The sequence below is a fragment of the Pseudomonas sp. CFBP 8758 genome, assembly GCF_014841725.1.
Taxonomy (GTDB): domain Bacteria; phylum Pseudomonadota; class Gammaproteobacteria; order Pseudomonadales; family Pseudomonadaceae; genus Aquipseudomonas; species Aquipseudomonas baltica.
Genome location: NZ_JACYUK010000003.1, coordinates 1 through 115,343, shown reverse-complemented (window position 1 = coordinate 115,343; position 115,343 = coordinate 1). Strand labels below are relative to the sequence as shown.

Below are 115,343 nucleotides of genomic sequence, written 5' to 3'. Positions count from 1 at the left end.
ACGCTGAAATCGCCGAGGCCCAAGGTGACCTGGGTATGCCAGAAGTGCTCGTAGGAATCCCCTATCGAGCTGTTGGCCCAGACCAGTGCGGTGATCGCGGCGAGCAGCAACACGATGCCGCTGACGGCCTCGATGTGGGAGAAGCGTTCGAGCGCCGCCAGGGCGCGTTCGGTGAGCTGTTGAGGGCGGGGAATGGCAGGTGTCGCCGGTCTTTTTGCAGGCACGGTAGCTCTCCGCTGGCGGCCCGACCAACGCTGAACTTTAACCTGCCCCCTGCCGTATGCAGCGGTGCACCCGCGGCGATGATAGAAAGCCTGGGGCCAAGTTGCAACGCATCATCTCAATCCGGCACCAGTGTCGGCATCAAAGTGGCGATCAGCGCGCGAACCGTACCGGGCAACGCCTCGAGCTCGCGTACCAGAATGCTGCGCTCACGTATCGCCCAGGGCTCGTCCAGTTCGATGGTCACCAGGCGCATGGTACGGCTGTGCCGCAGTGCCGCCGACTCTGGAATGATACCGATGCCGACCCCGGCCTCGACCATCCGGCAGATCGCTTCGAAGCTCGACACCTGAATGCGCAGCGACAGCCCCTGGCCGATTCGCTCGACGTGCTCGCGCAGAAAGCTGAGCAAGGTGCTGCCTTCGTGCAGGGCAATGTGCTGAAACGCCAGGGTCTGTTTCAGGCTGACGCGCTTGCACTGTGCCAGCTCGTGCCCTACGGGCACGGTGAGCACCAGGCGGTCGGTGCTGAAATGCATCACCTGCAGCCCCGCCGCTTCGACCGGGCCGGCGATGATGCCCATGTCGGTGCTGCCGTCGAGCACGCCGCGAACGATGTCGCGCGACAGCCGCTCCTGCAGATCTACGCTTACCCCGGGGCGCCGGGCGAGAAAACCGGCCAGCACTTCGGGCAGGAACTCGGTCACCGCCGTGGTGTTGGCGAAGATACGGATGTGCCCGGCCGAGTCGGCGCCCAGGTGGGTGAAGTCTGCCTTGAGGTAGTCGACCTGACGCATGATCAGCCGGGCATGCACGAGCAGCTTCTGCCCTGCCGGCGTCAGCTCCACGCCGCGGCTGTCACGGTACAGCAGGCGCGTATCGAGTTGCTGCTCCAGCGCCTTGATCCGGGCACTGGCCGCAGCCGGCGAGAGGAACGCCCGGCGCGCGCCCTGGGTCAGGCTGGGTGATTCGCCGATATGGATGAAAAGGCGCAGGTCGGCCAGGTCGAAGTGCATGGTGGGGATCCTACCTTCAAGCGTTCGGCAAATATGAACGCCGCCTTACGCAAATGCAAATTCACAGAATGCCGCGGCCCTCGCATCATCGCAGCACAACAAAAATGCAGAGGCCACCCATGAGCGCATCAGATTCAGCCATCGACTACAGCGCCTGGATGGGCCGCACCGAGCAGGCGCAGGATGTGCTCAGCCAGAACATTGCCGAGCGCATCGCCGCGACTTTCGGCGAACCTGCGCCAAAAGACGGCGAGCCGCTGCCGCCCCTGTGGCAGTGGTGCTTTTTCCAGGCGCCGGTCACCGAAGACCAGTTGGGCACCGATGGCCACCCGTTGCGCGGCGGCTTTCTGCCCGCCGCCGACAATCGCAACCGCATGTGGGCCGGTGGCCGTCTGGAGTTCATCGCGCCACTGACGGTGGGCAGCGCTGCCGAGCGCCTGTCCACTATCCTGCGTATCGAGGAAAAGCACGGCCACACCGGCGCGCTGCTGTTCGTCACGGTGCGCCACGACTACACCCAGGGCGGCCGCCTGTGCCTGCGCGAAGAGCAGGACATCGTCTACCGGGAGCCGAACCCTCCCAAGCTGTCCAGTGACCCTGCACCGGTCGCTGCGCAGTGGAGTGAAACGGTAAAGCCGACCCCGACCCTGCTGTTCCGCTACTCGGCCGTCACTTTCAACGGCCATCGCATCCACTACGACCACCCCTACGTGACTGACGTCGAGGGCTACGCTGGCCTGGTGGTGCACGGGCCGCTGATCGCCACCTTGCTGCTGCGCAGCTTCATCCGCGCCAACCCTCGAAAGCCTGTGCGCCACTTCGCCTACCGCGGCGTACGCCCTTTGACCGTGCCCACTGCGTTCCAGCTCAGCGGCTGCCTGCTCGAACAGGGCAAGGCGCGGCTGTGGGCCGGCAACGAGGCGGGCGTCGCGCAAAGCGCCGATGTCACCTTCGACTCCAGCTCCCCGCCCCAGTCCGGCCACTGACCGCGAACCCATCATCGACTCCGAGAACCCTGCCATGTCCGTCTACGATGAAGAAGACCTCAATGCCATCCGCGAGGGCGTTCGTGCCCTGTGCGCAGAATTCGACGCTGCCTACTGGCGCAAGATCGATGAGGAGAAGGGTTTTCCCGAAACCTTCGTCAAGGCCCTCACCGATGCCGGCTGGCTCTCGGCGATGATTCCCAGCGAATACGGCGGCTCGGGCCTGGGCCTGGCCGAGGCCTCGGTGATCCTCGAAGAGGTCAACGCCTGCGGTGGTAACTCGGGCACGGTGCATGGGCAGATGTACAACATGTTCACCTTGCTGCGCCACGGCAGCGAGGCGCAGAAGCGCCACTACCTGCCCAAGCTGGCCAGTGGCGAATTGCGCCTGCAATCGATGGCGGTAACCGAGCCGACCACCGGCACCGACACCACCAAGATCAAGACCACCGCCGTGCGCCAGGGCGACAAGTACGTCATCAATGGGCAGAAGGTGTGGATCTCCCGAGTGCAGCATTCGGACCTGATGATTCTGCTGGCGCGTACTACACCGCTGGCCCAGGTGACAAAGAAATCCGAAGGCATGTCGATCTTCCTGGTCGATCTGCGTGAAGCGATCGGCAAGGGGCTGACCGTGCAGCCGATCGCCAACATGGTCAACCACGAGACCAACGAGCTGTTCTTCGACAACCTCGAACTGCCCGCCGACAGCCTCATCGGCGAAGAGGGCAAGGGTTTTCGCTATATCCTCGACGGCCTCAATGCCGAGCGGACGCTGATCGCCGCCGAATGCATCGGCGATGGTCGCTGGTTCATCGAAAAGACCAGTGCCTACGCCCGCGATCGAGTGGTCTTCGGCCGGCCGATCGGACAGAACCAGGGCGTGCAGTTCCCGATTGCCGAAGCGCACATCGAGATCGAAGCAGCCGACCTGATGCGCTGGCGCGCCTGTGCCGAATATGACAGCGGGCAGAACGCCGGCGCCAGCGCCAACATGGCCAAGTACCTGGCGGCCAAGGCTTCGTGGGAGGCCGCCAATGCCTGCCTGCAGACCCACGGCGGCTTCGGTTTCGCCTGCGAATACGACGTCGAGCGCAAGTTTCGCGAAACCCGCCTGTACCAGGTTGCGCCGATCTCCACCAATTTGATCCTGTCCTACGTGGCCGAGCATCTGCTCGAATTGCCACGCAGTTTCTGAGGAGCTGTCGATGAACGCCACGCACCGTTTGGCCACCTTCCTCGCAGACCTGCACTACGAGCACATTCCCGAGCCCGTCCTCGCCCGTTGCGAAGACCTGTTCCTGGACTGGATGGGCTCGGCGCTGGCCAGCCAGGGGGCCCATCCCATTCCCCTGTTCGAGCGCTATGCGCGGCGCATGGGGCCCGGCGACGGCCCCGCCAGGATGCTGGGCAGCGGCCAAGGCACTTCGGCCTACTTCGCCGCGCTGGTGAACGGTGCCGCGTCGCACCTGGTCGAGCAGGACGACCTGCACAACAGCTCGGTACTGCACCCCGCCACGGTGGTGTTTTCCGCCGTCCTGGCTGCGGCTCAGGATCGCGGCAAGTCGGGGCGCGAGCTGCTGCTGGCGGCCGTGGCCGGTTACGAGGCCGGCATCCGCATCGGCGAGTTCATGGGCCGCTCCCACTATCGGATCTTCCACACCACAGCCACGGTCGGCACCCTGGCTGCCGCCGTGGCCGTGGGCAAGCTGCTGGAGTTCGACCGCGAACAGTTCGTCAACCTGTTGGGCACTGCCGGCACCCAGGCCGCCGGGCTCTGGGAATTCCTGCGCGATGCGGCCGATTCCAAGCAGTTGCACGCCGCCAAGGCTGCTGCCGATGGCTTGCTGGCGGCGTACATGACCGAAGACGGTTTGAGCGGTGCGCGCAACATCCTCGAAGGCGAGCAAGGCCTGGCGGCCGGTATGTCCAGCGACGCCGACGCCACCCGCCTGGACGATCGGCTCGGCAGCCGCTGGGCGCTGGCGGAAACCTCGTTCAAGTTCCACGCATCGTGCCGCCACACCCACCCTGCTGCCGACGCCTTGCTGCACTTGATGCAACGCGAGGGCCTGCAGCACGAACAGATCGCCAAGGTCGTCACGCGCGTCCATCAGGGTGCCATCGATGTGCTCGGGCGGGTGGTCAAGCCCAGCACGGTGCACCAGGCCAAGTTTTCCATGGGCGCGGTATTGGGTCTGATTGCCGTACACGGCAGTGCGCAATTGATCGAGTTCCGCGATCTGGCGCTGACCGACCCTGCTGTCGACGGCTTCCGAGAGAAGGTCAGCATGGAGCTGGACCGCGAGGTCGACGCCGCCTACCCCGCGCGCTGGCTGGGACGAGTCGTCGTTACCACCACCGATGGCCGCACCTTGAGCGCCGCGATCGACGAGCCCAAGGGCGACCCTGGCAATACCCTGTCGCGCGCAGAACTGGAAGACAAGTTCCTGCGTCTGCTGGCCTTTTCCGGTGCACGTACGGCGAGCCAGGCGCGCGTGCTGATCGACAAGATCTGGCACCTGCGCGACGCATCGACCCTGAACGATTTGTTCTGACCCACAGGTGACCCCATGACCGAGCTCAACCCGCGTCCGCTGGACGGTATCACCGTCGTCAGCCTGGAACACGCCATCGCCGCGCCGTTCTGCACCCGCCAACTTGCCGACCTCGGTGCGCGCGTGGTGAAAATCGAACGCCCCGGCAGCGGTGACTTCGCCCGTGGCTACGACCAGCGTGTCGACGGCCTGGCGTCGCATTTCGTCTGGACCAACCGCTCCAAGGAAAGCCTGACCCTGGACCTCAAGCAGCAAGCCGCCGACGCGGTCCTGCACGGCCTGCTGGCCAAGGCCGACGTGCTGGTGCAGAACCTGGCACCCGGCGCTGCAGCGCGGATGGGCCTGTCGTTCGAGGCGTTGCACGCGCGTTATCCGCGACTGATCGTCTGCGACATTTCCGGCTACGGCGAAGGCGGCCCCTATGAGAAGAAAAAAGCCTACGACCTGTTGATCCAGAGCGAGGGCGGCTTTCTCTCGGTGACCGGCGGCCCCGGCGAAGACGAGCGGGCCAAGGCCGGCTGCTCGATCGCCGACATCGCCGCCGGCATGTACGCCTACACCGGGGTGCTCTCGGCGTTGATGCTGCGCGACAAGACTGGGGTGGGCAGCCGGATCGACGTGTCGATGCTCGAAAGCCTGGTGGAGTGGATGGGCTATCCGCTGTATTACGCCTACAAGGGTGCGCCACCGCCCGCCCGCGCCGGTGCGGCGCATTCCACGATCTATCCGTACGGACCGTTCCCGACCGGGCACGGCGGGACCATCATGCTCGGCCTGCAGAACGAGCGTGAATGGGCGCTGTTCTGCGACAAGGTGCTGCTGGATGCGTCGCTGGCCGACGACGCGCGCTTTTCCAGCAACTTCGAACGCTCGCGCAACCGCGATGAACTGCGGCAGATCATCGTCGACAGCTTTGCGCAGCTGTCGGTCGAACAGGTGCTGGCCCGTCTGGAAACCGCACAGATCGCCAATGCCCAGGTCAACGACATGGCCGGCGTCTGGCGGCATCCGCAACTCGCCGCACGCGAGCGCTGGCGTGAGGTGGACAGCCCCTCCGGCAAGCTTCCCGCTTTGTTGCCACCGGCCAGCAACACCGCGTTCGTCCCGCGCATGGACGCGGTGCCCGCGCTGGGACAGCACACGGCGGGAATTCTCGAGGAACTGGGCTACTCCGCCGATCAACGGGCGCAGATGAGCGCCAGCGGCGTGATCTGACGCACCAACCGGCACCTTCGGTATCGCCGCCGCCTGCTGCGGCGTGCCACGACCAACACGGGAATCCGCGCCATGCCGACCTCTCCCCTTCGCTCGGCGCTGTTCGTGCCGGGCAGCCGCCCCGAACGGTTCGCCAAGGCCCTCGCCGCTGGCGCCGACGCGGTGATCGTCGATTTCGAAGACGCCGTGGAAGAAGCACTCAAACCCCACGCGCGTCAGCATCTTGCAGATTTCCTCCGGCACACCGACACGGCGCAGGTCATGGTTCGAGTGAATGCCCCAGGGCATGCCCAGCACGCCAGCGACCTGGCCTTCTGCGCGAACTATCCTGGCGTGGTGGGGGTGGTGCTGCCCAAGACCGAGACCTGCGCGCAACTCGCCACGGCCTGCCAGAGCGGCAAGCCTTTGTGGCCCATCATCGAGAGCGCCAAAGGCTTGCTGGCGCTGCAGGCGATCGCCCATGGCCCCGGGGTGCAGCGCCTGTGCTTTGGCAGTCTGGACCTGGCCCTGGATCTGGGCCTGAGCCACGGTACGCCCGCGGCGGAGGCTTTTCTGGATCAGGGCCGCATGAGCGTGCAACTGCACTCGCGGGCCGCCGCCCTGCTGCCGCCCCTGGACGGTGTGTTCGCCGCCCTGGACGACACGCCGGGGTTGCAACGTGCCATCGAACATGCGCGCAACCTCGGCTACGGCGGTGCACTGTGCATTCACCCCAGACAGGTGGCGATCATTCATGCCGCACTGGCGCCCAGCGCGGCAGAGCTCCAATGGGCTCATGCGGTGCTGGCGGCCAGTACGGCTGCGGGAGGTGCGGGGGTTTTCCAGTTCGAGGGCCAGATGATCGATGCACCGGTACTGCTGCGTGCCAGGCGCCTGGTGCAATCGTCGGGCGGCTAGCCTGCGCATTGGCGTTCGCCAGAGCCGAACGCCGGGTTATGCAAATACAGATTTTCGCCACAGGCGCGATTGAGCGACCCTGAAGCTGAAAACACTTCTACGCTGCATCGGGCCGGTTGGCTCGAAACAGCCGCCGAAAATGGATTGTCCTACAACAATAACAAGGTGATCTCGATGTTCAAGCTGACCCAGGCGCTGCTCTGCGCCGCCGCCGTTTCGATGGCAACCCTGGCCCAGGCCGCCGATCCCGTCGTCATCAAGTTCGCCCATGTGGTGGCGGAGAACACCCCCAAGGGCCAAGGCGCGCTGCTGTTCCAGAAACTGGTGGCCGCCGACCCCAAGCTCAAGGACAAGGTGAAAGTGGAGGTCTATCCCAACTCCTCGTTGTTCGGCGACGGCAAGGAGATGGAAGCACTGTTGCTGGGCGACGTGCAGATGCTCGCCCCCTCGCTGGCCAAGTTCGAGCACTACACCAAGCAGGTGCAGATCTTCGATCTGCCGTTTCTGTTCGATGACCTGGCTGCGGTCGACCGCTTCCAGCAGGGGCCGCAGGGCAAGGCGCTGTTGACCTCGATGGACGACAAGGGCATTCATGGCCTGGCCTATTGGCACAACGGCCTGAAGCAACTGTCGGCGAACAAGAAGGTGATCCTGCCCAAGGACGCCCGCGGTCTGAAATTCCGTGTGCAAGCCTCCAGCGTACTCGAGGAGCAGTTCAAGGCGATCCGCGCCAACCCGCGCAAGATGAGTTTCGCCGAGGTCTACCAGGGCCTGCAGACCGGCACCGTGAATGGCACCGAGAACACCTGGTCGAACTACGAAAGCCAGAAGGTCCATGAGGTCCAGCCGTTCTTCACCGAGACCAACCATGGCCTGATCGACTACATGGTGATCACCAACTCCAAGTTCTGGAACGGCCTGCCCGACGACGTCCGCGGCGAACTGCAAACGCTCATGGACCAGGTCACCGTCGAGGTGAACAAGCAGGCCGAGGCCCTGAACCAGACCGCCCGGCAAAAAATCATTGATGCCAAGACCAGTGAGATCGACCCACTGACCGCCGAGCAACGCGAACAGTGGCGCGAAGCCATGCGCCCGGTCTGGGACAAATTCTCCGAGCAGATCGGACCCGACCTGATCAAGGCAGCCGAAGCCTCCAACAAGGCCTCGTAAGCGCCTGTCCCGTACCCATCACCGCTGGCCAGGGCCAGCGGTGATGGACGCGCGGCTGCCCGGTGGGCGGCGGTCGCTCTCACGACGTTCGGAGAATTCCTATGCAATCGCTCAGGCAAGTCTGGGAGCGTTTCGAGGAAGGCATGATCGCCTTCCTGCTGGCTGCCATGACACTGGTGACGTTCACTTACGTCGCGCTCAACAACCTCTACTCGATGTTCTACGTCCTCAGCGACAAATGGGCGTGGAGCAGCGATCTGTTCGCCGGTATCGGTGATCACCTGATGGGTTACGCCCAGGAAATGACCTGGAGCATCGCGCTGACCAAAGCACTGTTCGGCTGGCTGATCTTCTTCGGCATCGCCTATGGCGTGCGTACTGCCGGCCACTTGGGAGTCGACGTGCTGGTCAAGAAAACCAGCAAGCCGGCCCAGCGTGTCCTGGCGATGATCGCCTGCGGCTGCTGCCTGCTGTATGCCGGCCTGTTCCTGGTCGCCAGCATCAAGTGGGTGTCGGCGGTTCTGGTGGCCGGCATCGGTGCCGAGGATCTGGATCGCTACGGCATCGAAGTCGGCCACATCGCGCTGATCGTGCCGATCGGCTTCGCCCTGATCATCGCCCGCTACCTGGAAATCATGTACCGCATCTACAGCCATCGGCAGACCGGGCTGGGCCTCGCCGACGAGGCTGCCGAAGCCAGCAAGCTGGCCCACCCTGGCGAGGAGCAACGCTGATGACCGTTATCTGCCTGTTCCTGCTGCTGTTCGTGTTCATGTTCCTGGGCGTGCCCATCGCCATTTCGCTGGGCCTGTCCGGCGCGGTTTCGATCCTGCTGTTCAGCCAGGACTCGCTGAGCTCGCTGGCGATCAAACTGTTCGAGACCTCGGACAGCTACACCTTTCTGGCGATCCCGTTCTTTCTGCTGTCCGGCGCCTTCATGACCACCGGCGGCGTGGCACAACGGCTGATCGATTTCGCCAACGCCTGCGTGGGCCATATCCGTGGCGGCCTGGCGATCGCTGCGGTGCTGGCCTGCATGCTGTTCGCCGCGCTGTCCGGATCGTCGCCGGCCACCGTTGCAGCGGTCGGTTCGATTGCCGTAGCCGGCATGGTGCGCTCTGGCTATCCACGCGAGTTCGGCGCCGGCATCATCTGCAACGCCGGCACCCTGGGCATTCTCATCCCGCCTTCGATCGTGATGGTGGTGTATTCGGCGGCCACCGAGACCTCGGTGGGCAAGCTGTTCATGGCCGGGGTGATTCCGGGCATCCTGCTCGGCGTGATCTTGATGGTGGTGATCTACATCGTTGCGCGAATCAAGAAACTGCCGGCGCAGCCCAGGGCCACCTTCCGCGAATGGCTGAGCACTGCCCGCCGTGCCTTCTGGGGCCTGCTGTTGCTGGTGATCATCCTCGGCGGCATCTACAGCGGCATGTTCACTCCCACCGAAGCGGCCGCCGTGGCGGCGGTCTACTCGGCGTTCATCGCGCTGTTCGTATACAAGGACATGCGCCTCGCCGAATGCCCGAAGGTGCTCCTCGAATCGGGCCGGCTGACGATCATGTTGTTGTTCATCATCGCCAACGCCATGCTCTTCGCCCACGTGCTGACCACCGAACAGATACCGCAGCAGATCACCAACTGGGTGCTGTCCGAAGGCCTGACGCCACTGGGTTTCCTGATCATGGTCAACATCGTGTTGCTGGTGGCCGGCAGCTTCATGGAGCCTTCGGCGATCATCCTGATCCTGGCGCCGATCTTCTTCCCGATCGCCATGGAGCTGGGCATCGACCCGATTCACCTGGGCATCGTCATGGTGGTCAACATGGAGATCGGCCTGGTCCATCCGCCGGTAGGGCTGAACCTGTTCGTCACCTCGGCCGTCACCGGACTGACCCTGGGCCAGACCATTCGCGCCGCCCTGCCGTGGCTGTCGATCCTGCTGATGTTCCTGCTGCTGGTGACCTACGTGCCCTTCATCTCCCTGGCCCTGCCGAACTGGCTGGGCATGCCGTAGCTACCCGCTGCTGCCGGGCCCTGCAGGGCTCGGTGGCTCAGGATCGAACGCCGAGCAGTGCCTGTCGCAGTTCACTCGAAGCCCCGGACAGCGGCACGTGGCCGCGCATGAGGACCTGCGTGCTGCGGCGGTAGGCCGCGCTGTGGATCTGCAGATGCCCAGCGTCCAAGGAGGCCACAACCGTGGTGTCCAGGCGACCGGCCGGGTTTTCGATGCTGACCTGGATGTCCATCAGGGACACACCCGGTGTGGCAATACCCAAGGCCACGCGGTGGGCAGTAGTGCCCGGCAGCAGGCAGGCGGCAGCCAGGCAGCAACCGCCGGATACGGCCATGGAGGCGTGGCCGGTCTGAGGCGTGAAGTAGCGCACCGCGATGTTGCCGCCATCGCGTGGGGCGGCGACGATGCAGATTTTCGGAATGGTTTCGCTGCGGCCCAGTTCGGCGGCGGTCATCAACACGCCATCCTTGCGGCGCAGGCCCATTTTCAATCCGGCCTGGGTCCACAGGGTACGCAGCTTGGCCATGAAGGCTTGATCGGCCGCCAGTGTCGCCACAGGTTCATGGCCGGTCTTGCCCAGGCTGCTCGCCTCCACGATGACCATCGGCACCGCTACGTCCACGCAGGACACCTCGATGCCCTCGATGCGGTCGATTACCGCTCCGGTCGGCAGCAGGGCGCCGGTCTTGTTGCCCACCGGTGCATGGAGAAACAGATCGACCGCCGGATACTCGCCCATCACGCCGGGAATCGCCGTTTCGGTGAAACGTCCTTGCGCATCACGCTGCATGCGCGCCGTGGTGATCACGCCGGTGTTGGTATTGCGAATGTCGACTTCGCAGAGGCCACTGGCCGATGCTTCGACCAGCTCCATGTCCAGCGCCCACAGCAGCAGCGCACTGGACATGTTGCCGCAGTTGACGCTCCAGTCGATCTGCGCGTGATCGCTGGCCAGCTGCGCCAGGGTGCTGATCAAACGGACACCGTCGCCGACGCGCTCGGTGTTCATCACGAAGACCTTGTTGCTGGTCGCCGGGCCACGGCCCAGGCCGGTGATCTGCCGATTGCCGGCATAGCTGCCCGCGGCCGGCACACCCATCAATTGGCGCAGCAGCTGCTCGCGCAGCACGCTGTCGGCAGGCAGCAACGGCTCCCACAGGACAACGCCAGTCGACGTACCGCCACGCATGTAGTGCGCGGGGATTTCCACTGAGCCAAGGCGGCATCGCGACTGCCAGCCGGGTTGCAGATCTGCCGTGGTGGCAACGAATCGGTTCATCGACAACTCCTGCGAAGGCCTGCGCTACGACGCGCGGCTCAAAGGCTCATCAGCTCCCGGACCCTGGCAGCCAGGGAATCCATGGCAAACGGTTTGGTCAGCACCTGCATGTCCGGACCCAGATAGCCGTTGCCGATCGCTGCGTTTTCCGCGTAGCCAGTGATGAACAGCACCTTGAGGTCGGAGCGCACCTCACGCCCGGCATCGGCCATCTGCCGGCCGTTCATGCCGCCTGGCAAACCGACGTCGGTGATCAGCAGATCGATGCGCACATCCGACTGCAGGACCTTGAGCCCGGCGAGGCTGTCCGCCGCCTCGATCAGGGTATAGCCCAGATCGCCGAGCACATCGATCAGCAGCATGCGCACCGTCGGTTCGTCGTCGACGACCAGGATGGTTTCTCCGGCATGGGCCGCGGCAGCCAGCGACTCGCGGGTTTCCGGCAGTTCGTCATCGACCTCGCCATAATAGCGTGGCAGGTAGATGCGCATGGTGGTGCCCTGACCCAGCTCGGAATAGATCCGCACCTGGCCACCCGACTGCTTGGCGAAGCCATAGATCATCGACAGGCCCAGGCCTGTGCCCTGGCCGATGGGCTTGGTGGTGAAAAACGGATCGAACGCCTTGGCGATGATATCCGGCGACATACCGGTGCCGGTGTCGGTGACGCTGACCGACAGGTATTGCCCTTCGGGAATGTCATGGGTACGGGCCGCCTCCCGGTCCATCCAGCGGTTGGCCGTCTCGATGGTGATCTGACCGCCATCGGGCATGGCATCGCGGGCGTTGATGCACAGGTTCAGCAACGCGTTTTCCAACTGGCTGACATCGACCAGGGTCGGCCACAGGTTGATGGCGCCGACCGTCTCCACGCGAATACTGGGGCCTACCGTGCGCTGGATCAGCTCGGTCATGCCTTCCATCAGCACGTTGACGTCGGTAGGTCGCGGGTCGAGCGTCTGTCGCCGCGAGAAGGCCAGCAAACGGTGGGTCAGCGCCGCCGCGCGCTTGGTGGCGCCTTGGGCAGTGCTGATGTACTTGTCGGTTTCCATCCAACGGCCTTGGGCAATGCGCGTGCTCATCAGCTCCAGCGCGCCGGAAATGCCCGCCAGCAGGTTGTTGAAATCATGGGCCAGACCACCGGTGAGCTGGCCGACCGCTTCCATTTTCTGCGACTGGCGCAGTTTTTCTTCGGCCTGGATCAGCTTGACCGTGCGCTCGGTCACTCGTTGTTCCAGCGTATCGTTGAGCGCGCGCAACGCAGACAGGGCCCGATCGCGCTCGGCCTCGACCGAGCGGCGCGCCTCGACGTCGATCAGCACGCCTGGAAAACGCAGTGGCTGGCCTTGCGCATCGTTCTCGACGCGACCGTTGGCTTCGATCCAGTAGTAGTGGCCGTCGGCCCGGCGCACCCGATACTGATGGGAATAACTGCCACCGCGCTGGATCACTTCATCGATGGCGGCAGCCAAGCCCTCCTGGTCATCGGGATGCACAGTGGCCACGATCGTCTCGAGGCTCAGGCCTTCGCGGCCCAATTTCGGGTCCAGCCCGAACGCCGCCGCAAACCCCTCATCGACCACAAAACGATCGGTTGGCAGATGCCAGTGCCACGTCCCGATGATTGCCCCGGCCGCCAGTGCCAGCTGGACGCGCTCGATGTTTTCCCGGGCCACGGCCTCGCTGGCGCGCAACCGCTCCTCGGCATTACGCCGCTCGGTAACGTCGCTGAAGATGATGGCTATGATGCGCTCGTCGCTGGAACCGAACTTCACCGCCCGCACATCGAACCAGCGCTTGAACGCTTCGGCGTAGTTCTCGAACGTCGCGGGCTCGCCGGTCTTGGCCACATGGCCATAGGTGTCGAACCAGAACTGTTCCAGGTCCGGGGCGAACTCGGTCACCCAACGCCCACGCAGGTTGACGCCGGCCTGGCGCTCGAACGCCGGGTTGGCTTCCAGGAACCGGTAATCGACAGGCAGATCCTGCTCGTCGAACTTGACCTCGACGATGGCAAAGGCCGATTCGATGTTTTCAAGAATCTTGCGGAAGCGCTCTTCGCTTTCGCGCAGCGCGCTTTCGGCAGCGCGTGTGCGGGTCAGGTCGAGCATCGCACCGATCATGCGCACCGCCCGGCCTTCGGCATTGCGGATCACGTGGCCGCGGTCGAGCACTTCGGCATAGCTGCCATCGTGCCGCTGGAAACGGTATTCACCGGACCAAGCCGACAGCGTGCCGTCTATCACCGCATGGATGGAAGTTTCGACGCGGGTGCGGTCTTCTGGGTGGATGTGCTCGATCCACCATTCGCCAGTGCCTTCCACTGAAGCCAGGGGATGCCCATAGGCCTGTTCCAGCGCCTCGTTCCACACCACATGGTTGCGGCTCAGGTCCCAATCCCAGATCGCGTCGTTGGTGGCCTTGACGGCCAGGCGGTAACGCTCCTGGGTTTCCTTGAAGCTTTCGAGGGCCGCTCGTTCACGGGCATCACTCGTGGCCTGCGATAGACCTTCAGCGTCATCGCCTGCGAGCTCTGGATGTGGAACCGACGCTTGCAGCTGCTCCAGGGCGGCACGGGTCCGAGCGTCGCCCGGATCGAAGCCTGCTTCTTGCAAAACCCGGCGCAGACGCTCGACCTGGGAAGCAGTTGCCACGTTTGTCGTGTGATTCAGAACGCCTCCAACTACCCTATCAAGGTGATATCAATGGTTGCATCGCTATGCCTTATAGGCAGTGGCCTGACCGCACAGTTCCAGACGCGAGAGATGCCAGAAGGCCAAGGTAGCGACCACAGGCGTTTCGCCAGGCAATGTTCGAGGTCCCGTCAATAGAAGCGATCGCAACGGGATCGATGCACAGTATATTGTGGGTAGAGAGAGGATGGGACGAGAATGCTGGTTCAAGTGACCGGTTAATGGCAGGGGCGGCTGGATTCGAACCAACGCATGGCAGGATCAAAACCTGCTGCCTTACCGCTTGGCGACGCCCCTGTATCCGGTGCAAGAAGTGCCAATTGCTGGCCTCTGCATGAACGAGCGGGAATTTATCAGGTTTCTTTTCCACAGGAAACCCCATGCGCAACAAATATTCTTGAAAAACAGCTGGTTGCTACTCGACGGTACTGCAACGGGTCCCGAACGGTACGGGGATGAACTGTACCGGCCCGGGCCAAGTCCTATCTTCACCACATACTTCCCACGCCAGGCACGGGTGTTCAAGCACCGTGAAGGCACATCTCAAGCCCATCAGGAGGCGCACTGCATGAGCCCTACCCCCTACGTTCCGCCCAAGGTCTGGAAAAACGACGCAGACTCCGGCGGCCAGTTCTCCAAGACCAATCGCCCCACTGCCGGGGCCACCCACGAACAGCCATTGCCGGTCGGCAAGCACCCGCTGCAGCTGTATTCACTGGCGACGCCCAATGGTGTGAAGGTCAGCATCATGCTCGAGGAGCTGTTGGAACTGGGCCACGCCGAGGCTGAATACGATGCCTGGCCGATTCGCATCGGCGATGGCGATCAGTTCTCCAGTGGTTTCGTGGAAATCAATCCGAACTCGAAAATTCCCGCGCTGCTGGACCGCAGCGCAGGCGCAAGCGTGCGGGTGTTCGAGTCGGGATCCATCCTGCTGTATCTGGCGCAGAAATTTGGCGAGTTCCTGCCGGCGGACCCCGTCGCCCGTACCGAAGCGATGAACTGGCTGTTCTGGCAGATGGGCGCGGCGCCTTACCTGGGCGGCGGCTTCGGGCACTTCTACGCCTACGCGCCGGAGAAGCTGGAATACCCGATCAACCGCTTCACCATGGAAGCCAAGCGCCAGCTCGATGTGCTGGACAAGCAATTGGCCCAGACCCGTTATGTGGCCGGTGCCGACTACACCATTGCCGACATCGCCATCTGGCCCTGGTACGGGCAACTGGTGCGCGGCAATCTGTATGACGCGGCGCAGTTTCTGTCGGTCGAGGAGTACCCTCACTTACAGCGCTGGGCCGAGGACATCGCACAACGCGCTGCCGTGCAGCGCGGCCAGCGGGTCAACCGCACCTGGGGCGATGAAGCGACCCAATTGCCGGAACGGCATAGCGCTGCGGATTTCAAATAACCCCGGGCTTGCCCCTGGGCATGCATCCCCCTGCGGCTTGCGCGCTCCCTGTAGCAGCGGCGCAAGCCGCGTCATGCCTCGCCAGTGACCTGTAGGAGCGGTCAGCGGCCGCGAAAAGGGCCCCGCGCACTGCCTGATCCACCGCGCTGTCCGGTTCGCGGTCACAGACCGCTCCTACAGATCGCCGACAGCCCTGCGCCGCATCACGCCTTGTGCAGGGCATCGGCGTGGTGGAGCGCCGAATGCCCGGTCTTGTCGCTCTTCACCTCGTACTGCGGTTCGTCCCTGGACGCCGGGCGGTGCTTGCCCATGAACTCCACATCCTTGACGTGGACCTTGGTCACCTTGCCGTGGATCTCGCCCGCTTCGGAATTCCAGCGCACCGCATCGCCTACCTTGAATGCATTGCTCATCTGCTCGCCCCTGTTGTGATTGAACACGCGTCAGACAAGTGAGTACGGCCTGCGCCGTTGATTCCAATCAGCTGCCGTTTCATTGGCCGGACGGTACCGCACGCAAGGTGAACTCGGTGATCTCGGACGGTACGCCCAGGCGGATCGGAAAGCCGTTCCACAACCCGCTGCCGTTGCTGACATACAACTGCAGGCCGGCGCGCCGATACAAACCCGAGACGAAGCCTTCGTTGGCCCTGGCCACTACCTGGTCGAAGCCGCGAATCATCCCGCCGTGGGTGTGCCCGGAAAGCTGCAGGTCGACCCCGGCAGCGATCGCCTCATCGATCCCCGCAGGTCGGTGGTTGAGCAAGACGATCGGCGCCCCGGCCGGTGCGCCGCGCAGGGCCAGCTCCAGGTCCGGCGCACTGCCGCCGTACTGCGTGGCGACCTTGTCGGTGATACCGGCGATGACCAATTGCCCACGCGCGTCGCCTACCACTTCATGCTGGTTGATCAGGCTGTGCATGCCGGCTTCGCGGAACTTGGCCATCCACCCTTCGTTGCCAAAGTAGTATTCGTGGTTGCCGGGAATGGCGATCACGCCGTTGCGGGCACGCAGTTGCGCCAACGGCCGCACATCCGTGGCACGCGCCTGCAGGGTCCCGTCGATGAGGTCGCCGGTGATCACCACTAGGTCCGGCTTGAGCGCGTTGCTGCGCTTGACCACTTCCTCCACCCAAGGCTCGGGAAACAGCACGCTGATGTGCAGGTCGGACAACTGCACCAGCCTGAAGCCGTCCATCGACGCGGCAAGCCCGGGAATCTGCAGTTCTAGCTGACGCACTTCGGGCACGCGGGTGGCCTGGGCAACGCCGAAACCCGAGATGGCGACCGCCAGGGCCGCGACGCCGCAGCGCCACTTGGTCAGGGCTTCGCGCGACGGGCGATGGCGCCGTAGCAGACGGGTCAACAGCATGCCGAGGTCCAGCACCAGCACGAACACGAACAACAGGGCAAACGCAGTGAAGGCCCATCCGGCGCCATAGGCCACCGCGTACGGCACTTCGGGCGAGTACATCGTCCCGGTGAAGGCGAGGATCAACATGTGGTACTTGGACGCGGCCAGCAGTGCCAGGCCGATCAGCACGCGCCAGCCGGTGGCCAGGGGCAGCGGGTAGACGAAGCGCAGCGCAACATACAGGAAGGCGACAGTCGCATAGATATGAAACACAGGGATTCCTCATGGTCAGTGGCACTCTGACAGCTGGCCGCTTCGATGGTTGGTCGGCGAAGTTGCTACAGAACATGTAGGAGCGGTCTGTGGCCGCGAAATGAGCGCCGCGGTACGGCAGATAATACGCAGGGCGCCCTTCGCGGCCGATGACCGCTCCCACAGGGGATCGGGTACCCAATCAACTGTCCGGAAATGGAATGGACAACAACCACTCGCGGAAGGCTACCAGCGACGGCAGCTGCTGGTTGTGCGTCGGGTACGCCAGGTAGTAGCCGCGCCCGCTTTCCATGGGTTCGAACAAGGTCACCAACTCACCCTGGGCGATCTCGTCCTGCACCAGGATGCGCGGCACCAGCCCGATCCCGATGCCGGCGATGACGGCCTGAATCAGATGCGCGGTGTGCTCGAAGCTCGGCCCCAGACGCATGCTCGGCGACCCTGCCAGCCCGACGCTGGCGAACCAGTCCGACCAGGCGTGGGGGCGCGACACTACACCCAGCAACAGCTGCCGAGCGGCGTCCTGCACCGACACGTGCGCATGCCCAGGCAGGGCCCTGGGGCTGGCCACCACAACCAGCTTCTCTGAAAGCAGCCGGTGCGCCATATAACCCGGCCACTGCCCCGAACCCGCGCAGATGATCGCGCTCATGTCCTGCGCGCCTTCGGACAGGTCCCCACGCACGATTCTCGAATGGATATGCACCAGGCTGCCGGGATGGCGAGCGTAGAAATCGCCCATCCGCGGCATCAGCCATTTGGAAGCGAAGGTCGGCAGCACCGCCAGGTGCAGGGTATCGGCCTCGGCACGGTGCGAAATGGTCTGCAGGGTAGCGCCACGAATGCGCGCCAGCGCTCCGGCCAGTTCGTGCTGATACAGCGCGCCCGCCGCCGTCAGCTCGATGTGCCTGCCGTCACGCCTGAACAGCGTCACTTCCAGCAGCGCTTCGAGCGCCTGCACCTGTCGGCTCACTGCACTCTGGGTCAGGGCCAACTCGGCCGCCGCCCGAGTGAAACTGCCGTGGCGGCCGGCCGCTTCGAACGCCAGCAACAACGACATGGAGGGCGTGAGCCGTCTGGGATTCATTCATTGAACTCATGCAAAAACCGAAGGATATACGTTTGCCAGCTCGTCGTGCATTCGCGAAAATACGTCCACACCCCTGTGTTGCAAGCAACCTGCAGCATGGGCAGGCCTGTCTCTGCAGAGCGACCGCGGTAAGCAGTGCCCACTGCCAGCCCGCATATTTCGAATGCAGACCCTTCAAACCAGCCGGATACCGCCTGCCATGATCGCCGAACTGTCCCGCCAGAAAGCCCCTCTTGCGCCCTACCAGGCACTGCTGCGCCAGCTCGAAGGTGCGGGCTTCCAGGGCGAGATCGTCGACGACTACGCCACCCGCACGGTCCTGGCCACCGATAACTCGATCTATCAGCGCCTGCCCCAGGCGGCGGTGTTCCCCCGGCATGAGGCCGATGTGCAACTGCTCGCGCACCTGGCCAGCCAGCCGGAACATCGCGGCGTTGTGCTGACCCCGCGCGGCGGCGGTACTGGCACCAACGGCCAGTCGCTGACCGATGGGCTGGTGGTGGATCTCTCCCGGCACATGAACCAGGTGCTGGAGATCAACGTCGAGCAGCGCTGGGTGCGGGTGCAGAGCGGCGTGGTCAAGGACCAGCTCAATGCGGCCCTGAAACCCCACGGCCTGTTCTTCGCACCGGAGCTGTCGACCTCGAATCGCGCGACCATTGGCGGCATGATCAACACCGACGCCAGCGGCCAGGGCAGCTGCACCTACGGCAAGACCCGTGACCACGTGCTGGAACTGACCACCCTGTTGCTGGGTGGCGAGCGCCTGCACAGCCATACCCTCGATGCCGCGCAATTGCAGGCCAATCGGGATGGCGACGGGCGGATCGCCGAAGTCTACCGCTGCGCATCGACCATCGCCGACGAGCAGGCCGAGTTGATCGACACGGTGTTTCCCAAGCTCAACCGCTGCCTCACCGGCTACGACCTGGCCCACCTGCGCGAGGCCGACGGGCGTTTCAACCTGAACAGCGTGCTGTGCGGTTCGGAGGGCTCGCTGGGCTTCATCGTCGAGGCCAAATTGAACGTGCTGCCGATCCCCAAGCATTCGATCCTGGTGAACGTGCGCTACGCCGGCTTCATGGACGCGCTGAACGATGCCAACGCACTGATGGCACACCAGCCGCTGTCGATCGAAACCGTCGACTCCAAAGTCCTCTTGCTGGCGATGAACGACATCGTCTGGCATGGCGTGGCCGAATACTTCCCCACCGACGTGCAGGCGCCGACCCTGGGCATCAACCTGGTGGAATTCAGCGGCGACGACCTGGACGTGGTCGAGCAGCGTGTCGAGCAGTTCATCGCCCACCTGCAACAGGACGCCACGGTACGGCGCCTGGGGCACACCCTGGCGGTCGGCGCGCTGGCGGTGGGTCGCGTGTATGCCATGCGCAAGCGAGCGGTCGGCCTGCTCGGCAATGTCCAGGGCGAGGCCCGGCCGCAGCCGTTCGTCGAGGACACCGCGGTCCCGCCGCACAACCTGGCGGCCTACATCGGCGAATTTCGCGCGTTGCTAGACAGTCACGGCCTGCAATACGGCATGTTCGGCCATGTCGATGCCGGGGTGCTGCACGTGCGGCCGATCCTGGACATGAAGGATCCGCGCCAGGCGGCCCTGATCCGGCCCATTTCCGATCAGGTCGCGGCCCTCACGCAGCGCCACGGCGGCTTGCTCTGGGGCGAGCACGGCAAAGGCCTGCGCTCGCAATACGTGCCCGAGTATTTCGGCGAGCTGTACCCTGCCCTGCAGGCGCTCAAGGCCGCCTTTGACCCGTTCAACCAGCTCAACCCCGGCAAGATCGCCACGCCGGCCAGCGTCGCCAGTGCGCGCCTGACCCAGGTCGACGAGGTGACCCTGCGCGGCGAGCTGGATCGCCGCATCGACGAACGCGTCTGGCGCAGCTACGACAGTGCGTTGCACTGCAACGGCAACGGTGCCTGCTACAACTTCGATCCGAACGACGCCATGTGCCCGTCATGGAAAGCCACACGCAACCGCATTCATTCGCCCAAGGGACGTGCCTCGCTGATCCGCGAATGGCTGCGCCTGCAGGGCCTGCACGGCGCCAACGTATTGCACACCGCCAGCGGCAGCCTGTTCGAACGTGCCCGCAACAGCCTGGCTCGGCGAATGGGCCGCGAAGACTTTTCCCATGAGGTCTACGACGCCATGGCCGGTTGCCTGGCTTGCAAGTCGTGCGCAGGACAGTGCCCGGTCAAGGTCAACGTGCCGGAATTCCGCTCGCGCTTTCTGCAGCTCTACCATGGCCGCTACCTACGGCCGCTGAAGGACTACCTGATAGGTTCGCTGGAATTCAGCATTCCGTATTTGGCACGCTTTCCAAGGGCCTACAACGCGGTCATGTCGTTCTCGCCGGTGCGTCATGCGCTGCAACACGTGGCCGGCATGGTCGACAGCCCTTTGCTCAGCCTGGTCGATTTCCAGGCTCACTGCCGGGACTGGAACGTACGCCCGGCGAGCGCCGAGCAGCTCGCCCGGCTGACCACCGAGCAGCGTCAGCGCAGCGTGGTCCTGGTGCAGGATGCCTTCACCCGTTACTTCGACACGCCGGTCATGGCCGACTGGCTCGAACTGATCGCGCGGCTGGGTTTCGATATCTACCTGGCGCCCTTCGCGGCCAACGGCAAGCCGCTGCAGGTGCAGGGTTTTCTCGGTGCTTTCGACAAGGCCGCGCGGCACAACGCGCAATCACTGCGCCAATTGCAGGCCAGCGGTGTCGCCCTGGTCGGCCTGGACCCGGCCATGACCCTGGTCTATCGCCAGGAGTACGCCAAGACCCTGGGCCAGGACCACGCCCCTACCGTACTGCTGCCCCAGGAGTGGCTCGCCCAGGTGCTGCCACAGACCGACCGGCCCGGCACCGCTGGGGTCTACCAGCTGTTGCCGCACTGCACCGAAAAGACCAACGAGCCCGGCAGCATCACCCATTGGCAACAGGTGTTCAGCCGTCTGGGCGCGACCCTGCAGGTGCTGGCAAGTGGCTGTTGCGGCATGTCCGGGACCTATGGCCACGAAGCGCGCAATGTCGCCACCTCCAAGGTCATCTACGGGCAGTCCTGGCAGCCGTTGCTGGCCCGTTATCATGACGCTGGAAATCTGCTTGCCGACGGTTACTCCTGCCGCAGCCAGGTCAAGCGCGAAGACGGCCACACGGTCCGTCACCCGCTGCAGGCACTGCTCGAACACGTGAGAAAAAACACCGTTTGAAAACGCTGGCGAGCCTGACGCTGGTGGCTATGCTCCGGTAGACTAGCGGCCCGATTGGCCCCGCATGCTCGCTTGCGCAAACAGGAATTTCACGGATGTCGGTTCAGGCTCGCAACAATGTGGTGATCAAGGGCAAAGGCCCGCTGACACTGGTGTTTGCCCATGGTTTTGGCTGTGACCAGAACATGTGGCGATTGGTCGAGCCGACCTTTGCCGAGCACTACCGGACCGTGTTGTTCGACATGGTCGGCTGCGGCAATTCGGACGTGAGCGCCTACGACATCGACAAGTACTCGACACTGGCGGGCTACGCCGACGACATCGTCGAGATCATCCAGGAGTTCGGCGAGGGCCCGGTGGTGTTCATCGGTCACTCGGTCGGCGCGATGGCCGGCGCCATGGCCGCCAAGCGCAGCCCCGGACTGATCGGCGCCCATGCCATGGTCGGCCCATCGCCCTGCTACATTAACGATGCGGACTACCCCGGCGGCTTCAGCCGCGACGACATCGACGCCCTGCTCGCCACCCTTGAAAGCAACTACCTGGGCTGGTCCAGCGCCATGGCGCCGAGCATCATGGGCAATCCCGAACATCCGGAACTGGGCGTCGAGCTGACCAACAGTTTCTGCCAGACCGACCCGGACATCGCCAAGCGTTTTGCCCGCGTCACCTTCCTCACCGATAGCCGTGCGGACGTGCGCGAGCTGCGCGAGCCGGTGCTGGTGATCCAGTCTTCGGACGACATCATTGCGCCCAAGGCCGTTGGCCAATACCTGACCGAAGCTATCACCGACTGCCGCATGGTGGTCATCGAGAACGAGGGCCACTGCCCGCACCTGAGCCAGCCCGCAGCCTGCATCGGCGCCATCCAGACGTTCCTGACCCAGACTTGCGGCCGCCTGCCGGCATGACGGCCGAGCCCGCGGGCATCCCGGATGCCGAGGCGCTGTATCAGCAAGCTCCGTGCGCCCTGCTGCTGACCGACAACAAGGGCTTGATTCTCAAGGTCAACCAGACCTTCTGCCACTGGCTGGGCTACACCCGCGAACAACTGGTCGGGGTGCGCAAGCTGCAGGAGCTGCTGACCGTTGGCGGCCGCATCTTCTATCAAACGCACTGGATGCCGTTGCTGGTGATGCAGCGCTCGATTGCCGAGGTCAAGCTGGACTTCCTGACGGCCGACGGCAAGGTCACGCCGATGGTACTCAACGCCAGTCGCCGCGATCACAACGGCGGTGTGTTCGACGAGATATCGGCGTTCATCGTCGCCGACCGAATCCGTTTCGAACAGGAACTGCTGCAGGCCAAGCGTCAGGCCGAAGACGCGCTGCAGCGGCATGTGGTGCTCGAACACGAACTCAATCGGCAACGTGAACTGGCCGTCGACCGCGCCCTGTTCGCCGAGCAGATGATCGGCATCGTCAGCCACGACTTGCGCAACCCGCTGCAAGTGGTATCCATGGCTGCGCAGTATCTGCGTTCGCTGGACATGACCGAGCGCCAGAGCACCATGCTTGGCCATATAAGCGATGCGACTGCTCGGTCGCAGCGCCTGATCAACGATCTTCTCGACTTCACCCAGGCTCGCATCGGCCAGGGTCTGGCCGTCAGCCGTGCGCCGGTGCAGCTGGACCGTGCCATTGCCGCCGCCGTGGATTCACTGCGCCTGCTCTACCCGCAACGGACGATCGTCTTCAGCGCCAGCGACGAAGCGCTGTTCTGCCAGGCCGATGCAGACCGTCTGGCACAGCTGCTGGGCAATCTGGTGTCCAATGCCATGACCTATGGCGATGGCACCACTCCGATCGAGGTGCGAGTCGCGGCAGCCCAGGGCGCGGTCGAAATCACCGTGCACAATCAGGGCAAAGCGATCGACGAAGCGCAGTTGAGCTCGATCTTCTCGCCCATGACGCGGGGCTCCGAAGCGGGTCGCGAAGTCCGTAGCGTGGGCCTTGGCCTGTTCATCGTCAGCGAGATCGCCAAGGCCCACGGCGGCATAGTCGAGGTGGTTTCCAGCGCCGAGGCCGGCACTACCTTCACCACCCGGTTTCCCGCCTACGCGTCAGCCGGCCATTGACCAAAGGCCGAGGGGTTCAGCGCGGCTCGTGAATGGGGCAGCCGTTGTGCTGGGCGCGAAAGCCTGCGGACATTTCATAGGTCGGCTTGCGCACGCGCATGACGCCACCCAGAGGACGGTGCGCGGCCAGCCCGTGCCACGGGCTGAATGACATCTGCTCGTTGATGGTCTGAATAGCCTCTTCGCTCCAGGCCGCCTGCGCCGGCACCTCGATACGCGCCACGGTGACGTAGGGGCTCAGCTCTTCGGACCAGACTTTCGAAGCGTCCTCGATCGGCATTTCGTCGAGATCGGTGGCCAGTTGGATACGCACTTCCCACGTACCCCCATGGCTTGCAAAATAATGGCTGACCGCTTCACGCAGGCCGTCCGGTTTATCGTCCAGGTCGACGGCTTGATCCGTCAACTCGGTCAGCGACGGTGCCACCGGCACTACCGCCAGCTTGGCGTAATGCTCGCCATATAGGAACGGCACCACACTGTAGAAGGTTTCACCGAGCACATGGGTCAGCGGATGCCCACCCATGCTCTTCAGCGTGCCGCTCTCGCCGCCCATGGTTTCGATCACCGACTCCACACCGCGCAGAAGCGCCGAAAAGGCTTTCTTCAGGCCCGGCCCTTTGTCGGTGGTCTTGGCCAGCAGCTTGAGATTCTTCAGGAAAGCTTTGGGCGTGGCTGCCGTGAACGCCTTGGCGTTCTGCATGACGAAATCCTGGGTGACGTCCCCCTCGCTGCCCGGCAAACGAGCACCCTGTACCCCGACGATCTTCAAGCCAAGGCCCCGTGGGGTCGAAACCTTGTCGTCCAGCAGATCACCGGGATTGGTGGAAAAACGCATTACCACAGGCAACCTTCCAGGGGTGGCAAAAGCCCCCTGCGCCAACGGCGCAGGAAGGCCATCGAGTACCGTGATGTGCCCGCGTACCAACCCATGAGCCTTGGCATGCACGCCACGCAACGCGTGGCCGCCATCTTCGAACGTGGTGTCCAGAATGCTGCGCATCACTTCCGTCAGTTCTCGGCTGGTATCTTCCTCGTCGTCGGGCACCTGCTCGAATGAGGGCTGAAATACCAGCGGAGTGACGGTCAGTCGATTGTCGGGCAATTGACTGTCTGGATATTGAGTGTCTGAAGAATGGCTCATGTGCACACCTCGGCTCGGTTCAGGTCTTTATCACGGTGGATGTTCTTGTTATTTGGCCAGGTCGGATTTCAGACGCTCACCGGCATAGGCCTGCGCTTCTTCGGCTTTTTTCACCACGGCTGCGGTGCCGAAGAATTCGTGGGTCACGCCTGGATAGACCTTGCGCTCGACGCTGACACCTGCAGTACGCAGCGCCTGTTCCAGCTGGGCACCATCGTCACGCAGTGGGTCGATTTCGGCGTTGATCACGGTCACCGGTGGCAGGCCCTTGAGGTCGGCATGCACCAGGTCGATACGTGGATCCTTCACGTCGGCTGGACCCTTGGTCACGTTGTCGATGAACCACAGCATCATCGGGCGGTTGAGCGGCATGGCGTCGGCGTATTTGCGATAGGACTCGGTTTCGGTGTTGGACTGAGCGACCGGATAGACCGACAGCACGTGCTTGGGCGCGGTCAACCCGGCCTTGTGTGCGGCCACAGCGGTTGCCACGGCGAGGTTGCCGCCAGCGCTTTCACCGGCCAGCGCCAGGCGCTTCGCGTCACCGTTGACGGAGGCGGCGTTCTTGCTCAACCAGCGATAGGCAGCCAGTGCATCTTCATGAGCTGCAGGAAACTTGTTTTCGGGCGCGCGGCGGTAGTCCACGGAGACGACCACAGCATTGGCTTGCTTGGAGATCCCACGAGCGCCGCCGTCATACACCTTGCGATCGGCAAATACCCAACCACCGCCGTGGAAATACAGGACCACCGGGAACGGGCCGGTGCCTTCAGGCGTGTAGACGGTTGCTGGCAACGAGCCTGCGGCGCCGGGCACGGTGATGTCGCGGGTGGTAACGCCGGGGACCAGTGCAGTCGGAGTGCTGTCGCGTTTCTCATCGGCGAGCACGCCTTTCACGGCGTCGGCGATGGTAGGTTGCTGCCGTGCCTCGACTGCCGTGATCTTCTCCACGGCCTTGGCATCGAAGCTGGCGAATTTGTTCAGAACGGTCTGCATGTCCGAATCGGTACGGAACATGCTCTTGGTGCCGCTCACGGCGAGTTCGGAAACCGAGCGTTTTTCTGGATCGCGAGCGCAACCGCTCAACGCCATTGCCACGCCGGCGGCGCACAGCGCCACCATCCATTTACGGTCAGTCTTGATCATTGTCATTGCCTCGCACGAGAGTGGGAACGTTACGAAATATCAGGCCGCTGATAGCAACGTGATGTTCCAAAATTCCCGACTCGCGCCAGACGAACGGTTAATCCACTAAATACCGCGACCCCAGTTGCTGCTCTCGGGAATCACTCTGCACACCGTCCCGTAGGAGCGGCCAGTGGCCGCGAACCAGACACCGCAGTGCACCAGACAACCCGCAGCTTCCTGTAGGAGCGGTCATCGGCCGCGAACCAGACACCGCGGTACACCAGACAGTCCCCAGCTTTCTGTGGGAGCGGTCTGTGGCCGCGAAGCAGGCGCCGCGGTCCACCAGACAATCCGCGGGGCCCTCTTCGCGGCCACAGCCCGCTCCTACAACAGCATTTACAGCGGATTACGCACTGGCATCCCAAGCACGGTCGCCGGAGGCGTCCTTGATGCGCGTCGGCAGGCCCATGGCGTCGAGCGCCCTGAGGAACGGCTCGGCCGGCAGCTCTTCGACGTTGGCCATGCGCTGCACGTCCCATTCGCCGCGGGCAACCAGCAAGGCTGCAGCCACGGGCGGCACACCCGCGGTGTAGGAAATACCCTGGCTGTCGGTTTCGGCGTAGGCGTCTTCGTGATCCGCCACGTTGTAGATGAACATTTCGTGCGGCTGGCCGTTGCGAGTGCCTTTGACCAGATCGCCGATGCAGGTCTTGCCGGTATAGCCCGGTGCCAGCGACGACGGATCCGGCAGGACTGCCTTGACCACCTTGAGCGGCACCACCTGCAGGCCTTCGGCAGTCGTCACCGGCTGCTCGGACAGCAGACCGAGATTCTTCAGCACCGTGAACACATTGATGTAATGCTCACCGAAGCTCATCCAGAAGCGCACGTTGGGCACATCGAGATTCTTCGACAACGAATGCACTTCGTCATGCCCGGTCAGGTAAAGGTTCTGCGAACCCACTACCGGCAGGTCATCGGTGCGTTTGACTTCGAACATGGTGTTGCTGGTCCACTGGCTGTTCTGCCAGCTCCAGACCTGCCCGGTGAACTCGCGGAAATTGATTTCCGGATCGAAATTGGTGGCGAAATACTTGCCGTGGGAGCCAGCATTGACGTCGAGGATATCGATCGAATCGATCCGATCGAAATGCTGTTGCTGCGCCAGCGCGGCATAGGCATTGACCACGCCTGGATCGAAGCCCACACCCAGAATGGCCGTCACGTTTTTCTGCTGGCACTCTTCCAGGTGTTTCCACTCGTAGTTGCCATACCAGGGCGGCGTTTCACAGACCTTGCCCGGTTCTTCGTGGATGGCGGTGTCCAGGTAGGCCACGCCGGTGTCGATGCAGGCACGCAGTACCGACATGTTCAGAAAGGCGGAACCGACGTTGATGACGATCTGCGATTCGGTTTCCACGATCAGCGCCTTGGTCGCCTCGACATCCAGCGCATCGAGCGCGAAAGCCTTGATGTCGGCGGGCTGCTTGAGGCTGCCCTTGGCCTTGACGCTGTCGATGATGGCCTGGCATTTGGAGATGTTGCGCGACGCGATGGCAATACGACCAAGTTCATCGTTGTGCTGCGCGCACTTGTGGGCCACCACCTTGGCAACACCTCCTGCACCAATGATAAGAACGTTCTTCTTCAATTTATTCACTTCTCCTCGGCTGTCCGCTCACGAAAGGCTGGACAGGTAGTCTTCGAAACCAAACTCACGAACCACCTCGACTGTACCGTCGAGTTGTTTCACTACGATGGACGGCATCTTCAAGCCGTTGAACCAGTTCTTCTTGACCATGGTGTAGCCCGCCGCGTCGACGAACGACAGGCGATCACCGATGGCCAGAGGGCGCTCGAACGGGTATTCGCCGAAAATGTCCCCGGCCAGACAGGATTTTCCGCACACCATGTAGGTGTGTTCGCCGCTGCTGGGCGCAAGCTTCGCATTGAGCCGGTAGATCAGCAGGTCGAGCATGTGCGCTTCGATCGAGCTGTCGACCACGGCCAGGTGCTTGCCGTTATAGAGGGTGTCGAGCACGGTGACTTCCAGCGAGGCACTGTTGGTGATCGCCGCCTCGCCAGGCTCCAGGTACACCTGCACGCCGTACTTCTGCGAAAAGGCCTTGAGCCGGGCGCAGAACTCGTCCAGAGCATAGCCTTCGCCGGTGAAATGAATGCCGCCACCGAGGCTGACCCATTCGACCTTGTGCAGCAGGTGACCGAAGCGCTCTTCGATGGTCCCCAGCATCTGGTCGAACAGGGCGAAATCACCGTTCTCGCAGTTGTTGTGGAACATGAAGCCGGAGATCTGCTCGATCACCGTCTCGACCTTGGCTGGGTCCCATTCGCCCAGACGGCTGAACGGACGCGCCGGGTCGGCCAACAGGTAGTCGGAGCTGCTCACCTGCGGGTTGACCCGCAGACCGCGGGTCTTGCCTTGGGACGCCTGGGCGAAACGCTGCAGTTGGCCGATCGAGTTGAAGATGATCTTGTCGCAGTTGGCGAGCATCTCCTCGATCTCGTCGTCGGCCCAGGCCACGCTGTAGGCGTGGGTTTCGCCGGCGAACTTCTGCCGACCCAGCTTGAGCTCGTACAGCGACGACGACGTGGTGCCGTCCATGTACTGCTCCATCAGGTCGAACACCGACCAGGTGGCGAAGCACTTGAGCGCCAGCAACGCCTTGGCCCCGGAGTGTTCACGCACGTAGGCGATCTTCTCCAGGTTGCCCAAGAGCTTCTGTTTGTCGATGAGGTAATACGGCGTATTGATCATTTCGAGGCCCCAGGCATGGCCAGCCAAAAAAAGGACCCGCATTGTGCCCGCAGTTACCCCGGACCGAAAGAGCAGCCGACCAATTTCCAACCACCCCCACCGCCGAGGCGGCTTGCGTTCAGCGAATCTTGCGGCGGGCCAGAAAGCCGCCGACCAGGCCGGTCGCGCAGCCGATCAGCAGGCCACCGACGTGCGCGCCATTGGCGATTTCGCCGAAGCCCAGCACGCTGACCAGCCCGCTCATGCACAGCGCCAGCCACACCAGCATCATCACCAGCACGCCGCGCGGCAGGCGGTAGATCGGGTTGGGCGCCAGCCACTGGTACAGCCAGCAGTGCCCCAGCAAGCCATACAGCACGCCCGACAGACCGCCGAACAGACTGGGCCCGCTGACCAGGTACTGGACCACGTTGGAGACCAGGCTGAACGACAGGGTCAGGCCGATCAGGTTGATGCGCCCCTGCAGCGCCTCGATGCGTCGCCCAAGCTCCCAGTACCACAAGGCGTTCATCGCCAGATGCAACAAGCCGAAATGAATCAGCATGGGGCTGAACAGCCGCCACCATTGGCCGCTGGCCAAGGTATCGGCCAAGGGCGTGAAATAGATGTATTCACCGTTGACCTGAAAATCAAGAAAGGTCAGCCAGCGCAGGTTGCCCAGGTTCTCGCCCAGAAGTGTCAACCCCGCCACCACCAGACAGGCCAGCAGCACCAGGGCGGTGGCGGGGCTGGACTTGAGCTGCTGGGCAAACCCCGGACCGCGCACCGGCGCATGCCGCGCCATCAATTCAGGATCGACCTCGGCATTGCCCTCAGGGTAGCGCTGGTACAGCTCGCGAACATCCTGGGCCAGACGCTCGTCGGGTACCCACAACACTTGACTGCCCTGCTCCTCGCTGACGCGATGAGGCACCTTCAGACGCCTCAACAGGCCCACGAAGCCACTCAGATCGGTGTTCAGCGGCAGACGCATTACAGCAATTGCACTCATCAAAACGCCTCCGGGCGCTCGACCTCGACCCACGCGAACTTGCGCGGATCGATGCGGGTTTCCTGATCCAGGCGGTACGCCACCAATTTGCCGTACAACACCGCGCTGTAGTCCAGGCAGGCCAGGTTCGGGCGTATCGCCGCCGGTCGCCCGCTGCGCCAGTAGTGACCGACGAACAGCAATGGCTCGTCGACCCCATAACGCAGCAGAGCGCTTTTCTGTTCAGGACTCAACGGCGCGCAGGCTACATCGTCAGGCAGTGCATCGGGCTGGAATACCACGTCGCCGTAGGTTTGCGGGTCGTCTTCCCAGAACTTGGTGCGAAAGAACGCACGGCTCAGGCCATCGGCGCCCGTCAGCGTCAGGCCGTCGGGCAGGCGCATGTCGGTGCCGCGCAACAACCGATCGAAGACCTGGCAGGCAAAGCTGCCCTTGACCGCCGATGCCTGGAGAAAATGGGCGTCGATGCAGCCATCCGGGTGCTGGCGGCGCAAAGGTTCGATCAGGCCGGCATCCCAGCACGCGTGCACCAGGCGAAAGCGCTCGGCATCGAGGAACAGCGGCAACTCGTAGAACCAGCCGAGGAAATCGTGCCAGTCGCCGGGGTGGTGGGCGAACTGGTCCAGCGTCGCCTGGAGCAGACGCTCGTGCCGCGGCACGTGCTCGCGCACGTACTGCTTGCCGCTGCCGGGTAATGCCGGGGTGCTCCAGCCCAATGCATTGAACTCGTGATTGCCCATGATGCAGCGCGCCTGATCGGCCTCGACCATGTCGTGGACAATGTGCAGCGACTCGCGGATACGCGGTCCGCGGTCGATGATGTCGCCCAGGAACAGCGCCTGGCGCGAGGCATGCCGCCACACGCCACCGTGTTTCTGATAGCCCAGCCGGTCGAGCAGATGTTCGAGGGTATGCGCGCATCCGTGCACATCGCCGATCAGGTCATAACTTCGCGCCGGGTCAAGCATCAATCGCCTCCGGTATTGCCGAGCCGGCTGCCCCAGCCGAGTTTGGTCCGGCACACTTCGTAGTAGTTGTGGTCCAGAGGGTGGATCAGGCGCAGTTTCTGCGATTTCTTGCGCACCGTGACGGTGTCGCCCGGAGCGCAAGTGAAATGGTTCTGGCCATCGCATGAAACCTGCGGGTAGATCTGCATGTTCTTTGAGACAACGATTTTCATCTCGCTGTTGCCGTCGACGACGATCGGCCGACCCGAAAGGGTGTGCGGGTACATGGGCACGATCACGATGGCATCGAGCTTGGGATGCATGATCGGCCCGCCCGCCGACAGCGCGTAGGCGGTGGAGCCGGTCGGCGTGGCCAGGATCAGGCCGTCGGCCTTCTGGCTGCAGACGAACTGGCCGTCGATGTAGATCTCGAACTCGATCATGCGGGTCGACTTGCCGGGGTGCAGTACCACATCGTTTAGCGCGTCGCCCTGGCCAATGGCCTCGCCATGGCGGCGAACCTCGGCCTCGAGCAGAAAACGGTTTTCGACCAGGTAGTGACCATCGAGCACCTCGGCCACCTTGACCTCGAGCTCGTCGGGGCGGATGTCGGTAAGAAACCCCAGGCTACCGCGGTTGATCCCCAGCACCGGCGTGTTGTGTCGCGCCAGTGCCCGCGCTGCGCCCAGCAGGCTGCCGTCGCCGCCGACCACGATGACCAGGTCGCAGACCTCGCCCAGCATCTTGCGCGATGACGTCTGCAGGTTGTGCCCCGGCAGCACTTCGGCGATCGTGTCCTCGAGAATGACATGCATGTGCCTGTCCAGCAGGAAGCGCTTGAGGCGGCGAATGGTATCGAGCACCTGCGAGCTGCCGAGGCGGCCAATGATACCGATGTTGCGAAATTGCTCCATGAGGCTCCTGCTCGGGTCTGGTCTGGCTATCGGGATGCGCCAGGCACATTCCACAACGCTGTCGCGCAACCGCCGGTTGCGGACACAAATACGGATCTGGATTATGGAGTAAAGCCGTTGCCGCACAAAACCCTTTCCACCACCGCGCCATTGACCGGGACCGTCCCATGAATCCATTCGCTGCCCTTGCCGACTTTCCGCGCCGCCTGCGCCAGCCCCAGGTGCGCGACCTGGCGTGGGTCATCCTCGCCCCACCCCTGCTGCACACGGCGCCCTGGCAGCAACGTCATCCACTGGCAGGCAGCACCTGGGCCGAACAGCCCGAGCACCTGCAGGCGTGGCTGAACGGTCTGGACGACGCCAGCCAACCGCTGCTCGACTGGCTGGCGCAGGCCCCTACCCGGCGCCTGGGCCTCTACTACGAACGCCTCTGGCAGTTCGCCCTGCAGCAGGCTCCCGGTATCGAGCCGCTGGCGGCCAACCTGCCGATCCGTCGTGACAAGCACACCCTGGGCGAGCTCGACATGGTGATCCGCGACCGCGACGGGGTGCATCATCTGGAACTGGCGATCAAGCTCTACCTGGGCCCGGTGGCCGCCGACGGTCGCGATGTTTTCCAGTGGCTGGGTCCCAACAGCCAGGATCGGCTGGGTCGCAAGCTGACCCACCTGACCGAGCACCAGTTGCCCATCTCCACCTCCAGCGAGGGTCGCGAGGCCATGCTGGCCCTGGGCATCGAGCAGTTCGACGCGCACCTGTGGCTCGGCGGCTATCTGTTCTATCCCTGGCCCGGTCAGGCCCAGTCACCCGAGCACGCCCACCCGGATCATCTGCGCGGCAGCTGGGTGCATCAGCGCGACTGGCCCATTTTCGTCGAGCAACGCCCGGAGGGTCGCTGGCAGCCGTTGCCGCGCGATGCCTGGCTGGCGCCGGCACGCCTCGCCGCCGCCGACGCCTGGGCACCCGATCAGCTCAAGGCCTGGATGCAGCAACTGGACCCGCTCGCCGCGGCGCAGATGCTCGTGCGCCTGACCCGCGACGACCACGGCGACTGGCAGGAAGCCGAACGGGTTTTCCTGGTCGCCGATGCCTGGCCGGCCCTGCCGGGCGTGTGAATCGCAGGCGCGGCTAAAGATGTCCATGGCCGGCCCGATACCCTGTGCATGACCGCCCGAGTAGTCACCCGATGAACTGGAGAAACACCCACGCCCGCTATGGCAGCCTGTCTATCGCCCTGCACTGGTCGATGCTTGTCCTGTTGGCCGCCACCTATGCCTGCATCGAGCTGCGTGGCCAGTTTGTCAGAGGCAGTGGCGCACGCGCGCTGATCGTGCAGTTCCACTTCATGCTGGGCCTGAGCGTGGGGCTGCTGGTCTGGCTGCGTCTGCTGGTGCGCAGCCTGGGTGTCACGCCGCGCATCGTGCCGCCGCTGCCGGTGTGGCAGACGCGTCTGGCGAGCCTGATGCACGCCGCACTCTACGCACTGATGATCGGCCTGCCGTTGCTGGGCTGGCTGATCCTCAGCGCACAGAACAGGTCCGTATCGTTCTGGGGCATCGAACTGCCCCACCTGATCGCCGAAGACCGCGACCTCGGCGGACGCTTGCAGGAATGGCACATGAGCATTGCCGGCTGGGGCTATTGGTTGATCGGCCTGCACGGCGTGCTGGGCCTGGCCCACCATTACCTGCGCCATGACAACACCCTGCGACGCATGCTGCCGCACCGCGACTGACCGTTCAGGTGGCGGCGCGCCATCCCTGCAAGCCACCGGTGTGCACGAACACCAGACGACAACCCGGCCGCAGCGAGCCTGCCACACAGGCATCGCGCAAGGCCCACAGCGCCTTGGCCGTGTACACCGGTTCCAATGGAATGCCCGACTCGGCTTCACAGGCGTGCATGAACGCGAGCAGTTCGCTGTCCATCCTGGCAAAGCCGCCACGACTGGCGTCGATCAAGCTATGGCCCCTCTCGCCACACAGTGCATTGACCTGCTCGCTCACGCCATGCTTCGGCCCTACCGCCACCGACCCGTACACCCAGCGGCGGCCGGCTTCGGCGAGGACCAGGCCAGCCAATGTCGTACCGGTACCCACGGCCAGCCACCATCCATCGAAATTATCCCACCCCATGTCTGCGAGCTGCGCCTGCACCTGCGAGGGCAGGTCGGCGCAGCCCTTGGCGCCCAGCAGCCCACCGCCGCCCTCGGGTACCGGCCGCAGATCGGGGTAGCGTGCCTGCCAGGGGGCCCAGAAGTCGTCCCGGTGGCGCTGACGATAGCCCTCGTAACCCAGCCAGTGCAGCTCCATGCCCCATTGCTGCAAGTCGCTCACGGTCGGCGTGGCCTGAGCATGGCCGCGCAGCAGCCCGACCGTGCGCAGGCCCAGGCGCTTGCCGGCGGCAGCCAGGGCATGCAGGTGATTGGAATGGGCCCCGCCCAGGCTGATGATGCCGCTGCAGCCACTGGCCTGGGCGGCCAGCAGGTGATGCTGCAACTTGAATGCCTTGTTGCCGCTGATGAGCGGGTCGACGAGGTCCAGGCGCAGCACGGCAGCCTCTATGCCGGCCGCGCCGAGCCAGGAAAGTCGCAAGGGTTGCAGCGGTGCACGCGGTAGATCGAGAAGCATGGATGCCTGGCCAGCCAAAGGAAACGAAGAAGGCCGCGTCGGGTCCGGCGCGGCAGCCGATTCTACAGCACCGCCGCCAGGCGCGAGCCTTGATCGATGGCCCGTTTGGCGTCGAGTTCGGCGGCCACGTCGGCGCCGCCGATAAGGTGCACGTGCTGCCCGGCTTCGCGCAGCCCCTGCTCCAGCTCGCGCAACGGATCCTGCCCTGCGCAGATCACTACGTTGTCCACTGGCAGCACCCGTGGCTCGCCCCCGGCGACCCGAACGTGCAGGCCGTCGTCGTCGATCTTCAGGTACTCGACGCTGTTGACCATGCGCACGCCCTTGTTCTTCAGACCGGCGCGATGGATCCAGCCAGTGGTCTTGCCCAGGCCGTCGCCCACCTTGCCGGCCTTGCGCTGCAGCAGATACACCTCGCGCGCCGGTGCATGGGTCTGCGCCGCAACCCCGGCCACGCCACCGCGGGCCTGCAGCGTCAGGTCGATACCCCATTCCTGCCAGAAGGCCTCGCGATCGAGGCTGGTGAAAGGCCCCTGATGCACCAGAAACTCGCTGACGTCGAAGCCGATGCCACCGGCGCCGATCACCGCCACACGCGGGCCCACGGGCCGCCTTTCGAGCAGCACGTCGAGGTAGCCGAGCACCATGGGGTGGTCGATGCCCGGGATGTCGGGCAGCCGCGGGGCAATCCCGGTGGCCAGCACGATCTCGTCGAAGCCCCCCTTGACCAGCGCAGCGACATCGACCCGCGCACCCAGGCGCACGTCGACGCCGAGGCGGGTCAGCCGACGATCGAAATACCGCAGGGTTTCGTTGAATTCTTCCTTGCCGGGAATGCGCTTGGCCACGTTGAACTGACCGCCGATTTCATCACGGGAATCGAACAGGGTCACCGCATGTCCGCGCTCGGCCGCCACGGTCGCTGCGGCCAGCCCTGCCGGCCCGGCGCCGACCACGGCGATCCGGCGCACCCGAGTCACGGGCAGGTAATTGAGTTCGGTCTCATGGCAGGCGCGTGGGTTGACCAGGCAACTGGTCAACTTGCCGGCGAAGGTGTGGTCCAGGCAGGCCTGATTGCAGGCAATGCAGGTGTTGATCTCGTCGCCGCGGCTGGCCGCAGCCTTGTTGATGAATTCGGGGTCGGCCAGAAACGGCCGGGCCATCGAAACCATATCCGCGTCGCCCTCGGCGAGAATGCGCTCGGCCACCTCCGGGGTGTTGATGCGATTGGTGGTGATCAGCGGCAGTCGCACCGCCGTGCGCAGCTTGGCGGTGACCTTGCTGAACGCCGCACGTGGCACCTTGGTGGCGATGGTCGGAATGCGCGCTTCGTGCCAGCCGATGCCAGTGTTGATCAGGGTGGCCCCGGCAGCCTCGACGGCCTGCGCCAGTTCGACCACTTCCTCCCAGATGCTGCCGCCTTCGATCAGGTCGAGCATCGACAGGCGAAAGATGATGATGAACTCGCGCCCGACCGCCTGCCGCACCTGCCCGACGATCTCCACCGCCAGGCGCATGCGATTGGCATAGCTGCCGCCCCAGCGATCGCTGCGCTGGTTGCTGTGAGCCGCCAGGAACTGGTTGATGAAGTAGCCTTCCGACCCCATGATTTCAACGCCGTCGTAGCCGGCCGACTGGGCCAGCCGGGCACAGCCGACGAAATCGGCGATCTGTTTCCGAATGCCCTGCTCGTCCAGCTCCAGCGGCTTGAACGGATTGATCGGCGCCTGGATGGCGCTGGGTGCCACCAGCTTGGGACTGTAGGCATAGCGCCCGGCATGCAGTATCTGCAGGCAGATCTTGCCGCCCGCCGCGTGCACGGCCTGGGTGACGATTTCATGCCGCTGGGCTTCCTCGGGCGTGCTCAGCTTCGCCGCCCCGGCATACACCCCGCCCTCTTCGTTCGGGGCGATGCCGCCGGTGACGATGAGGCCGACCCCACCCCGCGCACGCTCGGCGAAATACGCCGCCATGCGCTCGAAGCCACCGGGCTTTTCCTCGAGGCCCGTGTGCATGGAGCCCATCAAGCTTCGGTTGCGCAGGGTGGTGAAGCCCAGGTCCAGCGGTGCCAGCAGATGAGGATAGGAAGCAGCGGCCATGGGAACTCCACAGGCGGATCACGGAAAAGTGCCAAGCCTCTTGCGGCGGGCTCGGTCACAGGCAGGGTCAAACAGTAGACACCCGAGCTGCACGCCTCAATGACCTGAAATGACAAGTCATTGATCATGCTGCACGCGACGTCTACCCTAGTGCGGATTCACGAACAGGAGCTGGTTGTTGTCCCTCATGCGCAAAATCCTGATGTCCGTGGTTGCCCTGCTTTGCCTGGCGGCGTTGAGTACCTACGCGCTGTGGACGACCCAGCGCCCCGCCGGGCACTACCTGTCCGACCTGCGCATCGAGCTCGATGGTGTCGAGGGCGCGCCGTCCGAGCGCGGCAATCTGCTGGGGATCCAGCCCGAACTGTTCCCGGCGGATTACCAGAGCGTCGAGCGCCTGCGCCTGAAACTGGCCGGATACCTGCAGCATGCCCAGGATGCAGGCCTTGTCGGCAGCAAGACCATCGTGGTCTTGCCCGAGCACATCGGTACCTGGTTATGGGCGGTGGGCGAGAAGAACGAGTTCTACCAGGTGGTGCAGCGTCGCGATGCCGAACAGTGGCTGGCCGCCAGCAATCCATTGCGCCTGCTTGGCGGCTGGGCCATGGCCGAGGGCGAAGATCGCTTCGCCGACGCCTACCTGCGCATGAAGGCCGCGAGCATGGCCGAGCAGTACCAGCAGCTGTTTGGCGGCCTGGCCAGGCAATTCAGGGTGACCCTGGTGGCAGGCTCGATCATCCTGCCCAAGCCTTCTGTCGTGGAGGGTCGCCTGCGAACCGGGAACGGCGCCTTGTACAACGCCAGTGTCGTGTTCGCGCCCGATGGCTCCGTGCTGGGCCAGCCACAGCTCCAGCATTTCACCAGCCATCCCACTCGCCGCTACGTGCAACCCTTGGGTGACGCACCGTTCAACGTGTTCGACACCCCGGCGGGCAAACTGGCCGTCCTGATCGGCACCGACAGCTGGCATCCGGCGAGTCACGCCCAGTTGCGCCAGCAAGACGTGCAGCTGCTCGCGGTGCCCGCCTCGGTACTCGGGCGTGGGCGCTGGTCCGAGCCCTGGCGCGGCTTTCGCATCGACCCAACGCCGAGCGATGCCGCCCTGCTGCCCGGCGAGGTCAGCGAGGCCCAGGCCTGGCAACGGCTGGTCGCAGAAAGCGCGCCACTGGCAAGCATGACCGTGTTCATGGGCGGGCACTTCTGGAATCAGTTCTACGAAGGGCACAGCTTCGCCCGCCAACGCGAGCGTTTCGGCCAGGTCGGTGACGGGCGTGGCGCGCGCCTGATCAATCTGTGGCTGTAGGCGCGTGAGCGGCCAGCGGATCAAACTCGGCGACCTGTCGGTCGGCTTCACCCAGAGCCTGGCACAGGCAGTACGCAGCCATGGCCACGACCCGCTGCCCCTGTTGGCCCAGTATGGGTTGGAGCCAAGCCGGCTCAACGTCGCCGGAGCGCGACTGACCATCGCCCGCTACATGCGCCTGGGCCATGCGGCGATCGCCCTTACCGGCGACCCCGCGCTGGGCCTGCGCATCGGCCAGGCAAGCCGCCTGAGCCAAGCAGGCCTGGCCGGCGTCACGGCCGCGCAGGCACCGACAGTGCGCGAGGCAGCCCGTACCCTGATTCGTTTCGAACCCCTGTACGCCGCCAACTATCGCGGGCAATCGAGTTTTCACGAAGACCGCGAAGGCGCCTGGCTGCGGTTCTATTCGATCAGTCCCTACAATGCCTACAACCGTTTTGTGGTGGACTCGCTGCTGACCGGCTGGCTGCAGCAACTGACTGTACTTGCCGGGCAGAACGTGATTGCACAGCGGATGGAAATCGAGTTCGACCCGCCCGGCTATGCAGCACACTACCCCGCCCATACCGCCTTCAACTGCGAGCACAACCAGCTGCGCCTGACCCATGCCAGCCTGAACCTGCGCAACCCCGAGCACTGCCCGAGCACCTGGCAGCATTTGTTGCAGCTGTGTGAACAGGAACTGGAGCGTTTGACGCGCGTGCGCACCGTTGGCGAGCGGGTCGCCCAACTGCTGGGTTCACAGCTCAACGGCGGACGCGAGCCGACGCTGGACGAAATCGCTGCCTGCCTGAAGATGCCGGCCTGGACCTTGCGGCGCAAGCTGACCCACGAGGGTACGCAGTTCCGCTTGATTCTCAACGACACCCGCCGTGACCTGGCGCAGACCTACATCCGCGACACCGAACTTGCATTCGGCGAAATAGCCTACCTGCTGGGATTCACATCGGCCGAGGCTTTTCAGCGCGCCTTCAAACGCTGGTGCGCAATGACGCCCGGCGAGTACCGCCGCGCCAGCCGTCAGTGACCCCAGCGCTCGCTCAGGGCTGCGAAACGGGCGCCTCTACAGAGGGCGCCTGCGGTACGGCCTCAGGGGTCGCCTCGGTGGCCTTGGGAAGCGGGATGACTTCGATGGGGGCCGGTTGTGCCGGGGGCGCGACAGGCTGCGAAGCCTCCTGCTCGGGCACCACCTCTGCCTGCTGCGCCTGAGCGGGCGGAGTCGGCGGAACCAGCGGCGCGGCTACAGGCACGACTGGCTTCGCAGTCGCAGGCGCTAAAGATGCAGCGGGGGCCGCAGGTGCAGTGTCTGGCATACCCAGCTCATCCTTGACAGGCGGGGTCGATACGACCTTCTTCGCCTGCACGGGCATGAAGCTCTCCACCAGAGAGAAATAACGGTCGTAGAACTTGTCCGACGCCACCGTTTCACTGGCCACCTTGACCATGGAATCGTCGGTGGAACCGATCGGCATCGAGACCGAACCCAGCACCCCCACGCCTACGCTTGCCGAGTTGTTGACCTTCTTCAGCGCATAGCGATCCTGCAGCGCATTGGCGAACAGCGTGGAGCTGTGCTCGCTGTTGGCATCGGCGACGCAGACCACGTTGAAACTGATCTCGAGATGACTCTCGCCGGTCTGCTGGAAGCTCTTGTGTCCACTCACCTGACGCGGATCGTTGCTGGTGATGATGTAGCCCTGGCTCAGCAATGCCCGACGCGCGGCTTCACAGGAGGCGATATCGCTGACCGGGTAGTTGCGAGAAAACGTGCCTGAGTCAGCAAAATTTTCATGTTCGTAGATGGCGGTCTTGGGGGAAGAACACCCTGCCATGCCGAGCCATGCAAGAACCAGCACGGCGCCTGGAAGGTGTCGCCCGTAACGGAATGGGAATGACATTGTGGGTCCTGGAAAACGGTCTGCGGCTATTGTGCAACAGAACGCGCTGGCACGGCGCAGGAAATGCCGTTCGCTCAGGACACGCGGTAATACGCGATGTTTCCGCAGTGGATACGGAACCCCCAGGGCGTATTACTTGACCACCGCCTGCTGGGGTACAGCGACAGAGGCTTTCGAATCGGTGGATGCAGCGGCCAGGGTTGCACGTTGCTCCGCCCGGGCCTTGGCACGCAGCTGCTTGCGCCAACGGTGCTTGCTGCTCAGGGCGATATACCAGCCGAACAATGGCCCGATCAGCATGCCTGCCAGCACGCCTGCCAACACGAACACAGACACTGGCAACGACGGGGTGGACCAACCAAGAGCGCTCAACGCAACGGCCTGTTGGTTCTCCAGTACGAACACCAGCACGACAGCAGCGACTGCCAGGAAAATCAGCACCAGCAGCAACTTCTTGAGATTACGCAAAGCCTTCTCCTTCAACGTCGATCAAGCGAGCTCTTCGTCTTCGTTCACCCGATCGCGCAACTCCTTGCCGGGCTTGAAATGCGGAACGAACTTGCCATCCAGGCTCACCGACTGCCCGGTCTTGGGATTGCGCCCGACCCGAGGGGCGCGATAGTGCAGGGAAAAGCTGCCGAAACCACGTATCTCGATCCTGTCACCTGTGGCCAGGCACTGCGACATTTGCTCGAGCATGGTCTTGATGGCCAATTCCACATCCTTGGATGAAAGTAGACCTTGATGGGTGACAATACGTTCGATCAATTCCGACTTCGTCATATTTTTCCCTTCTTTATCAAGCAGCTAGATCAGTGCTTAGAAGGTTTTAGCATGGCTTGACAGATTTGAACAGCCCGACTCTTGACTTCTTGAAAATGAGTTGTGCGTGCCCTATTTGAACGCAGTGCTCTTGCGGCATTTGACGATCATGCTGCGCGTTGAATAACCCGCGGGGTTGAGGCCGAAGACATAGTCGTCCGGTTCTTCCTTGACGTCGCTGGACTTGGCGAGGGTACGGTAACCGGCAGGGCCGCAGGCCGATTCGGCCTCTTTCTCGCACTGGGCCCAGGACGAGGTCAGCCCGGAACAGGTGATGTGCATTCCACGACTGCCGCGCTTGCCGTGGGACGTGGAGGTGGCGGCGCAGGCGGTCACCAGCAGCAATGCTGCGATGAGCAGGGTAAATTTCATGACTCGGGCCTTGTCTACTTCTGGGAGGGACACGGGTTCAAGGAGCAGGAATTCAATCGAAAACGATGACTGCCAATACACCACCTACCCTATCCAAGTAGATGGCCGATTGCTAATTTACTTCAGGCGGGTGTCAGAGACGTGACGGAAAAGTTTGTAACCATTCGTATGCCATTTACCAGCCGCAGGTCAGCTGGAGCAACTTCAAGGGCTACTCAACCTTGACCGTTGCAGCGCACGAACATGGTTCGGCTGGCCATGCCCGGATTCCAGCCGAGGAAGCCGTCTTCGGGCTCTTCCTTGATATCGGAAGTCTTCGCCAGGACTTTGTAGCCCATCGCGCGGCAGGCATGCTGCGCTTTGTCATAGCACTTGCCCCAGGACGAGCCCAGGCCACTGCAATTGATCTGCAATGCCTGCATGCCCCGATAATCTCGTTTGACCACCGACGTGGTGGAGCATGCGGATGTCAGACCCACTACGACGAACAGCACTGCGGTTACTACGGTTTTCATCCCTGGAGATCCTTGGGTATTCACTTATCCCTTTGAGCATCCGAGGTCGGGGTTAGTTCGGCGCCCGCCGCGTTCAACTCTCGACACGGCACGAATCGCAGGCACAAAAAAGGGCGACCGAAGTCGCCCTTTTTCTACAGGTCAAACAGAACTTAGTTCTGCTTTTCCATCTGAGCACGCAGCAGGTCGCCCAGAGTGGTCGGACCGGCAGCGATATCCGAAGTGGCTGGCTTCTCGCGCAGGCTCTGGATCGCTTCTTTCTCGTCTTCAACGTCTTTCGATTTGATCGACAGTTGGATGACGCGGGACTTGCGGTCGACGCTGATGATCTTGGCTTCGACTTCTTCGCCTTCCTTCAGAACGTTGCGCGCGTCTTCAACGCGGTCACGGCTGATTTCGGAAGCTTTCAAAGTGGCTTCGATGTCGTCGGCCAGGGTGATGACAGCGCCCTTGGCGTCAACTTCCTTGACGATACCGCGAACGATGGCGCCCTTGTCATTGACAGACACGTAGTTGGAGAACGGATCGTCTTCCAGCTGCTTGATGCCCAGGGAGATGCGCTCGCGCTCTGGATCTACCGACAGGATGACGGTGTCGAGCTCGTCGCCCTTCTTGAAACGACGTACGGCTTCTTCGCCCACTTCGTTCCAGGAGATGTCGGACAGGTGAACCAGACCGTCGATGCCGCCGTCCAGACCAATGAAGATACCGAAATCGGTGATCGACTTGATGGTGCCGGAGATCTTGTCACCCTTGTTGAACTGGCCAGAGAAGTCTTCCCACGGGTTCGACTTGCACTGCTTGATACCCAGGGAGATACGACGACGCTCTTCGTCGATGTCCAGAACCATGACTTCCACTTCGTCGCCGACTTGTACGACTTTCGAAGGATGGATGTTCTTGTTGGTCCAGTCCATTTCGGAAACGTGTACCAGGCCTTCCACGCCTTCTTCCAGCTCTGCGAAGCAGCCGTAGTCGGTCAGGTTGGTGACGCGCGCCATGACGCGGGTGCTCTCTGGGTAACGTGCCTTGATGGCAACCCATGGATCTTCGCCCAGCTGCTTCAAGCCCAGGGAAACACGGTTGCGCTCGCGGTCGTACTTCAGGACCTTGACATCGATCTCGTCGCCAACATTGACGATTTCCGATGGATGCTTGATGCGCTTCCAGGCCATGTCGGTGATGTGCAGCAGGCCATCGACGCCACCCAGATCGACGAATGCGCCGTAATCCGTGAGGTTCTTGACGATACCCTTGACTTGCTGACCTTCCTGCAGGGATTCCAGCAGAGCTTCGCGCTCGGCGGAGTTCTCGGCTTCCAGGACACTGCGACGGGAAACGACAACGTTGTTGCGCTTCTGGTCCAGCTTGATGACCTTGAATTCGAGCTCTTTACCTTCCAGGTGGGTGGTGTCGCGCACAGGGCGGACATCGACCAGGGAACCAGGCAGGAACGCACGGATGCCGTTAACGTCGACAGTGAAGCCGCCCTTAACCTTACCGTTGATAACGCCCTTGACCACTTCCTCGGCGGCGAAAGCTGCTTCCAGAACGATCCAGCACTCGGCACGCTTGGCTTTTTCGCGGGACAGCTTGGTTTCGCCAAAGCCGTCTTCTACCGCGTCCAGCGCAACGTGAACTTCGTCACCGACCTTGATGGTCAGTTCGCCAGCGTCGTTGTAGAACTGCTCGAGCGGGATGACACCCTCGGACTTCAGGCCGGCGTGGACAGTAACCCAGTCACCGTCGATATCGACAACGATACCGGTGATGATTGCGCCTGGCTGAAGATTGAGAGTTTTTAGGCTTTCTTCAAAGAGTTCTGCAAAGCTTTCGCTCATTTTAATTCCTGTAGATTTGGGCGAAACATACGCCCATCAGCCACGCTCCAGACAACGTGGGTTTCGTTCAAGTAAAAGAAAGCCACCGGGATGTTGACTGGGTTCCCGTATGGCTTCTTCGTCACCCGGCGATGTCGCGTAGTGCGATCTCGCTCATGATGCGTTCCAACACCTGCTCGATGGACAACTCCGTGGAATCCAGCTGTATGGCATCGGCCGCCGGCTTGAGCGGGGCCACTGCGCGCTGGGTGTCACGCTCATCGCGTGCACGTATCTCATCTAGCAGACTCGACAGACTAACATCGTTGCCCGCTGCCTTCAACTGCAAGTAACGCCTGCGGGCACGTTCCTCCGCGCTGGCGGTGAGGAACACCTTCAACGCCGCTTCAGGGAACACCACCGTGCCCATGTCGCGACCGTCGGCCACCAGGCCCGGTGACTCCTGGAATGCTCGCTGGCGCTGCAACAGCGCGTCGCGCACTGCTGGCAGGGCCGCGACCTGGGAGGCGCCGGCACCCACCTGCTCGTTGCGGATGTCGCGGGTGACGTCGTCGCCTTCCAGCACGATGCGCTGGGGCTGGCCGTCGGCAGCGGCGATGAACTGCACATCGAGATGGGCTGCCATCACCATCAGCGACGCTTCGTTGCTCAGATCGACGCCATGGTTGCGTGCCGCGTAGGCCAGCAAGCGATACAACGCGCCTGAATCGAGCAGCTTCCAGCCCAGGCGCTTGGCGAGGATACCGGCGATGGTGCCCTTGCCCGAACCGCTTGGCCCGTCGATGGTGATGACCGGCGCCTGGTTCACGACGCGCCCTCTTCGGCCACGTTGATACCCACCTGGGCGCAGAGACCGAGGAAGTTGGGGAACGAAGTGGCGACGTTGGCGCAGTCGTGGATGCGGATCGGCGCACTGGCGCGCAGCGAGGCAATACTGAAGGCCATGGCGATGCGGTGGTCGCCGTGGCCGTGGACTTCGCCGCCGCCCATGGCCGGTAGTCCGTGACCGACGCCGTCGATGATGATGCCGTCTGCGGTCGGCTCGCATTTCACACCGAGCGCCAGCAGGCCGTCGGCCATGACCTGGATACGGTCGGATTCCTTGACGCGCAGCTCTTCGGCGCCGCGCAGCACGGTGCGCCCTTCGGCGCAGGCCGCAGCCACGAACAGCACCGGGAACTCGTCGATTGCCAGGGGGACCAGCGCCTCGGGGATCTCGATACCCTTGAGTCGAGCCGCCCGCACGTGCAGGTCGGCAACCGGCTCGCCACCCACTTCACGCTGGTTTTCCAGGGTGATGTCGGCACCCATCAGGCGCAGGATATCGATGACACCGGTGCGCGTCGGGTTGATACCCACGTGCTCCAGGGTCAGGTCCGAGCCTTCGGCGATCGAGGCGGCCACCAGGAAGAATGCGGAAGACGAGATATCGCCGGGCACTTCGATGTGGGTCGCCTTCAGCGTGTGGCCGGACTCGACCGACGCCTGCGGGCCATTGACCTCGACCGGATAACCGAAGCCGCGCAGCATCCGCTCGGTGTGGTCGCGGGTCGGTGCCGGCTCGGTGGTGGTGGTCCTGCCTTCGGCCCACAATCCGGCCAGCAGCAGGCAGGACTTGACCTGTGCAGAGGCCATCGGCAAGGCGTAGTCGAGCGCCTTGAGCCGCTGCCCGCCGCGGATCACCATCGGCGGACGACCCTCGGCCGCCGTCTCGATGACCGCGCCCATTTCCCGCAGTGGATTGGCCACGCGGTTCATCGGGCGCTTGGACAGCGAGGCATCGCCGGTCAACGTGGTATCGAAGCTCTGCGCCGCAAGAATGCCGGCGAGCAGGCGCATCGAGGTCCCGGAGTTGCCCAGGTAGATCGGCCCGGGCGGCGCCTGCAGGCCGTGCAGACCGACACCATGGATGGTCACCCGGCCCTGGTTGGGACCTTCGATGACCACGCCCATGTCGCGGAAGGCCTGCAGGGTCGCCAGGGCGTCCTCGCCTTCGAGGAAGCCTTCGACTTCGGTAGTGCCCTCGGCCAGGGAGCCGAGCATGATCGAACGGTGCGAAATGGATTTGTCACCCGGTACGCGAATGCGGCCCTTGAGGCTGCCACCGGGTTTGCCCAGGAAGATCAGGTCGTCGTTGGAGTTCATAGCGTCCACATAGGCCCGACGGGCCAGGATTTTACTGAAATGCTCGCGGGCCACCTTGGCGCGTGTGAACACGCCCAGCAGGTGATGCCCATCCCCTGCATCGACCGCGTCGCGCAGGGCGTCGAGATCGCTGCGAAATGTATCGAGTGTGCGCAGTACAGCCTCGCGGTTGGCGAGGAATATGTCGTGCCACATGACCGGGTCACTGCCGGCGATCCTCGTGAAATCACGGAAACCGCCCGCAGCGTAGCGGAAGATTTCCAGGTTTTCACTACGCTTGGCCAGCGAATCGACCAGGCCGAACGCCAGCAGGTGCGGCAGGTGACTGGTGGCGGCAAGCACCTCGTCGTGACGCTCGACCTGCATGTGCTCGACGTCCGCACCCAGGGCGCGCCACAGGCCATCGACGCGTTGCAACGCATCGGGCGCGGTTTCGGCCAGCGGCGTGAGGATCACCTTGTGCCGCTTGAACAGCTCGGCATTGGCCGCCTCTACCCCGCTCTGCTCTGAACCGGCGATCGGATGGCCCGGAACGAAGCGTGACAGGTCCCCGCCAAAAGCCTCGCGAAAGGCCCGTACCACATTGCCCTTGGCGCTGCCGACATCGGTGATCACGGCTCGGCCCAGGTCAAGCCGGGCCAGGGCCGCCAGCAGTTTTTCCATGCCCAGGATCGGCACCGCCAACTGGATCACGTCGGCGCCGACACAGGCACGGGCCAGCTCGCTTTCGCAGCGGTCGACCACGCCCAACTCGACGGCCCGCAGGCAGGCGCGCGAATCGAGATCGACCCCCACCACTTCGTCGGCCAAGCCACTTTGCTTGATGCCCTTGGCGAACGAGCCGCCGATCAGTCCCAGCCCCACAACCACCAGGCGGCCTATTCTGGCAGCGCCCGGTTGCAATTGCGTGAACTCAGACACGGGCCAGCACCAGGCGCAACGCCTCCAGGAAACGGCTGTTTTCCGTGGCCAGGCCGATGGTCACGCGCAAGTGGTTGGGCATGCCGTAGCCGGCCACCGGGCGCACGATCACCCCTTCGCGCAGCAGCCCCTGATATACCGGCCCGGCAACGCGACCCACGTCCACGGCAATGAAATTGCCCTTGGAAGGAATCCAGTCCAGGCCCAGCTCGGCGAACCCCGCCTCCAGCTGCTGCATGCCGGCACTGTTGAGTTCGCGGCTGCGCTGCAGGTAGTCGGTGTCCGTCAGCGCGGCGCAGGCGGCAGCCAATGCCAGGCTGTTCACGTTGAACGGCTGGCGGACACGATTGAGCACATCGGCAATGACCGGCGAAGACAAGCCATAGCCTACCCGCAGCCCAGCCAGGCCATAAGCCTTGGAAAAGGTGCGCGAGACCAGCAGGTTCGGGTAGCGCGCCAGGTAGTCGAGGCCGTCGGGAAGCTCCCCACCGACGGCGTACTCGATATAGGCCTCGTCGAGCACCACGACCACGCTGGGCGGGACCGCGGCGAGGAAGTCTTCCAGCGCCTGCGGGCCGAACCAGGTACCGGTCGGGTTGTTCGGGTTGGCCAGGAACACCACGCGGGTCTTGTCGTCGATCGCTGCCAGCATCGCCGGCAGGTCATGGCCGAACTGCCTGGCCGGGATGACCCGCGCACCGGCATTCACGGCCTGCACGACCAATGGATAGACGGCAAAGGCGTGCTCGCTGAACACCGCGTTCAAGCCCGGTGCCAGGTAGGCTCGGGCGACCAGTTCGAGAATGTCGTTGGAGCCGTTGCCCAGGGTCACCTGGTCCAGCTGTACGCGGCACTGCTGCGCCAGCAGGGTCTTGAGGTCGAAGCCGTTGCCGTCGGGATAGCGTGTGAGCTCGGCCAGTTCGCGTTCGATCGCGGCACGGGTCTTGGGGCTTGCACCCAACGGGTTCTCGTTGCTGGCCAACTTGATGATGTTGGCCGGATCTAGGTTCAGCTCTCTGGCCAGCTCATCCACCGGCTTGCCGGGAACGTAGGGGGACAGTTGTTGAACGCCGGTCTGGGCCAGGGCAAGGAAATCTGTCATGCGTACTAACCCTTCTGTTAAAGAACCGCTTTGGGGTATGAGCCCAGCACCTTGAGTGCCACGGCTTCCTGACTGATCTGCTCCAGCACGCCCTTGATCAACGGGTCGCGATGATGGCCGATGAAGTCGATGAAGAACACGTAGGTCCATTTGCCGCTGCGCGATGGCCGTGTCTCGATTCGGGTAAGGTCGATGCCGTTGTCGTGAAACGGCACCAGCAGCTCGTGCAACGCACCCGGCCGGTTGCTCATGGACACGATGATCGAGGTCTTGTCGTCGCCGGTGGGCGGCACTTCCTGGCTGCCGATGATGAGGAACCGTGTGGCGTTGTCCGGACGGTCTTCGATCTTCTCGGCCAGGCGCTCCAGGCCATACAGGCCGGCAGCCATGTCGCCGGCGATGGCCGCCGAGTTCCATTCGCCCTTGACCCGCTTGGCCGCCTCGGCATTGCTGGCGACCGCTATGCGCTCGACGTTCGGGTAGTGCGCGTCCAGCCACTTGCGGCATTGCGCCAGCGATTGTGCGTGGGAATAGATGCGACTGATGCTGTCGGTCTTGGTGTTGTCGCCGATCAGCAGGTGGTGGTGGATGCGCAGTTCGACTTCGCCGCAGATCACCATGTCGTGTTCGAGGAAGCTGTCGAGGGTGTGGTTCACCGCGCCTTCGGTGGAGTTTTCCACCGGCACCACGCCGAAGTTGACCGCACCTGCAACCACCTCGCGGAACACTTCGTCGATCGCCGCCATGGGCTTGCTGATCACAGCGTGGCCGAAGTGTTTCATGGCAGCTGCCTGGGTGAAGGTACCTTCGGGGCCCAGGTAGGCGACCTTGAGCGGGTTCTCCAACGCCAGGCAGGATGACATGACCTCGCGGAACAGGCGCGCCATCTCCTCGTTGCTCAGCGGCCCCTTGTTGCGCTCCATGACCCGCTTGAGCACTTGCGCCTCGCGTTCGGGCCGATAGAACACCGGCACTTCGCCTTCGGCCAGCGCGGCCATCTTGACCCGCGCGACTTCTTCGGCGCAGCGGGCGCGATCACTGATCAGCTCGAGAATCTTCTCGTCGAGGCTGTCGATGCGTACCCGCAAGGCCTTGAGTTCATGTTCGGACATCAGCCGTTTTCCTTTTCGAACTCCGCCATGTAGCCGACCAGCGCTTCGATGGCGTCAAGGCCCAGGGCGTTGTAGATGGAGGCGCGCATGCCACCGACCGAACGGTGACCCTTGAGGTTGAGCAAGCCGCGCGCATCGGCGCCGGCCAGGAATGCCTTGTCCAGACGCTCGTCGGCCAGGCGGAACGGCACGTTCATCCAGGACCGGGCGTTAACCGAGATCGGGTTGCTGTAGAAATCGCTGGCATCGATGAAGCCGTACAGGCGGTCTTTCTTGGCACGGTTGCGGGCTTCCATGGCCGCAACGCCGCCCTGCTCCTTGAGCCACTCGAACACCAGACCCGAGAGGTACCAGGAGTAGGTCGCAGGCGTGTTGTACATCGAACCGTTGTCGGCAGCGATCCGGTAGTCGAGCATGGTCGGACAGGCGCTGCGCGCTTTGCCCAGCAGGTCTTCGCGCACGATCACCACGACCAGGCCGCTGGGGCCGATGTTCTTCTGCGCGCCGGCATAGATCAAGCCGAACTGGGACACGTCGATGGGACGCGAGAGAATGTCCGAGGACATGTCGACGACCAGTGGCGTATCACCGGTCTGCGGCACCCAGTCGAACTGCAGGCCACCGATGGTTTCATTGGAAGCGTAATGGACGTAGGCCGCGCCGGGCGTCAGTTTCCACTCGTTCTGGCCGGGGATGGCCAGGTAGTCGTAGGGCTTGGCGCTGGCAGCGACATTGATGTTGCCGTAGCGACGCGCTTCCTCGATGGCCTTCTTCGACCAGATACCGGTTTCGACGTAGTCCGCCGTGCCGCTTTCGGGAAGCAGGTTCAGGGGGATTTCGGCGAACTGCTGGCTGGCGCCACCCTGCAGGAACAGGACCTTGTAGTTGGACGGGACGCCAAGCAGGTCGCGCAGGTCTTGTTCGGCCTTTTCGGCGATGGCGGTGTAGTCCTCGCTGCGATGGCTCATCTCCATCACCGAAAGGCCCTTGCCACGCCAGTTCAGCATTTCCGCCTGGGCGCGCTGCAGCACAGCTTCGGGAAGCGCAGCGGGGCCTGCGCAGAAGTTAAAGGCTCGATTGCTCACATCCACTCTCGCTCTGCTTGAATTCGGGCCTGGCCCGGGTGTGTCCGCCGGAAGATCGGCGATGCTGCCTTCGCGGCGGCTGACCGCTCCCACGAGGCTCCCGATGCAACGGAGAACTTGTGGGAGCGGGCTCTGCCCGCGAAGGGCGCACCGCCCAATCCCCTGCCCTACAGCTTACTCCTCGGGCGCTTCGTCGGCGGCATCGGGCTCGACATCACCCTGGGCCACTTCGGAATCGACCGCATCGCCGCCTTCGGCGCTTTCAACGCCTTCGACACCCTCTTCCAGCTCGTCATCCTCGACTTCCGATGGCTCCTGGACTCGCTCCAGGCCCACCAGCTTCTCGTCGGTGACCAGCTTGATCAGGGTCACGCCCTGGGTGTTGCGGCCCAGGCTGGAGACTTCGCCAACACGGGTGCGCACCAGCGTGCCCTGGTCGGAGATGAGCATGATCTCTTCACCTTCCTGGGATTGGATCGCGCCGACCAGCTTGCCGTTGCGCTCCTTGGTGACCATGGCGATCACGCCCTGGCCGCCACGGCCGCGACGGGGGAACTTGCTCAACGGCGTGCGCTTGCCGAAGCCGCGTTCGGAGGCGGTGAGAATCTGCGCGCCGGATTCGGGGATCAGCATGGAAATCAGCTGCTGGCCCTTGCCCAGGCGCATGCCGCGGATACCGCGGGCACCACGGCCCATCTGCCGCACCACGCCTTCGGCGAAGCGGATCACCTTGCCGGCGTCGGAGAACAGCATGACTTCCTTGGCGCCGTCGGTGATGGCTGCGGCGATCAGAGTGTCGCCTTCCTTGAGTTTCAAGGCGATCAAGCCGCTGGAGCGCGGACGGGCGAACTGTGCCAACGGCGTCTTCTTGACCGTACCGAAGGCGGTCGCCATGAAGATATAGGCACCGGTAGGCTCGGCCACCAGCTCGGGGGTGTCGCCCTCGTCGCCTTCAACGGCTTCGACGACTTCTTCGGCCTCGACGATTTCGCCTTCGATGACGGTATCGTCGGCGTCGTCGAGGTCTTCGTCGGCGCCGGCGGTGGCCTGCAGGGCCTCGAGGTCGATCTGCAGCATGGTGGTGATGTACTCGCCATCATCCAGCGGCAGCAGGTTGACCAGCGGACGGCCGCGCGCAGCACGGGACGCCTCGGGAATTTCATAGGTCTTGAGCCAGTACACCTTGCCCTTGCTGGAAAACAGCAGCAGCGTGGCATGGCTGTTGGCGACCAGCAGGTGCGAGATGTAGTCCTCGTCCTTGACGCCGGTGGCCGACTTGCCCTTGCCGCCCCGGCGCTGGGCCTGGTAGGACGACAGCGGCTGGGTCTTGGCGTAACCACTGTGGGAAATGGTCACCACGCGCTCTTCTTCCGGGATCATGTCGCCCAGCGTCAGGTCGAGGCGCGAATCGAGGATCTCGGTCCGGCGCACATCGCCATATTCGGAGCGGATCAGTTCCAGTTCCTCGCGGATCACTTCCATCAGGCGCTCGGCGCTGTTGAGGATGCGGATCAGCTCGGCGATCTGGTTGAGGATCTCTTGGTACTCGGCCAGCAGCTTTTCGTGCTCCAGACCGGTCAGGCGATGCAGGCGCAGCTCGAGGATGGCCTGGGCCTGTTCCGGCGACAGGAAATACTTGCCGTCGCGCAGGCCGTACTGTGGATCGAGGTTTTCCGGACGCGAGGACTCGGCACCGGCACGCTCGACCATGGCCACCACGGCGCTGGACTCCCACGGCGTGCTGATCAGCGCTTCCTTGGCCTCGGACGGCGTTGGCGAGGCCTTGATCAGGGCGATGACCGGATCGATGTTGGACAGCGCAACCGCCTGGCCTTCGAGAATGTGGCCGCGCTCGCGCGCCTTGCGCAGTTCGAACACGGTGCGCCGGGTGACGACTTCACGGCGGTGGCGAACGAAGGCTTCGAGCAGGTCCTTGAGGTTGAGAATGCGCGGACGGTTGTCGATCAGGGCAACGATGTTGATCCCGAACACGGCCTGCAGCTGGGTCTGGGCGTAGAGGTTGTTGAGGATCACCTCCGGCACTTCACCGCGGCGCAGCTCGATGACGATGCGCATGCCGTCCTTGTCGGACTCGTCGCGCAACTCGGAGATGCCTTCGAGTTTCTTCTCTTTCACCAGCTCGGCGATCTTTTCGATCAGGCGGGCCTTGTTCAACTGGTACGGCAGCTCGGTGACGACGATCTGCTGGCGACCGCCGACCTTGTCGATGTCCTCGACATGGGAGCGGGCGCGCATGTAGATCCGGCCACGACCGGTGCGGTACGCCTCGATGATGCCCTGGCGACCGTTGATGATGGCGGCAGTCGGGAAGTCCGGCCCGGGAATGAACTGCATCAGTTCATCGATGGTGACGTCCGGGTTGTCGATGACCGCCAGGCAGCCGTCGAGCACCTCGCCCAGGTTGTGCGGCGGGATGTTGGTCGCCATGCCCACGGCGATACCGCTGGAACCGTTGACCAGCAGGTTGGGGATGCGCGTCGGCATGACCGCAGGGATCAACTCGGTGCCGTCGTAGTTGGGCACCCAGTCGACGGTTTCCTTGTGCAGGTCGGCCAGCAGCTCGTGGGCCAGCTTGGTCATGCGCACTTCGGTGTAGCGCATGGCGGCGGCGTTGTCGCCGTCCACGGAACCGAAGTTGCCCTGGCCATCGACCAGCAGGTAGCGCAGCGAGAACGGCTGGGCCATGCGCACGATGGTGTCGTAGACCGCGGTATCACCGTGCGGGTGATACTTACCGATAACGTCACCGACCACACGGGCCGATTTCTTGTAGGGTTTGTTCCAATCGTTGCCCAGCTCACTCATCGCAAACAGAACGCGGCGATGCACGGGCTTCAAGCCATCACGTGCATCAGGCAGTGCACGACCGACGATCACGCTCATGGCGTAGTCGAGGTAGGACTGTCTCAGCTCGTCTTCGATATTGACCGGGAGGATTTCTTTGGCCAGTTCGCCCATGAGAAGCCTGATTCCTTTTTCTGGTGAAACTCCGTTGCCTCCCTGTGAGAAGAACGAAGCTTGCCACCGCTGGCCGATGCCAACGGCGACTTACGACAAATCAACGAGTTACGCCTTGGACCTGCGGCGTTGGAGGGACACCGCGATGCACCCCCGAAAACCGCCGGATGGTAGCACAATCGCCGTCAGACACCTATCCCCTTAAACCCTGACAGGACCCTTGATCGGGTGAGATCAAGCCTCTCACACGGCGCTGCGGCGCTGCTAGGCCAGCACCGCATCGAAAAAAGGCCGATTTGTCGGTGCGGCGAACTCAATGCAGGCGCCGGCGACACATCAGCTGCGCCAGCTTGGCCGTATCAGGCCGCTCGACGATGCCCTTTTCAGTGACGATCACGTCGATCAGGTCGGCCGGCGTCACGTCGTGGACCGGATTGAACGCTTCGACATCCGCGCCGATGCGTGTCCCGGACACTTCCAGAAGTTCTCGGCCATCGCGTTCGAGCAGGGGGATGTCATCGCCGCTCTCCAGCGCCATGTCGATCGCCGCACTGGTGGCTACCACCATGAAACGAACACCGTGGTGCATCGCGCAGACCGCCAGCTGGTAGGTGCCGATCCGGGCCGCGATATCGCCGTTGGCGGCGATCCGCTCGGCACCGACGATTACCCAGGTGATGCCCTTGCTTTTCATCAGGTGCGCAGCTGCCGAGTCGGCGGCCACGGTCACCGGGACACCCTCGCTGGACAGCTCCCAGGCGGTCAGCCGCGAGCCTTGCAGGCCCGGCCGGGTTTCGTCGACATAGACACGTTCGAGCATGCCGTCGTGGAACGCGGCGCGCACCACCCCCAGCGCCGTGCCGAACCCGCCGCTGGCCAGGGCACCGGGATTGGCGTGGGTCAGCACGGTCTGCAGATTGCCCTGGTGCCGACGGATCAATTCCACGCCCAACTGAGCCATGGTCAGGTTGGCTTCGCGGTCGCTTTCGTGAATGGCCAGGGCTTCGGCCTCGAGCGCGGGCAGCGGGTCCTCGCCGGCACGCACCCGGCCAAGGCGCTCGCGCATGCGCTCCAGCGCCCAGAACAGGTCGGCGGTGGCCGGGCGGATCTCCGCCAGCAGGCGCAGGTCCTCGTCCAGCGCGGTGCGCCAGTCAGGCCCGGCCGCACGGTGCAGGCGTGCCGCCAGCACTACCGCATAGGCAACGCTGATGGCAACGGCCGAGGCACCGGCCACGACCCCGATGCGGACCGCGTCGGCCACGCCGGGTGCATCGATACAGGGGCGCCAGACCTGCTGCGCAGGCAGCGCGCGCTGGTCGAGCAGGTGCAACGCGTCACCTCGCCAATCAACGGCTTTGACCCGTTCCGCCGCCAACAATCGATCACGCATGCCCCACTCCGTACTCAGACACCAAAAGCGCTCGATTATAGCGAGCCCCCGTCCAAGACGCTCGGGTATACTTCGCCATCACCTGCCGAAGCCCCGGAACTTGCCATGCCCGATGTCGATACCGCCCTGGACCTGCTGCTACTGCCCACCTGGCTGGTACCGGTCGAGCCCGCCGGTGTCGTGCTCGAAGACCATGCCCTGGGTATCCGCGACGGCCAGATTGCATTCATCGGCCCGCGCAGCGCAGCCGCCCGGCTGCAGGCGCGAGAAACCCGCGAACTGCCGGGCCAGCTGCTCGCTCCGGGGCTGGTCAATGCCCACGGGCACGCGGCCATGACGCTGTTCCGCGGCCTGGCCGACGACCTGCCGCTGATGACCTGGCTCGAACGACACATCTGGCCCGCCGAGGCACGCTGGGTCAGCGAGGCGTTCGTCCGCGACGGCACCGACCTGGCCATTGCCGAGCAACTGCAAGGCGGCATCACCTGCTTTTCCGACATGTATTTCTTTCCCGAAGTGGCCGCCGAGCGCGTGCACGCCAGTGGCATGCGCGCACAGATCACCGTGCCGGTGCTGAACTTCCCCATTCCCGGCGCGCGTGATGCCGACGAGGCGCTGCACAAGGGTGTCGAGCTGTTCAACGACCTCAAGCACCATCCACGCGTGAGCATTGCCTTCGGCCCCCATGCGCCCTACACGGTGAGCGACGAGAACCTGGAAAAGATCCGGGTACTGGCGGACGAAATGGATGCCGCCATCCACATGCATGTTCACGAAACCGCAGGCGAAGTGCACGATGCCCTGCAACAGAGCGGCGAGCGTCCGCTGGCCAGGCTGGCCCGCCTCGGCCTGCTGGGGCCGCGCTTCCAGGCGGTGCACATGACTCAGATAGACGACGCCGACCTCGCGCTGCTGGTGGAAAGCAACAGCAACGTCGTGCACTGCCCGCTGTCCAACCTCAAGCTGGCCAGTGGCTTCTGTCCGGTGGAAAAGCTCCGGCAGGCCGGCGTCAATGTGGCCGTGGGCACCGATGGGGCGGCGAGCAACAATAGCCTCGACCTGCTCGGCGACACGCGCATCGCAGCGCTGCTGGCCAAGGCCGTGGCCGGTTCGGCGACCGCATTGGATGCCCATCGCGCACTGCGCATGGCCACCCTCAATGGCGCCCGAGCCCTGGGCATGGAGACGCACATCGGCTCGCTGGAGGTCGGCAAGGCTGCGGACCTGGCGTCGTTCGACCTGTCCAGACTGGCTCAGCAGCCGGTCTACGACCCGGTGTCGCAACTGATCTACGCGAGTAGCCGCGATTGTGTCCGGCATGTCTGGGTCTCCGGTAGGCAACTGCTCGACGAAGGTCGCCTGACCCGCCTGGACGAGCAACTGCTGCGTGACAAGGCATGCGCCTGGGGCGAGCGTATCGCCGCCGAGCGATGACGACTGCGCCGCCCGGCCCTACAGAATTCAAGAATCACATCGTTTAGAGGACACCCAATGAGCAACGTCGACCACGCTGAAATCGCCAAGTTCGAAGCCCTGGCGCACCGTTGGTGGGATCGCAACAGCGAGTTCAAGCCCCTGCACGACATCAATCCGTTGCGCGTCAACTGGATCGACGAGCGCGTCAACCTGGCGGGCAAGCAGGTCCTGGATGTAGGTTGCGGCGGCGGTATCCTGAGCGAGGCCATGGCCCTGCGCGGCGCCAAGGTCACCGGGATCGACATGGGCGAGGCGCCACTGGCGGTTGCCCGCCTGCACCAGCTGGAATCCGGAGTGGAAGTGGAATACCGCCAGATCACCGCCGAAGCCCTGTCGGCCGAATGCCCGCAGCGCTTCGATGTGGTCACCTGCCTGGAAATGCTCGAACACGTGCCAGACCCTTCGTCGGTGATCCGCGCCTGCTTCCGCATGGTCAAGCCTGGCGGCCAGGTGTTCTTCTCGACCATCAACCGCAACCCCAAGGCGTACCTGTTCGCGATCATCGGCGCGGAGTACATCATGAAGCTGCTGCCGCGCGGCACCCACGACTTCAAGAAATTCATCCGCCCTTCCGAGCTCGGCGCGTGGAGCCGCGAGGCCGGACTGACCGTCAAGGACATCACCGGCCTGACCTACAACCCGCTCACCAAGCACTACAAGCTGGCTTCGGACGTCGACGTCAACTACATGATCCAGACCCTTCGCGAGGAATGAGCATGCGCCTTCGAGCGGTACTTTTCGATATGGACGGCACGCTGCTCGATACCGCGCCGGACTTCGTCGCCATATGCCAGGCCATGCGCGCCGAACGCGGCCTGGCGCCGATCGACGAGCAGCGTGTGCGCGACGTGATCTCCGGCGGCGCCAAGGCCATGGTCCAGGCGTCGTTCGACCTGGCACCCGAGTCAGCGGAGTTCGAAGCCTTGCGCCTGGAGTTCCTCGAGCGCTACCAACACGGCTGCGCGGTCCACAGCCATCTCTACGAAGGCATGGCGCAACTGCTCGCGGATATCGAGCAGGCCAAGCTGATCTGGGGCGTGGTGACCAACAAGCCGTTGCGCTTCGCCGAGCCCATCATGCAGCAACTGGGGTTGGCACAGCGTTCGGCGGTGCTGATCTGCCCCGACCATGTAACGCGCAGCAAGCCGGACCCCGAACCCGTGCTGCTGGCCTGCAGCAGGCTCGACCTGGACCCGGCCAGCGTGCTGTTCGTCGGTGATGATCTGCGCGACATCGAGTCGGGCCGCGATGCCGGGACCAGGACCGCCGCAGTGCGCTACGGCTACATCCATCCCGACGACAACCCGGATCACTGGGGCGCCGACGTGGTAGTCGATCACCCGTCGGATCTGCGCCGTGTGCTCGACCAGGCCCTTTGCGGCTGCTGAACCGTACTACTTTCCAGGAGTTTCCATGTTCGATTACTCAGCCCGCCCCGACCTGCTGGCCGGGCGCATCATCCTGGTGACCGGTGCCGGCCGTGGCATTGGCGCTGCCGCCGCGAAAACCTTCGCCGCCCATGGCGCCACCGTGCTGCTGCTGGGCAAGACCGAATCCAACCTGACCACCGTGTACGACGAAATCGAAGCCGCCGGGCATGCCCAGCCGGTGGTCATCACCTTCGACCTGCAGAGCGCGCGAAGCGAACAGTACGCGCAATTGGCACAGGTGATCGAGACCACCTTCGGCCGCCTCGACGGCCTGCTGCACAACGCCTCGATCATTGGCCCGCGCACACCACTGGACGTGCTGCCCGACGACGAGTTCATCCAGGTGATGCAGGTCAACGTGAACGCCACGTTCATGCTCACTCGCGCACTGCTGCCTCTGCTCAAGCAGGCGGCAGATGGCTCGGTGGCGTTCACCTCCAGCAGTGTCGGTCGCAAGGGGCGCGCCCACTGGGGCGCCTACGGCGTGTCGAAGTTCGCCACCGAAGGCCTGATGCAGACCCTCGCCGACGAGCTGGAAGGTGTCAGCGCGGTACGTTCCAACAGCATCAACCCCGGTGCCACGCGCACGGCCATGCGCGCGCAGGCCTATCCGGCCGAGGAGCCTGGCCGCAACCCGTTGCCCGAACAGATCATGCCGGTGTATCTGTACCTGATGGGACCCGACAGTATCGGGGTCAATGGCCGGGCGTTGGACGCCCAGTGAAATGTGTCCTCAGGGCAGGCACCCACCGCTGTAACGACCGGCCAGCCAGCCTGTCGCGCAACCGTGGTGCCGCCTGAGGCGATCCTGCTAGTCCTGCGTCATGCCCCTACCCTGTTTCAAGCCACGACCCTTTTGTCCAGGGTGGTGGTGCGCTGCAGCTCCAGCGCCATGCAGCGTTCCAGGAACAGGAACATGAAGTCGTAGCTCTTGCAGATGGCGTTGCGCAGCTCGGCCTGCTGCAGTTCGGTGGCATGGTTGCCAACCAGGGTGCAGATGATCTCCAGAGCTTCCCACGGATGCTCGTCGTCGTACTGGGCATGCAGGCTCAGCCAGCGCATGGCGCGCTTGCGGTTCTGCTCGGGAAACGCCTGGGCATAGGTGTCGTCGGCGCAGACCACCGCCGACCACTCGCCGGTTGCACCCTCGATGGCATAGTTGGTGGCCGCCATGGCAACCGCCAGCGAGTCGGTGGCACAGCTCTGCCAGCACCAATGGCTGAGCGCGTGCAGCTCGGCCGGCACGTCCTGGGCGATGAGATCCTGGAGACTGACGCCATGCGCCTGGCTCCAATGCACCCAATAATCGGCGTGATTGAGTTCGACTCGAATGTTGCGCATCAACCAGCGCCGCGCCATGTCCTCGCCCGGATGCCGGGCAAAACGCGTCTTGGTCAGGTTCTGCGCCATGTACAGTGAAAACTGCTCCACCACGGGCCAGCCGCCGATCAGGTAATGACGCATGGTGCGCGAGCTCAGCTGGTTGTCGCGCATGCGCGCGTAAACCTCATGCTCGACGACCCGACGTTTGTTCGGCGCACAGTCTTCGATCAGTTTCTGTGCCCACTCGGGATAACTTTTTGCGTCCATCAGCGGACCCAGGCGAATAAAAGGATCGTTCACTGGCAAACCTCCATTTAATTAAGTGAAGAACAGCGGCAAATTGCCCTTATCGGAAAGTGTCGGGAACGCCAAAGCGCAACGGCCGCAGTCTGCCCAGGTGACGGCGCAGACTGTCACAGGTGAAAACCTGCGGTCGCTCGATCAAATATCCTTGTGCGTAGTCCACACCAATTTCCAGCAAGGCCTGTTCTATCAGAGGCGTCTCGACAAACTCGGCAATGGTGCGCTTGCCCATGACGTGGCCAATATGGTTGATCACTTCCACCATCGCCCGATTGATCGGGTCGTCCAACATATCTTTAACGAAGCTGCCGTCGATTTTCAAATAATCGACAGGTAAATGTTTCAAATAGGCAAACGAAGACATACCGGCGCAGAAGTCGTCGAGTGCAAAGTGACAACCCAAGCCCTTCAATTCATTGATAAAACGGATTGCGCTGCCAAGATTTGCGATGGCGCTTGTCTCGGTAATCTCGAAACATATCAGCTCGGCCGGAATGGCGTGCAGGCGAAATTGTTCACGCAGGAACTCGAGGAACTCGTCATCACCGATGCTGATGCCGGAAAGGTTGATCGCACACACCGCCAACGGCCCCTGGTCGGGCTGGTCGAGCGTCTGGCGCACCACCTTGAATACGTTCTGCACCACCCAACGGTCCAGGGCGGTCATCAGGCCGTAGCGCTCGGCAGCCGGGATGAACACCTCGGGCATGATGATGCGGCCGGTTTCATCGCTCAGGCGCAGGAGGATCTCGATGTGCCCACCCGGCGGGCCGTCCTGTATGCCCAGGGCGGCGATCTCCTGCGCGTACAGGCAGAACCGGTTTTCCTCCAGGGCGATGTGCAACCGTTGGACCCACGCCATCTCGTCGACGCGCACGGTCAGTTCGCTGTCGGCGGCGTGGTAGACCTGAACGCGGTTGCGGCCGCGCTCCTTGGCCAGGTAGCAGGCCATGTCGGCGGCGCGCATCGAGGCTTCGAGGGTGATCGGCGCCTGGGTCAGGTGCACCATGCCGACGCTGACGGTGGTGACGAACGGGCGCCCCTTCCACACGAAGTGCAGGTTCTGCACGGTGTGGCGCAGTGTTTCGGCCAGTTTCTCCGATTCGGCGGCCGAGCAGTTCTCGATGAGGATGCCGAACTCGTCACCGCCCAGGCGCGCCAGGGTGTCACCCTCGCGCAGCCCGGACTGCAGCAGTGCGCAGATGTGGCGAAGCAGTTCGTCGCCCGCCGCGTGACCGCAGGTGTCGTTGACCAGTTTGAACTGGTCCAGGTCGAGGAACATCAGCGAGTGGCAGCCAGGATAACGCTGCAGCGCGGCCAGCGCCTGCTCGAGACGGAACTCGAACTCGCGGCGGTTGGCCAGCCCGGTCAATGCATCGTGCGTGGCCTGCCACGACAGGTTGGCGATGTATTGCCGCTCCTGGGTCATGTCGTGCAGCACCAGCACGGTACCGCTGATGTGCTGGTCGGTCTGGATCGGCGCGCCGACGAGCGTCACCGAGACCGTACTGCCGTCCAGGCGCTGGATCAGCTTGGCGTGTTCGCTGCCGCCGCGCAGGTCGCCACTGACGATGTGGTCGATGAGGGTGAAGCTGTCCTTCTCGGCGTTTTCGTCGAGCAGGTTGAACAACGCCGCCAGCGGCAGCCCCACGGCCTGATCGGCGCTCCAGTGGGTCAGTCGCTCGGCGGCCGGGTTCATGTAGAGGATCGCGCCCTCGACATCGGTAGTGATCACCCCATCGCCGATGGACGCCAGGGTTACCTGGGCGCGGTCCTTTTCCAGTTGCAGGGCATAGGCGAAGGCATGGCGCTGGTTGAGCAGCTTGCGCGTGCGCCACAGCGCCAGCACGATCAACAGCAGCGCCACCAGCAGGTTGCTGACCACCAGCAGGTACTGCACCGCGCGCGAGCCCTCGCCCAATGCCGCGCTGAAGGCCATGGCGGCGGGCGTCACCGCGTCATTGATGAGCATGATCTGGTGCTTCCAGCGCGCCATGTCCGCTTCGCTGGCGGTGCCGGCCTGTTGCGCCGCGTGCATCTGCTGCGCCAGGGCGTCGAGTTCGACCAGGTAGGTATCGCCGATCTTCCAGTGCGCGATGGCCCTGGACATGTAGCTCACATCGCTGAAGTGACGGTACAGCCAGATGATGTTCTGCATGTCGTCAGGGTGGTTGTTGCCCTTCAGAATGCCGGTCCGTGCAGCCGCCAGATCAGGCTCGGGCTGGTCGAGGGCGAGGCGCAGCTGATGACCGCCCTGGGGAATGGCGATGGCGCGCAGGTACTTCTGGAAGACTTCCTCGTCACGGCTGTCGGCATACAGGTTCAGGTAGTAGATCGCGTCTTTCTGACCCTTGGACCAGAAGCTTTCGCCCGCGACATAGCTGCGCACCGCGGACAGTGCGTAGAGGCTGATGCAACCCAGCATTGCCATCAACCCCACGACGGCGATGAATGGCCAGACAATCCCCAGCAATCTCGGTGTATCGAGAGTCTGTGTGTGCTTCATGAGGTTCCTTGCTTCAGCGATCCAGGCAACGTCCAAGTCAGAACTTCAATCACCACTGGCACACTCTAGGCTAGTTTCGGAAAGGACCGGCACAGTTTTCGTCGGTGCCGAATCTTTTTTTTATGGCTGGGCGCGCCGCCAGCCGCGGACTCAGACCTGTTGCAGATAACCGTACAGACGCGCATACAGCCCGCCCTCGGCGATAAGCTGCTGGTGATCGCCATCTTCGGCGATCCGGCCGCCGTCGAACACCAGCACGCGGTCGGCCTGCTTCACCGCAGAGAGCCGGTGGGCAATGATCAAGGTAGTGCGCCCTCGCAGGAATCGCGCGAGGGCCTGGTGCAGGTTGTACTCGGTGGCGGCATCGAGCGCAGAGGTGGCTTCGTCGAGAATGACCACCTTGGGCTCGGCCAGCACCATTCGAGCAATCGCCAGACGCTGCCGCTGACCCCCGGAAAGGCGTACGCCGGACCGGCCGACAATGCTGTCCAGGCCGTGGGGCATGTCCCGCACGGTGCTGTCCAGCTGGGCGATCTGCAGTGCATTCCAGCAGGCATGGTCGCTGGCAGTGCGGCCCATGGTCAGGTTGGCACGAATCGTATCGTTGAACAGCGATGGATGTTGCAATACCACCGCGACATTATCGCGCAGGGTCTCCAGGCCCATCGCCTGCTGCAGCGTGCCACCAAAGCGCACCTCCCCGGCCTGTGGCGTATAGAGCCCGAGCAGCAATTGCACCAGCGTGCTCTTGCCACCCCCGCTGGCGCCGACGATGGCGACCTTTTCACCGGGCGCGATGCTCAGGTCCAGGCGGTCCAGCACCTTGTCCTCGGCATAGGCGAAGGTCAGGCCACGGATCTCGATACCCACCGTCTCGCGATCGCGGAACGGATCGCTGCCGCCCGGATACCTGGGTTCATCGGCGCGAGCGAGCAATTCATTAATCCGTTTCAGCGCACCACCTGCAGCGTAGTAGGCGTATTGCAGATTCAACAGCTGTTCGACCGGGGTGATCATGAACCAGAGGTAGCTGAACACTGCCAGCATCTGGCCAATGCTGAGGTCGGAGAACAGCACCGTGAGCATGGCTGCAGCGCGGAAGATATCGATGCCGAACTGGAACAGCAGCGCGCTGGCGCGGCCCGACGCGTCGCTCTTCCACATCGAGGCGACCGCAAAGTCGCGCACTTCGCGAGCGCGCAGGCCGAGGCGGCCCAGAAAATAACCCTGACGGTTGCTGGCGCGGACTTCCTGGATGGCGTCCAGGGTTTCGCCGAGCGCCTGGGTGAAGCGCGCGGTGCTGTCGTTCTCGAGCTTCTTCAAGTGTTTGACGCGCTTGCCCAGCACCACCGTGGCGTACACCACGAGGGGGTTGAACAGCAGGATGAGCAGCGCCAGCTTCCAGTGCATCCACATCAGGATGCCCGCGGTGCCGGCCAGGGTCAGCATCGCCACCAGGAAGCGGCTCAGGGTTTCGCCGACGAATTTGTCGAGGGTTTCCAGGTCGGTGACCAGATGGGTAGTGACCGTCCCGCTGCCCAGGCTTTCGTATTCGCTGAGGGAGATGCGCTTGAGCCGTTCGATGAGACGCAGACGCAGGCGATAGACCACGTCCTTGGCCAGGCCGGCGAACAGCCGCGCCTGCACGACGTTGAAAAGCAATGACCCACAACGCAGGGTGAAACTGATCACCAGCATCAGCCCTATGAAGCCGACGGGGATCTGCCAGGCGGCGGGCAACACCTGACTCATCCAGCGCGTGGCACTGCCGGCATGCCCGAGCAAGACCTCATCGACCAGCAGCGGCAACAGCAGGGGTATCGGCACGCTGCACAAGGTAGCGAGTACGGCGACGCCATTGGCGGTCCACAGCGTACGCTTGTGCTGCAATGCCAATCGGCGTATCTCGCCCCAACTCAGGCGGTCTGCCACAGGCGTGGTTTGCGACCCTGCCACCCCGACGGGGCCCGGTCGCTCATGCATCGGCAGCACGTTCCAGCCAGCGCGCCAGCAGCGGTGCAAGATCGGCCAACGGTCGGTAACCATTGGTCAGCAAAGCCAGCTGGCCATCGCGCTCGGCGAGCAACGTCGGAAAGCCGGCGATGCCCAGCCCCTGCGCCCAGGCGAAATCGGCCTGAGTGGTTTGTACCCTGCGATCGCTGTCGAACGCCTCGACGAACTCGATGCGCGGCACACCGGCCTGTTCGGCCAGGGCAGCCAACTGCACCGGCTGGGTCACATCCAGGCGCAGGGTGTAGAACGCCTGCTGGATCAGCTTGACCAACGGCCAGGCCAGATCGGGGGCCAGTTCGCGCACCGCCACGATCGCTCGGCAAGCCGGCTCGGTGTCGTAGACGAAGCCTGCCGGCAGTGCGCCCTCGAACTCGAAGGCCTGGCCGCTGGCCTCGTGCACCGCATGCCAGTGCTCGATGATGTAGTCGCGGGTGGTCGGCTCCAGCGCCGCGCCACCGCTGCGCAGCCCGCCCACCACGATATGGGTCTTGACCCCTGCCGCCTCGGCCTGGTCCATCAGGGCCTGGGCCACGGGCGCGAAGCCCCAGCACCAGGAGCACATCGGGTCCATCACGTAGATCAGGCGGTTGCGCGACATGGGCTCAGTCCTGGGCAGCTTTGCGATAGTTGTGGCCGATAGGGTGCGGCAGATTGCGCGCGCGGGCCAGTTCGATCTGCTTCTGACGATCAATGGCGCTCTTGCGGGTCTTTTCGCTCAGGCTGTTCCAGCAGTGCGGGCAACTGACGCCGGGCACGTAGTGCTCGCTGGCACGATCTTCGACATTGATCGGTGTGCGGCAGGCATGGCACTGATCGTAATCGCCCTCGCTGAGGTCGTGGCGCACCGTGACGCGGTTGTCGAAGACGAAGCAGTCACCTTGCCACTTGCTTTCTTGCTGGGGCACTTGCTCCAGGTACTTGAGAATGCCGCCCTTGAGGTGATAGACCTCTTCGAAGCCTTCGCCAAGCATGTAGCTGGACGCCTTTTCGCAGCGGATACCGCCGGTGCAGAACATGGCGACCTTCTTGTGCACCGCCGGGTCGAAATGAGCCTTGACGTAATCGGGAAATTCGCGGAAAGACGCGGTCTTGGGATCCACGGCGCCGTGGAAGGTGCCGATGGCGACTTCGTAGTCATTGCGAGTGTCGATCAGCAGGACTTCCGGGTCGTCGAGCAACGCATTCCAGTCCTGCGGCTCGACATAGGTGCCAACCGTGCGGTTGGGGTCGACACCGGCGACGCCGAGGGTGACGATTTCCTTCTTCAGCTTGACCTTGGTGCGATAGAACGGCTGCTCGTCGCAGTACGATTCCTTGTGGTCGATGTCGTCCATGCGCGGATCGAGCTTGAGCCAGGCCAACAGGCCGTCGACGCCTTCGCGGGTACCGGATACGGTGCCGTTGATGCCTTCTGCGGCTATCAGCAGCGTGCCTTTTATATCGTTGTCGAGCATGGCCTGCAGCAGCGGCTCACGCATTTCGACGTAATCTTCCAGGGTGACGAACTTGTACAGTGCCGCCACGACGATCGCTTGGGTCATGGGTAAAACGCTCCAGGTGGTCGACCGCGCAAGGGCCGTACCGGATTTTCTTGGGGGACAGTTCACCGGACGAGCCAGGCGACAGGTCAGTGAACAGAAATGAAAAAACCCGCCAACGGCATGCCGCTGGCGGGTTGCAGATTCTAGCAAATTCCGTTGCCTAGTGCCCACCGCCGGCGCAGGTGGGCGACGCCGGTGCGGCCCCTGCCTGCGCCCATTCCTGGGGCGTATAGGTGTGCAGCGCCAGCGCGTGGAACTCGCCCATCAGTTCGCCGAGCGTGCCGTACACCAACTGGTGACGCTTGACACTGTTGAGCCCGGCAAAGCGGTCACTGACCAGCACCGCCTTGTAGTGGGTCTCGGTGCCTCGGCTGTGCATGTGGCTTTCGTCCAGCACCTGCAGATGTGCGGGTTGCAGCATCTGCAGGGTGGATACGATGCGTTCCTTCATAGACATCAGCAACGACTCCGTTACGGCTTCGCTGGCTTGGCCGGCCCGGCAGCAGCCTTGGCAGCGCCCTGTGGGTCCAGTTCCTTGGTCATGTCAGCCAACAGGTTGTTGACCACTGGCACTGCGCTTTCCAGCTTCTGCTGGGTAAGCTGGGCGGACTGTTGGGTCACGGCGGGCATTTTTTCCAGGACTTTCTTGCCCAGCGGCGACTGGTAGAACTTGACCAGGTCCTTGAGCTCCTGCTCGGAGAAGTTGGTGGTGTACAGCTTGACCATGTCTGGCTTGAGCTTGGGCCAGCCGATGGCCTGGTCCAACGCGGCATTGGCCTTGGCCTGGTAGGTTTCCAGGGTTGCCTGCTTGCTGGCCGGGGCTTTGGTCTGCTCGAAGCGCTGAGCGAACATTTGCTGCACTTGCATGTACACCGGCGTCCCCAGTTTGTCCGCATGAGCCATCATCAGGAAGGCTTCGGCGCTGGCATTGTGGCTGGCGGTGTCGGCGAGTACCTGGCCACTGGCACAGACGAGAACTGCCGCGGTGCAGATGGCGCGAAAACGAGTCATCGAGTTTCCTTATCTAGCAGGCGAGGTAAAACCCCAGAAACGATCATTTTGCGCTCAAGCTCGTGCGTCTCTCAACCCCAGACTGCGAACCGCAGGTGCAGTTTCATGGAACCTGACGCCAGGTACGTACCCTAACAGCAAGGCTGCCGATGAACAGCAGCGAGACCCGCCCGTGCATCTTCGGGGTGTGACGCGAGATCGACAACAAGGAGCATGAACCGCATGAGTCGTATCGAAACAGACAGCCTGGGACAGGTCGAAGTTCCTGAAGAGGCCTACTGGGGCGCCCAGACCCAACGTTCGCTGGTGAACTTCGCCATTGGCGAGGAGCGCATGCCGCTGCCGGTTTCGCACGCCCTGGCGCTGGTCAAGAAGGCCGCGGCGCGGGTCAACGATCGCAACGGCGACCTGCCGGCCGACATCGCCCGACTGATCGAGCAAGCCGCCAACGAAGTGCTTGCAGGCGAGCATGACGATCAGTTTCCCCTGGTGGTCTGGCAGACTGGCAGCGGCACCCAGAGCAACATGAACGTCAACGAGGTGATCGCCGGGCGCGCCAACGAACTGGCCGGCAAGGGCCGCGGCGGCAAGTCGCCAGTGCATCCCAACGATCATGTCAATCGTTCACAGAGCTCCAACGACTGCTTCCCCACCGCCATGCACATCGCCGCCGTGCAAGCCGTGCAGGCTGACTTGTTGCCGGCAATCGCGGTGCTCGGCGAGGGCCTGGCCGAGCTGGCCGGACGCCACACGCAGCTGGTCAAGACCGGCCGCACGCACATGATGGACGCCACGCCGATTACCTTCGGCCAGGAAGTCTCGGCCTACGTGGCGCAGCTCGAATACGCCCAGAAGGCCATCCGCAACGCCTTGCCCGCCGTGTGTGAGCTGGCCCAGGGCGGTACTGCGGTGGGTACCGGGCTCAATGCACCCAAGGGGTTCGGCGAAGCCATCGCCGCCGAGCTGGCGGCGCTGTCCGGGCTGCCGTTCGTCACCGCGCCGAACAAGTTCGCCGCATTGGCCGGCCACGAGCCGTTGACCAGCCTCTCGGGAGCGCTCAAGACCCTCGCCGTGGCCTTGATGAAACTGGCCAACGATTTCCGCCTGTTGGGTTCGGGGCCTCGGGCAGGGCTGGCCGAGATCAAACTGCCGGCCAATGAGCCGGGTAGCTCCATCATGCCCGGCAAGGTCAATCCGACCCAGTGCGAGGCGCTGTCCATGCTCGCTTGCCAGGTCATGGGCAACGACGTGGTCATCGGCATCGCCGCGAGCCAGGGTCACCTGCAACTCAACGTGTACAAGCCGGTGATCATTCACAACCTGCTGCAGTCCATCAAGCTGCTGGCCGATGGCTGTCGCAATTTCCAGGAACACTGCGTCGCCGGTCTGGTGCCGGATGCGCAGCAGATGGGCGAGCACCTCGAGCGTGGCTTGATGCTGGTCACCGCGCTCAACCCGCACATCGGCTACGACAAGGCCGCCGAGATCGCCAAGAAGGCCTACGCTGAAGGCTTGACACTGCGCGAATCGGCACTGGCCCTGGGCTACTTGAGCGAAGCCGAGTTCGACCAGTGGGTGCGGCCCGAAGAAATGCTTTAAGCTCTCGCCGCCGGCATCATCGTTTGCCAACGATGATGCCGGCGGCGAACTCGCCCGATCCACATCCAAGATCCATTTCTACACAGGACGCACATCATGTTTGGCAAGCGTGCGCAGGACCTTGTTGAAACCACGCACTTTCGTGCCGAACGATTCAGCACGGTCAACGGTTTCTATTTTTTCAGCACTCGGGAAAAGACTCTGGAAGGCCCCTTCGCGACCCGCGAGGAAGCTGAACGCGAAAGCCGGGCGTATGTCTCTCGCGTCTCGGGGCGTCAATCCTATCGCTAGGCCTTTCAGGGCTTGGCTGCAGGGTTGCGCACCACCACACGGCGAGCAGGTTGCGCCAGCACGGCCACTTTGGCTGGCGCAAAGATAGGCAGCAATCTGCCGCTGGCGTGCATCTGCTGCATCAGGGTGGTGAACTCTTCGGCACTGATCGGCGCACCGGGGCGAATAAGCGCGTAGTGTCGGTAGATCTGGTCCAACCGTTGCGAAACCAGCAGCTGCGAGCCGATATCCGGGTTGCGTGCGACGAAATCGCTCAGAAATGACCGGGTGACCATTGCAATGTCGGCCCGCTTGCGCACCACCATCATCAGGTTGCTTTCGTGGGAATACGTCAGTACGGCGTTGAATCTGCGCAGCAGATACTGCGGGTTGGCGTCGAAATCCGCGAACGCGTAGTGATAACCGTAGAACAGCGCCATGCGCTTGCCATTCAGATCGGCGAAGAAATCCTGATCATTGCCCTGCTTCAGCGCCACGAACACCTCGGCATCCTCCAGCCCGAGATCGACCGCACTGTGCTTGATGCGCTGCCACCCCCACAGTGGGTTCTCGAAGATCGCCATGTCGACCCGGCCGCGTTCGAAATCCTGATAGCGTCGCGCGATCGAAGTCGGCACCAGAACGAAGTGCCAGGTGGTCTGCACCTGGTTGAGCTGTTCGATGAGCGAGGGCAACAGGCCTTCGTTGCGACCCTGTTCGGGGTGCACGACGTACGGCGGAAAATGCGCCGCGCCGATGCGCACTTCCTGGGCAGCTTGCGTGCCCGATGCCCACAGTGCCGCTACCCATGGAACCAGTGCAGCCAGCAACAGACGTGGCAGGGCCGCCTTAACATAACCGTACTTCAAGACAGAAAACCCCCACCAGCCGTTTCGCGAAGCACGTACGCTAGGGGTTTTACGTCGGGCTGACAACTGCTAAACCCTGTGCCGGTGCCCGGCACTCCCCCGTCCGCCTGCGGCAGGCAGCATCGAACTGCGCTATTGCGCGGTTGCAGGGATATCGGAACTCTTTGCCTGCGGTTGTGCTCTAGGCTCTAAGCGCATGTGCCTGGGAGCTTGGTATGCCGCATTGGCTGGTCGTCGACCTGGAAGCCACCACCGATGAAGGTGGTTGGCCGGTCACTGAAATGGAAATCATCGAGATCGGTGCAAGCCTGGTCAACCGCGACGGACGCGAGGTGGATCACTTCCAGCGATTCGTCAAACCGTTGCGACGCCCCAGCCTGACCCCGTTCTGTCGGACGCTGACCCACATCGATCAAGCGGACGTGGACGCCGCGGCGGTGTTGACCCAGGTGTGGAAAAGCTTCGAGCAGTGGCTGTCACCCCACCGCGGGCAACTGCAGGGCTGGGTCAGCTGGGGCGATTACGACCGGCTGCAGTTGCTGCAGGACTGGCAGCGGCTCAACCTGGAAAGCGCACTGGCGCGAGTGCCCCACATCAACCTCAAGCAGCGCTTTGCCAAGGCTCGCCAGCTGCCGCGGCCGCTCGGCCTGACCAGTGCCCTGCAACTGGCCGGCCTGCAGTTCTGCGGCCAGCAGCACCGCGCCCTCGAAGACGCACGCAACACGGCGCGGCTGCTGCCCATGGTGCTCGCGCCGTAAAGCGGATGACGACCTGCCAGGGCTTGGGCATACTGGCCAGCCCTTTCCAATCCTCCGCAAGGAACCGCCTCATGTTCAAGGTCAACGAGTACTTCGACGGCACCGTGAAGTCCATTGCTTTCTCCGAAACGGACGGCCCTGCCACCATCGGCGTCATGGCACCGGGCGAGTATGAATTCGGTACAGCCCAGAGCGAAATCATGCACGTGGTTTCCGGCGCCCTCACGGTCAAGCTGCCCGATGCCAGCGAATGGACAACCTTCACTGCCGGCAGCCAGTTCAACGTGCCTGCCAACAGCAAATTCCAACTGACTGTGGAAGTGGAAACCGCCTACCTCTGCCAGTACCGTTGATGATCGCGGCCCCCAGCCTTGGGGGCCGCTTGCGCTAGCGACCGAACTGCAAGTGGGCCAGACGCGCGTAGAGCGCATTGCTGGCCACCAGCTCGGCGTGGGTTCCCAGCGCCACCAGACACCCCTCATCCATGACTGCAATACGGTCGGCGTTCTGTACCGTGGCCAGGCGGTGGGCGATGACCAGTGTGGTGCGACCCTGCATCAGCGTCGGCATGGCCTGCTGGATGAGGTGTTCGCTTTGCGCGTCCAAGGCGCTGGTGGCCTCGTCCAGGAGCAGGATCGGGGCATCGACCAGCAAGGCGCGGGCAATCGCCAGGCGTTGACGCTGGCCTCCCGAAAGCCCCAGGCCAGCATCGCCGAGCGGCGTCTGGTAGCCCTGCGGCAGTTGCATGATGAAGTCGTGGGCATGGGCGATGCGCGCGGCGTCCTCGACCTGCTCGGTCGTGGCGTCGGCCCGACCATAGCGGACATTGTCCTCGACGCTGCCGAAGAACAGCGCCGGGGTCTGCGACACCGTGGCGAACTGCCGACGCACGTCCTGCGGATCCAACTGGCGCAGGTCGATCCCATCGATGAGAATGCGGCCCTGCTGCGGGTCGTAGAAACGCAGCAGCAGATCGAACAGCGTCGACTTGCCTGCGCCCGAGGGCCCGACCAGGGCCAGGGTCTCGCCCGGCCTGACCTGCAGGCTCAGGCCGCGAATGGCGGGTGCCGCGTCGCGCGCAGGGTAGGCAAATATCACCTCGTCGAGCGCCAGCGCCCCCGTGACCCGCGGCGGCAGTTGCTGCAGACCGACGCTGGGCGGCTGGATATCGCTGCGCGCCTGCAGCAGCTCGGCAATGCGCTGCGCGGCACCGGCGGCGCGCTGCAGCTCACCGACCACTTCGCTCAAGGTGCCGAAGGCACTGCCCACGATCAGGCTGTAGAACACGAACGCGGCCAGTTCGCCTGCGGAAATGCGCCCGCCGATCACATCCATGCCACCGACCCAGAGCATCACTGCGACGGCACCCAGCACCAGCACGATCACCAGTGCAATCAGCCATGCACGCTGGACGATGCGCTGCCGGGCCGTGTCGAACGCCTGCTCCACGGTGACGGCGAAGCGTTTCTGGTCTTCGGCCTGGTGGTTGTAGGCCTGCACGGTCTTGATCTGGGTCAGGGTTTCGGCCACGTAGCTGCCGACATTGGCGATGCGGTCCTGGCTCTGCCGCGACAGACGCCGCACCTGACGCCCGAACATCAAGATCGGCGCCAGCACCAGTGGCAGGGCGACCACCACGATACTGGTGAGCTTGGGGTTGGTGACGAACAACAGCACCACCCCGCCGATCACCATCAACAGGTTGCGCAGGAACATCGACAGCGACGAGCCGATCACCGATTGCAGCAACGCCGTGTCGGTGGTCAGCCTTGACTGGATTTCCGAACTGCGGTTGTTTTCGTAGAACGCCGGATGCAAGTGGACCAAATGGTCGAACACCTGCTTGCGGATATCGGCGACGCAGCGCTCGCCGATCCAGGACACCAGATAGAAGCGCGCGAACGTTCCCGTGGCCAGGGCCAGTACCAGCACCATGAACACGGCGATGGAACGATTGAGCAGGTGTGCCGACTGGGTCATGAAGCCCTGGTCGACCAGCATGCGAATGCCTTGGCCCATGGACAGGGTGATGCCGGCGGTTACCAGCAGTGCCAGCAGCGCGCCGATGGCCTGCCAGCGATAAGGGCGCATGAAGCGCCAGGCCAGGCGCAAACCGCGACGCTGACCCGAAGACAATAGCTGCAAGGGAGGTGATCCGTTTTCAGATGATCTGCAAGCCTACACCCAGACGCCCGATCGACTACAGTGGAACTCCAGCAAACGGACAAAGTCAGCTAGGAAGCAGCCCGAAACAGACGGCGCACACATCTGAAGAGGAGACAGGCCATGAGCTCGCATGACGACACGCCTAAACGCATCGACGTGCTACGTGTGAAACCCCAGGAGCCCGTTGGGGGCGCGATCATCGATGAACAGGGGCGTGAAGTACCCATCACCGAAAACATGGTGCAGGACGCCTGCCGCGAACTGGAAGAACACGTGGTGAAGCCGGTCGGCAAAGACTGATCGACCCAACCGCCCTGCTGCCCACGAGACCCGGCCCTGATGCCGGGTTTCGACGTTCTGGCACCCAGTCTCAGGTGTCGGTCCGGACCAGCACCGCCCCCAGAGCTACGACGATGCGTTCGAGCTCCGGTGCAGGACCGTCGATGCGCACGCGCAGCCCTTCGATTTCGCGACGCGGCGGATAGTGCTTGCGCAATTGGTCGAAGGCCAGCCGCTGCCGGGCATCGTCGGCTTCATGAGGAAGGTCATGCGGGCTGTCGACGGCCAGGCTGCGACGGAAGTCGGCATCGTCGCGCCGCGGGTCGTAGACGCCCCGACAGAGCATGGCCAGCGCCCAGGCCGGATCGCTGTCGGCACTCAGGCTGACCTCGCCGAGCCAGGGCCTGGGCAGCAGGTCGTCCAGGTGGACATCGACGCTGCGACCGAGAAAGTTGCACAACGCCTGATGAATCTGCGCCGTGCCACGACGGCGACCGTCGAGGCTGTAGCCAGCGATGTGCGGAGTGCCGATCACGCAGCAGTCGGCAAGCGCACGGTCGACTGCGGGTTCGTGCTCCCAGACGTCGAGCACCGCCTGCAGGTCTTCGCGTTCGAGCAGCACTTCAAGCAATGCAGCGTTGTCGATCACCGGGCCGCGCGCGGCATTGATCAGCCAGGTATCCGGCTTGAGCGCGCGCAGGCGCGGGCTGTCGAACAGGTGCCAGGTGGGGTGGTCGCCGTCGCGGGTCAGCGGTGTGTGCAGGCTGATCACGTCGCAGTGCTCGACGATGTGTTCCAGGCTGACGAAGTCGCCGCCCTCCCTTGCCGCACGCAATGGGTCGCACACCCGCACATCCCAGCCCAGGCCGCGCAGTACCTGTACCAGCCGCCCGCCCACCTGGCCGCCGCCGACGATGCCGTAGCAGCGTTGGGGCAACGCCAGCCCTTCGATTTCGCTCAGGGTGAGCAGGCTGCCGAGCACGTAGTCGACCACGCCTCGGGCATTGCATCCCGGGGCGCTGGCCCAGTGGATACCGGCTGCGGCGAAGTAATCGAGGTCGAGGTGGTCGGTGCCGATGGTGCAGGTGCCAACGAAGCGTACATTGCTGCCTTCGAGCAGGGTGCGATCGACCTGGGTTACCGAGCGCACCAGCAGGACATCGGCATCGGCGACAGCCGTCCGGTCGATCGCTCGGCCCGGGTAGCGGCGGATTTCACCGAAGCCTTCGAAGAATGCGTCGAGCAGCGGGATGTTTTCGTCGGCGACTATGAGCATGGGGGTGTCCGGGGTTGTGAGTGTGTCAGCGCGGGTCTCTGCCCGCGAAGGCCTCAGCGCAGGGTCAACTTCAGATAATGCGCTGTTCGGTCAGCTCGCGCACGAACGCCGGCGCGATATAACGTTGGTAATGCGCCTCGGACAGAATGAAGAACTCCCGATCGATGGCATCGCGCAGCTGCGGCAGATCCCAGTCGCGGAACTCGGGCAGCAGCACCAGACCGTAAGCCTCCAGGTTATTGATCACGCGGGCGCCGCGGGCGATCAACTGGTAGGCCCAGCAGTACTCCGACTGCCGCTCGACGAAACGGATCTTGCGTTGTTCCAGTTGTTGGCGCAGTTTCGACGGGTCGAACACTTCCACCTTGGCGACCATTACCTGCACCAGCAATTGCTCCAGACGAATCCATACCGCGCGTTTCTGCGCTTCGTCATAGCCGTTCCAATGGATGACTTCGTGGTGATAGCGCTTGCAGCCCCGGCATACCAGGTCACCGTAGACGGTGGAGCACAGGCCCACGCAGGGCGTCTTGATGGAATGGTTGGACATGGTGGATCGGCACGCTGGACGGTGGAACACCGGCGCATGTTAGTCCTTTGTCTAACAGGGGTCACCCCAGAAATCGTGGGGCTTAACTTAACTTCCTGCGCGAAATAAAGTAGAATCATGCAGCCTTTTTAGGCGCCAATGTCCATTGGAAGCTGTTTTCAAAGCGTCACGAGCACAGTTGATCCAGTAGAAGGGTGTTGGCACCGCTCGTCCGGTGCCAGCCCTCATCAGATTTCCCTTCTACAGGCGTAAAACTTTGAAAACAGCTTCTGCATGGAACACCTGCCCTCCTGACTGAACGGCCGAAAAGACCGTACGCATGGATGCAGGCGTTCTCTGGATGAGCGTCCCTTCCGGGACCACTGATGAGGGTAATAACTGTGCTTGAAGCCTATCGCAAACACATCGAAGAGCGTGCCGCCCAGGGTATCGTGCCCCAGCCGCTTAACGCCGAACAAACCGCAGGCCTGGTCGAGCTGCTGAAAAACCCTCCCGCCGGCGAAGAGTCTTTCCTGGTCGACCTGATCACCAACCGCGTGCCACCAGGCGTCGACGAAGCCGCCTACGTCAAGGCCGGTTTTCTTTCTGCCCTGGCCAAGGGCGAAGTCACTTCGCCGCTGATCGACAGCAAGCGTGCAGTTGAACTGCTCGGCACCATGCAGGGTGGCTACAACATCGCCACCATGGTCGAACTGCTCGACGACGCCACCCTGGCGCCGGTGGCTGCCGAACAGCTCAAGTTCACCCTGCTGATGTTCGATGCCTTCCACGACGTTGCGGAAAAAGCCAAGAACGGCAATGCCCACGCTCAAGGCGTACTGCAATCCTGGGCCGACGGCGAATGGTTCAAGAAGCGTCCGACCCTGGCCGACAAGATCAGCCTGCGCGTCTTCAAGGTCACCGGCGAAACCAACACCGACGACCTTTCGCCTGCGCCTGACGCCTGGTCGCGCCCGGACATCCCGTTGCACGCCCTGGCCATGCTGAAGATGGCCCGCGAAGGCATCGTGCCCGACGTGCAGGGCTCGATCGGCCCGATGAAGCAGATTGCCCAGATGTACGCCGACGGTTACCCGGTCGCCTACGTGGGTGACGTGGTCGGTACCGGTTCGTCGCGCAAGTCGGCGACCAACTCGGTGCTGTGGTTCTTCGGTACCGACATCCCGTACGTGCCGAACAAGCGCGCTGGTGGTTTCTGCTTCGGCACCAAGATCGCCCCGATCTTCTACAACACCATGGAAGACGCCGGCGCCCTGCCGATCGAGTTCGACGTGTCGAACATCAACATGGGTGACGTGATCGACCTGTACCCGCACCAGGGCAAGGTCTGCAAGCACGACAGCGACGAAGTGATCACCACGTTCGAGCTCAAGACCCCGGTACTGCTCGACGAGGTCCGCGCAGGCGGCCGCATCCCGCTGATCGTCGGTCGCGGCCTGACCGACAAGGCGCGTACCGAACTCGGCCTGGGCCCAACCGATCTGTTCAAGCTGCCCGAAGCCCCGGTCGACACCGGCAAGGGCTTTACCCTGGCGCAGAAGATGGTCGGCAAGGCCTGCGGCCTGCCCGAGAACCAGGGCGTGCGTCCCGGTACCTACTGCGAACCGAAGATGACTACCGTCGGTTCCCAGGACACCACTGGCCCGATGACCCGCGACGAGCTGAAAGACCTGGCATGCCTGGGCTTCTCCGCCGACCTGGTCATGCAGTCCTTCTGCCACACCGCGGCCTATCCGAAGCCGATCGACGTGACCACCCATCACACCCTGCCGGATTTCATCCGCACCCGTGGTGGCGTATCCCTGCGTCCAGGCGACGGCATCATCCACAGCTGGTTGAACCGCATGCTGCTGCCGGACACCGTCGGCACCGGTGGTGACTCGCACACCCGCTTCCCGATCGGCATCTCGTTCCCGGCCGGTTCCGGCCTGGTGGCCTTCGCGGCCGCTACCGGCGTCATGCCGCTGGACATGCCCGAGTCGGTGCTGGTGCGCTTCAAGGGCACCATGCAGCCAGGCATCACCCTGCGCGATCTGGTCCACGCGATTCCGTACTACGCCATTCAGAAAGGCCTGCTGACCGTCGAGAAGAAAGGCAAGATCAACGCCTTCTCGGGCCGCATCCTGGAAATCGAAGGCTTGAACGAGCTGACCGTGGAACAGGCGTTCGAACTGTCCGACGCTTCGGCCGAGCGTTCTGCCGCCGGTTGCACCATCAAGCTGCCGGAAAAGGCCATTGCCGAATACCTGAAGTCCAACATCACCCTGCTGCGCTGGATGATCAGCGAAGGCTACGGCGATGCGCGGACCATGGAACGTCGTGCCCAGGCCATGGAAGCGTGGCTGGCCAACCCGGAACTGCTGAGTGCCGATGCCGACGCCGAATACGCCGAGATCATCGAGATCGACCTGAGCGACTTGAAAGAGCCGGTCCTGTGTGCACCGAACGATCCGGACGATGCACGTCTGCTGTCCACCGTTCAGGGCGAGAAGATCGACGAAGTGTTCATCGGTTCGTGCATGACCAACATCGGCCACTTCCGCGCTGCCGGCAAGTTGCTCGACAAGGTCAAGGGCCAACTGCCGACGCGCCTGTGGCTGTCGCCGCCGACCAAGATGGATGCCCATCAGCTGACCGAAGAAGGCTACTACGGCATCTACGGCAAGGCTGGCGCACGCATGGAGATGCCGGGCTGCTCGCTGTGCATGGGTAACCAGGCCCGCGTGGAACCCAACTCCACCGTGGTGTCCACCTCGACCCGTAACTTCCCGAACCGCCTGGGCGATGGTGCCAACGTGTACCTGGCCTCCGCCGAGCTGGCCGCTGTCGCGTCCATTCTGGGCAAGCTGCCGACGGTCGAAGAGTACATGGGCTATGCGGCCAGCATCGACAGCATGGCTGCCGATGTGTACCGCTACCTCAGCTTCGACCAGATCGCCGAGTTCCGCGATGCTGCGGCCAACGCGAACATTCCGGTGGTTCAGGCTTGATGCCACGCTGAAATGAGCTGAACGAAAAAACCCGTCGAATGACGGGTTTTTTTGTGGGCGGTGATCGGGTCGGAGATGGGCGGTGAGCGCTTCGCGGCCGATGACCGCTCCTACGGATAACCCGTAGGAGCGGTCATCGGCCGCGAAAAAGCCAACCTCGCCTCAGCTGACTTGCACGCCCCCACTCAATGCCAGGTCCATCAGTTCGCGATTCGCCACTGCGTACATGGCGTAGTCGGTACCCGTGGCGGCCTTGATCTCGTCGAGCATGGCACGCCAGCGCTTGACCATCACCTCGTGCTGTTCCAGCCACAGGTCCAGACGCTCTTCGACGTCACCCGGCGCATCCTGCATTTTCAGCACGGAAATGGTGATTGCCCGCTGCTGCAGGTCGATATCGTCGCGGAAGGCCTCGCGTGCCAGCGCTTGCCAGTTGTTCTCCACCGGCAGGCTGCTGATCTGCTGCAGGTACCAGGTCAGGTCCAGCTTGCTGCCCACGGCGAAGAACGCCTTGGCCACTTCGGCGGCATTCTGGCCGGTGACGTCCGACGCTTCGATGATCGGCAACAGCGTGTACAGGTGGCTGGTGCCGGCAACCATGCGCGCCAGCAGCTCCGGTACGCCAGACTCGACATAACCCTGGTAGCGGGTCTGCCAGCGCTCGCGGGTCGGACCCTCGAGCAGTTCGTCGAGCTTGAGCCCCAACGCTGCGATGTGCGGACCGAAATGCGCCACATCGCGACCGGCGTCCAGCTCGTTGCGGCGGCTGCGCAGGAACCAGCGGGTGGCCCGTCGACCCAGGCGCATCAGCTCGTCCATCAGAGCCAGCTGGACATCGGCGGATACCTGGTAGTCCAGTGCCTCGATCTGGCGGAACCAGTGCGGCAGGTGGAAGATGTCGCGCACGATGGCGTAGGCCCCGACCACACTGGCCGGGGTCATGCCAGTGGACTCCTTCAAGCGCTGCACGAAGGTGATGCCCATGTTGTTGACCAGGTCGTTGGCGATCTGGGTGCTGACGATCTCGCGCTTGAGGCGATGGCTGCGCATGGCCTCGGCGTACTTGCTGACCAGCGACGGCGGGAAGGCCGTCTCCATGTCGCGGGTAAGATAGACGTCGTCGGGTACTGCCGAAGCCAGCAGCGCTTCGTTGAGGTCGATCTTGCTGTAGGAGATAAGCACCGACAGCTCGGCTCGGGTCAGACCCTGCTTGTTCGCGACGCGCTCGTTGAGCTGCTCCTCGGTCGGCAGGAATTCGATGGCACGGTCCAGCTTGCCACGCGCCTCCAGGTCGGCCATCAGGCGGCGGTACTCGGCCAGTCGCTCGTAGGCCTTGCGCGCCGCCAGGGACAGCGCCTGGGTCTGCTTGTAGTTGTTGCCCAGCACCAGATGGCCGACTTCCTCGGTCATGCTGCCCAGCAGCAGGTTGCGCTGCTTCTCGGTCATGTCCCCGGCCTGCACGGCTTCGTTGAGCAGGATCTTGATGTTGACTTCGTGGTCGGAGCAATCCACGCCGGCCGCGTTGTCGATGAAGTCAGTGTTGGTCGCGCCGCCGTTGAGGCCGAACTCGACACGGCCCAGCTGGGTCATGCCCAGATTGCCGCCCTCGCCCACCACTTTGCAGCGCAGTTCGTTGCCATTCACGCGCAGGGCGTCGTTGGCCTTGTCGCCGACATCGGCGTGGCTCTCGTCACTGGACTTGACGTAGGTACCGATACCGCCGTTCCACAGCAGGTCGACCGGTGCCTTGAGCAGCGCGTTGAGCAGCTCGGTCGGGGTCAGCTTGTCGGCCTTGATGTCAAAGCGCTCTTTCATCTGCGCGCTGATGGCAATGCTCTTGGCACTGCGCGAGAAGATGCCGCCGCCGGCGGACATGATCGAGGTGTCGTAGTCGCTCCACGCCGAACGAGGCAGGTCATACAGGCGCTGACGCTCGGCGAAGCTGCTGGCCGGCTCGGGGTTGGGATCGATGAAGATGTGCAGGTGGTTGAATGCCGCCACCAGTTGCAGCTTGTCGGACATCAACAAGCCATTGCCGAACACGTCGCCGGCCATGTCGCCGATGCCGATGACGGTGATGCTGTCTTTCTGCACGTTGATGCCGCGTTCGCGGAAGTGGCGCTGCACGCCGACCCAGGCACCCTTGGCGGTGATACCCATCTTCTTGTGGTCGTAGCCCGCCGAGCCGCCGGAGGCGAACGCATCGCCAAGCCAGAAGCCGTAGTCGATGGCAATGCCGTTGGCGATGTCGGAAAAGGTCGCGGTGCCCTTGTCCGCAGCCACCACCAGGTACGGATCGTCATCGTCGTGACGCACGACGTTGGCCGGCGGCACCACGCTGCCATCCTTGAGGTTGTCGGTGATGTCGAGCAGACCGGAGATGAAGATGCGGTAGCAGGCCACCGCCTCGTTCTGCACCTCGTCGCGGCTGCCGCCCAGCGGCAACCGGCGCGGGACGAACCCGCCCTTGGCGCCCACCGGCACGATCACCGAGTTCTTCACGTGCTGCGCCTTGACCAGGCCCAGTACCTCGGTGCGGAAGTCTTCCTCGCGATCCGACCAGCGCAGACCGCCGCGGGCGACGTTGCCGAAGCGCAGGTGAACGCCTTCGACTCGCGGCGAGTAGACGAATATCTCGAACTTGGGTACCGGCTTGGGCAGTTCGGGAATCAGCTTGGGGTTGAACTTGAAGCTGAAGTAAGACTTGACCTGGCCGTTGGCATCGGGCTGGTAGAAGTTGGTACGCAGGGTGGCCTTGATCAGGTCCAGATAGCGACGCAGGATGCGGTCTTCGTTGAGCACCTGAACGTCGTCCAGGGCACTCAGGATGGCCTGTTCCAGGCGTTGCTGCTTGTCGTCCAGGTCATCGCCGGCCAGCTTGCGCGCCAGGTAGAAGCGGGTCTTGAACAGCCGCGTCAGTTCCCGGGCGATATCGGTGTGGTTGTTCAGGGTGCTGGCGATGTAGCCGAGGTCGAAGCCCAGGCGGATCTGCTTGAGATAGCGCGCATAGGCGCGCAGCAAGGCGACGTCGCGCCATGGCAGGCCTGCGGTGAGCACCAGGCGGTTGAACGCGTCGTTCTCGGCGTCGCCGCGCACGATGTGCACGAAGGCATCCTGCAGCGTGTCGTTGAGCTGCTGGATGTCCAGATTCAGGCCTTCGCTGTAGGTAAAGGCAAAGTCGTGGATCCAGTACTCGCGACCACTGCGATGACGCAGGCGGTAGGGGAATTCGCCCAGTACGCGCAGGCCCAGGTTCTCGAGGATCGGCAACACGTCGGACAGCGCCAGTGGCGTGTCGGCGTGGTACAGCTTGCAATGCAGCTGGCGTTCGCCGCCCTGCGCCAGAGGCTGGTAGAAACTCATGACCAGCGGGCGCGATTCGGACAGCGCCAGCAGGTGCTGCATGTCGACCACTGCCGAATGCGCGGCGAAGCGCTCGCGGAAACCGGCCGGGAAGCCTTTCGGGAAATCAGCCAGCACATTGGTGCCGGCGGCCTCGCCGAAGCTTTCGATGGTCAGGCTGGCGTAGTCGTCCTGCCACGAACGGCAGGCCTGGATCACTTCGTTTTCCAGTTGCTGCGGGTCGATGTCCAGACGGCTCTTGGGGTCCACGCGCAGGATCAGCTGCACGCGGGCCAGCACGGATTCGGAGAAGAACGTCCAGAACTCGCAGTCGCTGGCCTTGAGGCGCTCCATGAGCACCTGCTGGATCTTCTGCCGTACTTCGGTGGAGTACACGTCGCGCGGCACGTAGGCCAGGCAGTAGCAGAAGCGCCCGTAAGGGTCCTTGCGCAGGAACACGCGGATCTTGTTGCGTTCCTGGATCTGCACGATCGACATGACGGTGCTGAACAGCTCGTCGATCGGGGTCTGGAACAGGTCGTCGCGCGGCAGCACCTCGACCACCTGGGCCAGTTCCTTGCCCAGGTGCGCCTTGGCATGGAAACCGGAGCGGCGTTCGATCTCGGCGACCTTGCGCCGGATGTAGGGGATTTCGCGCACGCTCTCGCCATACACCGACGAGGTGTACAGGCCCATGAAGCGGCATTCCTTGAGTACCTTGCCATCGCTGTCGATCTGGCGGATCGACACGTAGTCGGGATACGCCGGGCGATGCACACGGCTGGGGTGCGCAGCCTTGGCGAAGGACAGCAGCATCGGCTCGTGCAGGTACTGCACGGCGTAGTCTTCGATATGCAGGTCTTCGCTGCTCAGGCCGGCACGCAGCAGCCGGGTCAGGCCCAGGAACGACTGCGGGTCGTAGCGCAGCTGGCCACCCTGCGCATCGGCATCGACCACGAACTCTTCGTAGCCCAGGAAGGTGAAGTGGTTGTCGGTCAACCATTCGAGGAACGCCGTGATCTCGGCTTTTTCCTGCTCGTCGCTGGCGAACGCGGTCTGTTCCACCAACGTGATCATTTCGCGGACCTTGGCCTTCATCGGCTCGAAGTCCTGCACCGCCATCCGCACTTCGCCCAGCACCTGCTCCAGCTCCCGGGCCAGCACGCTGAGCTCGGCGGCGTTGGCGCAACGGTCGATTTCCAGGTACATCAGCGATTCATGCAGGACGTCTTCGCCCTGGGCACCCTTGGCCAGCACTTCGAGCAGCTCGCCCTGGCTGCCGCGGCGCACGCTGAGCACGGTGGTCTGCAGGGTGTGGATGCTGTAGCCGCGCCGGTTGAGCTCGGTGCGCACCGAGTCCACCAGGAACGGCAGGTCGTGATGCAGCACTTCGACGGCGGTGTGGGTGGACTGCCAGCCGTGACGTTCGTAATCGGGGTTGTAGACGCGCACCTCTGGCTTGGCATGATCGAAGCGCTGCAACAGGCGCCAGGCCGACAGGGTGCAACCGGCCAGGTCGCTGAGGCGCCGCTGGGTGAGCTCGTCCAACGAGATGATGCCGAAGAACTGATCGGCGAACAGCGCCACTTGTGGCAGTGCCTGTTCGCTGATGTGCTGAGCCAGGGCCGATTGCAGTTGATGCTGGAAGTCGGCTTTGCTGGCTGCGGTGAAGAACGCCATCTGTGGTACTCCGCTTGGGCTTTGTTATTGGGTGAAGCGTCGCAAGTCACCCCGGTTCGGATCAACCATAGCCAATCCGGCGCTGCGGGGCGACATTTCAAGAGGTCCAACGACCTAGCTTACCCAGAGCCTGGCATGCACTCTTGCGGTGCGGCGACATATTCGGTCATGCAGGAGTTGTCGTACGAGACCGCTGGTACGGGCGTTCCAGCCGATCGGACAGTAGTCGGGTATAATCATGGCATATTCATATGACAGGTTCCCCCGTATGCGCATCACCGCCACTCTGCTGCTGGCCAACCCCCGTGACGAGGAAGAAGACGACATGGCGCTGCTGTGCTGCCACGGCAGCGCAGACGAAATGTTTCTGATGACGCGCTTTCCGGACGAAGAAGAGCTGGAGATCACCCTCGGCGACGACCCTTACCTGCTGCGCGACCTCAAGGTCACGTTGAGCGCCGACCGCCTGCTGGTGGCCGTGGCAGCCGGGGATGCCGCGGTGTTCGGTGGGGATGACCTGCTGGAGATCGTGCATGCCAGCGACGCGGCAGAGCTGGCGCAGATCGAAGAGACGTTGAGGATTCTGCTGGAGGGCGTGGGTACGCTGGAAATCGGCTGACCTCGCTCTCCGCAGCTCTGTATATCTGTATACGTGTAGGAGCGGCCAGTGGCCGCGAAATGGCCGGCCGACCCAACCGATCTCTCTGGCCGTGCAAGCTTCTTCGCGGCCACTGGCCGCTCCTACGGGATCCAGAGGTGCCCGATCGAACACACCGATTTCTCTGCCACCCGCCAATGCATTAAAGTAGTGACCCCCGGCCAAGACGCCCTCACCTGCGTACTCGGTCCCTTTTTCAGGAACCGTCGACGATGGAACATCGTGAAGCGCTGATGGCGCTGCGAACCTTTCTTTCAACGCAGATCCTTGGCCAGGAGAAACTGGTCGAGCGTCTGCTGATCGTGCTGCTGGCGGACGGTCACATGCTGGTCGAGGGCGCGCCGGGGCTGGCCAAGACCAAAGCCATCAAGGAACTGGCCGAAGGCGTCGAGGCTCAGTTCCACCGTATCCAGTTCACCCCGGACCTGCTGCCGGCCGACATCACCGGCACCGAGATCTATCGACCCGAGACCGGCAGCTTCGTGTTCCAGCAGGGGCCGATCTTCCACAACCTGGTGCTGGCCGACGAGATCAACCGTGCGCCGGCCAAGGTGCAGTCGGCCCTGCTCGAGGCCATGGCCGAACGTCAGGTCAGTGTCGGTCGCAGTACCTACGACCTGTCGCCGTTGTTTCTGGTGATGGCGACGCAGAACCCGATCGAGCAGGAAGGCACCTACCCGCTGCCCGAGGCACAGCTCGATCGGTTCCTGATGCACGTCAAGATCGGCTTCCCGGATGCAGCCGTGGAACGGCGCATCCTGCAGCAGGCTCGCGGTGAAGCGCTCAATGGCGAAACCAAGCCCGAGCGGCGTGTCAGCCAGCAGGCCATCTTTGCCGCACGCAAGGAGATCCTCGGGCTGTACATGGCCGATGCGGTGGAGGAATACCTGGTGCAGCTGGTCATGGCGACGCGCACCCCGAGCAAGTTCGACGCCGAGCTCGGCGAATGGCTGGCCTATGGCGCCAGCCCGCGGGGCTCCATTTCCCTGGATCGCTGCGCACGCGCCCATGCCTGGCTGGCGGGGCGCGATTTCGTCAGCCCGGAAGACATCCAGGCGGTGCTGTTCGATGTGCTGCGTCATCGCATCATCCTGTCGTTCGAGGCGGAAGCCGCCGGGGTCGATCAGGACCGCGTGATCCAGCGCATCCTCGACGTCGTGGCCGTCGCCTAGCCCCATGACCCAGGAGCCGCGGCCAGAGCCTGGCATTCGCATCAGCCTGGCCGAGCTGATCGAAATGCGCCATCGGGTGCGCGAAGTGCAGCTGTTCTCCACCCCGGCCCAGCGCAGCCCGTTGATCGGCCTGCACCACTCCAAACTGCGCGGCCGCGGCGTGGACTTCGACCAGGTGCGCGTGTATCAGGCGGGTGACGATGTGCGCAGCATCGACTGGCGGGTCACGGCGCGCACCCAGGAGCCGCATACCAAGCTGTTCCACGAGGAGCGCGAGCGGCCCATCTTCATTCTCGTCGAGCAGAGCCGGCGGTTGTTCTTCGGTTCGGGCCAGATGTTCAAGTCGGTGCTCGCTGCCCAGGCCGCGGCGTTGATCGGCTGGGCCGCGCTGGGGCACAACGATCGAGTCGGCGGGTTGGTATTCGGCGACGGCGAGCACTACGAGATCAAGCCCCGGCGCAGCAAGCAGAGCCTGCTGCAGTTGCTCAACCGCCTGGTGCGGGTGAACCAGTCGCTGCACACCGAAGCGCTGCCGGAAAAGGACGCGCTGGGCATGGCCCTGCGTCGGGCGCGCGAAGTGTTGCGCCCCGGCAGCCTGGCCATCGTCATCTGTGATGAGCGCGCGCTGACCGATGGCGCCGAGCAGCAGCTCAGCCTGCTGTCGCGCCACTGCGACCTGCTGTTGCTGCCGGTTTCCGACCCGCTCGATCATGCGCTGCCGGCTGCCGGGCTGTTGCGTTTCGCCCAGCGCGGCAGGCAGATGGAAATCGATACACTGAACCCGGAGATGCGCCTGGCCTACCGCGCGTTGAGCGAGGCGCGCATCGCCCGATGGGAACGTCTGGGGCAAAAACTGCGTGTACTGTTGATGCCCCTGAGCACGCAGAGCGAGATGATCGAGCAGCTGCGCGAGTACCTCAACCCGCAGCGGCCGGGCAAACTCAAATGAGTACCCTTGAGCAGTTGCAGCCATTGATCGCGCCGCCGCCTATCGGCCTGTGGCCACCGGCGCCTGGCTGGTGGCTGCTGGTCGTGCTGCTGCCGACCTTGGGCTGGGCTGCCTGGCACTGGCGTCACCGCTGGCGGCGCAAGGCCGTGATGCCGGCCACCGTCGAGCAACCCCTGGATCCGGTGCGCCAAGGCGCGCTGGAAGAGCTGGCGCGCTTGCCCAAACCCTACGATGGCGCCCCTGCCGGAGCGTGGCTGCAGCAGATCAACGGCCTGCTCAAGCGCCTGTGCCGCAACCACTACCCGAACGCCAACAGCCATGTGCTCAATGGCCGCCAGTGGCTGGCCTTCCTCGACAACCGCTGCCCGGCTGCCGGTCTGACGCGCTGGATGGTACTGGTCGAGGGGGTCTACAAGCCTGAGTGCAAGCTGGACGACAAGGCCATCGCCGGCCTGCAGCAGTCGGTCGAAACCTGGATACGCAAGCATGTTTGAGTTCGCCTGGCTGTGGGTCTTCGCCCTGCTGCCGCTGCCGTGGCTGCTGCGCGTGCTGCTGCCGGCCGCCGACAGCGGCGAGGCGGCGCTCAAGGTCAGCTTCCTCGATGAACTCGAGGGGCTGGCCGGGCGCCGGGCACGCATCAGCCTGCCGACCTGGCAGCAACAGGCGCCGTACGTGCTGCTGTGGCTGCTGCTGCTGATCGCGGCGGCGCGCCCGCAATGGCTGGGCGACCCCCTGCCCATCGCTGCCAGCGGGCGCGACCTGCTGGTGGCCGTGGATGTGTCCGGATCCATGGACTACCCCGACATGCCCTGGCAGAACGAAGACATCAGTCGGCTGGAGCTGGTGCAGCGCCTGCTCGGTGACTTTCTCGAACATCGCCAGGGCGACCGGGTCGGGCTGATCCTGTTCGGCAGCAAGGCCTACGTGCAGGCACCGCTGACCTTCGATCGACGCACCGTGCGTACCTGGCTCGACGAAGCACGCATCGGCATTGCCGGAAAGAATACCGCCATCGGCGATGCCATCGGCCTGGCGCTCAAACGTCTGCGCCTGCGCCCGGCGCAAAGCCGGGTGCTCATTCTGGTCACCGATGGCGCCAACAACGGTGGTCAGATCCATCCCATCACTGCCGCGCGCCTGGCGGCCCAGGAGCATGTGCGCATCCATACCATCGGCATCGGTGCCGACCCCAGTGCCGATGGCGCGCTGAGCATGCTCGGCCTCAATCCCAGCATGGACCTGGACGAGCCCTCGTTGCGCGAGATCGCGCAGATCACCGGCGGCCAGTACTTCCGTGCTCGCGACGGCGACCAGCTGCAAGCCATCGGCGCCAGCCTCGACACCCTCGAACCGGTCGACCAGAAGCCCACCCAGGCGCGACCGGCGCAAGCGCTGTATAGCTGGCCGCTGAGCGCGGCGTTGCTGCTCAGCGTGTTGCTGGTCGTGCGCCAGAACTGGCCGAACAACCCGCTGCAGCTGTTCCTGCGCAAGCGTCGCTTTCTGCCGACAGCTCCGCAGTGGCGCGAGCGCCTGCAGCGGCTGCAATTGCGGAGGCGCAAATGATCGACGCATGGCCGCATTGGTTCCGTCCCTGGTGGCTGCTGGCCTGGCCAGCTTTGGTCTGGCTGCTGTGGCAATTGTGGCACCGGCAGAAACGCGCGGGGCGCTGGCAATTGCTGCTGCCCCGCCACTTTCACGGAGTCCTGCTGGACGGTGGCAGCGGTCGGCAGAGCAAGGCGCCCTGGATAGTGCTGGGCCTGGCCTGGCTGTTGACCGCGGTGGCCCTGCTCGGACCCAGCTGGCAGCGTATCGAACAGCCGGGCAGGACCGTCGTCGACCCGTTGGTGGTGGTGCTCGCCCTGAGCCCGGAGATGATGGCCACCGATGTCGCGCCCAATCGCCTGGAGCAGGCGCGGCGCAAGCTGCTGGACCTGCTCGACGCACGCCGCGATGCGCAGACGGCCATTATCGTCTACGCCGGCAGCGCGCACGTGCTGGTGCCGCTGTCCGACGACCTGGGAACCAGTCGCAACCTGCTGGAAGCGATCAAGCCCTCGATCATGCCCGTCGAAGGCCAGCGCGCCGACCTCGGCGTGCAGCGCGCACTGGAACTGCTCGACCAGGCCGAACAAGGTCAGGGCCGCATCCTGCTGCTGGCATCGCAGCTGTCCGAAGCGGAACGTCGCGGGATTTCCCAGCGACTGGACAATCACTCGCCACAGTTGTTGATCCTGGGTATCGGCACCCGTGACGGGGCGCCAGTGAAGCAGGAAGACGGTGAGTTTCTCAAGGACGAGCAAGGCGCGATTCGCTTGCCGCGCCTGGACAGTGTCGGCCTGCGCACCTTCGCTGCCGATGTCGGCGGCCTGTACCGACAAGCACGTCTGGATGATCTGGACCTGCGCAACCTCGGCTTGCTCGATCGCCCCACGCTGTTGCGCGGCAACGGCACGACGCAGCAGTTGGACAGCTGGGCCGATCAAGGTCATTGGCTGTTGCTGCCTCTGCTGTTGCTGGCGGCGCTCGCTGGCCGCCGCGGCTGGCTGTTCTGTTTGCCGTTATGCCTGCTGATCGTGCCGCAGCCAGGTTATGCCTTCGATGTTCAGGACCTTTGGCTGCGCCGCGATCAGCAAGGCCAGGCCCTGCTCGAACAGCAGCGTCCTGCCCAGGCCGCGCGGCGCTTCGCCGATGCGCAGTGGCAAGGCATGGCGCTGTACGAAGCGGGCGACTACGAAGCGGCCGCCGAGCGGTTCGCCCAGGGCGACAGCGCCCGCGACCACTACAACCGCGGCAACGCCCTGGCGCGCAGCGGCGAACTGGAAGCTGCCCTCGACGCCTATGAGCAGGCGCTGGAGCGCCAGCCGGCCCTGCAGCCGGCACTGGACAACCGCACGCTGGTGGAACAGCTTCTGCGCCAGGCCCCGGCCGAAGCTACCGCCGCTTCCGCAGAACGGCCCGCCCAGCCCCGCGCACCAGGTGCCACGGCGCCGGACGCCGAGGATCCGAACGCGTCCGCGGCGGCCGACGCGACCCCAGGCAACAACGACGCGCAGAGCAGCCGGGAAAACCCCTCGGGTCAGGCGGGGGGAGAACAGAATCAGGCACAATCCTCGGCACCGGCGCAGCCACCGAGCGACGAATCCACGACCCGGCCACCGTCACGACCAACCCAGGCCACCCTGGATGCCGAACAGCGTCAGGCCCTGGAGCAGTGGCTGCGACAGATCCCGGACGACCCGGCCGAGCTGTTGCGGCGCAAATTCTGGTATGAACAGCAACAACATCAGGACAAGATTCGATGAGTCGCTTCAGCGCCCTCTGCATCAGTGCAACCCTGGCCGTGCTTGGCCAATGCGCGCATGCCGCCACGTTGGTGGCCAGCGTCGATCGCTCGCGTCTCAACTCGGGGGAAACGGTCGAGCTGACCCTGGAAACCACCGACGTCACGCAATTCGGCAAGCCCGACCTGACGCCACTCGAAGGCTCGTTCGATGTGCGCGACACGCGCCAGGTCAATCGCCTGACCAGCTTGGACGGCGACCGCCAGGCCACCACCCGCTGGATTATCACCCTGCTCCCGCGACAGACCGGCAGCGTTACCATCGCTGCGCTGCAACTGGGCGAACTGCGCAGCCAGCCGATCGTCCTGCAGGTGCTGCACAGCGACCCGCCGTTGCGCGCGACCATGGCCCCGGTGTTCATCGACGCCAGCCTGGATGAAGACAGTGTCTATGTGCAGGCCCAGGCAGTATTGACCTTGCGCATCTATCACTCGGTGCCACTGTACGACGACAGCAGCCTCACACCTCTGCAACTGGCCGAGGCGCGCATCGAGCCGCTGGGCGGATCGCGCACCTTCGAGAAGATCATCGACGGCGTCCGCCACGGGGTCATCGAGATGCGCTATGCGATTTATCCGCAACGCAGTGGCGAATTGATTATTCCTGCCCTGGCATTCACCGCCACCACCGTCGAGCCAACCGCAGCTGGCGACAGCGCCAACAGCGCGCCGCGGCCCGGCAAGCTGATGAAGGTGACGTCCGCGCAGATGTCCCTGACGGTCAAGGGCGTGCCAGCGGCCTACCCCGCCGACACGCCGTGGTTGCCGGCACGCAGCCTGAGCCTGAGTGAAAGCTGGAACCCCGACCCGCCGAGCAGCCAGGTTGGTGATTCTCTGACTCGCACACTGGAGGTAAAGGCCGAGGGGCTGTCCAGTGCGCAACTGCCGGCGTTGCCCGGTACCGAAGTGGAAGGCTTGCGACGCTACCCGGATCAGCCCCAGTTGAACAACCAGATCGGTGAACGAGGTTTGATCGGCAGCCGCCAGGAACGGGAGGCACTGGTGCCGGCGCGCAGTGGCACCCTGCAGTTGCCGAGCGTCGAGATGGTCTGGTGGAACACCCATGAGGACCATCTGGAGCGTACCGGTCTGCCGGCGCGCAGTCTGGAGGTTGCCGGCAACGCCGGGCTGATGGTCGATGCGCCGGTCGGTAACCGTGATGCCGAGCCGGACGTGGCCTGGCCGTGGAAGCTGGTCAGCGTCATGCTGGCGTTCACCACGATGATCGGCTTCGCCCTGTGGTGGCGCGCCCGTGGGCAGCCGGCGGTCCTGCGCGCAGCCCAAAGCGGACCAAGCCCGCGCACTCTGCTCGATGACCTCAAGCGCGCCTGTCAGGCCAACGACCCCCAGGCCACCCGCCAGGCTTTGGATGCCTGGGCCCGGCAGCAGCCGGAGACGCTGGCCGACATGACGGCGCGCTTCGTGCCTTTGTCCGACGCTCTGGATGGGCTCAATGGCGCGCTCTACAGCGAAAGCGGCCAATACTGGCAAGGCGAAGAGCTGTGGCGCGCCATCGGCAGCCTCCTGCGCACCGACCCGCCCCTCGAGCCCTCCGCGGAAAACGCCGGGTTACCGCCGCTGTACCCCAAGTAATCCCCGCCATGCGCTCGTCACCTTGTGGGAAGCCTATGAACTGCAGGCACCTTGTGGGAGCGGGCTCTGCCCGCGAATGCAGCGGCATGGTCCGCCTGACACACCGCGCCGCTCTTTTCGCGGCCACGAGCCGCTCCTACAAGGGTTGCGAAATCCGCGTAGGAGCGGTCATCGGCCGCGAAAGGGCCAACCCTGCTTATCTGACACACCGCGCCGCTCTTTTCGCGGCCACGGGCCGCTCCTGCAAAGCGTCTAGAGTGGCTTGTGTTCGGTATGGGTCCAGTCGTGCAGCAGGCTGTAGGCCACTGCCAGCAGGGTCGGACCTATGAACAGGCCGATGAAGCCGAAAGCCAGCAGCCCGCCGAACACCCCCAGCAGCACGATCACCAACGGCAAGTTGCCGCCGCGGCTGATCAGGTAGGGCTTGAGCACGTTGTCCACGCCACTGATGACGAAGGTGCCCCAGATACCGAGGAATATCGCGTAGCCATAGTCGCCCTGCCACACCAGCCAGGCGGTGGCCGGAATCCACGCCAGCGGCGGCCCCATGGGAATCAGGCTGAGCAGGAAGGTGACGATGCCGAGGACCAATGCCCCAGGCACGCCGGCGATCAAGAAGCCGATCAAGGCCAGGATCGCCTGGGCGGCGGCGGTACCGATCACCCCGTTGACCACCCGCTGCACCGTACCCGCCACCAGATCGATGTAGTACCCGGCACGCTCTCCGATCAGACGTTCCAGCAGCCGGAGCACGAAGGCTGCCATGCGCGGCCCGTCGCGATAGAAGAAGAACACGAAGACCAGGCTCAGCGTGAGTTCGAGGATCCCGCCGCCGATCTGCGCGCTGCGCGCCAACAGGAAATTGCCGACTTGCCCCAGGTACGGCCTTACGCTGGCCAGGAACGCCGCGCCCTGCTCGTCGAGGGTGTCCCAGATACCGACCAGGCTCGCACCGACCAGAGGAATGCCGGCCAGCCAGTCAGGCGCATCGGGCAGCCCGTCGACCTGCACGTCGCGAATGAACGCCGTCGCATCGCGCACGTGATCGGCCAGGTTGAAGCCCAACCAGACCAGCGGCAAGACCACCAGCAGCATCCAGCAGCCGGTGAGAATACCGGCTGCCAGCGACTCGCGGCCATTGAGCCAGCGGGTCAGCAGCCGCATCAGCGGCCAACTGGCGTAGGCCAGGATCGCACCCCACAGCAGGGCTGAACAAAACGGCGCCAGTACCCATAGGCAGGCGCCAAGCAGTGCCAGCAAGACAATCTGTACCAGCAGGCGATCGTTACTCGGCATCAATGCTCCAAAGGCGACGCAGGCTCAACGAATGATTTCCAGATGCAGTCCCTTGACGCTTTCGGTACCGGTTTCCAAGCGAGCCGCGCGCACACCCTTGGCGACCAGCGCATCGCGCCATGCAGCGGCCGCAGCGTTCGATACCCCGGATACGCTCACCCGAATCGAGCTGTCGAGTTGCAGGCTGCGGGCCAGCAAGGCCACCCAGGTGTCATCGGGCGTTTCGCCCATGGCCGGGTAATCGAGATCGCCGGTGCTGCGCAATTCGTGCAGCACCGTGGCCGGGGTGGGCAACAACTCGCCCAGTGGCGCATCGGCAACGAACTTTTCGACGTGCAGATAGGCGCGACGGTTGCCACGGGTAATGGCATAGATGGCGGTGAGGGTGTTGTCGTCTGGAGCGGCCTGGCGCAGCAGCACGAACGCCTGCTGATCGTCGGCCCCCGACAGCCGCGCGCCGTCGAAGACATCGTTGACCCACAGGCTGCTTTCACCGCAGTCGCGCGCCTGGCACCAGTACAGCGTGTGCGCGCCCCCCTGCTGGAGCGTTTCGCGGGCATCGTTGAAGGCTTGTCGCGCGGTCTGGGTTTCGGGAAGTTCATACGTGGTGGCGCTGACCTGGCCTCTGGCGTTGACCTGGCCGTCCATGCGCAGCTTGCCGCTGATCTTGCGCAGCGACCCCAGCGGATAGATGCGCTCCTTGTCGACCGCAGGACGTTGGTCGACGACCTTGGCGTCCGGCGGCGCGGGCAGCTCGGCGGCCATGGCCGAGGTGCTCAGGACGGCGCTGCCCAGCAGAGCGGCGAGTACCGGTAGCAGCCGCTTCGAGGCATTCATGAGGGCAGCAAGGCGTGGTGGCCCGGAGGGCTGTAAACGAGCGTAGCAGCGAGTTCCATCAAGGTCTTCTCCTGTTTCAACCTGACAAGCCTCGGCAGTTGCCTGCTGCAAGTCAAGGTATCGCAAAAAAGCGATTGAAACAGTCTGCGACAAGCCTGGCCCCGGTGTCGTCATTCAGGTGCAGGTGATGGCCTCCGGGCAGCGCCTGCAGGGGGAGCCCCAATCGGGCCAGCAGCGCAGTATTTTTCACCAGCAGGCCCTGCTCGGCGAGGATCAACAGGCTCGGGCAGCGAATCGCCTGCACGTACGCCAGTGCCTGTTCTTCGCTCAAGCGCACCGGCGATGGCAGCGTCAGGCGGCTGTCGCTACGCCAGCTGAATCCACCGGCCACCCTTTCAAGCCCTCGCGACGCCAATAATTCGGCCGCCTCGTGGCTGACGGCGATACGACCGTGCATGCGCGCAAGCACGGCCCGATCAATGTCGGCATACACTGATTTGCGCTTAAGACCCAACGCCTGCTGCGCATGCAGGGCTTCGCCCAGGCGCTGTGGCCCCTCCTCGGCAGCGCCCAGCGGCGGTACCACGCCGTCGATCAACGCCAGGCGCTCTATTCGCTCGGGCAAGGCACTCGCCAGCAAGGTGGCGACGATCCCGCCCAGCGAGTGCCCCAGCAGGGAAAAGCGCTGCCACCCCAGCTGGTCGGCCGCCTGCAGCACATCGTGGGCGTAATCCCACAGGGCATAACCGGCGCCGACCGGACGATGCCCGGAGTGTCCATGCCCGGCCAGGTCGAGGGCGACGATGCGCAGCCCGGCCAGCTTCGGCGCCAGACGGGCAAAGCTGTTGGCGTTGTCCAGCCAGCCGTGCAGCGCCAGCACCGGCCTGCCGTCTTCAGGTCCGTAGACCTGGGCGGCCAGCTTGATATGAGGCAGCGACAGGCGGATTTCGCGGACCGGCGCAGTCATGACTCAGCGGGCCGGTGGGTTCTGCCCCAGCGGCACCACGGCCACCGTCAGGCGCGAAATGCAGCTGGCTTTGCCGTCGTCGCCCTGCAGGCGAATGTCCCAGACGTGAGTGCTGCGGCCAATGTGCACCGCACGGGCCACGCCCGTCACCCGGCCACTGCGCAACCCGCGCAGATGGTTGGCGTTCACCTCAAGGCCTACACAGTAGAAACGCTCGGTGTCGATGCACAGAAAACTGGCCATGGAGCCCAGGCTTTCTGCCAGCACCACCGAGGCGCCACCGTGCAGCAGACCGAACGGCTGGTGGGTCCGGGCATCAACGGCCATGCTGGCAGTCAGGGAGTGCGCATCGAAGCTTTCGAAGCGGATATCCAGCAACTCGCCGATGGTATTTTTCTGCGCCGCATTCAAGCGTTCGAGATCCGGTTCGGTGCGCCACAGGCTCATGGGAGGATTCCTGACAGGTTAGGGATGGTTAACGGCGTGCAGGGACATCAGCCCGGCCAGGGGCCAGTCGCCGTGCAGTTCGGCCAGGCTGGCGGTCTGCATGGGTTCCGGCTCGCGCAAGTTGCCGTGAACCAGCAGGCTCAGCAGATTGCCCACCAGCGGCTGGTGGCTGACCAGCAGCACGTTCTCCAGACCCAGCGCCTGCAAGTGCCCGGCCACCTCCAGCGGATCGCTTTCAGGCGTCAGCCACGGCACGGTCTGCACCGCCGGGGCGCCGTGCAGCACGCCGTGGACCAGAGCGGCGGTCTGCTGCGCGCGTACATACGGGCTGGCGAGAATGGCATCCAGAGGTTGATCGTGCAGGCGCGCCGCGCTGGCCAGCGCCTGTCGTTCGCCCACCGAGGTCAAGGCCCGCTCGGCATCGCTGCGGGCATGGCTGACGGCTTCGCCGTGGCGCAGTACCCAGAGCTTCATGGCTTGGGCTCGTCGGCCACGGGACGAGCCGCGCCTGCGTCATAGGCTGCTTCGCCGCCGGCAGGACGCGCCTGTGGCCAATCGGAAAACGGCCAGGGTTTCTGCTCGGTGTGAAAGCTGCCGAAGCGACCGATCTGGGCCAGGTAGCGGCTCAGGCTGTCGCCGAAGGCCATCATGGCAGCGTTCGGCGCGCCCTGGACCAGGCGATGGATGAGTTGCACCAGCACCAGCGCGCCGAGCAGGAACTGGGCAACCTGCCAGACCAGCACGAACACCAGCATCCAGAGCACGCGCAAAAGGATGGCCTCGCGGCCCGGGTCGTTGAAAGGACGGTTCATGACGTGTTCCTCAGTTGAAGCCACTGGTGGAAATGAAATCGACATCGGTCTTGGGTTCGGCCCGCATCAGCAGCTCGATCACCTGGTTCAGCGTACGCCCTTCGAACAGGATTGCGTGCAAGCCCGCCACCAGCGGCATGTACACCTGAAGCTCCTGAGCCTTGGCCTTGAGCACCTTGAGCGTGTTGACCCCTTCGGCCACCTCGCCCAGGCGCGACACGGCGTCCTCCAGGCTCAGGCCTTCGCCCAGGGCAAACCCTACCTGATAGTTGCGGCTCTTGGGCGACGAGCAGGTCACGATCAGGTCGCCTACACCGGCCAGACCGAGAAAGGTCATGGGGTTGGCGCCCTGGCTGACGGCAAAACGCGTCATCTCGGCCAGGGCACGGGTAATCAGCATGCTTTTGGTGTTCTCGCCCATGCCCAATGCCACGGCCATGCCGGCGATGATCGCATAGACGTTCTTCAGCGCGCCGCCCAACTCGACGCCGAAGCGGTCGCTGCTGGCATAGACGCGGAACGTACGCCCATGCAGCACGGCCTGGACGCGCTCGCAGAGGGCTTCGTCGGCGCTCGCCACCACCGTGGCGGTCAGGGCATGTTCGGCGATCTCGCGGGCCAGGTTGGGGCCGGACAACACGCCGATACGCGCGTCTGGCGCAACCTCTTCGAGAATCTCGCTCATCAGCTTGAAGGTCTGCGCCTCGATGCCCTTGGTCAGGCTGACCAGCATCTTGCCGCTCAGCTGATCGGCATGCTGGGCCAGCACGCTGCGCAAGGCGCTCGAGGGCAGCGCGACGAAGATCAGCGCACTGCCGGCGATGGTCGCGGGCAGGTCGGTGACCGGGATCACCCCCGGCAGGATCTTGATGCCTTTGAGGTAGCGCGGATTTTCCCGGTTCAGGCGAATCCACTCGGCCTGCTCCGGGTCGCGCATCCACTGACGGACCGAATGGCCGTTCTCGGCCAGCAGGTTGGCCACGGCGGTGCCGAAACTACCTCCTCCCAGCACGGCTATCGGCTGCTCTTGAGTCATATCCCATCCATTTGGTCGAGTTGAGGGCGATGAGGGGCATTATACGGAGCCACCTCGACACGACCAGTCCCGGCCTGCGCCCCGGTAACAATACGACTGGAATTGTCGCTCTGACCGGTTAACATGCCTGACTGTTCAACTCGATTCAGGCCCTGTCGTGTCCGCCACTTTCCCATTGCCCTGCGCCCCGACATGAAGTTGCGCCTGAACCGCGACATTCATACACGCACCCAGATCATCAGCGTCGGGCCGGCCCTGCTGTTGACCCTGCTACTGATCGGTTTCTTCACCTTCGTGCGTTTGCAGGACCTGCGCCAGGAACTCAATCACACCGGCCAGTTGATCGCCAATCAGCTCGCCCCCGCCGCGGAATACGGCGTGGTCACCGACAATGCCGCGGTACTCGAAGGGCTGCTCGGCGCAACCCTGGCTACCCCTCACGTACGTTTCCTGGAGATTCAGGACCAGACCGACCGGCGCCTGGCCTATGTCGAACAGCGAGTCAGAAACGAGCACCGGTCGGCCCATGTCGAAGTGTTCCAGGCACCGATCCAGATCCGTGGGGCCTTCCTGGAAGACCATCAGGCTCAGGTGCAGCAGCACATGGGCAGTGCCAGCAGCGGCGATTACTTGGGCCGGGTGATCGTCGGCATGTCCGACGACGCCTTCAGCGAGCGCCAGCAGGAAATCGTCCTCAAGGCCGGCGTGCTGGCTTTGTTTGCACTGTTGTTCACCTATCTGCTGGCCCGGCGGCTGGCGCGCAGCCTGGCCCAGCCCATCAGTGAAATGAGCCGCGTAGTCAAGGCCATAGGCCAGGGCGAGTTCGACCGGCCGCTGCCCATCGTCGACGACAGCGAGCTGGGGCATCTGGCCGGGCATATCAACAACCTTGCCAGCGCCCTGGCCAAGGCCAGCCACGAACAGCATCAGGCCATGCAGCAACTGATCCAGACTCGCGAGGAGGCCGAGCGCGCCAACAGCGCCAAGTCGGATTTCCTGGCGATGATGAGCCACGAGCTGCGCACCCCCATGAATGGCGTGCTGGGCATGCTGCAGCTGCTCGAAACCACCGTGCTGAGCCATGAACAGCGCGATTACGCTCAGGTGGCCACCGAGTCCACCGAACACCTGCTCAAGGTCATCAACGACATTCTGGATTTTTCCCGCATCGAGCGGGCGGCGATGGAACTGGAGCACATCGGTTTCAGCCTGCACGAGCTGATCACCAGTTGCGTGCAGGCCTTCCAGCACACCGCCAGGCAACGCAAGCTGGCGCTGGAATTGACGCTGGCCGAGGGCATCGAGGGGTTGCAGGTCGAGGGCGATCCGACGCGCATCCGGCAGATCCTGGTCAATCTGATCGGCAATGCGCTGAAATTCACCGATGAAGGCGGTGTGGACATCTGCGTGCGGTGGCAGGTGCTGGATCATCAATTGATCTGGCTGACCTGCACCGTGCGCGATACTGGCATCGGCATCGGCGAAGATCGACTGGAAAGCATGTTCGACGCGTTCGCCCAGGCCGACAGTTCGATTTCGCGCCGTTACGGCGGCACCGGCCTGGGGCTGCCGATCGCGCGTACGCTGGCCGAACGCATGGGGGGCACGCTGCGTGCGCAAAGCAAGGAAAGGCAAGGCTCGCTGTTCACTCTGGAAATGCCGCTGGCGCTGAGCCAGCAGAGCCTGGCCCGCCCGGCAGCGGTGCCCAACCTGTCCGGCAACGACGACGGCGTCGGCCACAGTGTCTTGCTGGTGGAAGACAACGCGGTCAACCAGACCGTGATCGAAGCCATGCTGCGCAGCCTGGGCTACGCCGTCGATGTGGTCAGCGACGGCGCAGCAGCGGTCAGCCAGGTGCGTGCGCACCTCTATTCGGCGGTGCTGATGGACTGCCGCCTGCCGGTCCTCGACGGCTACGAGGCGTCGCGGCAGATTCGCCAGATTGCTGGGCGCGCAGAGCTGCCGATCATCGCCCTGACCGCCAATGCGCTGCTGGGCGACCGCGCCACCTGCCTGGATGCCGGAATGAACGATTACCTGGCAAAACCGTTCAAACGGGCAGATCTGCAACAGGTTCTGCTGCGCTGGACGAGCTGAACCAGCGCCGTGGAAGGGATGCCGGATGTCCTCGTGACAGCGCCCGTTGCTGGCAAGAAATGCTAAAGTGCGGCAGTCTTGTACATCCATTCGGACAAAGCCTGCTGTCTGGCATTATAATTTCAGTGAACAAGTGTACTTCCGTATCGCTTGCGCTGTGACTTTCACTACAACGCAATAGTCTATGTGTAGGCTGCCGACCCAGGCGTTGATTCTTCTGGTCGGTCGGGAAGATCTGCCCCCTGCCACCAGGGACTATTGAGGAGCTCGCATGACCAAACAAAACGCCTTTACTCGGGAAGATCTGCTGCGCTGCAGTCGTGGCGAGCTGTTCGGCCCAGGTAACGCGCAACTGCCCGCCCCGAATATGCTGATGGTGGACCGCATCACCCATATCAGCGCCGAAGGTGGCAAGTACGGCAAGGGTGAATTGGTCGCCGAGCTGGATATCAATCCGGACCTGTGGTTCTTCGCTTGCCACTTCGAGGGCGATCCGGTGATGCCGGGCTGCCTCGGCCTGGATGCCATGTGGCAGCTGGTGGGTTTCTTCCTCGGCTGGCAGGACCTGCCGGGCCGTGGCCGTGCGCTGGGTTCGGGTGAAGTGAAGTTCTTCGGCCAGGTGCTGCCGACGGCCAAGAAGGTCACGTACAACATTCATATCAAGCGCGTGCTCAAGGGCAAGCTGAACATGGCCATCGCCGATGGCTCGGTCAGCGTCGACGGCCGCGAGATCTACACCGCCGACGGCCTTCGGGTCGGCGTCTTTACATCCACCGAAAATTTCTAAGGGTTATCCGCATGCGCCGCGTTGTTATCACTGGTCTGGGCATCGTTTCGTGCCTGGGCAATGACAAAGACACCGTCTCCGCAAACCTGCGTGCAAGCCGCCCTGGCATCCGCTTCAACCCGGAATATGCCGAAATGGGTCTGCGTAGCCAGGTTTCCGGTTCCATCGACCTCAACCTGGAAGAGCTGATCGACCGCAAGGTGTACCGCTTCGTCGGCCATGCCGCCGCCTACGCGTACCTTGCAATGCAGGATGCCATCAAGGATTCCGGCCTCACCGACGAGCAGGTTTCCAACCCGCGTACCGGCCTGATCGCCGGTTCGGGCGGCGCCTCTACCTTGAACCAGATGGAAGCGCTGGACATCCTGCGCGAGAAAGGCGTCAAGCGCGTCGGTCCGTACCGGGTCACCCGAACCATGAGCAGCACCGTCTCGGCCTGCCTGGCCACCCCTTTCAAGATCAAGGGCCTGAACTACTCCATCGCCTCGGCGTGTGCCACCAGCGCGCACTGCATCGGTACGGCCATGGAGCAGATCCAGATGGGCAAGCAGGACGTGGTGTTCGCCGGCGGCGGCGAAGAGGAACACTGGAGCCAGTCGTTCCTGTTCGACGCCATGGGTGCCCTTTCCAGCAAGCGCAACGACACGCCTGAAAAAGCGTCGCGTGCCTACGACAGCGACCGCGATGGCTTCGTCATCGCCGGCGGCGGCGGCATGGTAGTGGTCGAGGAGCTGGAACACGCTCTGGCCCGTGGTGCCCACATCTATGCCGAGATCGTTGGCTACGGTGCCACCTCGGATGGCTACGACATGGTCGCGCCAAGCGGCGAAGGCGCCATCCGTTGCATGCAGCAGGCGCTGTCCACCGTCGATACCCCGATCGACTACCTGAACACTCACGGCACCTCCACACCGGTGGGCGACGTGGCCGAGATGAAGGGTGTGCGGGAAGTCTTCGCCGGCAAGTATCCGGCCATCAGCTCGACCAAGAGCCTGTCCGGGCACTCGCTGGGCGCCGCTGGCGTGCACGAAGCCATCTACTGCATGCTGATGATGGAAGGCAACTTCATTGCCGGGTCAGCCAATATCGACGAACTGGACCCTGCCGTGGCCGATCTGCCAGTGCAGACCGTCACCCAGGAAAACGTCGAAATCAATACCGTGATGAGCAACAGCTTCGGCTTCGGCGGTACCAATGCCACGCTGGTACTCAAGCGTTGGCAGGGTCAGTAAGGCTAGCAGCCCTACTGAAGGACGGCGCCTGCGGGCGCCGTTTTTTTTGCCTGAAATCGGTCGATTGACTGCGGTTGAACCCCCCGGATGGCGCAACCCTCTATACAGTGTGACTCGAGCACACCAACGAAGGGATTTCCATGGCTATCACCGTGACTACCGAACCTGGCGACGGATTTCGCCACAGCATCGACATCGATGGCCGCCACTCTTTTCACACCGACTTGCCGGAAGCCCTGGGTGGGGCAGGTTCGGCGCCCTCTCCCCATGACTATTTCGACGCCGCACTGGGTGCCTGCAAGGCCCTGACCCTGAAGCTCTATGCCCAGCGCAAGAACATCCCGCTCACGGGTGTGAATGTGGAGGTCAAACGTGATGCGAGCGAGGAGCCCACCGGCAAATACCGCCTGCAGGTCAAGCTCACCTTGCTCGGCAACCTGACGGAAGCGCAGCGTCATGACCTGGACCGAGTGGCCGACCACTGCCCGGTGCACAAGCTGATGACCAGTGCAGTGATCGATATCGAGACGTACCTGGCCGAGGCTTAGCAGCCAGACACCTGGGTGGCGGTTCGCCCCCCTTCGCGGCCACGTACCGCCCCCATGGGCCTGCGAATCAGGCCTGAAACACTTCCTCGAGCAGGTTGTGCATGGCCTGAAAGGCGCGAGCCGAGACCTTGGCATCGTACATCTGCACACCCGGGTTGTTGGCCTCGGTGTCGGTGAACGAATGGTAGGCTCCGCCGTAGCTGGTCAACTGCCAATCCACACCCGCCGAGTTCATCTCGGAGCGGAAGGCCGGCAGCTGTTCGGCAGGCACCAGGGGATCGGCGTCGCCGTGCAGCACCAGGACCGAACCCTTGATGTCATGGGCATCGGCCGGGTTGGGCGTGTCGAGCGTGCCATGGAACGAGACGGTTGCCTTGAGCGCCGCGCCGGTACGTGCCAGCTCCAGCGCACAGCACCCGCCGAAGCAGAAACCGAAGGCCGCCGATTGCGCCGGATCGACAGCGGCATGCGTCTGCTCGTGCAGTTGCTGCAGCGCAACCTGCATGCGCTTGCGCAGCAAGGCACGGTCGTTCTTCAGCGGCATCATGGCAGCCGCCGCTTCATCGTTGTTGCCCGGGTGCACGCCCTGACCATACAAGTCGACCAGCAACACCACATAGCCCTTGGCGGCCACCGACTGGGCAATGCGTTCGGCACCTTCGCTGACGCCCATCCAGTTCGGCGCCATCACCAGGCCCGGACGTGGCGACACGATATCGGTGTCGTAAACCAGGCGGCTTTCGTACGCCTGCCCGTCGATTTGGTAGACAACGGATTGAACGGTCAATGTGCTCACGCTTGCATCTCCAAAAGGTCATGACTGAAAACGAAAAAGCCCGCCGAAGCGAGCTTTTTACCTGGACTGTTTAAACGGACAACTCGACCAGCAGCTTGTTCAGGCGTCGAACGTAACCGGCAGGATCTTTGAGGCTGTCACCGGCCGCCAGGGCCGCCTGATCGAACAGGATATGGGAGAAGTCGGCGAAACGATCTTCGCTCTGCTCCACATCCAGCTTGGCGATCAGCGGGTGGTTGGGGTTGAATTCGAAGATCGGCTTGGAGTCCGGCACCTTCTGCCCACTGGCTTCGAGGATCTGGCGCATCTGCATGCCCAGGTCCTGCTCGCCGATGGCCAGGATCGCCGGCGAATCGGTGAGGCGATGGGAAACCCGCACTTCACTGACCGAATCGCCCAGCGCCGCTTTCAGGCGCTCGACCAGGCCTTCCTTGTCCTTGGCGATTTCTTCCTGGGCTTTCTTGTCTTCCTCGGAATCCAGCTTGCCCAGGTCGAGGTCGCCACGGGCAACGTCGACGAAGCCCTTGCCGTCGAATTCGGTCAGGTAGCTCATCAGCCACTCGTCGATACGATCGGTCAACAGCAGCACCTCGATGCCTTTCTTGCGGAAGACTTCCAGGTGCGGGCTGTTCTTGACTTGTGCGTAGGACTCGCCGGACAGGTAGTAGACCTTGTCCTGACCTTCCTTGACCCGGGCCAGGTAGTCAGCCAGGCCAACGCTCTGCTCGCCGCTGTCGTCGCTGGTGGAAGCGAAGCGCAGCAGGCCGGCGATCTTTTCCTTGTTGGCGAAATCTTCCGCAGGACCTTCCTTGAGGACCTGGCCGAAGTTCTTCCAGAAGCCCTTGTACTGCTCGGGTTCGTTCTTGGCCAACTTCTCGAGCATGTCGAGCACACGCTTGGTCAGCGCCGTCTTCATCGAGTCGATGATCGGATCTTTCTGCAGGATCTCGCGCGAAACGTTCAGGGACAGGTCGTTGGAGTCGACCACACCCTTGATGAAGCGCAGGTACAGCGGCAGGAAGGATTCGGCCTGGTCCATGACGAACACGCGCTGCACGTAGAGCTTGAGGCCACGCGGTGCTTCGCGCTGGTACAGATCGAACGGCGCGCGCGCAGGTACGTACAGCAGCGAGGTGTATTCCAGCTTGCCTTCGACCTTGTTGTGGCTCCAGCTCAGCGGGTTCTCGTAGTCGTGACCGACGTGCTTGTAGAACTCCTGGTATTCCTCGTCCTTGATGTCGGTACGCGGACGGGTCCACAGGGCGCTGGCGCGGTTGACGGTTTCCCACTCCTGCGCCGGTGCCTCGTCGCCTTCGGCGGGCGAGCTTTCCTGGGGCAGCTCGATCGGCAGGGCGATGTGGTCGGAGTACTTCTTGATGATGTTGCGCAGACGGTAGCCATCGGCGAATTCATCTTCGGCGCTTTTCAGGTGCAGAACGATGCGCGTGCCGCGTTCGGCCTTCTCGACGTTGGCGACCTCGAAGTCGCCCTCGCCCTTGGAGGACCAATGCACGCCTTCGCTGGCAGGGCTGCCGGCGCGGCGGCTGTACACGTCAACCTGGTCGGCGACGATGAAGGCCGAATAGAAGCCCACGCCGAACTGACCGATCAGGTGCGAGTCTTTCTTCTGGTCGCCGGTGAGGTTCTTCATGAAGTCCGCGGTGCCGGACTTGGCGATGGTGCCCAGGTGGGTCACTACATCGTCACGGTTCATGCCGATACCGTTGTCTTCCAGGGTGACGGTCTTGGCGTCCTTGTCGAAGCTGATGCGAATTTTCAGCTCGCCGCCACCTTCGAGCAGCTCAGGCTTGGCCAGCGCTTCGAAACGCAGCTTGTCGACAGCGTCGGAGGCGTTCGAGATCAATTCGCGAAGGAAGATTTCCTTGTTGGAATACAGCGAATGGATCATGAGGTGCAGCAGTTGCTTCACCTCGGTCTGGAAGCCCAGGGTTTCCTTTTGAGTTTCCACACTCATGGTCATCAAACTCCAATCAGATGGCAGGTGCCGCCGATGAGCGGCGGGATGACAAGGAGATGGGGCCGCCGATCGGGATTTCAAGGGTGGCTTCGACAGGCGAGCCAGCCAGGGCTCGTGCATCGATCTTTTCACCCAAGGCCACCGTGAAAACCGGGTGGATGCTTGAACGGTACAGCAAGGTCATGGAAAAACCTCATTGCGATCCGATACTTATATATAACCGCAGTGACGGAACTTATATCCGGCGCACACCCTCTTAGCCTCGTAGATACCCAATAAGGAGAAACATCATGCGCAAGACACTCGCTTACTCCCTGATGCTGGCTGCCACCCTTGGTTTGGCTGCCTGCGACAAGAAATCCGAAGACAAGGCCCAGGACGCTGCCGAGCACCGTCAGGAAGCGCAAGAGAAAATGGATTCGGCTCAAGACAAGATGAATGACGCCGCCAAGGAAAACGCCAAGGCCAACGAAGCGGCCATGGAATCGAACAAGGCTGCAGCTCAGGAAGCTACCAAGTCCGATTCGAGCATGCCGGTCGCACCAGGTACCACTCCGGCTACCCAAGTGCCGCCAGCCAAGAACTGATTGATCGGCGGTGTCTGCTTCGCGGGCAGAGCCCGCTCCCACAGGAGCGAGCTCGAGCTGGCGATGAACGAGCCGCGATCAAGACAAAAAAAATCCCCGAACCAGTCGGGGATTTTTTATGCCTGAAGACTATGGGCAATCAGTCTTCGCGATAGCGACGCAGTTTCAGCTGCTTGCCAGCGACACGGGTGTCCTTGAGCTTGCTCAACAGACTCTCCAGACCATCTTCCGGCAGCTCGACCAGGCTGAAGCTGTCGCGCACCTGAATGCGACCGATGGCTTCACGGGCCAGCCCGCCTTCGTTGAGGATGGCGCCAAGCAGGTTCTTCGCGGCGATGCCGTCGCGAGCACCCAGGGCCGTACGGCAGCGTGCGCGGCCTTCGCCCAGGGGCATTGGCGCGCGGCGCTCACGGTCACTGCGCTCAGGGCGATCACCGCTGCTGGTGCGTTCGCGCGGAGCGCTGGTCGGAACCAGAGGCTGCTCCTTCTCGACCGCATCCAGGGTCAACGCCTGGCCATTGGTGGCCTTGCGCAGCAGGGCTGCGGCCAGGGCGCGCGGGGTGCAACCGATGTCGGCGGTCAGGCGATCGAGCAACTCGCCATGAGTGCTTTCGGCGTCTGCGACCAGCGGAGCCAGGCTGTTGGTCAGCTTCTTGATGCGCGCATCCAGCACGGCCTGGCCGTTAGGCAGGCGAACCTCGGCAACCTTCTGCCCGGTCACGCGCTCGATCACCTGCAGCATGCGGCGTTCACGCGGGGTGACCAGCAGCAGCGCACGGCCTTCGCGACCGGCACGGCCGGTACGACCGATACGGTGCACGTAGGACTCGGGGTCGTACGGCATGTCGACGTTGAACACGTGAGTGATGCGCGGTACGTCCAGGCCACGGGCAGCGACGTCGGTGGCGACGACGATATCCAGGCGGCCATCCTTGAGCGACTCGATGACACGCTCACGCTGGTTCTGGGCAATGTCACCGTTGAGTGCCGCGGCCTTGTAGCCTTTGGCTTCCAGGGCGCTGGCCAGGTCGAGCGTGGCTTGCTTGGTGCGCACGAAGGCGATCAGGGCGTCGAATTCTTCGACTTCCAGCAGGCGCAGGACAGCCGAGGTCTTCTGGTCGGCGTGAACCAGCAGGTGAGCCTGCTCGATCGCGGTGACGGTCTGAGTCTTGGTCTGGATCTTGACGTGCTTGGGGTCACGCAGGTGACGCTCGGCGATCGCGCGGATCGACTGCGGCAAGGTGGCCGAGAACAGTACGGTCTGGCGAGTCTCGGGCATGGCCTTGAAGATGACTTCCAGGTCATCCATGAAGCCCAGCTTGAGCATTTCGTCGGCTTCGTCGAGCACCAGGTGGTTCACGGTGGCGAGGACTTTCTCGTCACGACGCAGGTGGTCGCACAGACGGCCGGGGGTGGCGACGACGATTTGCGCGCCGTTGCGGATTGCTTTCAACTGCGGGCCCATCGGGGCACCGCCGTACACGGCCACTACGGTAACGCCAGGCATCTGCTTGGCGTAGGTTTCGAATGCAGTGGCTACTTGTAGCGCCAACTCACGGGTTGGCGCCAGGATCAGGGCTTGCGGCTCGCGCTTGCTCGGGTCGATACGATGCAGGATCGGCAGAGCGAAGGCCGCGGTCTTGCCGGTGCCTGTCTGCGCCTGGCCGATCATGTCATGACCGGCGAGAATGATCGGGATCGATTGTTGCTGGATAGCCGAAGGCTCTTCGTAGCCGGTAGCGACTACAGCAGCAACAATGTTCGGATGAAGTTCGAGAGCGGCGAAGCCGCCGATTTCCTGGGTCATGGGTCTGCCTCTAAGTGCATCCGCAAAGACCCATGCTCCAAAGCTGCGCATGCCTTGTAAGACTCGAGAGTCACCCTGGCAGCTTTGTCGGCGGGGATTTGCGAAAACGATTGAATGAAAGAATCGTTAGGGAGAGTCCGCGGAACGGACATGCAGCCGAAGCTGTCTTCGGGGGATTGCGCTACCTAAACGTGGCCTGGTTAAAGACCGGCGCGCACTATACCTGAAAATGGCCGCGACGTGAGACTTTTTTGAACCATCGTGCCGCGTGCACGCCTGAGCCACACGGGCTTTGCGCGAATCGGCGGCGCAGTCTATTTTAGCAGAGGCGCCTGCGCAGGTGCGGCAGCTGAAACCTTTCATTCAAACCATTCCGAGGATGCCGTCATGCCTACCCCCTGCCCCGGCAAGGTCAGCTGCGAGCTGCGCGAGCACGTCATGCTCATCGGCCTGGACCGTACTGCCAAGCGCAACGCCTTCGACCTGCCCATGCTCGACGCCCTGAGCCTGGCCTACGGCGCGTTCGAGCGCGAGCCGGCGGCACGCGTGGCCCTGGTGTTCAGCCATGGCGAGCACTTCACTGCGGGGCTGGACCTGGCCGAGGTGAGCACGCGCCTGAGCCAGGGCTGGCAGGTACCCCCTGGGGGCTGCGATCCCTGGCGAGTCTCGGGTGGGCCGGTGGTCAGCAAGCCGGTGATCGTCGCAGCCCAGGGTTATTGCCTGACCGTGGGCATCGAACTGATGCTCGCGGCCGATATCAACCTGTGCGCGAGCAACACCCGTTTTGCCCAGATGGAAGTGCAGCGCGGCTTGTTCCCGTTCGGCGGCGCCACGCTGCGCCTGCAGCAGATAGCCGGCTGGGGCAACGCCATGCGCTGGTTGCTGACCGGCGATGAGTTCGATGCCCATGAAGCCTTGCGCCTGGGTCTGGTGCAGGAAGTGATGGCCAGCGAAGACCTGCTGCCCAACGCCCTGCAGCTTGCTCAGCGGATTGCCCGACAGGCACCGCTGGGCGTGCAGGCGACCCTGGCGTCGGCACGCCTGGCCGTGAGCGAAGGTGAAGGCGCCGCCAGCCTCCAGTTGGCGGCAACCAGCGGGCGCCTGTTCGCCAGCGAGGACGCACGCGAAGGTCTGGCGGCCATGCAGCAGCAGCGCCCTGCCCTGTTCCAGGGCCAGTAGCGTCGCCAGTGGTGCGGCGCACTGCCTCAGCTGGCCGGGCGCACCAGGTCGATCAGGCCCTGCAGCGAGTAACCCAGCCGGGGCGCGAGGGCCTCGGCACGCTGGCACAGGCCGGGCATGTCCAATACCTGCTCGACATCGGCCGGCACCATGACGATCACGTTGCCCTCCTTGACTGGCAATTCCCAGTAGTGACGCTGGTAGAGACCGCGCAGCAAGGCGGCCCCGAGCGGCTTGCCGTCGTCACCGGCCCACTGATTGATGATCAGCCAGCCATCGGGGTTCAGGCGTTGCTGGCACTGTTCCAGGAACCGCCAGGCCAGGTGTGCGGGGGCCGGGCCGTGGTCGGTGTACAGGTCGACGAAGATCAGGTCGGCGGTTTCGGCAGTGGGCAGCAGTTCAAGCGCGTCGCCGACGCGGATGTACAGCCTCGGATCGTCTTCCAGGCCCATGTATTCGATGGCCAGGCGAGGCACGTCCGGGCGCAGTTCGATGCACTCGACGTCTTCCAGGGGCAGGAACTTCAGGCAGGCCTGGGTCAGGGTACCGGCACCCAGACCCAGGAACAGCGCACTTTCAGGTTGCGCATGGCAAAGCGCGCCCACCAGCATGGCGCGGGTGTAGTCGTATTCCAGCCAGCTGGGGTCGGCCGTGAACGTGCAGCTCTGTTCGATGGCATCGCCGAATTCGAGGAAGCGGTAGTCGGCGACTTCCAGCACGCGGATCATGCCCCAGGCGTCGTGCACCTCGGCCAATATGAGCTCGGTGCGTTCGCGGGGTTGCAGGGTGTCTTGGTCTTCCACCTGGAGGCTCGTCACGACGTATGAAAGCGCCGATTGTGGCATTAATCCACCCGAGCCGGCACCTGGTGTGGTGGGCCAGGCCTCAGACCTTGAACAGCAGCAGGATGGCGCACAGCAGCAGAAACACGCAGAAGCTGCCGCGCAGGACCGTTTCCGACAGGCTATAGGCGATCTTCACCCCCCAGCTGATGCTCAACAGGCCGCCAATGGCCATCGGCACGCCCATGGCCCAATCGACATGATCGTGCACGGCATAGGTCAGGAGTGTCACACTGGTGCTGGGCGCGGCCAGGGCCAGCGACAGGCCCTGAGCCATGATCTGGGTGGTCCCGAAGACGCTGGTCAGCACGGGCGTGGCCAGCACGGCGCCGCCGACCCCGAAAAAACCGCCGATCACCCCGGAAAAGCCACCCAGTACGCCCAGCCACGGCCAGGAATGGCGCATCGCCCCCGTGCCGCTCGCCGGCCGCAGGAACATCTGCGCAAGGTTGTAGATCACCAGTGCCAACAGGAAGGCCACGAAGCCCACCCGCATGGACGCCGGGTCCAGCCCTGCGGCCAGCACCGAGGCAAGCCAGGCGAACACCAGCCCGCCGCTGGCCAATGGCAAGGCATGGCGCCAGGGTATGGGACGACGCTGGTGATAGCGCCATAATGCCAGGAGCACATTGGGCACGACCATCACCAGCGACGTGCCCTGGGCCAGTTGCTGGTCCACGCCGAACAGCACGCCGAGTGCCGGGATCGCGATCAAGCCCCCGCCGATGCCGAACACCCCACCCAGCGTGCCCATCACCGCACCCAAGGCAATGTAGAGCAATGTTTCGAACATACTGTCTCTCTCTATCCACCGCGCCTCATCCAGCCGTGCATCCTACCAGTGTGACCGTCGCCGAAGGATGTAGAAGTGCTGCACAACCTCGAACGAACTATGCACGGTGTTTGTAGCTCGAAATCAACACCAGCTTCACGAAGGAACGAGCGAAGCGCCGACACCTGCGAACGGCGGATCGCCTAATGCACTTGCACCATTGGAAAAAGGATCAGCATGAACACCGAATCCACTCACGACGAGGCAGTCAGCGCCGACGACAGCCTGCTGCTGGATAATCAGCTGTGCTTCTCGCTGTACTCGACATCGCTGCTGATGACCAAGGTGTACAAGCCCTTGTTGCAGGCACTGGGCCTGACCTACCCGCAATACCTGACCATGATGGTGTTGTGGGAAAAGAACGGCATGACCGTGGGCGAAATCAGTACTCGCCTGCTGACCGACCCCGGCTCGCTGACGCCACTGCTCAAGCGCCTGGAAGCCGAAGGCTTGCTCAGCCGTACCCGCAGCAAGGACGACGAGCGCGTGGTCATCGTCGAGCTCACGCCGCAGGGTCGTGCGCTGCGCGAGAAAGCCGAGTCGGTACCGCTCAACATCGTCAAGGCCAGCTGCCACAGCAGTGCCGAACTGCGCGCGCTGCAGACCAGCCTGCTGTCGCTGCGCAAGAACCTGCAGCAAGGGCTCTGACACCCCGTCCGAAGACTTGGCGCGCAGGTGCTATCATCGCGCATTACCTGCCCCAAGGACCGAATGCACCCCATGGATTATCGCAAGCCTTCAGATCGCAAAAGCATGCACTCGCGGATCGTCCAGGAGTTGGGGATGCAGATCGTCTCCGGCCGCTTCAAGCCTGACGATCGGCTGCCCGCCGAAGCCCTGCTGTGTGAAGAATACGCGGTCAGTCGTCCGGTGCTGCGCGAGGCGACCCGTGTGTTGGTGGCCAAGGGCCTGGTGTACTCCAGGCCGCGGGTGGGTTCGGTGGTGAAGCCGCGCCGTGAGTGGCACATGCTCGACCCCGATGTCTTGCACTGGGTGATGCAGAGCACGCCGCAGAACGAGTTCTTCGCCCTGTTGACCAGCGTGCGCAGCATCATCGAGCCGGCAGCGGCGGCGCTGGCCGCCCAGCACGCCACCGAGGCCGAAGTGGCTTCGATCGGCGAGGCCTACCAGCGCATGGAGGCGGCCGGGTCGGTCGATGACGTGCTGCAGCCGGACCTGGATTTCCACAGCCGGATCGCCGATGCCACGCATAATGACCTGCTCGCGCACCTGTGCAACATGCTGTCGCTGGCCTTGCGTGAGGCCTTGCGGCATTCCAACCAGCGGCCCAACCTGCATGAGTTGGCCCTGCCGCGGCACAAGGCAATTCTGACGGCCATCGAGAACGGTGATGCCCTGGGTGCCCGGCATGCCACGCTGGTCCAGCTCGACGACGCACGCAACGCGCTCAGCGTGGTGCTGGGACGGCCCGAATCGCTGTAGGCCTGCTCGGTACAGCGGCGGCGCCGCAGCGATCAACCACCCCGCAGCCAGAGCAGGAAGCGCGAAGCGAACTCGGGCACCGCGCTGAATATGTACCCATTGACGGCCAGATTGGCCAGCGACACCACCAGGAACAGCTGGGGAATGCTCAGCTTCGCCACGCTGAGCAAGAGGATGGAAACGATGGCCGACACCACCATGAACAGCGAATTGAGAATGTTGTTGGCAGCGATGACCCGGGCGCGCTGCTCGGTGGCGGTACGTGACTGGATCAGCGCGTACAGCGGCACGATGTAGAACCCGCCAAAGACCCCCAGGCCGAGGATGTCCAGCAATACCCACCAGGTCTGATCATGACCCAGCACCGTCAGCCAGCCTTGTGGCTGCGCGGCCTGCACGACGCCGTTGGAATGCCACCACAGCAGCAGCCCGAACAGCGTCAGGCCGAGCGCACCCAGCGGCACCAGGCCCATCTCGACTTTGTGCCGAGACAGCCGCTCGCACAGCATCGAACCCAGCGCGATGCCCACCGAGAACACGGTGAGGATCAAGGTGACCACGGTTTCGTCGCCGTCCAGCCACTGCTGGGCATAGGCGGGAATCTGGGTCAGGTAGACCGCGCCGACGAACCAGAACCAAGAGTTGCCGACCAGCGAGCGCGACACCGCGCGGGTCTGGCCCAGGCCCAGGCGCAGGGTGAACCAGGTTTGCCGGGCGATGTTCCAGTCCAGCACCAGCCCCGGATTGGCAGCGCTGACTGGCGGGATGCTGCGGCTGGCGACATAGCCCAGTACGGCGACCGACAGCACGGCGGTGGCGACGACGCCGGCGTGGTTGGCGGACGACATCATCATGCCCGCTCCGATGGTGCCGGCCAGGATCGCCAGAAACGTGCCCATCTCCACCAGGCCATTGCCCCCTACCAGCTCTTCGGGTCGCAGGGCCTGAGGCATGATCGAGTACTTGACCGGGCCGAACAGCGCCGAGTGGGTCCCCATGGCGAACAGCGCGACCAGCATCAACCACAGTTGGTCGAATGCCAACCCGACCGCACCCACCGCCATGATGACGATCTCGGCCAGCTTGATGGCGCGGATCAGGCGGTCCTTGGCGAACTTTTCGCCGAACTGCCCGGCCAGCGCCGAGAACAGAAAGAACGGCAGGATGAACAGCAGCGCGCAGAGGTTGACCCAGACGCTGCGGTCGCCCTCGATGGCAAGCTTGTAGAGGATCGTCAGGATCAGCGATTGCTTGAAGATGTTGTCGTTGAAAGCACCCAGGGCCTGGGTCACGAAAAACGGCAGGAAACGGCGCTTGCCGAGCAAGGCGAACTGCGACTGCTGACTCATCGATCCTGTACCTGAATGATGCCGCGTGGACTGGGCTCTGGCGGGGGGACGAGGCCGCGGGCAGCGGCGGCATCGTCGGCGCACAGCATAACGCTATACCACTTATCGCCCAACTCGATGACAGTGGCTGCGACCATGGTCGGCGCTGACGCCATCGCATGCGCCGTGCGAGACTGGCGGGTGCCCGCTTCGCCGGGCTTCCGCCTGCCCCGTTCCGGAGTCACCGATGTCGTTGTCCAGCGGATTGATCGCCACCGTCGCCCTGGCCTACATGGCCGTAATGTTCGCCATCGCTTTCTACGGCGACCGCCGCAGCACGCCCCTGCCGCCCCGTGTACGGGCCTGGGTCTACAGCCTGTCGCTGGCGGTGTACTGCACCAGCTGGACGTTTTTCGGCGCGGTGGGCCAGGCGGCCGAGCAGTTGTGGGCGTTCCTGCCGATCTACCTGGGGCCGGTGCTGCTGATGCTGCTGGCACCCTGGGTGCAGCAGAAAATGGTGATGATCAGCAAGCAGGAGAACATCACCTCCATTGCCGACTTCATCGCGGCGCGCTATGGCAAGTCGCAGAGCCTCGCCGTGGTGGTGGCGCTGATCTGCCTGGTCGGCGTGCTGCCCTACATCGCCCTGCAACTCAAGGGCATCGTGCTGGGCGTGAACCTGCTGATCGGCGCCGGTGCCGACGCCACCGGTACCCGGGTACAGGACACCGCCATGGTGGTCACGCTGGTGCTGGCGCTGTTCACCATCCTGTTCGGCACACGCACGCTGGACGTTACCGAGCACCACCGCGGCATGGTCCTGGCGATCGCCTTCGAGGCGCTGGTCAAGCTGTTCGCGTTCCTCGCCGTGGGCATCTTCGTCACCTATGGACTGTACGACGGTTTCGAGGACCTGCTCGACCAGGCCATGCTGGCGCCGCGCCTGGAAGCGTACTGGCAAGAGACGATCAATTGGCCCTCGATGGTGGTGCAGACCGGCGTGGCGATGATGGCCATTCTCTGCCTGCCGCGGCAGTTCCACGTGACCGTGGTGGAGAACACCGACCCGCAGGACCTGCGCCTGGCACGCTGGGTGTTTCCCGCCTACCTGATCCTGGCCGGGCTGTTCGTGGTGCCGATCGCCCTGGCCGGGCAGATGCTGCTGCCCAGCTCGGTGATTCCCGACTCGTTCGTCATCAGCCTGCCGCTGGCCGAAGCCCACCCGGCCCTGGCCTTGCTGGCCTTCATCGGCGGTGCTTCGGCGGCGACCGGCATGGTCATCGTCGCCAGCGTAGCGCTGTCGACCATGGTTTCCAACGACATGCTGCTGCCCTGGCTGCTGCGTCGGCAAAGCGCGGAACGGCCCTTCGAAGTGTTTCGCCAGTGGATGCTCAGCGTCCGCCGAGTGAGCATCGTGGTGATCCTGCTGCTGGCCTACGTCAGCTACCGTCTGCTCGGTTCCACCGCCAGCCTCGCCACCATCGGCCAGATCGCCTTTGCCGCCGTGACCCAACTGACGCCGGCAATGCTCGGTGCGCTGTACTGGAAACAGGCCAACCGGCGCGGGGTTTTCGCCGGGCTGGCGGTGGGCATCTTTCTCTGGTTCTACACCCTGGTGCTGCCGGTGGCCGCGCACAGCCTGAACCTGCCGCTGGACGTGTTCCCCGGCCTGGCCTGGATTCACGGCAACCCGTTCGGCCTGCCCATCAGCCCCATGACCCAAGGGGTGGTGCTGTCGCTGGCCGGCAATTTCATTCTGTTCGCCTGGGTTTCGGTGCTCTCGCGTACCCGCGTCAGCGAACACTGGCAAGCCGGGCGATTCATCGGCCAAGAGATCAATGCCGGGCCCCATGGCCGCTCGCTGCTGGCGGTGCAGATCAATGACCTGCTCAACCTGGCGGCACGCTTCGTCGGCGAGGAGCGCGCACGGCAAAGCTTTCTGCGCTACGCCTATCGGCAAGGCAAGGGTTTCAACCCCAACCAGAATGCCGATGGCCAGTGGATAGCCCATACCGAACGGCTGCTGGCAGGCGTGCTGGGCAGCTCGTCGACGCGCGCGGTGGTGAAGGCGGCCATCGAAGGCCGCGACATGCAGCTCGAAGACGTGGTGCGTATCGCCGACGAAGCCAGCGAAGTGCTGCAGTTCAACCGTGCCCTGCTGCAGGGCGCGATCGAGAACATCACCCAGGGCATCAGCGTGATCGACCAGTCGCTGCGCCTGGTGGCCTGGAATCACCGCTACCTGGAGCTGTTCAATTACCCGGAAGGCTTGATCAGCGTGGGCCGGCCGATTGCCGACATCATCCGCTACAACGCCGAGCGCGGCCTGTGCGGGCCCGGCGAGGCGCAGGTACACGTTGCCCGGCGCCTGCACTGGATGCGTCAGGGCCGCGCGCACACCTCCGAGCGCCTGTTTCCCAACGGGCGGGTCATCGAGCTGATCGGCAACCCGATGCCGGGCGGTGGCTTCGTCATGAGTTTCACCGACATCACCGCCTACCGCGAAGCCGCGCAGGCGCTCAAGGACGCCAACGAAGGCCTGGAACAACGGGTGACCGAGCGCACCCATGAGCTGTCCCAGCTGAACCAGGCGCTGACCGAAGCCAAGGGCCATGCCGAGTCGGCGAACCAGTCCAAGACGCGCTTCCTGGCAGCGGTCAGCCACGACCTGATGCAGCCGCTCAACGCGGCGCGGCTGTTCTCCGCAGCGCTGTCCCATCAGCCGGGCCTGTCGGCCGAAGCCAGCCAGCTGGTGCAGCACATGGACAACTCCTTGCGTTCGGCCGAAGACCTGATCAGCGACCTGCTGGATATTTCCCGCCTGGAGAACGGCAAGATCAGCCCGGACCGCAAGGGCTTCGCGCTCAACGAACTGTTCGACGCGTTGGGCCCTGAGTTCAAGGCCCAGGCTCGGGAACAGGGCCTGGACTTTCGCCTGCGGGGCAGCGCGCTGCGGGTGGACAGCGATATCAAGCTGTTGCGCCGTGTATTGCAGAACTTCCTCACCAACGCCTTCCGCTATGGGCGCGGTCCGATCCTGCTGGGTGTGCGGCGCAAGCCAGGTGCGCTGAGCCTGGAGGTCTGGGACCGAGGCCCGGGCATTGCCCGCGACAAGCTGGAAATGATTTTCGAAGAATTCAAGCGCCTGGACAGTCACCAGACCCGTGCCGAGAAAGGCCTGGGGCTGGGCCTGGCGATCGCCGACGGCCTGTGCCGGGTGCTCGGCCATCCGCTGCAGGTGCGCTCATGGCCCGGCCATGGCAGCGTGTTCAGTGTGACCGTGCCCCTGGCCGGCGCAGACACGGCAACCGCCCTGCCCGCCCCGACGCCCATGAGCCAACCGCTGGGTGGTGCACGGGTGCTCTGCGTCGACAACGAAGACAGCATCCTGCTGGGCATGCACAGCTTGCTCAGCCGCTGGGGGTGCGAGGTATGGACCGCACGCAATCGCCAGGAGTGCGCAGCACTGCTGGCCGCCGGCAAGCGGCCGCAATTGGCGCTGGTGGATTTCCACCTGGACGAGGGCGAAACCGGTACGCAACTGATGGCCTGGCTGCGCACCGCGCTGGCCGAGCCGGTGCCGGGCGTGGTGATCAGCGCCGACGCGCGCCCCGAAACCGTCGCCCTGGTGCACGCCGCCGGCCTGGACTACCTGGCCAAACCGGTGAAGCCTGCGGCCTTGCGGGCGCTACTCAACCGGCACCTGGGCCGGCACTGACACGCCGTCGGCGTCGGCCTCGGCGCCGCTGTCTTGATGGGCCTCGGTCATGGCGCGCTCGAGCAGGTCAGGCGGCAGGCTCTTGCTGGCGCGGGCGCCCAGCAGTTTGAGCTGCTCGCTGCGGCTGACCAGGTTGCCACGTCCTTCGGTGAGCTTGTTGCGCGCCGCGCCGTAGGCCTTGTCCAACTGCTGCAGGCGGTTACCGACTTCGTCGAGGTCCTGGATGAACAACACAAACTTGTCATACAGCCATCCGGCGCGCTCGGCGATCTCGCGGGCGTTCTGGCTTTGCCGCTCCTGCTTCCACAGGCTGTCGATGACGCGCAGAGTAGCCAGCAGGGTGGTCGGGCTGACGATGACGATCTGCCGGTCGAAGGCCTCCTGGAACAGGTTGGGCTCGGCCTGCAACGCGGCCGAGAATGCCGCCTCGATGGGCACGAAGAGCAGGACGAAATCCAGGCTGTGCAAACCGTCCAGGCGACTGTAGTCCTTGCCGGAAAGGCCCTTGACGTGATTGCGCAGCGACAGCACGTGCTGCTTCAAGGCCGCCTGGGCAATGGCACCGTCTTCGGCGGCGATGTATTGCTGATAGGCAGTGAGGCTGACCTTGGAATCGACCACCACCTGCTTGTCGCCGGGCAGCATGATCAGCACGTCGGGCTGGAAGCGCTCGCCATCCGGGCCCTTGAGGCTGACCTGGGTCTGGTACTCGCGGCCCTTCTCCAGCCCGGCATGCTCCAGCACCCGCTCCAGAATCAGCTCGCCCCAGTTGCCCTGGGTTTTCTGACCCTTGAGGGCCTGGGTCAGGTTGGTGGCTTCGGTACTCAGGCGCTGGTTGAGCTGTTGCAGGCGCTCCAGTTCCTTGCCCAGGGAAAAGCGCTCGCGGGCCTCGTTCTGGTAGCTCTCTTCAACGCGCTTTTCGAACGACTGGATACGCTCCTTGAGGGGATCGAGCAACTGGCCCAGGCGTTGCTGGCTGTTCTCGGCGAAACGTTGCTCGCGCTCGTCGAAGATTTTGCCTGCGAGTTCGGCGAACTGCGCGCGCAGTTCGTCCCGTGAACCCTGCAGGTCGTTCAGGCGTTGCTGGTGGCTGTCCTGCTGTTCGCGCAATTCGGCTGATAGTCCAGCGCACTGGGCATCGAGGCGACGCAACTCGGTTTCCCGGGTGCTGCGCTCCAGGCTCCAGGCGTGGGCGGCATCGCGGGCATTGTCGCGTTCGTTCTGCAGCAGTTCGACCTCGCGGCGCAGGCCGGCCAGTTCGGCTTGCTTGGCCGAGTTGGCCTGGCTCAGATCGCTGACCTCATCGCGGCAGGCGTCGAGCTGCGCGCTCAGGCCGTCCTGAGCCAATTGGGCGTTACTCAGGCGCTCGTCGAGCAAGGCGACCTGGGCCAGGGCGGCGGTGCTCCTGCGCTGCAGCTGCCAGGCCAGCGCCAGGCACGGCAAGGCGGCAGCCAGCAGGCCGATCAACAGGCTGGTCACGTCCAGGGCCATGGTGTGCTCTCATGCGAATTCGATGAGCGGCAGTCTGAGGCCATTGGCCGCCTGGGGCAAACCGAGTGTCAGTCGCGACGCAGATCGCTCAGTGCGTTCTGTGCGCCCGCATCGCCGGCGCGGGCGGCCTGCCGCAGGAGTTGCTGACCGATGCGCTGGTCACGGGCGTTGCCACAATCGCGGCACATCAACTGGCCGAGGCGGCTCTGCGCGACCACCACGCCTTCGCGCGCGGGCTGCTTGAGCATGCGTCCGGCGAGGTGCTTGACGTTGACCTTGTGGCCCAGGCGGGGGCTGTCGAGCAGCCAGAGGGCGACCTTGAGGGTGAAGCGCTTGGGTGCAGCGGGTGCGGAACTTTTCATGGAAAAACTTTGGGCAGATCGGAAAAGCGCGCCACTCTACTCTTTTTTCCCGGCGAATGCGCGGGGGCAATGACCAGCGCCACACCCCCTCCCCGCAGGAGCGGTCCGTGGCCGCGAAGGGGCCAGCGCAGGCGGCAAGCATACCGCGGCGCAACTTTCGCGGCCGATGACCGCTCCTACGGGAGATGGCGCTCGATCCCCGTGGCAGCGCATGACCACTGTAGGAGC

97 protein-coding genes, 1 tRNA gene and 2 pseudogenes (1 of these 100 running past the window's edge) are annotated in these 115,343 nt (G+C 63.8%); 42 read left to right on the top strand and 58 right to left on the bottom strand.

Features of this window, described 5'->3' with window-relative positions; translation table 11 throughout:
• Together nhaA and IFT75_RS07385 are read right to left on the bottom strand one after the other, a co-directional pair.
• Positions 1–224, bottom strand: partial view of a Na+/H+ antiporter NhaA gene (nhaA, locus tag IFT75_RS07390; protein ID WP_192054041.1) — the beginning only. Its footprint begins 1,132 nt before the window's first position; only the first 224 of its 1,356 coding nucleotides appear in the window; its start codon is at positions 222–224; its stop codon lies beyond the left edge, outside the window.
• Positions 225–340: 116 nt separating this feature from the next.
• The gene (locus IFT75_RS07385; protein WP_192054040.1) at positions 341–1,237 is read right to left on the bottom strand and encodes a LysR family transcriptional regulator; all 897 of its coding nucleotides are present in this window, start codon (positions 1,235–1,237) and stop codon (positions 341–343) included.
• Positions 1,238–1,356: 119 nt separating this feature from the next.
• Here IFT75_RS07385 and IFT75_RS07380 point away from each other — a divergent pair, with 119 nt between their 5' ends.
• From IFT75_RS07380 to dctM, 8 genes are all read left to right on the top strand, one after another.
• The gene (locus tag IFT75_RS07380) at positions 1,357–2,223 is read left to right on the top strand and encodes a transposase (protein WP_185793788.1); all 867 of its coding nucleotides are present in this window, start codon (positions 1,357–1,359) and stop codon (positions 2,221–2,223) included.
• A gap of 34 nt (positions 2,224–2,257) precedes the next feature.
• The gene (locus tag IFT75_RS07375; protein ID WP_192054038.1) at positions 2,258–3,421 is read left to right on the top strand and encodes an acyl-CoA dehydrogenase family protein; all 1,164 of its coding nucleotides are present in this window, start codon (positions 2,258–2,260) and stop codon (positions 3,419–3,421) included.
• A gap of 10 nt (positions 3,422–3,431) precedes the next feature.
• Positions 3,432–4,781 carry an MmgE/PrpD family protein gene (locus IFT75_RS07370; protein ID WP_192054036.1) on the top strand — a complete coding sequence of 450 codons (1,350 nt, stop codon included), beginning with the start codon at positions 3,432–3,434 and terminating at the stop codon, positions 4,779–4,781.
• 15 nt (positions 4,782–4,796) lie between these two features.
• Positions 4,797–5,996 (top strand): CaiB/BaiF CoA transferase family protein, encoded by a 1,200-nt coding sequence (locus tag IFT75_RS07365; RefSeq protein WP_122479012.1) that lies wholly within the window; start codon positions 4,797–4,799, stop codon positions 5,994–5,996.
• Positions 5,997–6,068: 72 nt separating this feature from the next.
• Positions 6,069–6,893, top strand: coding sequence for an HpcH/HpaI aldolase/citrate lyase family protein (locus IFT75_RS07360; protein ID WP_192054034.1), 825 nt, complete (start codon positions 6,069–6,071; stop codon positions 6,891–6,893).
• 174 nt (positions 6,894–7,067) lie between these two features.
• Positions 7,068–8,066 carry a TRAP transporter substrate-binding protein gene (locus tag IFT75_RS07355; protein ID WP_122479700.1) on the top strand — a complete coding sequence of 333 codons (999 nt, stop codon included), beginning with the start codon at positions 7,068–7,070 and terminating at the stop codon, positions 8,064–8,066.
• 101 nt (positions 8,067–8,167) lie between these two features.
• Positions 8,168–8,800, top strand: a complete 633-nt coding sequence (locus IFT75_RS07350) for a TRAP transporter small permease (RefSeq protein ID WP_192054032.1) — start codon at positions 8,168–8,170, stop codon at positions 8,798–8,800.
• The gene (gene dctM, locus IFT75_RS07345) at positions 8,800–10,083 is read left to right on the top strand and encodes a C4-dicarboxylate TRAP transporter large permease protein DctM (protein WP_122479017.1); all 1,284 of its coding nucleotides are present in this window, start codon (positions 8,800–8,802) and stop codon (positions 10,081–10,083) included. Before IFT75_RS07350 ends, dctM begins: the two co-directional genes overlap by 1 nt.
• 37 nt (positions 10,084–10,120) lie before the next feature.
• Here the strand turns inward: dctM and IFT75_RS07340 are convergent, their stop codons facing one another.
• The 3 genes from IFT75_RS07340 to IFT75_RS07330 form a co-directional block, all read right to left on the bottom strand.
• Positions 10,121–11,362 (bottom strand): PrpF domain-containing protein, encoded by a 1,242-nt coding sequence (locus IFT75_RS07340; protein WP_192054030.1) that lies wholly within the window; start codon positions 11,360–11,362, stop codon positions 10,121–10,123.
• A gap of 38 nt (positions 11,363–11,400) precedes the next feature.
• A complete protein-coding gene (locus IFT75_RS07335) occupies positions 11,401–14,016 on the bottom strand; it encodes a PAS domain-containing protein (RefSeq protein ID WP_342214370.1) in 2,616 nt (871 codons plus the stop codon).
• Positions 14,017–14,277: 261 nt separating this feature from the next.
• Positions 14,278–14,352 (bottom strand) — tRNA-Gln (locus tag IFT75_RS07330).
• Between the two features lie 271 nt (positions 14,353–14,623).
• On the opposite strand from IFT75_RS07330, the gene yghU reads away from it, so the two are divergent.
• Positions 14,624–15,463, top strand: coding sequence for a glutathione-dependent disulfide-bond oxidoreductase (yghU, locus tag IFT75_RS07325; protein WP_192054029.1), 840 nt, complete (start codon positions 14,624–14,626; stop codon positions 15,461–15,463).
• Between the two features lie 203 nt (positions 15,464–15,666).
• On the opposite strand, the gene IFT75_RS07320 is transcribed toward yghU, so the two are convergent.
• The 3 genes from IFT75_RS07320 to IFT75_RS07310 all read right to left on the bottom strand — a co-directional run bounded on the left by IFT75_RS07320 (position 15,667) and on the right by IFT75_RS07310 (position 18,176).
• Positions 15,667–15,876, bottom strand: coding sequence for a DUF2945 domain-containing protein (locus IFT75_RS07320; protein ID WP_192054028.1), 210 nt, complete (start codon positions 15,874–15,876; stop codon positions 15,667–15,669).
• Between the two features lie 79 nt (positions 15,877–15,955).
• The gene (locus tag IFT75_RS07315; RefSeq protein ID WP_192054027.1) at positions 15,956–17,089 is read right to left on the bottom strand and encodes a metallophosphoesterase; all 1,134 of its coding nucleotides are present in this window, start codon (positions 17,087–17,089) and stop codon (positions 15,956–15,958) included.
• 181 nt (positions 17,090–17,270) lie between these two features.
• Positions 17,271–18,176: a LysR substrate-binding domain-containing protein gene (locus IFT75_RS07310; RefSeq protein WP_192054026.1), complete on the bottom strand. Its 906-nt coding sequence runs from the start codon at positions 18,174–18,176 to the stop codon at positions 17,271–17,273.
• A gap of 202 nt (positions 18,177–18,378) precedes the next feature.
• Here IFT75_RS07310 and ydiJ point away from each other — a divergent pair, with 202 nt between their 5' ends.
• From ydiJ to IFT75_RS07295, 3 genes are all read left to right on the top strand, one after another.
• Positions 18,379–21,408, top strand: coding sequence for a D-2-hydroxyglutarate dehydrogenase YdiJ (gene ydiJ / locus IFT75_RS07305; RefSeq protein WP_192054025.1), 3,030 nt, complete (start codon positions 18,379–18,381; stop codon positions 21,406–21,408).
• Between the two features lie 95 nt (positions 21,409–21,503).
• Positions 21,504–22,319 (top strand): alpha/beta fold hydrolase, encoded by an 816-nt coding sequence (locus IFT75_RS07300; protein ID WP_192054024.1) that lies wholly within the window; start codon positions 21,504–21,506, stop codon positions 22,317–22,319.
• On the top strand, positions 22,316–23,485 hold the full coding sequence (locus tag IFT75_RS07295) for a PAS domain-containing sensor histidine kinase (protein WP_192054023.1): 1,170 nt from the start codon (positions 22,316–22,318) through the stop codon (positions 23,483–23,485). The genes IFT75_RS07300 and IFT75_RS07295 overlap by 4 nt, the downstream gene beginning before the upstream one ends.
• 16 nt (positions 23,486–23,501) lie before the next feature.
• On the opposite strand, the gene IFT75_RS07290 is transcribed toward IFT75_RS07295, so the two are convergent.
• The 7 genes from IFT75_RS07290 to IFT75_RS07260 all read right to left on the bottom strand — a co-directional run bounded on the left by IFT75_RS07290 (position 23,502) and on the right by IFT75_RS07260 (position 31,385).
• Positions 23,502–24,629, bottom strand: coding sequence for a catalase family protein (locus tag IFT75_RS07290; protein WP_192054021.1), 1,128 nt, complete (start codon positions 24,627–24,629; stop codon positions 23,502–23,504).
• 48 nt (positions 24,630–24,677) lie between these two features.
• The gene (locus IFT75_RS07285) at positions 24,678–25,775 is read right to left on the bottom strand and encodes an alpha/beta hydrolase (protein WP_244652261.1); all 1,098 of its coding nucleotides are present in this window, start codon (positions 25,773–25,775) and stop codon (positions 24,678–24,680) included.
• A gap of 388 nt (positions 25,776–26,163) precedes the next feature.
• Positions 26,164–27,408, bottom strand: a complete 1,245-nt coding sequence (locus tag IFT75_RS07280; RefSeq protein ID WP_122797405.1) for a saccharopine dehydrogenase family protein — start codon at positions 27,406–27,408, stop codon at positions 26,164–26,166.
• A 27-nt stretch (positions 27,409–27,435) separates the two neighbouring features.
• Positions 27,436–28,533, bottom strand: a complete 1,098-nt coding sequence (locus tag IFT75_RS07275) for a carboxynorspermidine decarboxylase (protein ID WP_122479703.1) — start codon at positions 28,531–28,533, stop codon at positions 27,436–27,438.
• Positions 28,534–28,651: 118 nt separating this feature from the next.
• A complete protein-coding gene (locus IFT75_RS07270) occupies positions 28,652–29,524 on the bottom strand; it encodes a rhomboid family intramembrane serine protease (protein WP_122479034.1) in 873 nt (290 codons plus the stop codon).
• Positions 29,524–30,492 carry a metallophosphoesterase gene (locus IFT75_RS07265; RefSeq protein ID WP_122479036.1) on the bottom strand — a complete coding sequence of 323 codons (969 nt, stop codon included), beginning with the start codon at positions 30,490–30,492 and terminating at the stop codon, positions 29,524–29,526. The genes IFT75_RS07270 and IFT75_RS07265 overlap by 1 nt, the downstream gene beginning before the upstream one ends.
• The gene (locus IFT75_RS07260; protein WP_122479037.1) at positions 30,492–31,385 is read right to left on the bottom strand and encodes an NAD(+) kinase; all 894 of its coding nucleotides are present in this window, start codon (positions 31,383–31,385) and stop codon (positions 30,492–30,494) included. Before IFT75_RS07260 ends, IFT75_RS07265 begins: the two co-directional genes overlap by 1 nt.
• Before the next feature lie 167 nt (positions 31,386–31,552).
• Here IFT75_RS07260 and IFT75_RS07255 point away from each other — a divergent pair, with 167 nt between their 5' ends.
• Both IFT75_RS07255 and IFT75_RS07250 read left to right on the top strand, forming a co-directional pair.
• Positions 31,553–32,500 (top strand): DUF1853 family protein, encoded by a 948-nt coding sequence (locus IFT75_RS07255; protein WP_192054019.1) that lies wholly within the window; start codon positions 31,553–31,555, stop codon positions 32,498–32,500.
• Between the two features lie 71 nt (positions 32,501–32,571).
• Positions 32,572–33,120: a cytochrome b gene (locus IFT75_RS07250; RefSeq protein ID WP_122479040.1), complete on the top strand. Its 549-nt coding sequence runs from the start codon at positions 32,572–32,574 to the stop codon at positions 33,118–33,120.
• 4 nt (positions 33,121–33,124) lie between these two features.
• Here IFT75_RS07250 and IFT75_RS07245 read toward each other — a convergent pair whose 3' ends face one another.
• Both IFT75_RS07245 and IFT75_RS07240 read right to left on the bottom strand, forming a co-directional pair.
• Positions 33,125–34,015, bottom strand: a complete 891-nt coding sequence (locus IFT75_RS07245) for a 1-aminocyclopropane-1-carboxylate deaminase/D-cysteine desulfhydrase (RefSeq protein ID WP_192054017.1) — start codon at positions 34,013–34,015, stop codon at positions 33,125–33,127.
• A 62-nt stretch (positions 34,016–34,077) separates the two neighbouring features.
• On the bottom strand, positions 34,078–36,114 hold the full coding sequence (locus tag IFT75_RS07240) for an NADPH-dependent 2,4-dienoyl-CoA reductase (protein WP_192054016.1): 2,037 nt from the start codon (positions 36,112–36,114) through the stop codon (positions 34,078–34,080).
• A 187-nt stretch (positions 36,115–36,301) separates the two neighbouring features.
• Here IFT75_RS07240 and IFT75_RS07235 point away from each other — a divergent pair, with 187 nt between their 5' ends.
• Both IFT75_RS07235 and IFT75_RS07230 read left to right on the top strand, forming a co-directional pair.
• Positions 36,302–37,417, top strand: a complete 1,116-nt coding sequence (locus tag IFT75_RS07235; protein ID WP_192054479.1) for a nitrilase-related carbon-nitrogen hydrolase — start codon at positions 36,302–36,304, stop codon at positions 37,415–37,417.
• Positions 37,418–37,421: 4 nt separating this feature from the next.
• Positions 37,422–38,444, top strand: coding sequence for an AraC family transcriptional regulator ligand-binding domain-containing protein (locus tag IFT75_RS07230; RefSeq protein ID WP_192054014.1), 1,023 nt, complete (start codon positions 37,422–37,424; stop codon positions 38,442–38,444).
• A 13-nt stretch (positions 38,445–38,457) separates the two neighbouring features.
• On the opposite strand, the gene IFT75_RS07225 is transcribed toward IFT75_RS07230, so the two are convergent.
• The 13 genes from IFT75_RS07225 to mtnA form a co-directional block, all read right to left on the bottom strand.
• The gene (locus IFT75_RS07225) at positions 38,458–39,315 is read right to left on the bottom strand and encodes a DUF2242 domain-containing protein (RefSeq protein WP_446731057.1); all 858 of its coding nucleotides are present in this window, start codon (positions 39,313–39,315) and stop codon (positions 38,458–38,460) included.
• A gap of 132 nt (positions 39,316–39,447) precedes the next feature.
• The gene (locus IFT75_RS07220) at positions 39,448–39,783 is read right to left on the bottom strand and encodes a lipopolysaccharide assembly protein LapA domain-containing protein (RefSeq protein ID WP_192054012.1); all 336 of its coding nucleotides are present in this window, start codon (positions 39,781–39,783) and stop codon (positions 39,448–39,450) included.
• 21 nt (positions 39,784–39,804) lie between these two features.
• The gene (gene ihfB, locus IFT75_RS07215; RefSeq protein WP_043187734.1) at positions 39,805–40,098 is read right to left on the bottom strand and encodes an integration host factor subunit beta; all 294 of its coding nucleotides are present in this window, start codon (positions 40,096–40,098) and stop codon (positions 39,805–39,807) included.
• 111 nt (positions 40,099–40,209) lie between these two features.
• Entirely contained in the window at positions 40,210–40,509 is a 300-nt protein-coding gene (locus IFT75_RS07210) for a hypothetical protein (RefSeq protein WP_185793807.1), read from the bottom strand.
• 215 nt (positions 40,510–40,724) lie between these two features.
• The gene (locus IFT75_RS07205; RefSeq protein WP_122479053.1) at positions 40,725–41,024 is read right to left on the bottom strand and encodes a hypothetical protein; all 300 of its coding nucleotides are present in this window, start codon (positions 41,022–41,024) and stop codon (positions 40,725–40,727) included.
• A gap of 152 nt (positions 41,025–41,176) precedes the next feature.
• Positions 41,177–42,865: a 30S ribosomal protein S1 gene (rpsA, locus tag IFT75_RS07200; protein ID WP_185793808.1), complete on the bottom strand. Its 1,689-nt coding sequence runs from the start codon at positions 42,863–42,865 to the stop codon at positions 41,177–41,179.
• A gap of 121 nt (positions 42,866–42,986) precedes the next feature.
• A complete protein-coding gene (gene cmk / locus IFT75_RS07195; protein ID WP_122479056.1) occupies positions 42,987–43,673 on the bottom strand; it encodes a (d)CMP kinase in 687 nt (228 codons plus the stop codon).
• Positions 43,670–45,931: a bifunctional prephenate dehydrogenase/3-phosphoshikimate 1-carboxyvinyltransferase gene (locus IFT75_RS07190; protein ID WP_446731056.1), complete on the bottom strand. Its 2,262-nt coding sequence runs from the start codon at positions 45,929–45,931 to the stop codon at positions 43,670–43,672. Before IFT75_RS07190 ends, cmk begins: the two co-directional genes overlap by 4 nt.
• Entirely contained in the window at positions 45,924–47,033 is a 1,110-nt protein-coding gene (gene hisC, locus IFT75_RS07185; RefSeq protein WP_122479057.1) for a histidinol-phosphate transaminase, read from the bottom strand. The genes IFT75_RS07190 and hisC overlap by 8 nt, the downstream gene beginning before the upstream one ends.
• 17 nt (positions 47,034–47,050) lie before the next feature.
• Positions 47,051–48,145: a prephenate dehydratase gene (pheA, locus tag IFT75_RS07180; protein WP_122479059.1), complete on the bottom strand. Its 1,095-nt coding sequence runs from the start codon at positions 48,143–48,145 to the stop codon at positions 47,051–47,053.
• Positions 48,145–49,230 carry a 3-phosphoserine/phosphohydroxythreonine transaminase gene (serC, locus tag IFT75_RS07175; RefSeq protein WP_122479705.1) on the bottom strand — a complete coding sequence of 362 codons (1,086 nt, stop codon included), beginning with the start codon at positions 49,228–49,230 and terminating at the stop codon, positions 48,145–48,147. Before serC ends, pheA begins: the two co-directional genes overlap by 1 nt.
• Positions 49,231–49,404: 174 nt before the next feature.
• On the bottom strand, positions 49,405–52,209 hold the full coding sequence (gene gyrA, locus IFT75_RS07170; protein ID WP_185793811.1) for a DNA gyrase subunit A: 2,805 nt from the start codon (positions 52,207–52,209) through the stop codon (positions 49,405–49,407).
• Between the two features lie 313 nt (positions 52,210–52,522).
• The gene (mtnA, locus tag IFT75_RS07165) at positions 52,523–53,599 is read right to left on the bottom strand and encodes an S-methyl-5-thioribose-1-phosphate isomerase (RefSeq protein ID WP_192054010.1); all 1,077 of its coding nucleotides are present in this window, start codon (positions 53,597–53,599) and stop codon (positions 52,523–52,525) included.
• Positions 53,600–53,704: 105 nt separating this feature from the next.
• Between mtnA and IFT75_RS07160 the strand changes: the two genes are divergently transcribed.
• The 4 genes from IFT75_RS07160 to IFT75_RS07145 are packed head-to-tail and all read left to right on the top strand — an operon-like array spanning position 53,705 to position 57,229.
• The gene (locus IFT75_RS07160; RefSeq protein WP_192054008.1) at positions 53,705–55,033 is read left to right on the top strand and encodes a TRZ/ATZ family hydrolase; all 1,329 of its coding nucleotides are present in this window, start codon (positions 53,705–53,707) and stop codon (positions 55,031–55,033) included.
• 57 nt (positions 55,034–55,090) lie between these two features.
• Positions 55,091–55,789, top strand: a complete 699-nt coding sequence (ubiG, locus tag IFT75_RS07155; protein WP_122479065.1) for a bifunctional 2-polyprenyl-6-hydroxyphenol methylase/3-demethylubiquinol 3-O-methyltransferase UbiG — start codon at positions 55,091–55,093, stop codon at positions 55,787–55,789.
• Between the two features lie 2 nt (positions 55,790–55,791).
• Entirely contained in the window at positions 55,792–56,463 is a 672-nt protein-coding gene (mupP, locus tag IFT75_RS07150; RefSeq protein WP_185793812.1) for an N-acetylmuramic acid 6-phosphate phosphatase MupP, read from the top strand.
• 25 nt (positions 56,464–56,488) lie between these two features.
• Positions 56,489–57,229: a YciK family oxidoreductase gene (locus IFT75_RS07145; RefSeq protein WP_185793813.1), complete on the top strand. Its 741-nt coding sequence runs from the start codon at positions 56,489–56,491 to the stop codon at positions 57,227–57,229.
• Between the two features lie 116 nt (positions 57,230–57,345).
• Here the strand turns inward: IFT75_RS07145 and IFT75_RS07140 are convergent, their stop codons facing one another.
• From IFT75_RS07140 to IFT75_RS07110, 7 genes are all read right to left on the bottom strand, one after another.
• Complete coding sequence (locus IFT75_RS07140) at positions 57,346–58,128, bottom strand: TenA family transcriptional regulator (protein ID WP_122479071.1); 783 nt, start codon at positions 58,126–58,128, stop codon at positions 57,346–57,348.
• A 46-nt stretch (positions 58,129–58,174) separates the two neighbouring features.
• A complete protein-coding gene (locus IFT75_RS07135) occupies positions 58,175–60,637 on the bottom strand; it encodes an EAL domain-containing protein (RefSeq protein WP_192054006.1) in 2,463 nt (820 codons plus the stop codon).
• A 150-nt stretch (positions 60,638–60,787) separates the two neighbouring features.
• On the bottom strand, positions 60,788–62,620 hold the full coding sequence (locus IFT75_RS07130) for an ABC transporter ATP-binding protein (RefSeq protein ID WP_122479074.1): 1,833 nt from the start codon (positions 62,618–62,620) through the stop codon (positions 60,788–60,790).
• Complete coding sequence (locus IFT75_RS07125) at positions 62,613–63,248, bottom strand: DsbA family protein (RefSeq protein WP_192054004.1); 636 nt, start codon at positions 63,246–63,248, stop codon at positions 62,613–62,615. Before IFT75_RS07125 ends, IFT75_RS07130 begins: the two co-directional genes overlap by 8 nt.
• 4 nt (positions 63,249–63,252) lie before the next feature.
• Positions 63,253–64,191 carry an oxygen-dependent tRNA uridine(34) hydroxylase TrhO gene (gene trhO, locus IFT75_RS07120; protein WP_192054002.1) on the bottom strand — a complete coding sequence of 313 codons (939 nt, stop codon included), beginning with the start codon at positions 64,189–64,191 and terminating at the stop codon, positions 63,253–63,255.
• 160 nt (positions 64,192–64,351) lie between these two features.
• Positions 64,352–64,648 (bottom strand): BolA family protein, encoded by a 297-nt coding sequence (locus IFT75_RS07115; protein ID WP_122479080.1) that lies wholly within the window; start codon positions 64,646–64,648, stop codon positions 64,352–64,354.
• A 14-nt stretch (positions 64,649–64,662) separates the two neighbouring features.
• Positions 64,663–65,202 (bottom strand): DUF2059 domain-containing protein, encoded by a 540-nt coding sequence (locus IFT75_RS07110; protein ID WP_122479082.1) that lies wholly within the window; start codon positions 65,200–65,202, stop codon positions 64,663–64,665.
• A gap of 222 nt (positions 65,203–65,424) precedes the next feature.
• Between IFT75_RS07110 and IFT75_RS07105 the strand changes: the two genes are divergently transcribed.
• Together IFT75_RS07105 and IFT75_RS07100 are read left to right on the top strand one after the other, a co-directional pair.
• Positions 65,425–66,801, top strand: a complete 1,377-nt coding sequence (locus IFT75_RS07105) for a class II fumarate hydratase (protein WP_122479084.1) — start codon at positions 65,425–65,427, stop codon at positions 66,799–66,801.
• A 96-nt stretch (positions 66,802–66,897) separates the two neighbouring features.
• Positions 66,898–67,092, top strand: a complete 195-nt coding sequence (locus tag IFT75_RS07100) for a DUF6316 family protein (RefSeq protein WP_122479086.1) — start codon at positions 66,898–66,900, stop codon at positions 67,090–67,092.
• A 5-nt stretch (positions 67,093–67,097) separates the two neighbouring features.
• Here IFT75_RS07100 and IFT75_RS07095 read toward each other — a convergent pair whose 3' ends face one another.
• The gene (locus IFT75_RS07095; protein WP_122479088.1) at positions 67,098–67,940 is read right to left on the bottom strand and encodes a substrate-binding periplasmic protein; all 843 of its coding nucleotides are present in this window, start codon (positions 67,938–67,940) and stop codon (positions 67,098–67,100) included.
• Between the two features lie 215 nt (positions 67,941–68,155).
• Here IFT75_RS07095 and IFT75_RS07090 point away from each other — a divergent pair, with 215 nt between their 5' ends.
• Positions 68,156–68,698, top strand: a complete 543-nt coding sequence (locus tag IFT75_RS07090) for an exonuclease domain-containing protein (protein WP_185793815.1) — start codon at positions 68,156–68,158, stop codon at positions 68,696–68,698.
• 71 nt (positions 68,699–68,769) lie between these two features.
• On the top strand, positions 68,770–69,051 hold the full coding sequence (ppnP, locus tag IFT75_RS07085) for a pyrimidine/purine nucleoside phosphorylase (RefSeq protein ID WP_185793816.1): 282 nt from the start codon (positions 68,770–68,772) through the stop codon (positions 69,049–69,051).
• Between the two features lie 34 nt (positions 69,052–69,085).
• Here the strand turns inward: ppnP and IFT75_RS07080 are convergent, their stop codons facing one another.
• Complete coding sequence (locus IFT75_RS07080) at positions 69,086–70,843, bottom strand: ABC transporter ATP-binding protein/permease (RefSeq protein ID WP_274605328.1); 1,758 nt, start codon at positions 70,841–70,843, stop codon at positions 69,086–69,088.
• A 141-nt stretch (positions 70,844–70,984) separates the two neighbouring features.
• Here IFT75_RS07080 and IFT75_RS07075 point away from each other — a divergent pair, with 141 nt between their 5' ends.
• Positions 70,985–71,164: a PA1571 family protein gene (locus IFT75_RS07075; protein ID WP_192054001.1), complete on the top strand. Its 180-nt coding sequence runs from the start codon at positions 70,985–70,987 to the stop codon at positions 71,162–71,164.
• Positions 71,165–71,234: 70 nt separating this feature from the next.
• Here the strand turns inward: IFT75_RS07075 and pdxB are convergent, their stop codons facing one another.
• Both pdxB and IFT75_RS07065 read right to left on the bottom strand, forming a co-directional pair.
• Positions 71,235–72,419 (bottom strand): 4-phosphoerythronate dehydrogenase PdxB, encoded by a 1,185-nt coding sequence (pdxB, locus tag IFT75_RS07070; RefSeq protein WP_192054000.1) that lies wholly within the window; start codon positions 72,417–72,419, stop codon positions 71,235–71,237.
• Between the two features lie 70 nt (positions 72,420–72,489).
• Positions 72,490–72,969 (bottom strand): DUF1289 domain-containing protein, encoded by a 480-nt coding sequence (locus tag IFT75_RS07065; RefSeq protein WP_122479098.1) that lies wholly within the window; start codon positions 72,967–72,969, stop codon positions 72,490–72,492.
• Between the two features lie 380 nt (positions 72,970–73,349).
• Here IFT75_RS07065 and acnB point away from each other — a divergent pair, with 380 nt between their 5' ends.
• Positions 73,350–75,959: a bifunctional aconitate hydratase 2/2-methylisocitrate dehydratase gene (acnB, locus tag IFT75_RS07060; RefSeq protein ID WP_192054471.1), complete on the top strand. Its 2,610-nt coding sequence runs from the start codon at positions 73,350–73,352 to the stop codon at positions 75,957–75,959.
• A 162-nt stretch (positions 75,960–76,121) separates the two neighbouring features.
• Here acnB and IFT75_RS07055 read toward each other — a convergent pair whose 3' ends face one another.
• The gene (locus IFT75_RS07055) at positions 76,122–80,981 is read right to left on the bottom strand and encodes an NAD-glutamate dehydrogenase (RefSeq protein WP_122479101.1); all 4,860 of its coding nucleotides are present in this window, start codon (positions 80,979–80,981) and stop codon (positions 76,122–76,124) included.
• Between the two features lie 268 nt (positions 80,982–81,249).
• On the opposite strand from IFT75_RS07055, the gene IFT75_RS07050 reads away from it, so the two are divergent.
• From IFT75_RS07050 to IFT75_RS07020, 7 genes are all read left to right on the top strand, one after another.
• Positions 81,250–81,600, top strand: a complete 351-nt coding sequence (locus IFT75_RS07050; RefSeq protein WP_192053999.1) for a hypothetical protein — start codon at positions 81,250–81,252, stop codon at positions 81,598–81,600.
• Positions 81,601–81,851: 251 nt separating this feature from the next.
• The gene (locus IFT75_RS07045; protein ID WP_122479105.1) at positions 81,852–82,811 is read left to right on the top strand and encodes an AAA family ATPase; all 960 of its coding nucleotides are present in this window, start codon (positions 81,852–81,854) and stop codon (positions 82,809–82,811) included.
• A gap of 4 nt (positions 82,812–82,815) precedes the next feature.
• Entirely contained in the window at positions 82,816–83,760 is a 945-nt protein-coding gene (locus IFT75_RS07040) for a DUF58 domain-containing protein (protein WP_122479107.1), read from the top strand.
• Positions 83,757–84,254: a DUF4381 domain-containing protein gene (locus tag IFT75_RS07035; RefSeq protein WP_192053998.1), complete on the top strand. Its 498-nt coding sequence runs from the start codon at positions 83,757–83,759 to the stop codon at positions 84,252–84,254. The genes IFT75_RS07040 and IFT75_RS07035 overlap by 4 nt, the downstream gene beginning before the upstream one ends.
• Positions 84,247–85,323 (top strand): vWA domain-containing protein, encoded by a 1,077-nt coding sequence (locus IFT75_RS07030; RefSeq protein WP_192053997.1) that lies wholly within the window; start codon positions 84,247–84,249, stop codon positions 85,321–85,323. The genes IFT75_RS07035 and IFT75_RS07030 overlap by 8 nt, the downstream gene beginning before the upstream one ends.
• Positions 85,320–87,062 (top strand): VWA domain-containing protein, encoded by a 1,743-nt coding sequence (locus IFT75_RS07025; protein WP_192053996.1) that lies wholly within the window; start codon positions 85,320–85,322, stop codon positions 87,060–87,062. Before IFT75_RS07030 ends, IFT75_RS07025 begins: the two co-directional genes overlap by 4 nt.
• Entirely contained in the window at positions 87,059–88,693 is a 1,635-nt protein-coding gene (locus IFT75_RS07020) for a BatD family protein (protein ID WP_192053995.1), read from the top strand. The genes IFT75_RS07025 and IFT75_RS07020 overlap by 4 nt, the downstream gene beginning before the upstream one ends.
• Positions 88,694–88,945: 252 nt before the next feature.
• Here the strand turns inward: IFT75_RS07020 and IFT75_RS07015 are convergent, their stop codons facing one another.
• The 7 genes from IFT75_RS07015 to IFT75_RS06985 form a co-directional block, all read right to left on the bottom strand.
• Positions 88,946–89,989, bottom strand: coding sequence for an AI-2E family transporter (locus tag IFT75_RS07015; protein ID WP_122797370.1), 1,044 nt, complete (start codon positions 89,987–89,989; stop codon positions 88,946–88,948).
• Between the two features lie 24 nt (positions 89,990–90,013).
• Positions 90,014–90,826 (bottom strand): DUF4892 domain-containing protein, encoded by an 813-nt coding sequence (locus IFT75_RS07010; protein ID WP_192053994.1) that lies wholly within the window; start codon positions 90,824–90,826, stop codon positions 90,014–90,016.
• Positions 90,827–90,938: 112 nt separating this feature from the next.
• Positions 90,939–91,793, bottom strand: a complete 855-nt coding sequence (locus tag IFT75_RS07005) for an alpha/beta fold hydrolase (RefSeq protein ID WP_192053992.1) — start codon at positions 91,791–91,793, stop codon at positions 90,939–90,941.
• 3 nt (positions 91,794–91,796) lie between these two features.
• Positions 91,797–92,240 carry a hotdog fold thioesterase gene (locus tag IFT75_RS07000; RefSeq protein ID WP_122479121.1) on the bottom strand — a complete coding sequence of 148 codons (444 nt, stop codon included), beginning with the start codon at positions 92,238–92,240 and terminating at the stop codon, positions 91,797–91,799.
• 18 nt (positions 92,241–92,258) lie between these two features.
• Positions 92,259–92,714 (bottom strand): phosphohistidine phosphatase SixA, encoded by a 456-nt coding sequence (sixA, locus tag IFT75_RS06995; RefSeq protein WP_185793826.1) that lies wholly within the window; start codon positions 92,712–92,714, stop codon positions 92,259–92,261.
• Positions 92,711–93,052, bottom strand: a complete 342-nt coding sequence (locus IFT75_RS06990) for a DUF4389 domain-containing protein (protein ID WP_192053990.1) — start codon at positions 93,050–93,052, stop codon at positions 92,711–92,713. Before IFT75_RS06990 ends, sixA begins: the two co-directional genes overlap by 4 nt.
• A 10-nt stretch (positions 93,053–93,062) precedes the next feature.
• Complete coding sequence (locus tag IFT75_RS06985; RefSeq protein ID WP_192053989.1) at positions 93,063–94,088, bottom strand: NAD(P)H-dependent glycerol-3-phosphate dehydrogenase; 1,026 nt, start codon at positions 94,086–94,088, stop codon at positions 93,063–93,065.
• Between the two features lie 192 nt (positions 94,089–94,280).
• Between IFT75_RS06985 and IFT75_RS06980 the strand changes: the two genes are divergently transcribed.
• The 4 genes from IFT75_RS06980 (at position 94,281) to IFT75_RS06965 (ending at position 98,752) form a co-directional block, all read left to right on the top strand.
• Positions 94,281–96,185, top strand: coding sequence for an ATP-binding protein (locus IFT75_RS06980; RefSeq protein ID WP_192053987.1), 1,905 nt, complete (start codon positions 94,281–94,283; stop codon positions 96,183–96,185).
• 271 nt (positions 96,186–96,456) lie between these two features.
• On the top strand, positions 96,457–96,972 hold the full coding sequence (fabA, locus tag IFT75_RS06975; protein ID WP_122479130.1) for a 3-hydroxyacyl-[acyl-carrier-protein] dehydratase FabA: 516 nt from the start codon (positions 96,457–96,459) through the stop codon (positions 96,970–96,972).
• A gap of 11 nt (positions 96,973–96,983) precedes the next feature.
• On the top strand, positions 96,984–98,204 hold the full coding sequence (gene fabB / locus IFT75_RS06970; protein ID WP_122479131.1) for a beta-ketoacyl-ACP synthase I: 1,221 nt from the start codon (positions 96,984–96,986) through the stop codon (positions 98,202–98,204).
• Positions 98,205–98,344: 140 nt separating this feature from the next.
• Positions 98,345–98,752 (top strand): OsmC family protein, encoded by a 408-nt coding sequence (locus tag IFT75_RS06965; RefSeq protein ID WP_122479132.1) that lies wholly within the window; start codon positions 98,345–98,347, stop codon positions 98,750–98,752.
• Between the two features lie 67 nt (positions 98,753–98,819).
• On the opposite strand, the gene IFT75_RS06960 is transcribed toward IFT75_RS06965, so the two are convergent.
• The 3 genes from IFT75_RS06960 to IFT75_RS06950 all read right to left on the bottom strand — a co-directional run bounded on the left by IFT75_RS06960 (position 98,820) and on the right by IFT75_RS06950 (position 101,710).
• A complete protein-coding gene (locus IFT75_RS06960; protein ID WP_122479133.1) occupies positions 98,820–99,548 on the bottom strand; it encodes a dienelactone hydrolase family protein in 729 nt (242 codons plus the stop codon).
• A 70-nt stretch (positions 99,549–99,618) separates the two neighbouring features.
• Positions 99,619–101,523 carry a molecular chaperone HtpG gene (gene htpG, locus IFT75_RS06955; protein ID WP_192053985.1) on the bottom strand — a complete coding sequence of 635 codons (1,905 nt, stop codon included), beginning with the start codon at positions 101,521–101,523 and terminating at the stop codon, positions 99,619–99,621.
• A 16-nt stretch (positions 101,524–101,539) separates the two neighbouring features.
• Positions 101,540–101,710, bottom strand: coding sequence for a hypothetical protein (locus tag IFT75_RS06950; protein WP_192053983.1), 171 nt, complete (start codon positions 101,708–101,710; stop codon positions 101,540–101,542).
• 106 nt (positions 101,711–101,816) lie between these two features.
• Here IFT75_RS06950 and IFT75_RS06945 point away from each other — a divergent pair, with 106 nt between their 5' ends.
• Positions 101,817–102,113, top strand: a complete 297-nt coding sequence (locus IFT75_RS06945; protein WP_122479134.1) for a hypothetical protein — start codon at positions 101,817–101,819, stop codon at positions 102,111–102,113.
• 139 nt (positions 102,114–102,252) lie between these two features.
• On the opposite strand, the pseudogene IFT75_RS06940 reads toward IFT75_RS06945, so the two are convergent.
• Positions 102,253–103,954 (bottom strand): annotated as a pseudogene (locus tag IFT75_RS06940) (DEAD/DEAH box helicase).
• A gap of 353 nt (positions 103,955–104,307) precedes the next feature.
• On the opposite strand from IFT75_RS06940, the gene IFT75_RS06935 reads away from it, so the two are divergent.
• Positions 104,308–105,099: a crotonase/enoyl-CoA hydratase family protein gene (locus IFT75_RS06935; protein ID WP_192053981.1), complete on the top strand. Its 792-nt coding sequence runs from the start codon at positions 104,308–104,310 to the stop codon at positions 105,097–105,099.
• 26 nt (positions 105,100–105,125) lie between these two features.
• On the opposite strand, the gene IFT75_RS06930 is transcribed toward IFT75_RS06935, so the two are convergent.
• Together IFT75_RS06930 and IFT75_RS06925 are read right to left on the bottom strand one after the other, a co-directional pair.
• The gene (locus IFT75_RS06930; RefSeq protein WP_244652726.1) at positions 105,126–105,827 is read right to left on the bottom strand and encodes a spermidine synthase; all 702 of its coding nucleotides are present in this window, start codon (positions 105,825–105,827) and stop codon (positions 105,126–105,128) included.
• 157 nt (positions 105,828–105,984) lie between these two features.
• Positions 105,985–106,734 carry a sulfite exporter TauE/SafE family protein gene (locus tag IFT75_RS06925; RefSeq protein WP_192053977.1) on the bottom strand — a complete coding sequence of 250 codons (750 nt, stop codon included), beginning with the start codon at positions 106,732–106,734 and terminating at the stop codon, positions 105,985–105,987.
• Between the two features lie 216 nt (positions 106,735–106,950).
• Here IFT75_RS06925 and IFT75_RS06920 point away from each other — a divergent pair, with 216 nt between their 5' ends.
• Both IFT75_RS06920 and IFT75_RS06915 read left to right on the top strand, forming a co-directional pair.
• Positions 106,951–107,421, top strand: coding sequence for a MarR family winged helix-turn-helix transcriptional regulator (locus tag IFT75_RS06920; RefSeq protein WP_185793835.1), 471 nt, complete (start codon positions 106,951–106,953; stop codon positions 107,419–107,421).
• Between the two features lie 72 nt (positions 107,422–107,493).
• Positions 107,494–108,216 (top strand): FadR/GntR family transcriptional regulator, encoded by a 723-nt coding sequence (locus IFT75_RS06915; RefSeq protein ID WP_122479140.1) that lies wholly within the window; start codon positions 107,494–107,496, stop codon positions 108,214–108,216.
• Positions 108,217–108,260: 44 nt separating this feature from the next.
• Here the strand turns inward: IFT75_RS06915 and IFT75_RS06910 are convergent.
• A pseudogene (locus IFT75_RS06910) lies at positions 108,261–109,565 on the bottom strand (MFS transporter); the annotation flags it as partial.
• Between the two features lie 226 nt (positions 109,566–109,791).
• Between IFT75_RS06910 and IFT75_RS06905 the strand changes: the two are divergent.
• A complete protein-coding gene (locus IFT75_RS06905) occupies positions 109,792–113,262 on the top strand; it encodes a hybrid sensor histidine kinase/response regulator (RefSeq protein ID WP_192053975.1) in 3,471 nt (1,156 codons plus the stop codon).
• Here IFT75_RS06905 and rmuC read toward each other — a convergent pair.
• Both rmuC and IFT75_RS06895 read right to left on the bottom strand, forming a co-directional pair.
• Positions 113,233–114,639 (bottom strand): DNA recombination protein RmuC, encoded by a 1,407-nt coding sequence (gene rmuC, locus IFT75_RS06900; protein WP_185794194.1) that lies wholly within the window; start codon positions 114,637–114,639, stop codon positions 113,233–113,235. The two genes, IFT75_RS06905 and rmuC, sit on opposite strands and share 30 nt — an antisense overlap.
• A gap of 182 nt (positions 114,640–114,821) precedes the next feature.
• Entirely contained in the window at positions 114,822–115,115 is a 294-nt protein-coding gene (locus IFT75_RS06895) for a sel1 repeat family protein (RefSeq protein WP_122479144.1), read from the bottom strand.
• Positions 115,116–115,343 lie beyond the last annotated feature (228 nt).

Excerpts from the sequence above, each read along its gene's own strand:
- IFT75_RS07210 (WP_185793807.1), bottom strand. The coding sequence starts at position 40,509 with ATGAAATTTACCCTGCTCATCGCAGCATTGCTGCTGGTGACCGCCTGC.
- IFT75_RS07300 (WP_192054024.1), top strand. The coding sequence starts at position 21,504 with ATGTCGGTTCAGGCTCGCAACAATGTGGTGATCAAGGGCAAAGGCCCG.
- IFT75_RS07270 (WP_122479034.1), bottom strand. The coding sequence starts at position 29,524 with ATGAGTGCAATTGCTGTAATGCGTCTGCCGCTGAACACCGATCTGAGT.
- IFT75_RS07295 (WP_192054023.1), top strand. The coding sequence starts at position 22,316 with ATGACGGCCGAGCCCGCGGGCATCCCGGATGCCGAGGCGCTGTATCAG.
- IFT75_RS07245 (WP_192054017.1), bottom strand. The coding sequence starts at position 34,015 with ATGCTTCTCGATCTACCGCGTGCACCGCTGCAACCCTTGCGACTTTCC.
- IFT75_RS07240 (WP_192054016.1), bottom strand. The coding sequence starts at position 36,114 with ATGGCCGCTGCTTCCTATCCTCATCTGCTGGCACCGCTGGACCTGGGC.
- IFT75_RS06980 (WP_192053987.1), top strand. The coding sequence starts at position 94,281 with ATGAAGTTGCGCCTGAACCGCGACATTCATACACGCACCCAGATCATC.
- IFT75_RS07350 (WP_192054032.1), top strand. The coding sequence starts at position 8,168 with ATGCAATCGCTCAGGCAAGTCTGGGAGCGTTTCGAGGAAGGCATGATC.
- mtnA (WP_192054010.1), bottom strand. The coding sequence starts at position 53,599 with ATGCGTGATCGATTGTTGGCGGCGGAACGGGTCAAAGCCGTTGATTGG.
- IFT75_RS06990 (WP_192053990.1), bottom strand. The coding sequence starts at position 93,052 with ATGAACCGTCCTTTCAACGACCCGGGCCGCGAGGCCATCCTTTTGCGC.
- IFT75_RS07160 (WP_192054008.1), top strand. The coding sequence starts at position 53,705 with ATGCCCGATGTCGATACCGCCCTGGACCTGCTGCTACTGCCCACCTGG.
- IFT75_RS07115 (WP_122479080.1), bottom strand. The coding sequence starts at position 64,648 with ATGTCTATGAAGGAACGCATCGTATCCACCCTGCAGATGCTGCAACCC.
- IFT75_RS07075 (WP_192054001.1), top strand. The coding sequence starts at position 70,985 with ATGAGCTCGCATGACGACACGCCTAAACGCATCGACGTGCTACGTGTG.
- IFT75_RS06985 (WP_192053989.1), bottom strand. The coding sequence starts at position 94,088 with ATGACTCAAGAGCAGCCGATAGCCGTGCTGGGAGGAGGTAGTTTCGGC.
- IFT75_RS07320 (WP_192054028.1), bottom strand. The coding sequence starts at position 15,876 with ATGAGCAATGCATTCAAGGTAGGCGATGCGGTGCGCTGGAATTCCGAA.
- trhO (WP_192054002.1), bottom strand. The coding sequence starts at position 64,191 with ATGACCCAAGCGATCGTCGTGGCGGCACTGTACAAGTTCGTCACCCTG.
- IFT75_RS07125 (WP_192054004.1), bottom strand. The coding sequence starts at position 63,248 with ATGTCGCGCAACCGCCTGATCTACGTGATGGACCCGATGTGCTCCTGG.
- IFT75_RS06905 (WP_192053975.1), top strand. The coding sequence starts at position 109,792 with ATGTCGTTGTCCAGCGGATTGATCGCCACCGTCGCCCTGGCCTACATG.
- ihfB (WP_043187734.1), bottom strand. The coding sequence starts at position 40,098 with ATGACGAAGTCGGAATTGATCGAACGTATTGTCACCCATCAAGGTCTA.
- IFT75_RS07000 (WP_122479121.1), bottom strand. The coding sequence starts at position 92,240 with ATGAGCCTGTGGCGCACCGAACCGGATCTCGAACGCTTGAATGCGGCG.
- ubiG (WP_122479065.1), top strand. The coding sequence starts at position 55,091 with ATGAGCAACGTCGACCACGCTGAAATCGCCAAGTTCGAAGCCCTGGCG.
- IFT75_RS07130 (WP_122479074.1), bottom strand. The coding sequence starts at position 62,620 with ATGCATGAGCGACCGGGCCCCGTCGGGGTGGCAGGGTCGCAAACCACG.
- IFT75_RS07255 (WP_192054019.1), top strand. The coding sequence starts at position 31,553 with ATGAATCCATTCGCTGCCCTTGCCGACTTTCCGCGCCGCCTGCGCCAG.
- IFT75_RS07040 (WP_122479107.1), top strand. The coding sequence starts at position 82,816 with ATGACCCAGGAGCCGCGGCCAGAGCCTGGCATTCGCATCAGCCTGGCC.
- IFT75_RS07005 (WP_192053992.1), bottom strand. The coding sequence starts at position 91,793 with ATGACTGCGCCGGTCCGCGAAATCCGCCTGTCGCTGCCTCATATCAAG.
- IFT75_RS07090 (WP_185793815.1), top strand. The coding sequence starts at position 68,156 with ATGCCGCATTGGCTGGTCGTCGACCTGGAAGCCACCACCGATGAAGGT.
- IFT75_RS07365 (WP_122479012.1), top strand. The coding sequence starts at position 4,797 with ATGACCGAGCTCAACCCGCGTCCGCTGGACGGTATCACCGTCGTCAGC.
- gyrA (WP_185793811.1), bottom strand. The coding sequence starts at position 52,209 with ATGGGCGAACTGGCCAAAGAAATCCTCCCGGTCAATATCGAAGACGAG.
- IFT75_RS07045 (WP_122479105.1), top strand. The coding sequence starts at position 81,852 with ATGGAACATCGTGAAGCGCTGATGGCGCTGCGAACCTTTCTTTCAACG.
- IFT75_RS07010 (WP_192053994.1), bottom strand. The coding sequence starts at position 90,826 with ATGAATGCCTCGAAGCGGCTGCTACCGGTACTCGCCGCTCTGCTGGGC.
- IFT75_RS07050 (WP_192053999.1), top strand. The coding sequence starts at position 81,250 with ATGCGCATCACCGCCACTCTGCTGCTGGCCAACCCCCGTGACGAGGAA.
- IFT75_RS07235 (WP_192054479.1), top strand. The coding sequence starts at position 36,302 with ATGCGCAAAATCCTGATGTCCGTGGTTGCCCTGCTTTGCCTGGCGGCG.
- IFT75_RS07285 (WP_244652261.1), bottom strand. The coding sequence starts at position 25,775 with ATGATCAAGACTGACCGTAAATGGATGGTGGCGCTGTGCGCCGCCGGC.
- IFT75_RS07380 (WP_185793788.1), top strand. The coding sequence starts at position 1,357 with ATGAGCGCATCAGATTCAGCCATCGACTACAGCGCCTGGATGGGCCGC.
- ydiJ (WP_192054025.1), top strand. The coding sequence starts at position 18,379 with ATGATCGCCGAACTGTCCCGCCAGAAAGCCCCTCTTGCGCCCTACCAG.
- IFT75_RS07205 (WP_122479053.1), bottom strand. The coding sequence starts at position 41,024 with ATGAAAACCGTAGTAACCGCAGTGCTGTTCGTCGTAGTGGGTCTGACA.
- rpsA (WP_185793808.1), bottom strand. The coding sequence starts at position 42,865 with ATGAGCGAAAGCTTTGCAGAACTCTTTGAAGAAAGCCTAAAAACTCTC.
- yghU (WP_192054029.1), top strand. The coding sequence starts at position 14,624 with ATGAGCCCTACCCCCTACGTTCCGCCCAAGGTCTGGAAAAACGACGCA.
- IFT75_RS06925 (WP_192053977.1), bottom strand. The coding sequence starts at position 106,734 with ATGTTCGAAACATTGCTCTACATTGCCTTGGGTGCGGTGATGGGCACG.
- IFT75_RS07250 (WP_122479040.1), top strand. The coding sequence starts at position 32,572 with ATGAACTGGAGAAACACCCACGCCCGCTATGGCAGCCTGTCTATCGCC.
- IFT75_RS06895 (WP_122479144.1), bottom strand. The coding sequence starts at position 115,115 with ATGAAAAGTTCCGCACCCGCTGCACCCAAGCGCTTCACCCTCAAGGTC.
- pheA (WP_122479059.1), bottom strand. The coding sequence starts at position 48,145 with ATGTCCGAACATGAACTCAAGGCCTTGCGGGTACGCATCGACAGCCTC.
- IFT75_RS07145 (WP_185793813.1), top strand. The coding sequence starts at position 56,489 with ATGTTCGATTACTCAGCCCGCCCCGACCTGCTGGCCGGGCGCATCATC.
- IFT75_RS07030 (WP_192053997.1), top strand. The coding sequence starts at position 84,247 with ATGTTTGAGTTCGCCTGGCTGTGGGTCTTCGCCCTGCTGCCGCTGCCG.
- IFT75_RS07035 (WP_192053998.1), top strand. The coding sequence starts at position 83,757 with ATGAGTACCCTTGAGCAGTTGCAGCCATTGATCGCGCCGCCGCCTATC.
- IFT75_RS06935 (WP_192053981.1), top strand. The coding sequence starts at position 104,308 with ATGCCTACCCCCTGCCCCGGCAAGGTCAGCTGCGAGCTGCGCGAGCAC.
- IFT75_RS07105 (WP_122479084.1), top strand. The coding sequence starts at position 65,425 with ATGAGTCGTATCGAAACAGACAGCCTGGGACAGGTCGAAGTTCCTGAA.
- IFT75_RS06915 (WP_122479140.1), top strand. The coding sequence starts at position 107,494 with ATGGATTATCGCAAGCCTTCAGATCGCAAAAGCATGCACTCGCGGATC.
- pdxB (WP_192054000.1), bottom strand. The coding sequence starts at position 72,419 with ATGCTCATAGTCGCCGACGAAAACATCCCGCTGCTCGACGCATTCTTC.
- IFT75_RS07265 (WP_122479036.1), bottom strand. The coding sequence starts at position 30,492 with ATGCTTGACCCGGCGCGAAGTTATGACCTGATCGGCGATGTGCACGGA.
- IFT75_RS06930 (WP_244652726.1), bottom strand. The coding sequence starts at position 105,827 with ATGATCCGCGTGCTGGAAGTCGCCGACTACCGCTTCCTCGAATTCGGC.
- IFT75_RS07065 (WP_122479098.1), bottom strand. The coding sequence starts at position 72,969 with ATGTCCAACCATTCCATCAAGACGCCCTGCGTGGGCCTGTGCTCCACC.
- IFT75_RS07290 (WP_192054021.1), bottom strand. The coding sequence starts at position 24,629 with ATGAGCCATTCTTCAGACACTCAATATCCAGACAGTCAATTGCCCGAC.
- htpG (WP_192053985.1), bottom strand. The coding sequence starts at position 101,523 with ATGAGTGTGGAAACTCAAAAGGAAACCCTGGGCTTCCAGACCGAGGTG.
- ppnP (WP_185793816.1), top strand. The coding sequence starts at position 68,770 with ATGTTCAAGGTCAACGAGTACTTCGACGGCACCGTGAAGTCCATTGCT.
- IFT75_RS07355 (WP_122479700.1), top strand. The coding sequence starts at position 7,068 with ATGTTCAAGCTGACCCAGGCGCTGCTCTGCGCCGCCGCCGTTTCGATG.
- IFT75_RS07310 (WP_192054026.1), bottom strand. The coding sequence starts at position 18,176 with ATGAATCCCAGACGGCTCACGCCCTCCATGTCGTTGTTGCTGGCGTTC.
- IFT75_RS07260 (WP_122479037.1), bottom strand. The coding sequence starts at position 31,385 with ATGGAGCAATTTCGCAACATCGGTATCATTGGCCGCCTCGGCAGCTCG.
- IFT75_RS06965 (WP_122479132.1), top strand. The coding sequence starts at position 98,345 with ATGGCTATCACCGTGACTACCGAACCTGGCGACGGATTTCGCCACAGC.
- IFT75_RS07055 (WP_122479101.1), bottom strand. The coding sequence starts at position 80,981 with ATGGCGTTCTTCACCGCAGCCAGCAAAGCCGACTTCCAGCATCAACTG.
- IFT75_RS07275 (WP_122479703.1), bottom strand. The coding sequence starts at position 28,533 with ATGATCAATACGCCGTATTACCTCATCGACAAACAGAAGCTCTTGGGC.
- IFT75_RS06920 (WP_185793835.1), top strand. The coding sequence starts at position 106,951 with ATGAACACCGAATCCACTCACGACGAGGCAGTCAGCGCCGACGACAGC.
- IFT75_RS07385 (WP_192054040.1), bottom strand. The coding sequence starts at position 1,237 with ATGCACTTCGACCTGGCCGACCTGCGCCTTTTCATCCATATCGGCGAA.
- IFT75_RS07225 (WP_446731057.1), bottom strand. The coding sequence starts at position 39,315 with ATGTCATTCCCATTCCGTTACGGGCGACACCTTCCAGGCGCCGTGCTG.
- IFT75_RS07020 (WP_192053995.1), top strand. The coding sequence starts at position 87,059 with ATGAGTCGCTTCAGCGCCCTCTGCATCAGTGCAACCCTGGCCGTGCTT.
- IFT75_RS07375 (WP_192054038.1), top strand. The coding sequence starts at position 2,258 with ATGTCCGTCTACGATGAAGAAGACCTCAATGCCATCCGCGAGGGCGTT.
- IFT75_RS07110 (WP_122479082.1), bottom strand. The coding sequence starts at position 65,202 with ATGACTCGTTTTCGCGCCATCTGCACCGCGGCAGTTCTCGTCTGTGCC.
- mupP (WP_185793812.1), top strand. The coding sequence starts at position 55,792 with ATGCGCCTTCGAGCGGTACTTTTCGATATGGACGGCACGCTGCTCGAT.
- IFT75_RS07360 (WP_192054034.1), top strand. The coding sequence starts at position 6,069 with ATGCCGACCTCTCCCCTTCGCTCGGCGCTGTTCGTGCCGGGCAGCCGC.
- IFT75_RS06945 (WP_122479134.1), top strand. The coding sequence starts at position 101,817 with ATGCGCAAGACACTCGCTTACTCCCTGATGCTGGCTGCCACCCTTGGT.
- IFT75_RS07100 (WP_122479086.1), top strand. The coding sequence starts at position 66,898 with ATGTTTGGCAAGCGTGCGCAGGACCTTGTTGAAACCACGCACTTTCGT.
- IFT75_RS07025 (WP_192053996.1), top strand. The coding sequence starts at position 85,320 with ATGATCGACGCATGGCCGCATTGGTTCCGTCCCTGGTGGCTGCTGGCC.
- IFT75_RS06950 (WP_192053983.1), bottom strand. The coding sequence starts at position 101,710 with ATGACCTTGCTGTACCGTTCAAGCATCCACCCGGTTTTCACGGTGGCC.
- hisC (WP_122479057.1), bottom strand. The coding sequence starts at position 47,033 with ATGACAGATTTCCTTGCCCTGGCCCAGACCGGCGTTCAACAACTGTCC.
- IFT75_RS07135 (WP_192054006.1), bottom strand. The coding sequence starts at position 60,637 with ATGAAGCACACACAGACTCTCGATACACCGAGATTGCTGGGGATTGTC.
- fabB (WP_122479131.1), top strand. The coding sequence starts at position 96,984 with ATGCGCCGCGTTGTTATCACTGGTCTGGGCATCGTTTCGTGCCTGGGC.
- fabA (WP_122479130.1), top strand. The coding sequence starts at position 96,457 with ATGACCAAACAAAACGCCTTTACTCGGGAAGATCTGCTGCGCTGCAGT.
- sixA (WP_185793826.1), bottom strand. The coding sequence starts at position 92,714 with ATGAAGCTCTGGGTACTGCGCCACGGCGAAGCCGTCAGCCATGCCCGC.
- IFT75_RS07370 (WP_192054036.1), top strand. The coding sequence starts at position 3,432 with ATGAACGCCACGCACCGTTTGGCCACCTTCCTCGCAGACCTGCACTAC.
- IFT75_RS07015 (WP_122797370.1), bottom strand. The coding sequence starts at position 89,989 with ATGCCGAGTAACGATCGCCTGCTGGTACAGATTGTCTTGCTGGCACTG.
- IFT75_RS07340 (WP_192054030.1), bottom strand. The coding sequence starts at position 11,362 with ATGAACCGATTCGTTGCCACCACGGCAGATCTGCAACCCGGCTGGCAG.
- dctM (WP_122479017.1), top strand. The coding sequence starts at position 8,800 with ATGACCGTTATCTGCCTGTTCCTGCTGCTGTTCGTGTTCATGTTCCTG.